We start from the raw sequence: 115,343 nt of genomic DNA on the forward strand, positions 1-115,343 counted from the left end.
ACACCGGCCCCTTCGCGGACAAGTACGCCCCCACTGGCTGAAACCGGTTTTCAACTTGTGGGAGTGAGCTTGCTCACGAAGGCTGACTTCCAGCCGCAACCCTTCAACTGAATATACCGGCCCCTTCGCGGGCTAATCTGCCGTCTGTCGTATCACAAATCGGCCGTCTTTCCCCGTGCCTGATCGAAAAACCCTATCGATGTTAACTTATGTGAAAAATAAAAATACTTCACATTATTTACTCATTGATCCACTATCCGGTTCACAGATCAGAACAATAACGTCCACCCGCTGGCAGCACAGGCGCGGACACTGACTTTGAGGATTACTGCATGAACACTAAGAATGTTGGCGTTATCGGCTTGGGTGCGATGGGTCTGGGCATTGCCCGTTCATTGCTGCGCAGCGGCTTCAATGTGCATGCGTGCGATGTGCGCACCAGCGTGACCGAGGCGTTCGCTCAGGAAGGTGGTGTTGCATGTGAATCCCCGGCTGCCATGGCGGCTGCCTGTGACGTGATCGTCACGGTCGTGGTCAACGCCGAGCAGACCGAAACCGTGCTGTTCGGCGAGAACGGTGCAATCGCCGCGCTGCGCCCTGGCAGTCTGGTGATCGGCTGCGCCACCGTCGCGCCGACCTTCGCTGTCGAGCTGGGCGAGCGTCTGGCCGCACAGAACCTGTTGTACCTCGACGCCCCGATCTCCGGCGGCGCAGCCAAGGCCGCTTCCGGCCAGATGACCATGATGACCTCAGGCCCGGCCGAGTCGTACGCCAAGGCAGAAGCGATCCTCAACGGCATGGCCGGCAAGGTCTATCGCCTGGGCGACGTCCACGGTCTGGGCTCGAAAGTGAAAATCATCAACCAATTGCTGGCGGGCGTGCACATTGCCGCAAGCGCCGAAGCCATGGCGCTGGGTCTGCGTGAAGGTGTCGATGCCGACGCTCTGTACGAAGTGATCACCAACAGCGCCGGCAACTCGTGGATGTTCGAAAACCGCGTGCCGCACATCCTCAACGCCGATTACACGCCCCTGTCGGCTGTGGACATTTTCGTCAAGGACCTGGGTCTGGTGCTGGATACCGCCCGCAGCAGCAAATTCCCGCTGCCGCTTTCGGCCACCGCGCACCAGATGTTCATGCAGGCCTCCAGCGCCGGTTTCGGTCGCGAGGATGACTCCGCGGTGATCAAGATTTTCCCGGGCATCGAACTGCCGAAAGCCAAGACCGATAAAGCCTGAGGAGCCGTTGATGAGCCTGACTGACGCTCGCCCGCTGCTGGGCTGCATTGCCGATGACTTCACCGGCGCGACTGACCTGGCCAACATGCTGGTGCGCGGCGGTATGCGCACCGTGCAGAGCATCGGTATCCCGAGCGCCGAAATGGCAGCCGGTCTGGATGCCGACGCCATTGTCATCGCCCTGAAGTCGCGCACCACGCCTTCAGCCGACGCGGTCGCCGAGTCGCTGGCCGCGCTGGAATGGCTGCGCGAACGCGGCTGTGAACAGATTTTCTTCAAATACTGCTCGACCTTCGACTCCACCGCCGCAGGCAATATCGGCCAGGTCAGCGAAGCATTGCTGGAACAACTGGGCAGCGACTTCACCCTGGCGTGCCCGGCATTCCCGGAAAACGGCCGCACGATTTTCCGTGGCCATCTGTTTGTTCAAGACCAGTTGCTCAGCGAATCGGGCATGCAGAATCACCCGCTGACGCCGATGACCGACGCCAATCTGGTGCGCGTCCTGCAAGCGCAGACCACCCACAAAGTCGGCCTGCTGCGTTACGACAGCGTCGCCAAAGGCGTGGAAACCGTGCGCAGCAAGATTGCCGAACTGCGCGCCGAAGGCGTGAGCATGGCGATTGCCGATGCGTTGTCCGATGCCGACCTGTATGTGCTAGGAGAAGCCTGCGCCGACCTGCCGCTGTTGACGGGCGGCTCTGGCCTGGCGCTGGGCTTGCCGGGCAACTTCCGCAAGGCAGGCAAACTGCGCGATATAGAAGCAGCCAGACACATTGACGTCGGCGGCGGTGAAGTGGTGCTGGCAGGCAGCGCGTCGGTCGCCACCAACGGTCAGGTTGCGGCCTGGCTGGAAGGCAATCGCCCTGCCCTGCGCATCAATCCGCTGGACCTGGCTGCGGGCAAACCCGTGGTCGAGCAGGCACTGGCGTTCGCCAGAGATGCCGGGCAAACCGTGCTGATCTACGCGACCAGCACACCGGATGAAGTCAAAGCCGTGCAGAAAGAGCTGGGCGTGGAGCGCTCCGGCGCAATGGTCGAGGAAGCGCTGGGCCAGATCGCCAAAGGCCTGCTCGACACAGGCGTGCGACGCTTCGTGGTCGCAGGCGGCGAAACGTCCGGGGCAGTGGTTCAGGCGCTGGGCGTGCAACTGCTGCAGATCGGCGCACAGATTGATCCGGGGGTTCCGGCCACGTTCAGCAACGGCGCTCAACCGCTGGCGCTGGCCCTCAAGTCCGGCAACTTCGGCGCCCGCGATTTCTTCGCCAAGGCCCTCAAGCAACTGGGGGGGGAAGCCTGATGATCGACGAGAACGCACTGCGTCAGGAAATCTGTGATGTCGGCAGGCTGCTCTACGGCCGTGGCTATACGGTCGGCAGCGCGGGCAACATCAGCGCGCGCCTTGATGACGGCTGGCTGATCACGCCGACCGATGCCTGCCTGGGTCGCATGGACCCGGCCGATATCGCCAAGGTCAACCTGGCGGGCGAATGGGTATCCGGCAGCAAGCCGTCCAAGACCCTGGCGCTGCATCGCGAAGTCTACGACCGCAACCCGCACGTCGGCGGCGTGGTGCACACCCATTCCACGCACCTGGTGGCGCTGACCCTGGCGGGCGTGTGGCGTGAAGACGACATTCTGCCGCCACTGACGCCCTATCAGGTCATGAAAGTCGGGCACATCCCGCTGATCGCTTACGAGCGTCCGGGCTCGCCGAAAGTGGCCGAGCAGGTCGCACAACTGGCCAATAGCGTGCGCGGTGTGATGCTTGAGCGTTTGGGCCCGGTGGTCTGGGAAAGCTCGGTAGCCAAGGCGTGCTACGCCCTGGAAGAACTTGAAGAAACGGCCCGTCTGTGGCTGATGACCCACCCAAAACCTGCACCGCTGGAGCCTGAGGCTCTGGAAGAACTGCGGCAGGTGTTCGGCGCCAAGTGGTAACCAAAACGAATTGATCAGGGGGCGTATTGCGCCTCCAGGCCAAACCCGGCATGGCCGGAAAACAATAACAACAGGAATCGAGAGCATGACTTACCCCACCCCCGCTGTTCGGATTTGCTCGCTGTCACCCTTCGTCGGCCTTGATGGGAGCGCGCAAGCATGACGCCACTCATGTTGATGGTCGTGGCCGGTGCGGGCATCGCACTGTTGTTGTTTCTGGTCCTTAAATACAAATTTCAGCCCTTTGTCGCGCTGATGCTGGTCAGCATCATTGTGGCGCTGGTCGCGGGCGTCAAACCTGCCGACCTGGTTGCCACCATTGAAGGCGGCATGGGCAAGACCCTCGGCCACATTGCGATCATCATCGCCCTGGGCGCGATGATCGGGCGCATCATCGAACTCTCCGGTGGCGCCGAAGCGCTGGCCAAGACCCTCATCAACCGCTTCGGCAACAAGCGCACGCCGCTGGCGCTGACAGTGGCGGGCTTCATGGTCGGCATTCCGGTGTTCTTCGAAGTCGGCGTGATCATCCTCATGCCGCTGGCCTACGGCGTAGCCCGTGCCGCGCGCAAGCCGCTGATGATCTTCGCCCTGCCGATGTGTGCAGCGTTGCTGGCGGTACACGCCTTTCTGCCGCCGCATCCGGGCGCTGTTGCAGCGGCCAGTCAGTTGGGCGCAGACCTGGGTCGCGTGCTGATGCTGGGCATTCCGATCGTGGCCGTGCTGTGTGTGATTGGTTATTTCGTGGCCGGTCGCATGACACGCAAGACCTACCCGATGACCGACGATATCCGCGCCGAAGTCTACGGCCCGCATGTCACCAACGAAGACCTGGAAGCCTGGGCGCGCAACGATTATTCAAACGTGCGTGAAGCCACTGAAACCCGCACCCTGGGTGCCGAGGAAAGCGCCAGCAGCCTGGCGAGCAAGCTGCCGCCTGCGCCTGCGCCGGGCTTCGGTCTGATCATCGCGTTGATTCTGCTGCCAATCGTGCTGATCCTCCTGGGCACGCTGGCGACGACCATGCTGCCTGCCACGTCCACGCTGCGTGCCGTCCTGACCGTACTCGGCGCGCCGCTGGTGGCGTTGTTGATCGATACCCTGCTGTGCGCCTGGCTGCTGGGCTCGCGTCGTGGCTGGAGCCGCACGCAAGTGTCCGACGTGATCGGTTCGGCGCTGCCGGGTGTGGCGATGGTGATTCTGATCGCCGGTGCCGGTGGCGTATTCGGCAAGGTGCTGGTCGATACCGGTATCGGCGCGGTTGTCTCCGAAGCACTGCGCAATACCGGCCTGCCGGTACTGGCGCTGGGCTTCCTGCTGACCCTGCTGCTGCGTGCAGTACAAGGTTCGACCACGGTTGCACTGGTGACTACCGCCGGGATTCTCAGCCCGCTGATCGCGACGCTGGACCTGAGCGCCAACCACCTGGCCCTGCTGTGTCTGGCCATGGGCGGTGGCGGTCTGGCCATGTCGCACATCAACGACGCCGGTTACTGGATGTTCACCAAGCTGGCAGGCCTGAACGTCGCCGACGGCTTGCGCACCTGGACCGTACTGGTCACGCTGCTGGGCACACTGGGCTTCGTGATTACCCTGCTGCTTTGGCCATTCGTCTGACCTTTTGAAGACTGGAGTTAACATGCCTCGTTTTGCCGCCAACCTCAGCATGCTGTACCCGCAGCATGATTTCCTTGAGCGCTTTGCCGCAGCCGCCGCCGATGGTTTCGGCGCGGTCGAGTACCTGTTTCCTTACGCCTGGACCGCGCAGGAGCTCAAGCAGCGCCTGGACGACAACGGCCTGGTGCAGGCGCTGTTCAATGCGCCACCGGGTGACTGGGATGCGTGCGAACGAGGCATCGCCACCCTGCCGGGTCGTGAAGCGGAGTTTCGCAGCGGCATCGAACGTGCGCTGGAATACGCGCAGGTGCTAGGCAATGATCGGATTCACGTGATGGCAGGTCTGCTGCCCAGCGAAGACCTGCGTGAGCGTCATCAGGCGGTCTATCTGGAAAACCTGGCATTCGCGGCGGAACAGGCCAGGGGCGCTGGCGTCACGATCCTGATCGAGCCGATCAACACCCGCGATATGCCGGGCTTCTTCCTCAATCGCCAGGATCAGGCGCAGGCCATCTGTAAGCAGGTGGGTGCCGATAACCTCAAGGTGCAGTTCGATTGCTATCACTGCCAGATCGTCGAAGGCGACCTGACCAGCAAACTGCGTCGTGACTTCGCCGGGATCGGCCATATCCAGATCGCTGGCGTGCCGGATCGCAACGAGCCGGACCTGGGCGAGCTGAACTACGAACACCTGTTCAACGTCATCGACCAGCTGGGTTACACAGGCTGGATCGGCTGCGAGTACCGCCCGAAAGGCGACACCAGCGAAGGGCTGGCGTGGCTGCGGCAGTTGCAAGGGAAGTGATCTGAAAGGTAAGGCGGCGCTTTCTCAAGCTCAATGAAACGCCGCCTCTTATCCAACAACCTGTCACTTACGAAACGTGATTTTCCGGGAGCGGACCGGCTTTCAATTTGTAGGCGTGGACGTGTCCACGAAGACTGACTTTCAGGCGCAACACTTCGGCTGAATGCACTGCTCCTTCGCGGACAAGCGGAGCGCCGCCCGGTCCGCTCCCACTGGTTGAAACCGGTTTTCAATTCTGCACGTGCACTCCTGCCAGTTGAGGCGGGTCACTCGGGCGCGTCGAACTGATCCTTGATGTAACGAATCTCTGTACGGCCATGCGGCGCAGGCTGACCGTCTTCGCCCAGGTTGACGAACACCATCTTTTCAACGGTCAGGATGCTCTTGCGGGTGATCTTGTTGCGGACCTGGCACATCAGTGTGATCGAGGTACGACCAAACTCGGTGGCGGTGATGCCCAGCTCGATGATGTCGCCCTGCCGCGAGGCACTGACGAAGTTGATCTCGGAAATGTACTTGGTGACCACACGCTGATTGCCCAACTGGACAATGGCGTAGATGGCCGCTTCTTCATCGATCCAGCGCAACAGGCTGCCGCCGAACAGGGTGCCGTTGGGATTCAGGTCTTCAGGCTTGACCCACTTGCGGGTGTGGAAATTCATGTTCACTCCTGAGCGTCTTCGATAAGAGAACCGCATGATGGCAGAGCGGGACGCCCACGCCCATGCCTGGACCCATTGTGACTGTGTATCGACACGATTGACGCACCACGACCGGCACAAACAATCAGGCATCGTAAGCTGCTGTGGGCCAAGAATATTCCGGCAGACGCCGAGCCAGACGCTCGCAAACCGACAGAAAGCCTTGGGAAGAATCGCCAGCGCGGCTATACTGCCAACCGTTTCAAGCGGCCATCCACGCTGATGCCGCTCCCGCCACCTGTCCGAGGGGCGCTGCAGCAGGTTTCCCTGTCAGGCTCGGATGGGGCGTTGTTTGACCGATCGTTTCTCAGTCGGCAAGCCTTAAACGCACAACGGCGCCCATTCGCATATTTATGGAATGGAGACTCTCTATGAGTGCTGTAATCACGCCCGCAGAATTTAACGATTTCAAGGTTGCCGACATTTCCCTGGCTGCCTGGGGCCGCCGCGAAACCATCATCGCCGAATCCGAAATGCCAGCCCTGATGGGTCTGCGCCGCAAGTATGCCGGTGAGCAGCCGTTGAAAGGCGCGAAAATCCTCGGCTGCATCCACATGACCATTCAGACTGCCGTACTGATCGAAACCCTGGTTGCCCTGGGTGCCGAAGTACGCTGGTCGTCCTGCAACATTTTCTCCACTCAGGACCAGGCCGCCGCTGCCATCGCCGCTGCCGGCATCCCTGTGTTCGCCTGGAAAGGCGAAACGGAAGAAGAGTACGAGTGGTGCATCGAGCAGACCATCCTCAAGGACGGTCAGCCATGGGACGCCAACATGATCCTCGACGACGGCGGCGACCTGACCGAGATCATCCACAAGAAATACCCGGCGATGCTGGACAAGATCCACGGCGTTACCGAAGAAACCACCACGGGCGTTCACCGCCTGCTGGACATGCTGGCCAAGGGCGAGCTGAAAATCCCGGCCATCAACGTCAACGACTCGGTGACCAAGAGCAAGAACGACAACAAGTACGGCTGCCGTCACAGCCTGAACGACGCCATCAAGCGCGGCACCGACCACTTGCTGTCCGGCAAGCAGGCGCTGGTGATCGGCTACGGTGACGTGGGCAAGGGTTCAGCCCAGTCCCTGCGTCAGGAAGGCATGATCGTCAAAGTGACCGAAGTTGATCCGATCTGCGCAATGCAGGCGTGCATGGACGGTTTCGAACTGGTTTCCCCGTTCATCGACGGCGAAAACGACGGCACCGAAGCAAGCATCGACAAGGCGCTGCTGGGCAAGATCGACCTGATCGTCACCACTACCGGTAACGTCAACGTCTGTGATGCCAACATGCTCAAAGCCCTGAAGAAGCGTGCCGTGGTCTGCAACATCGGCCACTTCGACAACGAAATCGACACCGCTTTCATGCGCAAGAACTGGGCATGGGAAGAAGTGAAGCCTCAGGTTCACAAGATCCACCGTACTGGCGCTGGCGCATTCGACGCCCAGAACGATGACTACCTGATCCTGCTGGCCGAAGGCCGTCTGGTTAACCTGGGCAACGCCACTGGCCACCCTAGCCGCATCATGGATGGTTCGTTTGCCAACCAGGTTCTGGCGCAGATCTTCCTGTTCGAGCAGAAGTACGCCAACCTGTCGCCAGCCCAGAAAGCCGAGCGCCTGACCGTTGAAGTGCTGCCGAAGAAACTCGACGAGGAAGTGGCCCTGGAAATGGTCCGCGGTTTCGGCGGCGTCGTGACCAAACTGACCAAGACCCAGGCCGACTACATCGGCGTGACCGTCGAAGGTCCGTTCAAGCCACACGCTTACCGCTACTGATTGATCGCTGTGAGTGTGCGCGGCGTTTCCGACGCTCCGCACGCTCACAGCAATCAATGACTTGTAGGAGCGGACTTGTCCGCGAAGAGATTCGTTGAACCGGCTGCTCCTTGACGCCTATACGAGCTTTTCGCGGACAAGTCCGCTTCCACACTCTGCGACCTCCCGTTCGCTTCAAGATGAGATCGGCCTCCATGAGCCAAGAACGTCGCTACAGCTTCGAGTTCTTCCCGACCAAGACCGACGCTGGACATGAAAAGCTGCTGAACGTTGCTCGTCAGCTGGCAAGTTACAACCCGGATTTTTTCTCCTGCACCTACGGTGCCGGTGGTTCGACCCGCGACCGCACGCTCAATACCGTGCTGCAGCTGGAAAACGAAGTCAAAGTACCGGCCGCACCGCACCTGTCGTGTGTGGGTGACAGCAAGGCCGACCTGCGCGCCCTGCTGAGTCAGTACAAGGACGCCGGTATCAAGCGCATCGTTGCGCTGCGTGGCGACCTGCCTTCGGGCATGGGCATGGCCAGCGGTGAGCTGCGTCACGCCAATGACCTGGTCAGCTTCATTCGTGAAGAGACAGGCAGCCACTTCCACATCGAAGTCGCCGCTTACCCGGAAATGCACCCTCAGGCGCGCAACTTCGAAGACGACCTCAAGCATTTCGTCAACAAGGCCAACGCCGGTGCCGACAGTGCGATCACCCAATACTTCTTCAACGCCGACAGCTATTTCTACTTTGTCGAGCGCGTGCAGAAGCTGGGCGTGAACATTCCGATCGTGCCGGGCATCATGCCGATCACCAACTACAGCAAACTGGCGCGTTTCTCCGATGCCTGCGGTGCGGAAATTCCACGCTGGATCCGCAAACAGCTGGAAGCGTACGGCGATGACGTGCAAAGCATTCAGGCATTCGGCGAAGACGTCATTACCGAAATGTGCGAACGCCTGCTGCAAGGCGGCGCGCCTGGCCTGCACTTCTACACCCTGAATCAGGCGGACCCGAGCCTGGCAGTCTGGAACAACCTCAAACTGCCACGCTGACAACCGCTGCAATACCGCGATTTCCCTGATAATTTCCGGGAGATCGCGGCGCAATACACCGTTGGGCAGCAGGAACGCGGCGTATTGCGTTCGCTCTGTTATACTCCAGCCTTCCCGCCAGGCTTACGCCCGGACGCTCGGTCTTGCAAACGCCACCTCGCTCACGCCAACAGCACGTTTTTCATCCAGTGCAGGCGTCAGGAGAAGGCTGAAGACCCCGCAGGACCGGACGGGATCGCGTTGTCTTTACACGCCATTCACGCCAGGCAAGACATCCCTTGAGCTTAAGCTCCAACAGAACAGGATTACTCATGTCCTTTGCTTCCCTCGGTCTCTCCGAGGCTTTAGTCCGCGCCATCGAGGCAGCGGGCTACACCCAGCCTACTCCGGTGCAACAGCGGGCCATTCCCGCCGTGTTGCAAGGTCGCGACCTGATGGTTGCGGCACAGACAGGTACTGGTAAAACCGGCGGTTTCGCCCTCCCTATCCTGGAGCGGCTGTTTCCCAATGGTGTTCCGGACAAATCCCAACGTCACGGCCCGCGCCAACCCCGCGTGCTGGTCCTGACCCCGACCCGCGAACTGGCCGCACAGGTGCATGAGAGCTTCAAGATCTATGCCCGCGACCTGAAGTTCGTCAGCGCCTGCATCTTCGGCGGCGTCGGCATGAACCCGCAGGTTCAGGCCATGTCCCGTGGTGTGGACGTGCTGGTAGCCTGCCCTGGCCGCCTGCTCGACCTGGCTGGCCAAGGCAGCGTCGACCTGTCCCATGTTGAAATTCTGGTGCTCGATGAAGCAGACCGGATGCTCGACATGGGCTTCGTCCACGACGTGAAGAAGGTCTTGGCCCGTTTGCCTGCCAAGCGCCAGAACCTGTTGTTCTCGGCCACCTTTTCCAACGACATCACAGCGTTGGCCGGCAAGCTGCTGCACAACCCGGAGCGCATCGAGGTTACGCCGCCGAACACCACGGTCGAGCGTATCGAGCAACGTGTGTTCCGCCTTGCAGCCAACCACAAGCGTTCACTGCTGGCGCACCTGATCACCGTCGGCGCCTGGGAACAAGTGCTGGTGTTCACCCGTACCAAGCACGGCGCCAACCGCCTGGCCGAGTACCTGGACAAGCACGGCCTTGCTGCCGTTGCGATTCACGGCAACAAGAGCCAGAACGCGCGCACCAAGGCCCTGGCCGACTTCAAGGCTGGCGACGTCCGCATCATGGTTGCCACCGATATCGCCGCACGCGGCCTGGATATCGATCAGTTGCCGCACGTGGTCAACTTCGAACTGCCGAACGTCGATGAAGACTACGTTCACCGTATCGGTCGTACCGGCCGTGCCGGTCGTTCGGGCGAGGCGATCTCGCTGGTCGCACCGGACGAAGAGAAGCTGCTCAAAAGCATCGAGCGCATGACCAAGCAGAAGATCCCGGACGGCGATCTGATGGGCTTCGACATCACTGCAGTCGAGGCTGAAAAGCCTGAAGTGCGTGAGCGTCCTGACGTTCGCAACGCCCGTGGCGCACGTCCGGCCCGTGGTGATGGCGACAAGAACAACGGCGGTCGTCGCGACAAGGGAAAGGATAAGGGCAAGGAAAAACCGGCCGCATCTGCAGCCAGTGGCGAACGCCCTGCCCGTCAACCACGCGAAAAAAAACCTCGTGAAGGCACGCCTCGCGGCGAACAGCGCGCTTCACAAGCCGCTGCACCGCGCCCGCAATCGGACCGTGCGCCTGACGAGTTCCTGGATGACGAAGTGGATAACTTCGGCAACCGCGCCGACTACGTCAGCCCCTATCAGGGCAAAGGCCAGAATCGCGGTCGTCGTCCAGCGGCAGCACCTGGCGCGGCAGCTCCGGCAGCCGGCGGCGCAGCACGTCCTGCCAATCCGGGTCGTACCGGTGGCGGCGCTCGTACGGCTTCCGGCACCGGCGCACCAAAGCGTAACGGCGCAGGTGCAGGTTCCGCACCCCGCTCACGCGATGGTCAGGCTCCGCGCAACCGTCGTCCGTCAGCGCCTCGTGACGACCGTGCACCTCGCGAGCCGCAGGAGCCGGTCGTGCGCAGCCAGCGCGATGGTCAGCCACAGCCGAAGATCGTGCACAAAGAGTCAAAGATCGACCGCTTCCCGTCGGCAGAGCAGCTGGATCAGTTGCCTGCCCGCCCACGCGGCGAAAAACCGGCCCTGCTGACCCGCAATCGCGACAGCTGATCGCCGAGCAGTAAACAAAACGCCCTGGCTTGCCGGGGCGTTTTTGTGTGTGCCGGTTGCTGCTCGCCGACCGTGCCCATCGGTGCCACGTCACACCAAAGGCGTCCAGAGAGGCAGCCCACGGAATGGGAGCGATCACCCACAATGGTGGCTGACGGCATACACACCAAGTGGGAGGCGGCTTGCCGGCGATGGCGTCAGGCCAGTCGCTGCAGAGTCGACTGAAAAAACGCATCGCCGGCAAGCCGCCTCCCACAGAGTCTGCATTTATCCAGAGACGCTTGTGTATAACGCTGAGCAGGCAGGCACATCGCGCGGGAACGATGAGCCAGTAAACGAACACACAAAAACGCCGACCCAAGGGTCGGCGTTTTTTCGTTCAGGTGAACACTTACTTCTTCTGTACGCCTTCGAAGGTGATGTCCAGATCCAGCGTCTGCGACGTCGGACCTGGGCCTTTGATGCCGAAGTCGTTCAGGTTAAGCGTCGAAGTACCGTTGAAGCCGGCACGGTAGCCGCCCCATGGATCCTTGCCTTCGCCGTTGAACGTGGCTTTGATCACGATTGGCTTGGTCACGCCGTGCAGGGTCAGGTCGCCGGTCACGTCAGCCGTCTTGGCACCGGTGGATTTGACGCTGGTGGAGACGAACTTGGCTTCCGGGAATTTGCCGGCGTCCAGGAAGTCCTTGCTCAGGATGTGCTTGTCACGCTCGGCATGGTTGGTGAACAGGCTGGCAGTCTTCAGCTCGACCGCGATCTTGCTGGCTTCAGGCTTGGCAGCATCGAAGCTGAACGTACCGTCCCAGTCCTTGAAGGTACCGTGGATGAAGCTGTAGCCCAGGTGGCTGATCTTGAAGTCAACGAAAGCGTGCTGACCTTCCTTGTCGATAACGTAGTCGGCAGCCATTGCCTGGCCGGCAGACAACAGTGCGGTACCCAGAGCCAGAGCGGCGAGAGACTTCTTCAACATGCTTTTATTCCCGTTTTGGTTGAACAATCAATGTCGACCCAACATGCGTTTAAGGGTCACATCGCGATCGATGAAGTGATGTTTCAGTGCAGCCAGGCCATGGAGTCCCGCGAAAATCACGATGGTCCAGGCCAGATACAGGTGAATCCAGCCAGCGGTTTCTGCCTGCTCCGGCAGACCCGAAACCAGGGCAGGTATTTCGAACAGGCCGAATACCGGAATTCCTACGCCATCGGCGGTGGAGATCAGGTAACCGGCAAACATCACGGCAAACAGCGCAACGTACAGAAACAGATGGCCAAACGCAGCGCCGATGCGCGTCATGCGGCTGTAGCTCGACAACGGCGGCGGAGGCGGACTGAGCAAACGCCAGACCACACGAACGAGCATGATTGCGAACAGGGTGATGCCAATGCTCTTGTGCAGATCAGGCCCGGCTTTACGCCAGGTATCGTAGTAATCCAGCCCGACCATCCAGAGCCCCAGTGCGAACAAACCAAACACTACAACGGCTACACCCCAGTGCAGCACCATGCTGACCAGACCGTAGCGAGAGGATGAGTTACCTAACTGCATTGCCAATACCTTGTCAGAAGTGTTACCAGACTAGCGTTTTATCTATCGAATGAAAGCGCAAAATTTCGCTTCGATGCATCGAAGAACATGATCAATCGGCGGCTGAAGTTTTCCTCATGCCTGACCTTTCATCGCCTTCGCAGCAGCAGCATCCCGATAAATTCAGCGCTGTAACACTTTGCAATGACCATCGGCCGTTCGATGCCGATGAACGGCAGCATTGCACCCCGCGAACTCATTTCACTGCATGCCCAACAGAGAGAACGAATTCGCCGCGCATAAAAAAAGGGGCACGGTTCGCACCGTGCCCCTTGCGTTCAGCGGTTGCCCGTCAGTTCTTGACGTCTGCAGGCGCTGTATCAGTGGCCTTGGCTGCAGGCTTTTTGGTGTCATCGGCCTTGGCCGGAGCCTTCTTCGCTGGCTCCTTTTTCACCGGCTCTTTCTTGGCCGGTTCTTTCTTGGCAGGCTCTTTGTGCGGCGTCTTCTTCGCCGGTTCAGCCTTGGTGGCAGGCTTCTTGACGGGTTCGGCTTTAACCGGCGGCGTAACCACAGGGGCGACGACGGGTGCGACCGGAGCAGGCACTGGAGCAGGAGCAGGTTCAGGGGCTTTCTCGGCGGGTGCCGGGGCTTGCTCCGGTGTGTCGGAGCCGCCGAACATCCGCGAGAAGAAACCCGGCTTGTCGGCCTGCGGCTTGGCAGGCTCAGCCGGCTTATCGGATGAACCGCCAAACAGGTTGCTGAAGAAGTTGCCTTCCGACTTCTGCGGCGCTGGCGCTGGTGCCTTCGGTGGAACGACCTTGACCGGCTCGAATGACTTGCCTGCCGCTAGATCCTGCACCTGACTGGCTGCACGCTGACCACTGCGCAGCGCGCCTTCCAGCGTGCCGGGGTACAAGGTGTCGGTGTGCTCACCCGCAAACGCGACACGCTGGATCGGCCGTTCCCACAGACGCCAGTACTTGCTGATCTGGCCAGGACCGAACGCCAGATACGAACCGCCCGTCGACGGGTCGACGCTGTAGCGACGGATTTCGTAACCGGTGTAGGCACCGCGTGCCTCAGGGTAGAACGCATGCAGACGGATCAGCACCTGATCGACCAGTTGCTTGTCGCCAAAGGCCTGCATGATGCGAGCGTTGTCGCCGGACAGGTTGATCACCACATTGGCGCCGCCCTTGAGCGCAGGCTCGATCCACAGCATGCCAAGGCCCGTGTTACTGAACACTTCACCCGACATGCGCGCCTTGCTGTCCCAGACCGGCGTCTTGAACTTGAGCATGATCTGGTCGCGCCAGCCGTAATTGGTGCTCTTGACCGCGCCCATGTGCTGGGCATCCAGCGCCGGGGTCATCTGAATCTTGCTCAGCGAACGCAAGGGCACTGCCAGGACGACGTAATCAGCGGTGTAGCTCGCAGCACCGGCCTTGACCGTGACGTGGTCCTTGTCCTGAATGACGGCCGATACAGGCGAGTTGGTCTTGATGGTTTTCAGCTGTTTGACGAACGCCTGAGCCAGCACGGTGCTGCCACCGGGCAGGCGCGAGGCCCGCAGGTCACGCTCGTCCACGGAGCGATAGACGCTGGACTGCTGAGCGAAATACAGCAACGACAGGCGCGAAGGCTCGTCGTAACGCGTACGAATCTGCTGGTTGATCAACTGACGCGCCGTGGTCGGCAGGTTCAGGCGATCCAGCCAGTTGGCGACGTTGATCTGGTCCAGCGCGAACAGGGTGCTGTTGGACGCCGGGTTCTGCGGGTCGTCAATCGACCGCGCCAGGTTGTCCAGCGTATCGTTGTAACGCTTGATGGCTTCGGCAGTAGCCGGCTGTTTGGCTGCCAGATCCGCCTGGGTGAAGTACACACCATCGATCAGGTAGCTGGGCGTGCGCACAAACTCGGGGGCAGGCACGGTGGCCAGTTTGAAGGTGTCCAGGTAGCGGTTGAGTACCGGCTGCGCCTTGGTATTGCCGATCCACTCACTGGTGGCCAGCCCCGAGCGTCCGCCCAGACTCGGCCTGGCTTCGAGCAGCGTGACCTGCCAGCCTTTGACTTGCAGCTCATAGGCCGCTGTCAGGCCAGCCATGCCGCCGCCGACGACAATCGCGGTTCGTTGTTTGTCATCGGCGAGCGTCGAAACGCTGACCAGCCCTGTCACTATCAGCGCACACGCGCGCAGCCACCCAGAAAGCATTCCGTGAACTCCGAAAAAACAAGGGGAAGGTTGGGCAAGTCGGCCCGGAACATCGAATAGCGAGGCAGGATACGCGAGCCATCAGATAGCCGCCAGCAATGTCCATCGCCCTTTAAAACTGCATCAAAGGTTGTGGCATAGCCGGGCATTGCATAGGCTTGCGCGATTGTTCGTCCTCGCCTCAAGCGAGTCGCTACCCGGAGATTGCACATGGGCCTGAATGACCAGTGGATGCAGCGTGACCTCAAGGTCTTGTGGCACCCCTGCACCCAGATGAAAGACCACGAAAACCTGCCGCTGATTCCGATCAAGCGTGGTGAAGGGGTGTGGCTGGAAGACTTCGAAGGCAAGCGCTATCTGGACGCCGTCAGTTCCTGGTGGGTCAATGTGTTCGGACACGCCAACCCGCGTATCAATCAGCGCATCAAGGATCAGGTTGATCAGCTGGAGCACGTAATTCTGGCCGGTTTCAGTCACCAGCCGGTGATTGAGCTGTCGGAGCGCCTGGTCAAGCTCACACCTGAAGGGCTGACACGCTGCTTCTACGCCGATAATGGTTCGTCCTGCATCGAAGTCGCGTTGAAAATGAGCTTTCACTACTGGCTAAATCGGGGCCAGCCGGAAAAGAAGCGTTTCGTGACGCTGACTAACAGCTACCACGGCGAAACCATGGCCGCGATGTCGGTCGGCGACGTGCCGCTGTTCACCGAAACCTACAAGGCGCTGCTGCTGGACACCATCAAGGTGCCAAGCCCTGACTGCTACCACCGCCCCGACGGCATGAGCTGGGAAGAACACTCGCGCAACCTGTTCGCGGCCATGGAGCAGACGCTGGCAGAGCACCATGCCAGCGTTGCGGCCGTGATCGTCGAGCCGCTGATTCAGGGCGCGGGCGGCATGCGCATGTATCACCCGATTTATCTGAAACTGCTGCGCGAAGCCTGCGACCGTTATGGCGTACACCTGATCCACGATGAAATCGCCGTGGGTTTCGGCCGTACCGGCACGATGTTCGCGTGTGAACAGGCGGGTATTCGTCCTGACTTCCTGTGTCTGTCCAAGGCCCTGACAGGCGGCTATCTGCCACTGGCGGCCTGCCTGACAACCGACGATGTCTACGACGCGTTCTATGACGATTACCCGACCCTGCGCGCCTTTCTGCACTCGCACAGCTACACGGGCAACCCGCTGGCCTGCGCTGCGGCGCTGGCGACGCTGGACATCTTCGAGCAGGACAACGTGATCGAGAACAACAAGGCGCTCGCGCAACGCATGGCAAGTGCCACGGCGCATCTGGTGGACCATCCGCACGTCGCGGAAGTACGCCAGACCGGCATGGCGATTGCCATCGAGATGGTCCAGGACAAAGCCAGCAAGACCGCCTACCCGTGGCAGGAGCGCCGGGGCATGAAAGTGTTCCAGCACGCCCTGGAACGCGGTGCACTGCTGAGGCCGCTGGGCAGCGTGGTTTACTTCCTGCCGCCTTACGTGATCACGCCGGAACAGATCGACTTTCTGGCCGAGGTGGCCACCGAAGGCATCGACATCGCCACGCGCAGCAGCATCAACGTAGCGGTGCGGGAAAACTTTCATCCGGACTTCAGGGATCCGGGGTGATTCGCTGAACACCGACCGACACCTTCGCGGACAAGTCCGCTCCCACGCAGTATGCAGCCCAAAGTGGGAGCGGACTTGTCCGCGAAGGCTTTCTCAAGACAAACACATCAGTACGCCTACAGAGACACGCCATGAGACTGTCCCGCTTTTTCACTGACACGCCGCTGAGCCTGGGCGAGCACGAATTGCCCGAAGCCCAGGCGCATTACATCAGCCGCGTACTGCGCATGACCGAAGGCGATGCCTTGCAGCTGTTCGACGGGTCCGGCAGCGAGTTTCGCGGCACCTTGCTGGAGGTCGGCAAGAAGCGCGTGCGCGTGCAACTGGACGAATGCTTTGCCGGTCAGGTCGAGTCAGGGCTGCGCATTCATCTGGGTCAGGGCCTGTCGCGGGGCGAGCGGATGGACTGGGCTATCCAGAAAGCCACCGAACTGGGCGTGAGTGAAATCACCCCGATCGTCAGCGAACGCTGCGAAGTGCGCCTCAAGGATGAACGCGCTGAAAAGCGTCAGGCGCACTGGCAGCAGATCGCGGTCAGCGCCTGCGAACAGTGCGGCCGTTCAGTGGTTCCAGTGATCCACCCGCCCATGCCGCTGGCCGACTGGTTGAAACAGACCGAAGCCGATCTGAAGCTGGTCCTGCACCCGGTTGCCGAACCTCTGACCAGCCATGAAAAACCCGCAAGCCTGGCGTTTCTGATCGGCCCGGAAGGCGGCCTGAATGACGCCGAAGTCGAACAAGCCCAAACTGCCGGTTTCCACGCCGCGCGCCTCGGTCCGCGCGTACTGCGCACTGAAACCGCCCCCGTCGTGGCGCTGAGCGTGGCGCAGCAGTTGTGGGGGGATTTTTAGGTATGACGCAGAGTCCTTGTGGGAGGGGGCTTGCCCGCGATGGACGATGACGCGGTATGTCAGGTAAATCGTGTCATCGCTCATCGCCGGCAAACCGCCCCCTATCAAGCAACCCGTAACCCACTGAAGAAACCTGATTTCGTGGGAGCGGACTTGTCCGCGAATGCAGCAGTCCGCTGAGTGCCGTGTGTCGCAACGTTTCCCGGCACACTCCGGAGTGGTGATCCGGCCCCCTCAAAGCACATAAAAACAAATCGCCACAAAGTGCATCAGACTGCCGCCGATCACGAACAGGTGCCAGATGCCGTGCCAGTGGCGGATGTGGTCGTAGGCGAAGAAGAGGATGCCGACGGTGTACAGCACGCCTCCGCCCGCGAGCCAGATGAAGCCCGCGACGCCGAGTGCCGCCAGCAGGGGTTTGATCGCGACCAGTACGATCCAGCCCATCACGGCATAGATCACGATGGAAAGAATGCGCGCTTCCGAGCGCGGCTTGATTTCCTGCAGGATACCGATCAGCGCCAGACCCCAGACGATCCCGAACAGGCTCCAGCCCCACGCCCCGCGCAACGTGACGAGGCAGAACGGTGTGTAGCTGCCGGCGATCATCAGGTAGATCGAAAAATGATCGACCTTCTGCATGATGGACTTCGAGCGCCCTTTCACACTGTGATAAACCGTCGAGACGCTGTACAGGGTAACCAGACAGACGCCATAGATAGCCATGCTGACGACCTTCCAGACATCGCCATGCAGGCTCGCCATGACCAGCAGCCAGATCGCCCCGACGGCTGCCAGAACGGCGCCAACGAGATGAGACCATGCGTTGAATTTCTCTCCGTAGTACATCCACGTATTACCTTGTTTTGCCCAAAACGCTGATTGCAGAGGCTCCCGGTTATTGAAACAAAGTGCAACGTATCTGTCTGTGACAGATATTTCAGGCAGCCAGCCTCGCTTTAGTTGTGCACAATCCAGCCACATCAATAAAAAGCGCCACACCATGCAGATCGATGACGAACTCACGCTCAAAAAACTGGAAATCTTCCTGGCCTTCATGCGCACCGGCAATCTGGCACGTGCCGCGGCAGAGTTGCAGACCAGCAACGTCAGCGTGCATCGCGCCATTCACTCGCTGGAAAGCGCCCTGCGCTGCCCGCTGTTCAAGCACGAAGGCCGCAACCTGACGCCCCTGGAGAGTGCTTATATCCTGGAGGAGCGTGCGCAAAAGCTGATTCAGGACGTGATCACTACGGTGGAACTGACGCGTCAGGCTGCGGGCTTCTCGGCAGCGCGATTTCGGCTCGGGGCCTTGTATTCGCTGACGGTCAAGACCGTGCCACAGTTGATCATGGGCTTGAAGATCCGCCGCAGCGAGCTGAACATCGACCTGATTCTGGGCTCCAACATCGACCTGCTCTACAAGCTCAAGAACATGGAGGTGGACGCGATGCTGGTGTCGCTGGACGAAAGCACCAACGACCCGGACTGCGAGCACCTGGCACTGTTTTCGGACGATATCTTTCTGGCCGTGCCCACCGATTCGCCATTCGCCGAACACAACGAAGTGGACCTGAGCGACCTGCGCGAAGCGACGTTCATCACCCTGACCCAAGGCTTCGCGACCCACCGCGACGGCATCCGGGTATTCGAACAGGCAGGTTTCGAGCCCACGGTGGCGATGCAGGTCAACGACATCTTCACGCTGCTGAGCATGGTCAGCTCTGGCGTCGGCTATGCGCTGCTGCCGGGGCGCATCGCGGCTGTCTATGAAAACCGTGTGCGGCTGATCCCGCTGCAACAGCGCTACCGGATGCAGCAACACATCGGCATGGTGTTTCTCAAGTCCAAGGAGCGCGACCCCAACCTGCTGGCACTGGTAGCAGAATGCCGGATGTATGCCAATCGGCTGATCGAACAGACAACCTGAGCCTCCCGTGCAAAAAAACGGAGAGGCCCCGAACCAGCGCTTAGCCGACGATGCCGCGCACGATGAAATACAGCAACGAAGGCCCTAGCAGGCAGCCCAGTCCTGTATGGAAAGTGGCGGTCAACGCGCCATAGGGCACCAGACGCCGGTCGGTTGCGGCAAGCCCGGCCGTCACGCCGCTGACGGTCCCGGCCAGACCGCCGAAAACCATCGCCGAGCGCGGATTGTCCAGCCCCATCCAGCGTGCCGCCATTGGCGTACCGACCATCACCAGAATCGCCTTGATCAGGCCGGTGGCAATAGACAGGGCCATGACGTCAGACGTGGCGCCCAGGGCCGCGCCAGTCACCGGCCCAACGATATAGGTCACAGCGCCTGCGCCAATGGTGGTCATGCTGATTGCATCGCGATAGCCGAAGACCCAGGCAATGCTCGCCCCCACGATGAACGGCAGAATGGTGCCCAGCAGCAGGGCCACCGCACCGATCATCCCGGCCTTGCGCGCTTCGGTGGCCTGCACTTCGAAGGCGGTCGCCACGATGGCGAAATCGCGTAGCATCGCACCGCCCATCAGGCCGATTCCGGAAAACAAAGCCATGTCGGCCAACCCTTTCTGGCCGCCCGTCAGCGTGCCGCCGACCCACGCGAGAATCAGGCCGATGACGATAGCAATGGCCGAGCCGTGCACACGGCCAAACGTCAGGCGTTTCGACAACACCACCGATACCCACATGATGACGCCGACGAACGCGAACGCCGTGATCAGGCCGTTGTGCTCAAGTCCTTTTTCGATGAGATCCCACATATCAGCGACCTCCTGCCGGGGTGACATCGGGGGTCAGCAGCGACTCTTCCCTGGGCAGCGGTTCGCCCCGGTTGGTACGGCTGATCAACGCAATGGTACAGGCGCACAACACCACCGAACCGACGGCCGCGAGCACCGCGACCGGGCCGCCCTTGAGGGCCGTCACGACATTTTGCTGCGCGGCCATGGCGACCACGACCGGGATGTACAACGCACCCCAGAAGCCGACACCCATCTCGCAGTCCTTGGTCATGCCGCCGTGCTTTTGCATCCACAGGCGAGCGCAGATCAGCAGGATCATGGCGATACCCACTCCGCCGACATTGGATTTCACGCCCAGCAGCACGCCCAGCATATCGCCGAGAATGACCCCGGCCAGGGTGCAAATAGCGAGTAGAGCCACACCGTAAATAATCATTGTTGTTATTCCTCTGTTTGCATTGCTGAAGTTGTTGTTTTTGTCCTTCGTAGCAGCTGCACGGCGTCTCTATAGGGTGCGGGAGCCCTCCTCTCGCGATAGCGCGACCAGACTGTCCAGACGCGCAGCCTGAAAGGCCACTGCCGTTCCCTGTTCGAACACCCGGCGCGCCAGCCCGGTCAGCACGGCACCAGGCGGCAATTCGATCTGCAGACGTACGCCTCGCTCGTAGGCGGTCTCAACGGTGCTGCGCCAGTCGACAACCCGGCACATGTTGAACGCCAGGTCATCACGCAGCTTTTCAATGTCCATGACCGGCCGCGCCGTGCTGCCGCTCAGGTAACGAATGTTCGGCTTCCTGAGATCGACCCTGGAGAAAGCCTCGGCCAGCGTTCGCGCGGGCGCTTCGAGCAATGAGCAGTGCGACGGCACGCTGACCGCCAGACGCTTGATGGCCGCCGCACCTGCGGCCTTGGCAAGCAGAGCGACCTGACGCATCGCCTCGGCGCTGCCCGCCATGACGAGCTGGTTATCGGCATTGATATTGGCGAGAAAGACCGGTGTTTCAGCCTTGTGAACCTGAGCGACCATCGCTTCGACCTGCGACTGGTCCAGCCCCATGACCGCTGTCATCCCGTAGCCTTCGGGGTAGGCGCGCTGCATCAGCTCGCCGCGCAACGCCACCAGCCGAACCGCATCTTCGAATGCCAGCGCGCCCGCGATCACGGCGGCCGGATAAGCACCGATGGACAGTCCGGCCACGTAATCCGGTTGGCAGTCACGTGCCTGCAACAGCCGGGCACAGGCCACGCCTGCGATCAGCAGGCACAATTGAACGGCACGCGTGGATTGCAGCGCCTGAGCGGTGTCCAGTGCCATGACGTCTTCATCCAGCGCCACGCACGCGTGTTGCAGGCAGTCGCGCACGGTGTGATCGTCGGGCAATTGATGCAGCATGCCCGCCTGTTGCGCGCCCTGACCGGGGAACACCCACAGGCTGCTCATGCGCACACCTCGGCCAGTGGCCAGGGGTCGGTCACCAATCGGGCACCACTGGCACTCTTGAGCAAAACCCGACCGGCTGGCCGTGCCCACTCGCGCAGCGCAACGGCACCCTGCTCAAGCTGCATCTGGACGTCAATCCGGCAGACCGATGTTTCCAGCGCTTCAACCAGTTCAGCAGCCCAGCGCCGGTCCACAAACCGGGGCGTGCGCAGGATCAAATCCAGGTCGCTGTGCTGATGCAGCGCACTGAAACCGCTGGCCAGCTCGAATCCGGCGCTGCCACCAACGCCCCAGCTCAAGCCCAATGAATCCATGATCGGACGCACCTGCCGCAAGGCCCTGAGTGCAGGCCAGTCCCGCAGGCAATCAACACGGGCATCCACCAGGTGCTCGGGACTTACCCGGCGATGGATATCCGCGCAGGCCATGATCGCGGCATAACGCTGTTCACGGGTACGGCCACGCAGACCGACTGCGACCTGCCCCGCTGCCACGACCTGACGCCGCACCACCACTGGCCGACTGGCGAGCACAGCCTCGACAGCCCAGTCGGGCGCATCGTCTGGCAACGCGGACAGCGGCATGCCCCACAACAGGTCGTGGGGCAGCACGGCGGAAGACAGCTCGCTCACCACTGCGTCCGCATCAGCTGGCGCACATGGGCCGACGCCGCACGATTGCTGGCGCCCAGACGACTGCTCAAGTCAGTACCGCTGGCGTGCACATCCTTGATTGCGCTGCTCAGCACATGATGCACCTGGGCGAGATCGTCCGCGCCTGGCTGTTCGATCTGGCTGACCGACAGGGTCTCCCACAGCAACCCCAGACTTGCGTAGCTATCGATGTCGTACGCCATCGGCGCAATCGTCGCGGCGAGCTTTTCCAGCTCCTCGACGCTGCGCAACGTGACACGAGCCGCCGAAGCCTTGCCCATTGCGTGCACCATCACGCCCGGATCGCGCAGGGCAATCAGTCGGTTGGCCTGATAACCATGGGCCAGGAACGCCCCTGACATCGCCTTGCCAACCAGCAGGCTGATCACCGGGTGGCCCGCCAGCCGCGCCCGGGCGTAGCTGTCCACGGCGCCGGCCAGTGCCTGGTGAATGCCCAGCGCTTCCTCTCGGCGACCATAGGCCTGGCTCGGCACATCGACGATGGCGATCAACGCGCGCTTCTCGGGACGCGCACGATCCAGCTCGATAGCCTCATCCACCGCCCAGGCCAGGCCCCAGCCTTCGAGCAGACCGACCTCGCCCTGACGCGCCCGGGGAAAACGGTTTTGCGCGTCGGCCACCACCGCCACAAAACGCACGCTTTGCTCACCCAGCGTACCGTCGGCCACCCTGAGCGAAGCCGGCAGGCCGGCGACCGGCGTGGCGCCTGCGCTCAGTGCGTTGAACCAGTTCAAACCCCGTTGTTGAGTACTCATGACCGGGCTCCTTGAAAGAGAGTGCGCACGGTTTGCGGATCGATCTGCAACTCGGTGTCGAGATTCGCCAGTCGCTCCAGAAACAGCGCGTGTTGTGCGCTGCGATGCTGCGCAGGCACACCCTGCTTGAGCCAGTCACTGACCTGCTGTCTGATGACAGCCACGTCGTCAGCGGCAAAACCGTCCACCAGGTTGCTGGCAAAGCGCTGCTCGCCACCGGTCAGGCTCCAGATGAACGGCCGGTCGCGAGAGTCGTACTCTTCGATGCCCGCCTCTTGCTCGATCACCTGCGGGCCGTTCAGACCCAGTCGTGCTTCCTGCGTGACCAATAGATAACTGCACAGACCGGCGGCGATGGACATGCCGCCAAAACAGCCGACACTGCCTGCCACGACACCGATCACCGGCTGGTATTGCCGCAGATCGACCATCGCCGCATGAATCTCGGCAATCGCAGCCAGGCCCAGATTGGCTTCCTGCAAACGCACACCGCCGGTTTCCAGCAGCACGATGGCGGCAGTCGGGATGCCGTTGCGGTTGTCCTCGGCGGCCAGTTCAAGTGCGCTGGCCATTTTCGCGCCACCGACTTCGCCCATGCTGCCGCCCTGAAAAGCACCTTCGATGGCTGCAATCACCACGGGCAGGCCATCGACCGTGCCCTTGGCGACTACAACGCCATCGTCGGCCTGTGGCACCACACCCTGGCGCGCTAGCCAAGGCGACATCACACGGTCGAACGGGCCGATCAGTTCGCGAAAACTGCCTGCATCCAGCAAGGCGCGGGCGCGCTGACGAGCGCCGAGTTCGATGAAACTGTGCTGACTCAGCAAGCGGGCGGTATCAGTCATGGCCGATCTCCTCGAAGCCCTGCTCCATGCGCAGGCGCACCACGCCCGGCGTGGCGCCGAAGTCGTGAATATCGATGCTCAACGCAGGAGGCGTCTGGCCCTCGAACATGCGCTCGAACAGGTGTTTCCAGCGCAGCGAAGCGCCGTTGACCGAGGTCACGACCTCAATCGTCAGCTTGCCCGGCTGTCCGGGCTCCAGCAGCACTTCCAGATCGCCGGAGCCAACGCAGCCCACCAGCGCACGGCCTTTGGGCGGCTGTCCGGCGGGGAATTCAAAAGACAGGGTTTCCATATCAGGCACTCCTCGGTGCAAGGCGGTGTACGTGGCCGAGCGCAGGCTCAAGGCCCTCGACAAACAGGCAGGCCGCCAGCAGGTCTGCTGCGCCGCCGGGCGAGGCGTTAAGGGCCAGCAATTGCTGGTCAAGGTCATGCAGTGTGCGCCGACCTGCCAGACTGGCGCTACCGCCTGCGTCCAGCACCCGTTGCGCGCCCTGCTGCATGGCCTGCAACCCCTCAAGCCCGGCGCGGTACAGCACGCAGGTATCGGCCAGGGTGGTCATGATTGCCAGCAATGCATCCAGACGCGCGTTCTGCTCGCCACTGCCCGCAGCACGGCTGCGCTGCAATTGCGGCAGCGCGACGTTCATCACCGCAGGAAAACCCAGTTGCGCCTGTTCGCGAGCGCCCATCGCGCCATAGCGCTGAGAAACCACGCTGCCGTGGCTGTTGCTGGCGACCACCTGACGATCCTCGATCAGCGCCAGTCGGGCGGCACGTTCGCAAACAGCCGCGGCTTTACAGTCACTGGCATCCAGCGCCACGGCAGTCACCAGCAGACCCAAGGCCCAGATTGCGCCACGATGCGTGTTCACACCGCCCGTGGTCTGCAACATCGCGGCTTCACCTTCGCGCCCCAGACGCCCCAACTCTTCACGCAGTGGCTGGCCGATGGTCTTGAACTGCGCAGCAGCCTCGGCCATCAGCTTGAAGGTTGGCCACAGCGACAGGGCTGAGGCGTGCATCAATCCCAGATGCAAATCGGTGTGCGCGCCGTTGCCGCGTCGGTCCACCAGCGCGGGTTTGGGCGAAAGATTGGCTTCATCCATCAGCGCATCGACAGCCAGATCGGCCAGATGCTCGGCCAGCGAAACGGGTTGCGGTGTCAGTTGAAGTGCACTCATCACCAACTCCTGAATTTGGCAGGCGGGTTGTAGAGGCCACCGGACCACTCGACCAGATCGGCGATGCTTTTCGCCGCCAGCAATTCACGGCTGGCGTCAGTGCGGCGGATGCCGAGGTCTTCCGGCAAGGCAATCAGGCCTTCCCGACGCATGCGGGCGGTGTCTTTCGGGTTGTGACGCAAGCCGATAGCGGTCACGCCCGCCACGGCGGCGATCATCGCCTGGCGCTCTTCCAGGCTGCGGGCCTTGTAGAGATAGGCGATGCCCTCTTCGGTCAACAGGTGAGTCACGTCATCGCCGTAGATCATGATCGGGGCCAGCGGCATGCCGCTTTTGCGGGCCACCTCCACAGCATCGAGGGTTTCGACGAAGGTCGGTTTGCCGCCTTCCTGGAAGGTCTCGACCATCTGCACCACCAGCTTCTTGCCGCGCTCCAGGTAAGCGGCCGGGCCGTCATCGGTCTGCTGGCGCATGTCGAGCCAGGCGGGCGTCGCGTGACGACGGCCTCGCGGGTCGTGGCCCATGTTCGGCGCACCGCCGAAACCTGCCAGACGTCCACGGGTAACGGTCGAGGAATGCCCGTCGCCATCGACCTGCAAGGTCGCGCCGATGAACAGGTCCACCGCGTACTGTCCGGCCAATTGGCACAGTTGCCGGTTGGAGCGCAACGAACCGTCGCGCCCGGTGAAGAACACGTCAGGCCGCGCGGCGATGTAGTTTTCCATGCCCAGTTCGGTGCCGAAACAATGCACGCTTTCGACCCAACCGCTTTCGATGGCCGGGATCAACGTCGGGTGCGGGTTGAGCGTCCAGTTGCGACAGATCTTGCCTTTGAGACCCAGCGACTCGCCGTAGGTCGGCAGAATCAGCTCGATGGCGGCGGTGTTGAAGCCGATGCCGTGGTTCAACGACTGAACGTTATGTTTCTCATAGATACCGCGAATGGCCATCATCGCCATCAGCACATGCACCGGTTTGATGTGGCGCGGGTCGCGGGTGAACAACGGTTCGATGTAAAACGGCTTGTCGGCGACGACCACGAAATCGACCCACGAGGCCGGAATGTCTACACGCGGCAGTTCGCTGACGTCTTCGACCAGTTGATTGACCTGCACGATGACGATGCCATCGCTGAACGCAGCGGGCTCGATCAGCGCGGGAGTGTCTTCGGTGCTCGGGCCGGTGTAGATGTTGCCGGCCTTGTCGGCCATGAAACCGGCGGCCAGCACTACATTGGGGATCAGGTCGACCACCAACCGCGAGTACAACTCGATGTAGGTGTGAATCGCGCCGATTTCCAGCAGGCCGTCTTCCAGCAACTGACTGATGCGCAGGCTTTGGGTGCCGGCGAAGGAGAAATCCAGCTTGCGGGCAATGCCCTGCTCGAACAGGTCCAGGTGCTCGGCGCGTCCGACGCTGGGCATGATCATGTGCAGGTCATGGATTCTGGCCGGATCGACCCTGGCCAGCGCTCGGGACAGAAAGTCCGCCTGTTTCTGGTTATTGCCCTCAAGCACCACACGATCACCGGACACCAGCAAGGCCTCCAGCGCCGCGACGATTTTGTCGGTCGGCAGCACCACGCCGTCAGCCAGGGCCCGCACCTGTTCGAGTCGCCGCTGTTTCTCGGTGCGGCGACGCGTCCAGCGCGCGTCGGGGGAAGTTGTTGTTGTCATGATCGCTCCACGATTTCGCTGTCGTGGCTCACCTTAGAAGCGATCAGTGTCGGGCATCAATCAAGCAACCGACGCAATCATTACGCCTGGAGTAACGATTAGCGGGAACGTTGGAAACACTCCCGAAACACTTGGCTGATTTCTGTGTACGAATCGTCCTTAAACGCTTTCGAAGCCCCCCACTCAAAGCATTTGCACCTAGCATTCGGGCTTCCAGAACCCTATAGGAGTCATCGCTATGCCATACATAGTCAGGGAAGGCGATCCAACGACCAGCGGCGGCCTTGTGCTGATCACCTCCTCCAGCGAGGTCATTGACCTGCGTCGGGTCGCACGCATGGGAGATCCCGTCTGGTGCCCCGCGTGCAAGAGCGTAGGTTTTATCGCTCAGGGTAACCCGACCTACATCGACGACCGGGTGGCGGTTGCCACCCATGGTCACGAAGTACGATGCGGCTGCGAGCCCGGCAGCAACCGGCTGAACGCCTCGCAGGAGCACTTCCAGGCTGACATGGACGCGGCCATCGACATACCGGAAGACCTCGCCAGCACAGCGCGCCTGCGTGCCCAGTTCCTGACGAATTCAGTCAAGGACGGCACCTTCGACATCCCTGTCATCCGCCCGCTCTTTCAAACGGTGTGAAAACATACCCGGACCGTGGGAGGCGACGTGCCTGTGACTGGCTTGACCCTGTCCCTGGCGAGCCGCTTCCCACGAGCGTATTTCTTCAGCGGCGACTCATTAATGGCCGCCTTTCAGGTATCGCAGACCGCATGGCGACAATCGAATCAGGCGTGAGCGTTGGTTTCGAGCAGATGATGCAGATCGACGAACTGTTGGGTCAGCTTGTGCCGGGGATCAAGATGGACCAGTGGCAGGTTGGCCTGATGCGATTCGCGCATCTTCACCGAAGCATTCAGGTAGACCGGCAACACCGGCAGGCCTTCGGCAATCAATTCGTCGAGTATTTGCTGAGGCAGGCTGGCACGCGGCTGGAACTGGTTGACGATGATGCCTTCCACTTGCAGAGCCTCGTTGTGATCCTCTTTCAGCTCCTCGATTTCCTGCAGCAGGCCATACAGCGCCTGCCGGGAAAAACTGTCGCAATCGAACGGAATCAATACACGGTCAGCGGCAATCAATGCCGACACCGCGTAAAAGTTGAGCGCTGGAGGTGTATCCAGATAAATACGCTCGTAGTCCTCACTCAACTCATCCAGCAGTTTGCGAAGTTTGTTGATCTTGTGCTTTGCCTCAAGCTTGGGTTGCAGGTCGGCAAGCTCCGCGGTGGCGGTTACCACGTGCAGATTGTCAAAAGGCGTTTCGTAAATATCGACGTGGTTCTTCTTGCCGAAGGGCGTGGAAGACAGCGTCTGCTTGAAAAACTCGGCAATGCCCATCGGAATGTCATTGCCGGTGAGGCCCGTCAGGTACTGGGTGGAGTTGGCCTGGGCATCAAGGTCGATCAACAGGGTCCGGTAGCCTTCGTTAGCGCTGACTGCAGCCAGATTGCAAGCGATGCTCGATTTGCCGACACCGCCCTTCTGATTGAATACCACGCGACGCATGCTTTGAATTCCTTGAGTGATTAAGAAACGGTGCGACTGACCGATAAAGGCTGTGCGAGTGGTCGAGTCTAGGCAGTGCATATGACAACAGCGAGCTTATCGCAAAAGAACACCCCTCGCAGGCGCTTGCGGGTGTATGAGGCACCCGCAAGGCATAGCGGCATCGGATAGCGCTGTCCTTACGCTCCAAGTCTGCATTTTGTAAACGGCTTATATGTAACAAAGTTGCTAGTCCTGACCCCCATCAGGATAATGCGCGCACTCGGTCAAATTACCGCACCCAGACTGATATCGTCCCGATATCGAAGTAGCGAGAAGTATGCCCGCAGGGGCGGGAAGAGAAGTTTTGATCACCTTCAACATTGCACAATGGCGCGCCTGGGCACCTGGCCTTGCGAGCGTCGACGACTGGAAGCAATGGAGCCGGAATCCGACGTTGCTGCAGCAAAGCGACGAAGCCCCGGACGTGTCATTTCTTCCCGCCATGCAGCGCAGACGCCTGGGCCGTATGGCCCGGATGGCGTTCGCCGTTGGCTGGCCACTCACTGAAGGTCTTGAGCGCGTACCGCTGGTATTCGTGTCACGTCATGGCGAAACCCCACGCACGTTTGAAATCCTTCGTGACCTGGCGGCGGAGGAGCCTCTGTCGCCCACGCAGTTCAGCCTGTCGGTCCACAATGCGGTCATCGGTCTGTGGTCGATCCTGCGCGTTGAAACCAGCGAAATGACGGCGCTGGCGGCCGCCGGTGACGGCCTTGAGTATGGCGCGTTCGAAGCCGCAGCCTTGCTGGCCGAAGGCGCACCCGCGGTTCTGTTGGTGGTGACTGAAGAACAGCCTCCGCAAGCCTATGCACAATGGATCGACGACGTGCCGTTCCCCTATGCCGTCGGTCTGCTGCTGACACCCGGCAGCCAGTGGCAACTGTCCCTGAGCACCGACACGCAAGGCGCGCAACGCACGCAGTGGCCCCACGCCCTGAACCTGTTGCAGGCCCTGCACACTGACCAGCCCTCCTGCTTGCACCCATGGAACAACCGACTATGGAACTGGCAACGCAACGATTGAAGAAGGGCCGGGACGCCTATTACTGGCGTCTGCTGGCAACCGGTCTCAGCTTTGCCCTGTTCGGGCTGAGCGGCCTGTGCCTGCGATTGTTCGTTTTTCCGGTGTTGAGCTGCCTGCCGGGTGATGCCGCAAGCCATCAGCGTCGTGCACGCCGCACCATTAGCCGACTGTTCTGGCGGTTCATCCGGATCATGGCCCGTATGGGCGTGCTGACCTACGAGGTCAAAGGCGCCGAAAAACTCGGCCGCCCCGGCCAGATGATCATCGCCAATCACCCGTCGCTGATCGACGTGGTGTTTCTGATCGGGCTGGTGCGCGACGCCAACTGCGTGGTCAAGCGCAGCCTGTGGGAAAACCCTTTTACCCGGGGCCCGGTGCGCTCGACCGGCTATATCAGCAACGATGGCAGCATGGACATGCTGGACGCCGCCGTAGAGCGCCTGCAGGCTGGCCAGACCCTGATCATCTTTCCCGAAGGCACCCGCACCCAGCCTGGAAAGCCGCCTGAGTTCCACCGGGGTGCCGCCGCCATCGCCTTGCGTGGCGCCCGTGTGATCACGCCAGTGACCATCAGGGTCAACCCGACCACCCTGACCAAGGCCGAGCCCTGGTACCGAATTCCGCAACGCCGTGTGCACTTCACGCTGCACGTCGGTGCCGATATTGCCCCTGACACTTTCAGCGCGCTGGGCCCGCCACCGTTGGCGTCCCGCAAGCTCAACGATTACCTGCATGACTATTTCATCAAGGAGCTCGCCGCAGATGAGCGATCTACATCTGGACATTAAGTTGCTGATCATCGATGCCCTGGGCCTCGAAGACATCACCCCGCAAGACATCGGCAATGACCAGACGCTCTTTGGCGAAGGCCTTGGACTGGATTCGGTCGATGCACTTGAGCTGGGGCTGGCCATTCAGAAACGCTACGGCATCAAGATCGACGCCGACGCCAAGGACACCCGTAACCATTTCGCCAGCGTCGACAGCCTTGCGGCGTTCGTCAGCGCCAGACAGCAGGCCTGAGGATTGAACATGCAAACCCGTGAAGACATCTTCGAAACACTGCGCGCGGCCATGGTCGAGCTGTTTGAACTAGAGCCTGAAAGGGTCGTTCCGGAAGCCAACCTCTATCAGGATCTGGAAATTGACAGCATCGACGCCGTCGACCTGATCGATCACATCAAGCGCAAGACCGGCAAGAAAATCGCGGCGGAGGAATTCAAGTCCGTCAGAACCGTAAATGACGTGGTCGAGGCCGTCTACCGACTGGTCAACACCGCCGAATGAAACGGCTGGTAGGCCTGGTCCTGCTGCTGGTCGGCGTGCTCTATCCGTTTGCCGTCTATTGGGGAATCGAGCATTTCGCGCCGTGGCAGTTTGCCTTGCTGCTGGGCAGCCTGTGGCTGGCGCGAATCCTGACCGGCGAACGCAAACCCGGCAGCCTGGCGATGGCCGTGGTTGCGCTGGTGTTCTGCGTGGTGCTCGGTGTGCTCGACAGCCATGCGATGCTGCGTTGGTATCCGGTGCTGGTCAGCGGCTTCATGCTGGGCCTGTTCGGGTCGAGCCTGATCTACGGCCCGCCGATCGTCGAACGAATGGCGCGCATCAACCGCCCTGAACTGCCTGAATCCGGAATTCGCTACACCCGGCGGGTCACTCAGGTCTGGTGCGTGTTTTTTCTGAGCAACGGGCTCGCAGCCACTGCACTGACGCTGTGGGCGCCGCTGTCGTGGTGGACGCTCTACACCGGCCTGATCTCTTATGGACTGATGGGCCTGCTGTTCGCAGGCGAACTGATTGTCCGCCTGCGCGTCAGAGGCACCACCTGAAATGGACTGCATGAACGGGTCAAACCTCGAAAACCTGCTACTCGCTCTACCTGAAGATCGATTGCTGACCAACGCCCCCGAGCTGACTCATGCCCAATGGCGTGGGCAGGCGCTGAGCGTTGCCGCCGGTCTGCAGGCCCGGGGCGTCAGGCAACTGGCCGTCCATCTTGAGGACGCCGCCGAGCTTGCCGTCGCCCTGTTCGGTGCCTGGCGTGCCGGGGTCAGCGTGCTGTTGCCTGCGGACCTGCAGGCGCAGACGCGTGAACGCTGGAGCGGCCAGGTTGACCTCTGGGTCACGGACCTGCCGGGCGATACGCCGCTGAGTGATCTGCATGCCGCGCCATTGCCGGCAGCCGTTCTGGATCTGGACGCGTGTCGCCTGAGCTTGTGCACGTCAGGCTCCAGCGGCGAACCGAAACTCATCGAAAAACGGCTCCGCCAACTGGCCAACGAAGTCGCGGTACTGGAACAGTTGTGGGGGCCGGATCTGGGCCAGGCGTGCATGATTGGCAGTGTCGCGACCCAGCATATCTATGGCCTGTTGTTCCGACTGCTCTGGCCGCTGAGCGCCGCAAGGGCCTTCGTGCGTCGCCAGTTACCTTTCCCGGAAGACGTGCAGCGCGCCAGCCGCGACTACCCGGCCTTTGCCTGGGTCGCAAGTCCTGCGCTGCTCAAGCGCATGGGTGACAACCTGGACTGGTCCAGCCTGCGCGCGGTACGTCGAGTGTTCTCGTCCGGTGGCGCATTGCCTGCCGACGCTGCACGAAGCCTGAACGAGCGTCTGGGGCAATGGCCGACGGAAATCTTCGGCAGCTCGGAGACCGGTGGTATTGCATGGCGTCAGGGCGGACAGCGCTGGCAAGCCTTCGAGGGCGTGACCCTGACGCTGGGCGACGACGGCGCCTTGCGCGTTCGCTCGCCGTACCTGCCCGAAGGGCATGTGGAACACACCGTCGACGCAGCACGCCTTGATGACGACGGGCGTTTCGAGCTGCTGGGCAGGCTGGACCGCATCGTCAAACTGGAAGAAAAACGTGTCTCGCTGCCACTGATAGAGCAGGCGCTCAGCGCTCATCACTGGGTTCGCGAGGTACGTCTGGGGGTGGTGCAGGAAAATCGCGCCTCGCTGGGAGCCTTGGTGGTGCTGAGTGACAGCGGCCTGATCGCACTGCGCACCCAGGGTCGTCGCGCCCTCACCGAGGCGTTGCGTCAGCACCTGCGCCCACACTGTGAACCCCTCGCACTGCCACGCCGCTGGCGGCTGCTGCGACAGATGCCGCTCAATGCTCAGGATAAGCTGCCGCAGGCTGACGTCGAAGCACTGCTTATGGCCGAACGCCCGAAAGCTGCGGAGTTGCTCGATCAGAAAACCGTCGATGACGAATTACAGCTGAACCTTATCGTGCCGCCTGACCTTGCCTGCTTCAGTGGGCACTTCCCTAAAGCCCCTGTGTTGCCGGGTGTTGTGCAGGTGGATTGGGCCATGAAACTGGGGCAGCGCCTGCTGAACCTGCCGCCACGTTTTGCCGGCATGGAAGTGCTGAAGTTTCAGCAACTGGTCCGTCCCGGCGACCGGCTCAGGCTGACCCTGCGCTTCGACAATCAGCGCTCGAAACTGCATTTCGCTTTTCACAACAGTGACGGCGCGCCCTGCTCCAGCGGCCGAATCCTCCTGGAGGCCGCGCATGCATAAGCCTTGCGCGATCATCCCGGTATTCGATCACGAACTGGCCGTGCCCAACGTGGTCAAGGCGGTACGTGAAGCCGGGCTGCCCTGCGTGCTGGTGGACGACGCCAGCAGCCCGTCTTGTGCAGCCGTTTTGCAGCAATTGGCCCAGGCCGAACAGGTTTATCTGGTGCGCTTGCCGGTCAATCAAGGCAAGGGCGGTGCAGTGATGACCGGCTTTCGCGAAGCGGCGCGCCTGGGTTTCAGCCATGCGCTGCAGGTCGACGCCGACGGGCAGCACGACCTGACGAATATCGCGCTGTTTCTACAACAGTCGCGAGCCTATCCCGACGCGCTGATCTGCGGCTATCCGCAGTACGACGAGAGCGTTCCGAAGGGGCGTCTGTATGCGCGCTACCTGACCCACGTGTGGGTCTGGATCAACACGCTGTCGTTGCAGATTCGCGACTCGATGTGCGGTTTCAGGCTTTACCCGCTGGCGCCGGTCCTGAAGCTGATCGACAGCGCACACATCGGTAAACGGATGGATTTCGACTCGGAAATTCTCGTGCGCCTGTCGTGGCGCAGGCAGACCATGCGCTGGCTGCCGACCCGCGTGCATTATCCGCAGGACGGCCTGTCGCACTTTCGCCTGTTCCACGACAACGCGCTGATCTCGACCATGCACGCCAGGCTGTTCGTTGGCATGCTGGTTCGCCTGCCCGTCATACTCTGGCAACGGTGGCGGGCATGAGCGCAAAACAGCCGCCCAGGCAGCATTGGGCCAGCCACGAAGAGCGCGGCAGCTTTCTGCTGATGAAGCTCACCGCCTGGGGCGTCAAGGTGCTGGGCCGTCGTCTTCTGACGCCGGTGCTGTACGGCATCGTGCTGTATTTTTTCCTGTTCGGCCGCCGCGCCCGACACAGCATTCATGAGTATCAACAGCGTCTGGCCCTATGGAGCCAGCGCCCCGAACTGCGTCCGACCCAGCGCCGCGTGTTCGGCCAGTTCATGGCCTTCGCCGATGCGCTGCTCGACAAGCTCGACGTGTGGAACGGCAGGCTGGGGATCGAGCAGATCGAGATTATCGACACGGCGCATCTGCGGCAAAACCTGCGCGGGACGCGTGGCCAACTGCTGGTCGGCGCCCACCTGGGCAACCTTGAAGTGTGCCGCGCACTCGCCGAGCTGGGCGAAAAAGTCACCATGAACGTGCTGGTGCACACCAAGCACGCCGAACGCTTCAACCGCCTGCTGGGCGAGGCCGGCGCAAACAACCTGCGCCTGATTCAGGTCAGCGAGCTGGACCCGGCCATCATGCTGCAACTGAGCCAGCGCATCGACGAAGGCGAATGGCTGGCCATCGCCGGTGACCGCGTCGCCCTGCATGGTGGCCGCAACGTGCGGGTCGATTTTCTCGGCCAGCCTGCTGCATTTCCCCAGGGTCCATGGTTGCTGGGCGGGCTGCTCAAATGCCCGGTCAACCTGTTCTTCTGCCTCAAGGGCCCGACCGGCTATCGCGTGATTCTCGAACCGTTCGCCGACGCCATCCAGTGGCGGCGCAGCGACCGTGCACAGGTCATCGAACACTGGGCAACCCGCTACGCCGACCGTCTGGGCCACTATTGCCTGGAGGCGCCACAGCAGTGGTTCAATTTCTATCCATTCTGGAAGTCCGATGACGAATCACACTCCTGACACCCTCACCTTCGGCGAACGGGCGTTGCGCATCGAAGACGTGCTGGCGCTGGCCAACCGCCAGGCACCTGCCGTTCTGCAGGACGACGAGGCGTTTCGTGAGCGCATCGCCAAAGGTGCGCGGTTTCTGGATTCGCTTCTGGACAAGGAAGGCGTGATCTATGGCGTGACCACCGGCTATGGCGACTCCTGCGTGGTCGCGGTGCCACTGGAGCATGTCGAAGCGCTGCCGCGTCATCTGTACACCTTTCATGGCTGCGGCCTGGGCAATCTGCTGAGCGCGCAAGCCACCCGTGCCGTACTGGCGGCGCGTCTGCAGTCGTTGTGTCAGGGCGTCTCCGGGGTACGTGTCGAACTGCTCGAACGCCTGCTGGCGTTCATCGATCAGGACGTGCTGCCGCTGATCCCCGAAGAAGGCTCGGTGGGCGCCAGCGGCGACCTGACGCCGCTGTCCTACGTGGCGGCCACCCTGTCAGGCGAGCGCGAAGTGATGTTTCGGGGCGAACGTCGAGAGGCCCGCGACGTGCACCGAGAACTGGGCTGGACACCGCTGGTATTGCGGCCCAAGGAAGCGCTGGCGCTGATGAACGGCACGGCAGTAATGACCGGGCTGGCATGCCTGGCGTTCGCCCGCGCCGATTACCTGCTGCAACTGGCCACCCGCATCACCGCCATGAACGTGGTGGCGCTGCAAGGCAACCCGGAGCACTTCGACGAGCGTCTGTTCGCCGCCAAGCCGCATCCGGGCCAGACCCAGGTGGCGGCCTGGCTGCGTCAGGATCTGGCCATCGACGCGCCGACCGCGCCACTGCATCGCCTGCAGGACCGCTACTCGCTGCGATGCGCACCCCATGTATTGGGCGTATTGGCCGACAGCCTGAACTGGCTGCGTTCGTTCATCGAGATCGAACTCAACAGCGCCAACGACAACCCGATCATCGACGCTGAAGCCGAGCGCGTGCTGCACGGCGGGCACTTCTATGGCGGGCACATCGCCTTTGCCATGGACAGCCTCAAGACACTGGTGGCCAATGTCGCCGACCTGCTGGACCGGCAATTGGCGCTGCTCGTGGACGAGCGTTACAACCATGGTCTGCCGAGCAACCTGTCAGGCGCAAGCGCCGAGCGGGCAATGCTCAATCATGGCTTCAAGGCCGTGCAGATCGGGGCCAGTGCCTGGACTGCCGAGGCGTTGAAAAACACCATGCCGGCCAGTGTGTTTTCGCGCTCTACCGAATGCCACAACCAGGACAAGGTCAGCATGGGCACTATCGCCGCCCGCGATGCGATTCGGGTACTGGAACTGACCGAACAGGTCGCAGCCGCCACGCTGATCGCCGCCAACCAGGGCGTCTGGCTGCGCAGCAAGGCCGCCGATGCGCGCCCGTTGCCGCCGGCGCTGGCGGCGATGCACGAGCAACTGAGCCGGGACTTTGCCCCCGTCATCGAAGACCGGGCACTGGAGGCGGAACTGCGCCTGTGCCTGAAACACATCGCCAACCGCCACTGGAGGTTGCATGCGCAGTAAGGGTTTCCTGCAGGTCGACACCGAAATCGTGGTGCCGTTTTTCGACGTCGACATGATGAACATCGTCTGGCACGGGCATTACGTCAAATACCTGGAGGTGGCGCGCTGTGCGCTGCTCGACCACATCGGCCATAACTACATGCACATGCTTGAATCCGGGTATGGTTGGCCGGTGATCGACGTCCAGTTGCGTTACGTGCGCAGCGCGGTCTTCGGCCAGACGCTCAATGTGCGCGCCGACCTGGTGGAGTGGGAAAACCGGCTGAAGATCAATTACCTGATCACCGACGCCCGCACCGGCGAACGCCTGACCCGCGCCAGCACGGTGCAAGTGGCCGTCGACAGTCAGACTCACGAAATGCAAATGGCCTCGCCCAGGGTTTTCATTGATGCCGTAGAGAGGGCCTTGTCATGAGCCGTCCGTTTCGAACGTTATGCGTGTTGGGCCTGCTGTGCCTGTCGTCGCTGGCGCACGCCTTTGACCTGCAACAGTTGAGCGATCAATTGGCAAAACCTGCCGTGGTGCAGGGCCGTTTCATTCAGGAAAAGCATCTGCGTGCCTTGCCGCAACCATTGATCAGCAAAGGCCGCTTTGTGCTGGCCAAGGACGCCGGGCTGCTCTGGCTGCTGGAAACGCCGCTGAAACAGGACTACCGCATCAACGCCACTGGCATTGCCCGCCGGGAAACGGTGGGCGGCACCAGCGTCTGGAAGGCAGTGCCCAACAAGAACGCCGGAGCGGAACAGAACCGCCTGTTCCTCGCTGTGCTGCAAGGTGACAGCAGTGGCCTGCAACGGGACTTCGAACTGAAATTGCAAGGCGAGGCCAACGCCTGGCACCTGACCCTGACACCGCGCTCGCTGTTGCTGCAACAGGTATTCAAACAGATCAATATCGATGGCGGCGAACTGGTGCAGCGCATCGAGCTGCTGGAAACCCAGGGTGACAGCACGGTACTTAAGATGGTCGACAGCACCAGCGCACCCACCCTGACCGACGCGCAGCGCAATGACTTTGCCAACTGAGCGCCTGCTGCCGCGTCTGTTCCTGCTGATTCTGGCGGGGGTGCTGGCACTGGCCGCCTGGCAGTGGCACGACCGTTCGCCGCTGTCGGCCAACCTCATGGAGCTGGTGCCGGGCACTGACACCGATGCGCTGGTCACCACGGCCGAAAAACGCATTCAGGAACCGCTCAACCGCGAGATGCTGGTGCTGGTCGGCCATACCGACCGCCAGCAGGCCATCGCCCTGGCGCGCACACTGGCCGAACAATGGCAGGCCACCGGGCTGTTCGAGAAAGTCCAGTGGACGCTACAAGCCGACCTGCCCGCCCTGCGCAATCAACTGCTGCAAGGGCGAATTGCAATGCTGCCGGCAGCGGACCGGGCACAACTGATTGACGACCCGCAGGCCTTTATTGACCAGCGCGTGCAGACCCTGTTCGACCCGTTTGCCGGCTTCAGCCTGGTGCCGGGCCAGGACGACTGGCTGGGCCTGACCGGGCGCATCCAGAACGGTTTGCCCCGGCAGGGTTCGGTCGAGCCGGACCTGGCCAGCGGTGCATTGATCGCCACGGCCGATGACAAAAGCTGGGTGCTGCTGCGCACGCGCACCGGCAACGACGCCTTCGATATGCGCTTGCCCGGGCACGTCGCAGACCTGCTTGCCAAGGCCCGCCAACAGGCCGCTCAGGCAGGCGGCCAACTGCTGGCGGCCAGCGGTCTGCTGTATGCCGCCGATGGCCAGAAACAGGCCAGCCGGGAAATCACCTGGGTCGGCGGCGGCGCAACTGTCGGCATTCTGTTGCTGCTGTTGCTGGCGTTCCGGCGCTGGAGCGTGCTGCTGGCATTCGTACCGGTCATCATCGGCATGCTGTTTGGTGCCGTTGCCTGTGTGGCCGTGTTTGGCAGCATGCACGTCATGACGCTGGTGCTGGGTTCGAGCCTGATCGGCGTCGCCGTCGATTACCCGCTGCATTACCTGTCCAAAAGCTGGAGCCTGAAACCCTGGCGCAGCTGGCCAGCCCTGCGCCTGACCTTGCCGGGCCTGAGCCTGAGCCTGATCACCAGTTGCATCGGCTACCTGGCGCTGGCCTGGACGCCCTTCCCGGCGCTGACACAAATTGCCGTGTTCTCGGCCGCAGGCCTCATCGGCGCTTATCTGACCGCGGTGTGCCTGCTGCCGGCGTTGCTGAGCAACATCGAGATTCACCCCGCCCAATGGCCGCTCAAACTGGCGCAGCAGATGCTCGATTGCCGCGCCGCGCTGCTGCAACGCGTCAATACGCCGATTCTGCTGGTATTGCTGCTGGCCTTCTGCGGTGGCGGCCTGTGGCACCTGACGACTAAGAACGACATTCGCCAATGGGTCGCTGCGCCACAGTCCCTGACCGACGAAGCCCAAGCCATCGCGCGCATCACCGGTTATCAGCCCACCAGTCAGTTTTTTCTGGTGCGCGGCAAGGACCAGCAGCAGTTGCTGGACCGTCAGACGGCGCTCACCCAGCGCCTCGATCAACTGGTGAGCATGGACAAGCTGCAAGGCTACATGGCGATCAACCAGTTGCTCGATTCGCCTGCCGAGCAGCAGGCGACCCGCGCGGCCCTGGCGAAGCTGCCTGAGCACTGGCAACCGCTGGTGCAACTCGGCGTTCCGGCCAGTGCCCTGAAAACCGAACTTGCTCAGTTGCAGGCGCTGCCCACGCAAGACATCGACCAGGCGCTGCAAGGGCCGCTCGCCGAGCCCTGGCGCACGCTCTGGCTGGGCACGAACGACGAAGGCGTAGCCAGCATGGTCAGCCTGCGCGGCTTGAACAGCCCGGCGTTGCTGCGTGTGCAGGCGACCGGTCTGGACGGTGTGCAACTGGTAGACCGGCTGGGTGAACTCAATGAGGTGTTCGCCAGCACCCAGATCAGCGCCGCCGAGCTGAAACTGGCGTCGTGCGTGTTGATCGTGCTGTTGCTGGTCGTGCCGTTCGGCCTCAACGGTGCGCTGCACATCGTCATCCTGCCGCTGCTGGCGGCGTTGTGCAGCCTGGCGAGCCTGGGCTGGCTGGGTCAGCCGTTGACCCTGTTCAGCCTGTTCGGCCTGCTGTTGGTGACGGCAATCAGCGTCGATTACGCCATCCTGATGCATGAGCAAGTGGGTGGCGCGGCCGTCAGCTTGCTCGGCACGCTGCTGGCCGCGGTCACCACCTGGCTATCGTTCGGGCTGCTGGCGATTTCCGGTACGCCTGCGATCAGCAATTTCGGTCTGTCGGTCAGTCTAGGGCTGGCGTTCAGCTTCATGCTGGCGCCCTGGGCCAGCCCGCGTCGGGTGACTCATCAGCCTGCCGGATCACCGGAGCCACGCCCATGATGGTGCTGATGTTCTGGTTCATGGCGCTGGCCCTGTTCGCGCTGGCCACCTGGGCCGGTCAGCGGCTGGGGCTGATTCCCATTGTCAGCCAGTTGCTGCTGGCCACCTTCGGCCTGCCGTTGCTGATGCTGCTGTGGATCGAGCCGCACTGGCAATTGAACGGCGCACAGCTGGTTTCACCCGTCTGGCTCAAGAGTCTCTACGGCCTGGCCTTTGCGGTGGTGCTGGGGCAAATTCTCAGCGAAGTGATCGACGTGAAGCTGGATCGACAGAGCCTGAAAATTGCCTTGCCGAGTTTCTTCGTTCCGTTTCTGTCGGGTCTCGCCTGCGCCGTCTGGCTGCTGCCTGAGCAGGCGTGGATCAGCTCGCTGGCCGTGGGACTGGTGTTCGCCATCACCGCCATTCCTGTGCTGTACCTGTACCTGCACCACATCGATTACCCGCCCGCCGCCACGCGCCGTCTGGTGCAGACAGCCATCCTCATCGACCTGACCTGCTGGAGCCTGTTCGCCCTCGCCCAAGGCAGCCTGCACCTGAGCAGCCTGTTGTTGCCGTTGCTGGGTGCCTGCGTACCGTTGCTGTTTCGTCTTCTGCGCCTGCGCCAGCCGCTGTTCTACAGCCTGACGTTTTTCGCCCTGTTAATGATGGCCGAGCATTACCGGCTCAACGCGCTGGTGTTCGGCATCGGCTATATGCTGTGCATGTCGCGACTGGGTCAGCCGTGGGTGCCGCCTTTGAGTGCGGCCACCTTGCGATTCATACAAAACCGGCTGGCCATCCCGCTGTTGCTGACCTTCGGCATCGTGCAGATCGACGTGCACAGCGCGCTGGGTGCAATGGGCTGGCTGCCACTGGTTGCGCTGATCGTGCTGCCCATCGCCAGCAAACTGCTCGGCAACTGGATCGGGCTGCACTGGGCAACGCCCTCGTTCGCAGGCGCCAGCCGCTGGCGTGAAAGCGTACTGCTGAACATTCGTGGCCTGAGCGAAATCGTTTTCCTTAACCTGCTGCTGCAACAACAACTCATCAGCCCGGCCCTGTACTTCGCGTTGATGCTGATGGGCCTGATTGCGACACTCATGCCTGCACTGACCGGGATGGGGCGTGCGCCCTCGCATGCGCCCCTTTCAATCGACCCATCGAAAAGGAACACCTGTGCCCATCACTGACAAGGAAATTCGCCAGGTCGTCGTCATCGGTGCCGGTCCGGCCGGTTCGATCGCTGCCGCGCTGCTCAAACGCCAGGGTCACGATGTGCTGATCGTGGAGCGACAATTGTTCCCACGCTTCTCCATCGGCGAGAGCCTGCTCTGCCACTGCCTGGACTTCGTCGAAGAGGCCGGCATGCTCGAAGCCGTGCAGGCCGCCGGGTTCCAGCAGAAAAACGGTGCGGCGTTTGCGCGAGGCGATCAGTACAGCGATTTCGATTTTGGCGACACGTTCAGCAACGGCAAGCCGACCACGTTTCAGGTGCAGCGTGCCCAGTTCGACCAGTTGCTGGCCGATCAGGCCGCGCTGCAAGGCGTCGAGATCCGCTATGAGCAGGAAATCATCAGCGCCGATTTCGACGGCCCGCAACCGCTGCTGCGCGTCAGGCGTGAAGACGGCAGCGAATACAGCGTGCAGGCGACGTTCGTGCTGGACGCCAGCGGCTATGGCCGCGTGCTGCCGCGTTTGCTGGACCTGGAAGCACCGTCCGGGTTTCCGGTGCGCAAGGCGGTGTTCACCCACATCGAAGACCACATCCAGAGCCCGCCTTTCGACCGGCAGAAGATCCTGGTCAGCATCCATCCCCAATTCAGCGATGTGTGGTTCTGGACCATTCCGTTCAGTCAGGGCCGCTGCTCATTGGGTGTGGTGGCATCGGCCGAGCGCTTCGAGGGCAAGCCGGATGATCTGGACGCCTGCCTGCGCGCCTTCGTTGCGGAAACGCCGCAGTTGGCCGGCGTATTGAAAAACGCGGTCTGGGACACCCCGGCGCGAACCATCGGCGGCTACTCGGCCAACGTCAAGACCCTGCACGGCAAAGGCTTTGCGCTGCTGGGTAACGCGGCGGAATTCCTCGACCCGGTGTTCTCATCGGGCGTGACCATCGCCATGCGCTCGGCCAGCATGGCCGCGGGCGTGCTGAATCGACAATTGCAAGGAGAGCACGTGAACTGGGAAACCGAATTTGCCATCCCGCTTAAAAAAGGCGTCGATACGTTCCGCGCCTACGTTGAGGGCTGGTATGACGACACCTTCCAGAACGTCATTTTCTATCAGGGCGGCACGCCCGACATTCGACGAATGATCAGCGCCATTTTGGCCGGTTACGCCTGGGACGAGCGCAACCCGTTTGTCAGCGAACCCAAGCGGCGTCTGCGGATGCTCTCGGAAATCTGCACGGACGGCGCTTCATGAGTCGTCCGTTTCTGAGCGAAAACTACGTCGAGGAAACCCGTTTCGGTCTCTGGTTCCTGCGCAGCCAGACCTGGCAGTACCGTGTATTGCGCGTTGCCATTGATGATCTGCGCAGCCTGTTCACAAGCCCGCTGCCTGCCGCGCCGGTCCTGCTGGATGCGGGCTGCGGCCAGGGCAAATCGTTCCAGCACCTGAGCAAGGTGTTCGCCCCGGCCAGACTGCTCGGTGTCGATGCCGATCCTGACAGCCTGACCCGAAGCGGCGAAGAAGCCGCTGCGCTGGGTATTGATATCGAGTTGATCGGCAGCGACTGCGCCGCCCTGCAACTGCCTGACGCCAGCGTCGATCTGTTGTTCTGCCACCAGACCTTTCACCATCTGGTCGAGCAGGAACAAGCCCTGGTCGAGTTCTATCGCGTCCTGAAACCGGGTGGTTATCTGTTGTTCGCTGAGTCTACCGAGGCCTACATCGACACCTGGGTGATTCGCTGGCTGTTTCGCCATCCGATGCACGTGCAAAAAAGCGCGGCGCAATACCTGGACATGATCCGCCAGCAGGGTTTCGAGTTCGACACGCGCAATGTCTCGTACCCGTACCTGTGGTGGAGCCGTGCGATAGATTTCGGCCTGCTGGAGGCGCTGAAGCTGCGCAAGCCCAAGCCGTTCGGGCAACGTGAGGAAACCCTGGTCAACGTGGTCGCCCGCAAACCGATGCGGAGTGAGACACCATGATCCGGACCCTGTTTTTTTCCTTGCTACTGCTGCTCGCTGGCTGCGTCAGCCAGACACCGCTGCCGACCTCCGCTGTGACGCTGCAATTGCCGATGCAGTTGCACATCGAGCGCAGGCAGGCGGATCAGCGTCAGGACTGGATGCTGATCATTCAACGTGAGCCAGCGGGTTTACGCTGGTCGATGATGGACCCGTTGGGCATTCCACAGGCGCGCCAGCTGCTGATCGACGGCAAGTGGCAGGCCGACGGTCTGCTGCCGCCCAACCCGGAAGCCCGCGAGCTGTTCGCTGCCCTGATGTTTGCCATGACACCGGATCTGGAAATGCATGACCGCTACCCCACGGCGTACCGCCAGGGTATGCAGCGCCGTCTGGAAGATCGCTGGCTGGTCGAGTACCAGTCGGCCAACGCCTTTACCCTCCGCCTCAAGGAAGGTCTGAGCTACAAAGTCACCCCGTTGAACAGCGAGACCGCTCCATGACCACCTACCTCAACGCCCTGGGGCTTACCTGTGCACTCGGCAATGGTCAGCAAGAGGTGTCGCGAAAGCTGTTCGCCGCCGACAGCAGCGCGATGGTCGTCGAGCCCGGCTGGGTGCCGGAACGCGCGCTGCCAGTGGGTGCAGTCAGGCACGCGCTGCCGCAGATTCCCGAGGGGATGCAGTCGCAACGCAGCCGCAATAATCAATTGCTCATGGCTGCGACGCTGCAGATCGAAGACGATATTCGTCGGGCCATCGACCGCTATGGCGTGTCACGCATCGGCGTGATCATCGGCACCAGCACCTCGGGTATCGATGAGGCCAGCAGCAGCATGGCGACCTGGCTGCGCGACCGGGCCTTCCCGCCACACTACGACTACCAGCAGCAGGAGCTCGGCGCGCCAGCGAACTTTCTGGCCACCTGGCTGCAACTGAGCGGCCCGGCCTATGTGATTTCCACCGCCTGCACATCCAGCGCACGCGCGCTGCTCAGCGCCCGACGTGCGCTGGACATGGGGCTGTGCGATGCGGTGCTGTGCGGCGGCGTGGACAGCCTGTGCAAACTGACGCTCAACGGCTTTTCAGCGCTGGAAGCCATGTCGCCGCAGCTTTGCAACCCGTTTTCCAGCAACCGCAACGGGATCAATATCGGCGAAGCCGCCGTGCTGTTCCTGATGACCCGCGAAGCCAGCGACGAGCATTCAATCGCCTTGCTGGGTGCTGGCGCCAGTTGCGATGCGCACCATATTTCCGCCCCGGAACCGACCGGGCGCGGTGCGCGCGATGCCATGCAGCAAGCGTTGAACAACGCCGGGCTCGCGCCAGAACAGATCGCTTACCTGAACCTGCACGGCACCGCGACCGTGCATAACGACGCCATGGAAAGCCTCGCCGTGCAGGCGGTATTCCCGGACGGCGTGCCGTGCTCATCGACCAAACCCTTGAGCGGTCATACCCTCGGCGCAGCAGGCGCGCTGGAAGTCGCCTTCTGCTGGCTGAGCCTGGCCGCGCAGAATACCGGACACGCCTTGCCACCTCATCTTTGGGACGGCGCAGCGGATCCTCTGTTGCCAGCGCTGCACTTTACCGGGCCCGGCGCACGCCTTCGCGCTGCCGAAGCTCGCTACATGATGAGCAATTCCTTTGCCTTCGGCGGCAACAACATCAGCCTGATTATCGGAGATGCCGCATGATCGCCTGGCCGCTCGACGAGCTTATCCCTCACGCAGGCGACATGATCCTCATCGATCAGGTGCTGGCTTTCGATGAAGAGCAGATTCAGACACGCCTGACGGTGCGCGCCGACGGACTGTTCAACGAGGCCGACGGCAGCCTGCCCGCCTGGCTCGGTGTGGAGCTGATGGCCCAGAGCGTGGCGGCATACGCTGGCTGCCAGGCGCGCAGCAAAGGCGAAGCGGTCAAGCTGGGCTTCCTGCTTGGCAGCCGCAAGTTCGAGTGCAACGTCGCGTACTTTCCGGCAGGCAGCGAGCTGCACATTCATGCCGTGCGTTCCCTGCAGGACGACAGCGGCATGGGCGTCTTCGAATGCAGCCTGACAGGCCCGGATATAAAGGCTTTTGCCCGTCTCAATGTATATTGCCCACCCAATACTGCTGATTACCTGGCTGAAGGAGCCCCGGCATGACTGAATCCGTACTGGTCACCGGTTCGAGCCGCGGCATCGGCCGTGCCATTGCATTGCGTCTGGCTCAGGCCGGATACGACCTGATCCTGCATTGCCGCACCGGGCGCAGTGAAGCCGAAGCGGTGCAGGCAGACATTATCGCGCTGGGTCGACAGGCCCGCGTCTTGCAGTTCGACGTGTCTGACCGTGCGGCCTGCAAGGCCATTCTTGAGCAGGACGTGGAAACCCACGGCGCTTACTACGGCGTGGTGCTCAACGCCGGTCTGACCCGTGACGGCGCGTTTCCGGCGCTCACTGACGACGATTGGGACCAGGTGCTGCGTACCAATCTGGACGGGTTCTACAACGTACTGCACCCGTTGACCATGCCGATGATCCGGCGGCGTACGGCAGGACGAATTGTGTGCATCACTTCGGTCTCCGGCCTGATCGGCAACCGCGGACAGGTCAATTACAGCGCCTCCAAGGCGGGCCTTATTGGTGCGGCCAAGGCGCTGGCCATCGAATTGGGCAAACGCAAGATCACCGTTAACTGCGTCGCGCCGGGCCTGATCGACACCGCCATGCTCGACGAGAACGTGCCCGTGGATGAGTTGATGAAAATGATCCCGGCACAACGCATGGGCACGCCTGAGGAAGTGGCGGGCGCAGTGAATTTTCTGATGTCCGCCGAAGCGGCCTACATCACGCGTCAGGTACTGGCCGTCAATGGAGGGCTGTGTTGATGAAACGCGTAGTGGTCACCGGCATGTCCGGCATTACCTCGATCGGCAGCGACTGGGCCAGCGTCGAGGCGAACTTTAGCGCCAACCGTAGTGGTATCCGGCGCATGGACGAGTGGAACCGGTTCACTGAGCTGAACACCCGACTGGCCGGCCCCATCGACGACTACGCCGTGCCCGCGCACTGGACGCGCAAGCAACAGCGCAGCATGGGCCGTGTGTCGCGGTTTGCCGTGGGCGCTTCGGAGCAGGCATTGATCGATGCCGGGTTGCTCAATGACCCGATCATTCGCGACGGCCGCATGGGCACCGCCTGCGGTTCGTCCACCGGCAGCACCGACGAGATCAAGGCGTTTGGCGCCATGCTGATCAATTCGGTGGCAGTCGGCCTGAATGCCAACTCCTACGTGCGAATGATGCCGCACACCACCGCTGCCAATATCAGCATCTTCTTCGGTCTGACCGGGCGTCTGATCCCGACGTCCAGTGCCTGCACCAGCGGCAGCCAGGGCATCGGCTACGCCTACGAGGCGATCAAGTTCGGTCGCCTGCCGCTGATGCTGGCCGGAGGCGCGGAAGAACTGTGCCCTACCGAAGCGATGGTGTTCGACGCGCTGTATGCCACCAGCCTGAAAAACGACGCACCCCATACGACGCCACGTCCTTACGACACCGGGCGCGACGGGCTGGTGATCGGCGAAGGCGGCGGCATGCTGGTGCTGGAAGAGCTTGAACACGCCAAAGCCCGGGGCGCGCATATCTATGCCGAGATCGTGGGTTTTGGCAGCAACGCTGACGGCGCTCACAGCACGCGGCCGGAACAGATCACCATGCGCCGCGCCATGGAGCTGGCGCTGGAAGACGCCAGCCTGCCGCCTGAAGCCATTGGCTACGTGAACGGCCACGGCACGGCCACCGAACAGGGTGACATCGCCGAAACCCTGGCCACAAGCAGCCTGTTCGGCTCGCGCATGCCACTCAGCTCGCAGAAAAGCTTTCTGGGCCATACCCTGGGTGCGTGTGGTGCGCTGGAATCGTGGTTCAGCATCGAGATGCTCAACAGCGATCGCTACATCCATACCCTGAACCTCGACAACATCGACCCTGAGTGTGGCGATCTGGACTACATCGTTGGCGAACCACGGCGAATGAGCAACGAATACGTGATGAACAACAACTTTGCCTTCGGTGGCGTCAACACCTCGTTGATCTTCAAGCGCTGGGCTTGATGGTCCCTGCCGCGCGGGGTGCTCGGCGTTGTGCATACTTACGACGGCAGGCGTGAGCCTGCTGCGGGCGGCGTTCCGTTTGTCCGCGAAAAGGCGAGTACATCCGACAAATATTCAGCGACTGAAGCACAGTATTCGCGGACAAGTCCGCTCCCACGATATCCGGTGTTTGCTGCACGACAGCGCTACATCGAAGACGCAGTGAGGCCTCCCACAACACTGAGCGCGTTGCGGGACGTGTGTATCACGCTCAGTGCCTTACGTGATCACTGCCCCAGCATCCTGGCCCTTGGTCGCCAGCTCGAAAAACGCCTTGGCCATCGCTGACTGTTCGTCCTTGCGCTTGACCAGCCAGACCGGGCTGGTTGCGCCGGGGTCGAGCAGGTTGCGATAAACTACGCCATCGATGCGCATCCGGCGGTACGGGGCAGGCAATACGGTAACGCCAAGTCCCGCCGCCACCAGGCCAATCATGGTCATGGGTTCGCCCGCTTCCTGGGCAATCAACGGATTGAAGCCTGCGGCGCGCGCCAGACTCAGGATCTGGCCATAGATCCCGCTGCCGTAGGTGCGTGGAAAAAACACGAAGGGCTCGGCCGCCAGCGCTGACATAAAGATGCCGTCTTCACTGCCCGCCGCAAGCGGGTGGTCGGCGCGCATGATTGCGACCAGAGGCTCGTTCAACAGCTCGAACACGTCCAGGGCATCGGGCAGCTCCAGTGGTCGCATGATGCCGACCTGAATGGTCTTGTCCTCAAGGCCTGTAGCGACCTGCTGGCTGGTCATCTCCGTCAGGTTCAGATGCACCTGCGGGTAAGCCTGGCGGAACGCGAAAATCGCCTCGGGTATGTTCGATGTCAGGGGTGCCGAGGACGTAAATCCGATCTTCAGCTCGCCCAGTTGCCCCAACTGCGCACGCCTTGCGACATCAGCAGCCTTGTCGACCTGCGTCAGCACCAGTCGCGCCTCGTCGAGAAACAGCCGCCCTGACTCACTCAACTCCACACGCCGATTGGTGCGGTCGAACAGACGCGTGCCCAGCTCCTGTTCCAGGGCCTGGATCTGCTGGCTCAGAGGTGGCTGGGAAATGCCCAGCACCTGAGCGGCTCGCCCGAAATGCAGCTCTTCGGCAACAGCAATGAAGTAACGCAGGTGACGCAGTTCCATACGGCCTCGATCAAGTCGTTTTACCTATCAAACAGGTCGAACAATATATTGGATTGAATCATTAGCCAGCTATATGATTTTTCCATGCCTGCCCGAACCGTGCTCTGAGGTTTACCGTGAACCCTGTCACCGCGCCATCTCCTGTTCCGTCAAACACCCTGCTCAGCGAAGCGTCTGTCGCGCTGGAAGACAGTTACATCGAGAAAAACACGCCGTTGTTCAAACGCACGGCACTGGCCTTGTTCGCGGGTGGTTTTTCGACCTTTACGCTCCTGTATTGCGTACAGCCGATGATGCCGATGCTCTCGCAGGAGTTTTCCATCACGGCAGCCCAGAGCAGCCTGATCCTCTCGGTCGCCACCGCAATGCTCGCCATCGGCCTGCTGATCACCGGGCCGATCTCCGACCGGCTGGGACGCAAGTCGGTCATGGTCATGGCGCTGTTCTGCGCCTCGCTGTTCACCATCGCCAGCGCGTTGATGCCGAGCTGGGAAGGCGTGCTCATCACCCGGGCGCTGGTCGGGCTGTCGCTCAGCGGCCTTGCGGCCGTGGCCATGACCTACCTCAGCGAAGAAATACACCCCACGCACCTCGGACTGGCAATGGGGCTGTATATCGGGGGCAGCGCCGTCGGCGGCATGAGCGGCCGATTGATCGTCGGGGTGATGATCGATTACGTGAGCTGGCACGCCGCGATGCTGGTGGTCGGAGGCCTGGCCCTGATTGCAGCGGCGGTGTTCTGGAGAATCCTCCCGGAGTCCCGCCACTTTCGCGCCCGCTCATTACACCCTCGCAGCCTGCTGGACGGCTTTGTCGTGCAGTTTCGCGACAAGGGCCTGCCGTTGCTGTTTCTGGTCGGTTTCCTGCTGATGGGCGCGTTCGTCACCCTGTTCAACTACATCGCCTACCGGCTGCTGAGCGAACCTTACAACCTGAGCCAGGCGGTCGTGGGTGTGTTCTCCGTGGTGTACCTGTCGGGCATCTACAGCTCGGCAAAGATCGGCTCACTGGCGGATCGACTGAGTCGCCGCCGCGTGCTGTGGGCCGTAATCGTCATGATGCTGTTCGGCCTGAGCCTGACCCTGTTCACGCCATTGCCGGTCGTCATCGCAGGCGTACTGATCTTCACCTTCGGCTTCTTCGGCGCGCATTCGGTGGCCAGCAGCTGGGTGGGCCGCAGAGCGACCGTCGCCCGAGGCCAGGCGACGTCACTGTACCTGTTCTGCTATTACGCAGGCTCCAGCGTGGCAGGCACCGGCGGCGGGGTTTTCTGGCATTACGCCGGCTGGAACGGCATCGGCATGTTCATTGCCGTGTTGCTGCTGATGGCACTGGGTGTGGCGTTGCGGCTGGCGAAATTGCAGCCATTGGCGGGAAAAGGCTGACGGATCATGATCGTGCCCACGCTGGCGTGAGCACGATCAACGCACGTCAACTCAGTTCTGGTGATACCGGGCGGACAACTCATGCACCGCTTCGATGAAGGCACCCGCGTTTGCCGGGTCGACTTCGGGGGTGATGCCGTGGCCGAGGTTGAATACGTGGCCTGTGCCGCTGCCGTAGCTGGCGAGGATACGCGCCACTTCCTGACGAATGGCTTCGGGGCGCGCGTAGAGCACGGTCGGGTCCATGTTGCCCTGCAGTGACACCTTGCTGCCGACGCGCCGACGCGCTTCACCGATGTCGCAGGTCCAGTCCAGACCCAGTGCATCCGCACCGGCGTCGGCGATGCTTTCCAGCCACAGTCCGCCGCCCTTGGTGAACAGAATCACTGGGACCTTGCGGCCGTCATGTTCGCGAATCAGACCGTTGACGATCTTGCGCATGTAAGCCAGAGAAAACTCCTGATACGCCGCCGAAGACAGGCTGCCGCCCCAACTGTCGAAGATCTGCACCGCCTGCGCACCGGCCAGAATCTGGCCGTTGAGGTAGCTGGTCACCGACTGCGCGAGCTTGTCCAGCAACAGGTGCATGGCTTGCGGGTTGTCGTACAGCATGGCCTTGGACTTGCGGAAGTCCTTGGATGAGCCGCCTTCGACCATGTAGGTCGCCAGCGTCCACGGGCTGCCGGCAAAACCGATCAGCGGCACACGGCCATTGAGTTCGCGGCGAATCGTGCTGACCGCGTCCATCACATAACCCAGATCCTTCTGCGCATCAGGAACCGGCAAGGCTTCGATGTCGGCCAGGGTGCTGACGGTTTTCTTGAAACGCGGACCTTCGCCGGTCTCGAAATACAGGCCCAGGCCCATGGCATCCGGGATGGTCAGGATGTCGGAGAACAGAATGGCCGCATCGAGTGGATAGCGGTCCAGCGGCTGCATCGTGACTTCACAGGCGAACTGCGGGTTCTTGCACAGGCTCATGAAGTCACCGGCGCTGGCGCGGCTGGCACGGTACTCCGGCAGATAGCGACCCGCCTGACGCATCATCCAGACAGGGGTGACGTCTACGGGTTGCTTGAGCAAGGCGCGCAGGAAACGGTCGTTCTTCAGGGCAGTCATGTCGGCATCCGCTATAAAAGTGCGGGCATTTTCTCAGAGCGCGAAGCAAAAGGCACGGCAAGAGCCGTGCCTTTTATCTATCGGGTCGATTTGCCGCAGTTAACGCACCAGCGAGTTTGAAATAAGCGCCTGCTCCAGCGCGTAAGCAAAGCTCAGCAATCGCGCCTCCGCCCACGGGGCTCCCAGAAAGTACAAACCTGTGGGAAGCCCTTGCGAACCTGAACCCACCGGTATTGATACACCCGGGTAACCCGCGACAGCGCCCACGTGCCCGAGGGAACTGCTCGACCAGTCAATGAGCGCATCCAGCATGTACTTATGCAGCAATTCATCGATCAACGCTCGGTGGTAACCCTGGGTTTCCTCCACCGCAGTGATGTACTTGCCTTGCGAAAGCGTCAGTGAAGAGGCTTCGATCAGATTCTTTTGATCATGGTTTTCGTGACCTGGCGTTTTGATGTTGAACGCCACGATGTCCTCAAGCGTTTTAACGGGCTGCCCGGACCGGGTCTGTAGATAAGCCTCAAGCTCGCGCCTGAAGTCCAGTTGCAGCAGGAACCACTCCAAATGCCTTCTGGTTGGCGGAACCTTGACCGCAACCAGCGTCGCACCGGATGACCTCAGGACCCGCTTCATATTTATGAAGGCAGGATCGTCGTCCATGTAGCTGCCATCGGACTTCGTCACCGGATAACCCAGACGCGCACCTTGCAACGCATCCGGCCGCAGATGACCGAGATAATCCACAGGATCTTCCGGCACCCGATAAGTCGCCTTGTCACGGGCATCTGTTCCGCTCATGGCATTGAGCATGATGGCCGCATCGGTGACTGTTCGCGCAATAGGCCCGGGCGTGTCCTGGCGGCTGGAAATCGGAATGATACCCGAGCGACTGAGCAAACCGAGGGTGGGACGAACTCCCACGACCCCGTTCATGCTCGACGGGCAGATAATCGATCCGTTGGTTTCCGTACCGACTGAAACAGGCGCGAACCCCGCAGCGACCCCGACTGCCGACCCGGAACTCGATCCGCAAGGATCTGCCTTCGGGTTATGAGGGTTGCGCGTCTGTCCGCCACGACCACTCCAGCCGTTTGGAACATTGTTCCCACGGAAATTGGACCATTCGCTCATATTGGCCTTGGCCAGAATGACCGCACCGGCCTCACGCAACCGCTGCACGACAAATGCGTCGCTGGATGCGGGCGGACCTGCAAGCGCGAGCGAGCCTGCAGTGGTCTGCATCTTGTCCGCCGTATCCAGGTTGTCCTTGATCAATACCGGAATGCCGTGCAGCGGCCCGCGTACCTGCCCTGCCGCACGCTCCTCATCGAGCGTCGTTGCAATGTCCAGCGCATCGGGGTTGATTTCAATCACCGCGTTCAGTTGCGGACCTTTGTGATTGAGCGCATCGATGCGTTGCAGCATATGCGTCACCAGGGCCACTGAAGTCAGGTCGCCCGCGGTCATTCGCTGTTGGAGCTGGGCAGTGGACTCAAAGTACACCGCCTTGTTTTCAATGACTGCGCCGAAGACAGGCCCGTCGAAGTCGGCTTTTACCGCGTCTGCAGCAACTGCCCCTGACGAGCCCAGGAGAGAAAGTATTACGAGTAGCTTTATGTTCATCGACTGCCTTCCTTGGCCAATACGCTCGGTGCTGAGCGAACGCCAGACATTCTAGGAAAGGGCTTGTCGATCTGATATCAGCGAAATAGCCAGTCGGCGTGGGAACATTGAGCGTTACAGGTAAGCAAAACGTCGATATTCCCGCACCTGACGACAATCACGAGTGGCTACTTATCAGCCTTGACGATCGTGTTTATCCAGTCGATGAAATAAGACACGCGCGTGTATTGACCGGCACCGTCAATCAAGGTGCGACTGACGAGACCCACCTCTACGTAATCATCACCCATCTTGTACAACAGCGGTCCGCCAGAATCGCCCCCGGCCTGGTTGTAGCCCGCGCAAATGTTGTAAGCGGGATTGAAATCGGTGTCCGGAAAACCGGGGCGTGTGTTGCCGCATAGCCTGTCTTCCAGCACCGCACCCTGACCGTGGTACAGAACATCGGATTTGACGCCCTCATCGGTACGGCCAAATCCAATGAGGGTCAACGGCGTGCCTGCAGGCAGCGGGACAGGAGACCCGCCACTGTCCAGCGTCATGAAATGGGTGCTGCGCGCAGGGTGATCCAGCTTGATCAGCGCAATGTCACTCTGCCCGCGATAATTCAAACCAGCATGAAGGAAGACGGTGCCGATCAAAATCCGCTCGTTTTCGATGAGCGTTGGCCGATATTGCTCAAGACCTACGCTGACCGAGTGAGCCCCGGTTTCTGCCAGGCAATGTGCAGCCGTCAGCACCCATTGCGGCGCGATCAGCGTCCCACCGCAGATGTGAGACCCATCTGCTCTGACCACCGCCACATAAAACGGATACTCCCCTCTGGGCGCGGGCTCCCCGCCGATGATTTTTCCGACATCGTGATCAGAATGGTTTGCCGTACAACCGCCGAGTACGACGATCAGGCAAATAAACGCCAATAGTTTGTTCATGATCAACTCCCTGATCGTGACTGAATCCCTGTGACAACGCGCCTGCGATCCTGCAATGCACGTCGACATTTTGGTCGGCAGCGAGTCATGACTCGACTGAACCGATTTTCAGTTAAGCGGAATGAGTCCGGGACGGAAACTGTCAGAACTGCCAGTAGAGGTGGGGAAAAGGCCTGAAGCGTAGAAACGGTGCCCATCGAACGCACGCTGACGCACTGGATAGGGAGTCCTACGGGATTGTGGGAGGCGGCTTGCCGGCGATGAAGCTTGCACGGTTTATCAGAAGAATCGCCGTCATCATTTATCGTCGAATTGCAGCCCAGACCAAGGCCTGACGAAAAAGATAGCGTTCCTTCAATCGGTTACGGGTTGTCTGGCAGGAGTGAGCTTGCTCGCGAAGAAGCCTGTTCATCCGCTACATGCGGCGGTTTGAACAGGGCTTTCGCGAGCAGGCTTCCACGGACAGGTGTTCGCTGCGTGACAGCAATCAGACGCCCAGGTAATCCAGAATCCCTTCAGCCGCGTTGCGGCCTTCGAAGATCGCGGTCACAACCAGGTCGGACCCGCGAACCATGTCGCCACCGGCGAAGATTTTCGGGTTACTGGTCTGGTGCTTGTACTGTGACTGCTCGGGCGCGATCACGCGGCCCTGGCTGTCGGTGTTGATGGTGAATGGCTCGAACCAGGCAGCCGGGCTCGGGCGGAAACCGAAGGCGATGACCACGGCATCGGCCGGGATGATTTCCTCGGAACCCGGAATCGGCTCGGGGCTGCGACGGCCACGGGCATCCGGCTCGCCGAGACGGGTCTCGACCACTTTCACGCCTTCAACCTTGTCTTCGCCGACGATGGCGATGGGCTGACGGTTGTAGAGGAACTTCACGCCTTCTTCCTTGGCGTTCTTCACTTCCTTGCGCGAGCCCGGCATGTTCTCTTCGTCACGACGATAGGCGCAGGTCACCGACTTGGCGCCCTGGCGGATCGAGGTACGGTTGCAGTCCATCGCCGTATCGCCACCCCCCAGCACCACCACCCGCTTGCCTTTCATGTCGACGAAATCTTCAGGCGACTTTTCGAAGCCCAGATTGCGATTGACGTTGGCAATCAGGAAGTCGAGTGCATCGTGAACGCCTGGCAGGTCTTCACCGGCAAAGCCGCCCTTCATGTAGGTGTAGGTGCCCATGCCCATGAACACGGCATCGTACTCTTCGAGCAACTGGTCGATGGTGACGTCCTTGCCGACTTCGGTATTGAGACGGAACTCGATACCCATGCCGGTGAACACTTCACGACGATGGCTCAGCACGGTTTTTTCGAGCTTGAACTCCGGAATACCGAAGGTCAGCAGACCGCCGATTTCCGGGTTCTTGTCGAACACCACCGGGGTCACGCCGCCACGCACCAGTACGTCGGCGCAACCCAGGCCTGCTGGCCCTGCGCCAATGATTGCCACGCGCTTGCCGGTCGGCACAACCTTGGACATGTCAGGACGCCAGCCCATGGCGAACGCGGTGTCGGTGATGTACTTCTCGACCGAACCGATGGTCACGGCACCGAAGCCGTCGTTCAGGGTGCAGGCACCCTCGCACAGACGGTCCTGCGGGCACACGCGGCCGCAGACTTCCGGCAGGGTGTTGGTCTGGTGCGACAGCTCGGCCGCCGCCAGGATATTGCCTTCGGCGACCAGCTTGAGCCAGTTGGGAATGAAGTTGTGCACTGGGCACTTCCATTCGCAATACGGGTTACCGCAGCCCAGGCAGCGGTGCGCCTGATCGGCGGACTGCTGAGGCTTGAAGGGCTCGTAGATCTCCACGAACTCTTTCTTGCGTTGACGCAGCAGTTTCTTCTTCGGGTCTTTACGCCCGACATCGATGAACTGAAAGTCGTTACTTAGACGCTCGGCCATTCTCTAGAACCTCTACACGACAGCTTCAGGCCATGGCCCTGAAGCTGCAGGAAATCATGTTCGCAGGCATTCGCGCACTGCTGTGGTCGTGCGGCGTGGAACACGCCGCGTGCAGTTGCGCTTATTGCGGGTTCGCCCGGGTGCTGGAGAGCAGCGACTTCAGGTTGGCAGCCTTGGGCTTGACCAGCCAGAAGCGACGCAGGTAGTCGTCCAGGTTTTCCGCGAGGTTGCGACCCCATTCACTGTCGGTTTCTGCGACATACTCGTTCAGCACGCTCTGCAGGTGAGTGCGATAAGCCTCCATCGCCTCGCCGCTGATGCGCTGGATCTCAACCAGTTCGTGGTTGACGCGGTCAACGAACGTGTTGTCCTGATCGAGCACATAAGCGAAACCGCCTGTCATGCCGGAACCGAAGTTGTAACCGGTCTTGCCGAGTACGCAAACGAAACCACCCGTCATGTATTCGCAGCAGTGGTCGCCAGTGCCTTCCACAACTGTGTGGGCACCGGAGTTACGGACTGCGAAACGCTCGCCCGCAGTGCCCGCCGCGAACAGCTTGCCGCCGGTCGCGCCGTACAGGCAGGTGTTGCCGATGATTGCGCTTTCGTGGGTCTTGAACGGGCTGCCCTTGGGCGGCACGATCACCAGCTTGCCAGCGGTCATGCCTTTACCGACGTAGTCGTTGGCATCACCTTCCAGGTACATGTTCAGGCCGCCAGCGTTCCACACACCAAAGCTCTGACCGGCAGTGCCCTTGAAGCGGAAAGTGACCGGTGCGTTGTTCATGCCCTGGTTGCCGTGCAGGCGGGCGATTTCGCCGGAGATGCGTGCGCCAATGGAACGGTCGCAGTTGCAGATATCCAGTTCGTACTCGCCGCCACTGAGGGCTTCGATGGCGGGCTTGGCCAGCTCGACCATCTTCTCGGCCAACAGCCCCTTGTCGAAGGGCGGGTTGCGGTCCACAAGGCTGAACTGAGGCTTGTCAGCCGGAATGTGGTCACTGCCCAGCAATGGCGTCAGGTCCAGGTGCTGCTGCTTCTCGGTTTCACCCGGCAGCATTTCGAGCAGGTCGGTACGGCCGATCAGCTCTTCCAGCGAGCGCACGCCCAGTTTGGCCAGCCACTCGCGAGTCTCTTCAGCCACGTAGGTGAAGAAGTTGATCACCATGTCGACGGTGCCGATGTAGTGATCCTTGCGCAGCTTTTCGTTCTGGGTTGCAACGCCGGTAGCGCAGTTGTTCAGGTGGCAGATACGCAGGTATTTGCAGCCCAGCGCGATCATTGGCGCGGTCCCGAAGCCGAAGCTTTCGGCACCCAGGATCGCTGCCTTGATCACGTCGAGGCCGGTTTTCAAGCCGCCGTCGGTTTGCACACGGACCTTGCCGCGCAGGTCGTTGCCGCGCAGGGTCTGGTGCGTTTCAGCCAGGCCCAGCTCCCACGGCGCGCCCGCGTATTTGATCGAGGTCAGCGGCGACGCACCGGTGCCGCCGTCATAACCGGAAATGGTGATCAGGTCGGCGTAGGCCTTGGCAACACCGGCCGCAATCGTGCCGACGCCCGCTTCTGCCACCAGCTTGACCGAGACCAGCGCGGCCGGGTTGACCTGCTTGAGGTCGAAAATCAGCTGCGACAAGTCTTCGATGGAATAGATGTCATGGTGCGGCGGCGGCGAAATCAGGGTCACGCCCGGCACTGCATAACGCAGCTTGGCGATCAGACCGTTGACCTTGCCACCGGGCAATTGCCCGCCTTCGCCAGGCTTGGCGCCCTGGGCGACCTTGATCTGCAGCACGTCGGCGTTGACCAGGTATTCCGGCGTTACACCGAAACGACCTGTCGCGATCTGCTTGATCTTGGAGCTGCGGATGGTGCCGTAGCGCGCCGGGTCTTCGCCGCCTTCACCGGAGTTGGAGCGAGCGCCCAGGCGGTTCATGGCCTCGGCCAGTGCTTCATGCGCTTCAGGCGACAGTGCGCCCAGCGAGATACCGGCGGAGTCGAAACGCTTGAGGATCTCGGACAGCGGCTCGATGTCGTCGATGTTCAGCGGCTGGTCGAGGGTCTTGACCTGCAGCAGGTCGCGAATCATCGACACCGGACGCTTGTCCACCAGCGAAGTGTATTCCTTGAATTTGCTGTAGTCGCCCTGCTGTACAGCCGCTTGCAGGGTGCTGACCACGTCCGGGTTGTAGGCGTGGTATTCGCCACCGAACACGAACTTGAGCAGACCGCCTTGCTGGATCGGCTTGCGCGGGCTCCAGGCTTCGGCAGCCAGGGCTTTCTGTTCGGCTTCGAGGTCCACGAAACGCGCGCCTTTCAGGCGGCTCGGCACACCACGGAAGCTGGTGTTGCAGACTTCTTCAGACAGGCCGATGGCTTCGAACAGCTGCGCACCACGGTAGGACGCAACGGTCGAGATGCCCATCTTGGACAGGATCTTGAGCAGGCCCTTGGTGATGCCTTTGCGGTAGTTCTTGAAGACTTCGTACAGATCGCCCAGCACTTCGCCAGTACGGATCAGATCGCCCAGCACTTCGTAGGCCAGGAACGGATAGACCGCCGAAGCGCCGAAACCGATCAGCACCGCGAAGTGATGCGGGTCACGGGCGGTCGCGGTCTCAACCAGAATGTTGCTGTCGCAACGCAGACCCTGCTCGGTCAGGCGGTGGTGAACCGCGCCAACCGCCAGCGAGGCGTGGACCGGCAGCTTGCCCGGTGCAATGTGACGATCGCTCAGCACGATCAGGGTATGACCGGAACGCACGGCTTCTTCGGCCTGATCGGCGACATTGCGCACAGCGGCTTCAAGGCCCATCTGCTCGTCGTAGTTCAGGTCGATGATGTAGCGCTCGAAACCCGGACGCTCCAAGTTCATCAACGAGCGCCACTTGGCCGGAGAGATGACCGGCGAGCTGAGGATCACGCGCGAAGCGTGCTCAGGCGACTCCTGGAAAATGTTGCGCTCGGCACCGAGGCAGATTTCCAGCGACATGACGATGGCTTCGCGCAGCGGGTCGATTGGCGGGTTGGTGACCTGCGCAAACTGCTGGCGGAAGTAGTCGTATGGCGAGCGCACGCGACGCGACAGCACCGCCATCGGCGTGTCGTCACCCATCGAACCCACGGCTTCCTGACCCTGCTCGCCCAGCGGACGCAGCACCTGATCACGCTCTTCGAACGTGACCTGGTACATCTTCATGTACTGCTTGAGCTGGTCGCTGTTATAGAAAGCCGAACCGTGGTCGTTGTCTTCCATGGTCGCCTGGATACGCAAGGCGTTCTTGCGCAGCCACTGCTTGTACGGATGACGCGACTTGAGGCGGTTGTCTATGGCGTCGGTGTCGAGAATCTGGCCGGTCTCGGTATCGACCGCGAAAATCTGGCCCGGACCGACACGGCCCTTGGCGATAACGTCTTCAGGCTTGTAGTCCCAGACGCCGATTTCCGACGCCAGGGTGATGTAACCGTTCTTGGTGGTGACCCAGCGCGCCGGGCGCAGGCCGTTACGGTCGAGCAGACAGACGGCGTGGCGACCTTCGGTCATCACGACACCGGCCGGGCCGTCCCACGGTTCCATGTGCATGGAGTTGTATTCATAGAACGCCCGCAGGTCGGGGTCCATGGTCTCAACGTTCTGCCACGCAGGCGGAATGATCATGCGCACGCCGCGGAACAGGTCGATACCGCCGGTCACCATCAGCTCCAGCATGTTGTCCATGCTCGATGAGTCGGAACCGACACGGTTGACCAGTGGCCCCAGTTCGTCCAGGTCCATCAGGTCGTTGGTGAACTTGGTGCGGCGCGCCTGGGCCCAGTTGCGGTTACCGGTAATGGTGTTGATCTCGCCGTTATGGGCGAGGAAGCGGAAAGGCTGAGCCAGCGGCCATTTCGGCAGGGTGTTGGTCGAGAAGCGCTGGTGGAACACGCAGATTGCGGTTTGCAGGCGCTCGTCGCTCAGGTCCGGGAAGAAGGCCGTGAGGTCGGCCGGCATCATCAGACCTTTGTAAATAATGGTCTTGTGGGAAAAGCTGCAGATGTAATGATCGGTGTCCGCCGCGTTGGCAACCGACGAGCGGCGACGGGCGCTGAACAGCTTGATCGCGAATTCCTGATCGCTCAGGCCTTCACCGCCGATGTAGACCTGCTCGATCTTCGGCAGACGCTCCAGCGCGAGACGGCCCAGCACGCTGGTGTCGATCGGCACCTGGCGCCAGCCCACCAGATCCAGGCCTTCGGCCAGGATTTCGCGGTTCATGTTTTCACGGGCCTCATCGGCCTTGGCGTCGTCCTGATTGAGGAACACCATGCCCACGGCATATTGGCGGGGCAGATCGACGCCGAAGTGATCCTTGGCCATCGCGCGCAGGAAGCCGTCGGGCTTCTGAATCAGCAGACCACAACCGTCACCGGTCTTGCCGTCGGCGTTGATACCGCCGCGGTGGGTCATGCAGGTCAGGGCTTGGATAGCCGTCTGCAACAGGTGATGACTGGGCTCGCCTTGCATATGTGCGATCAGGCCGAAACCACAGTTATCCTTGAATTCATCTGGTTGGTACAGACCTGCTTTCATAGACACTTTCTCACCAGGCTGCCTCTATGCGAGGCAAATTTCCTTTTAATTCAACGAATTACCTGACACGCCGAACGTACGCCGGCTTCGGACGGGCAAAACGGAGGTCATTGTACACAGCGATACTGGGGCTCACAAATTTAACGACGATTGGTGGATAATCAATGTCGCAATTATGAAAGTTTTAAAGCGGGTCGCTGTGGTAGTCAAAGTATTTCTTGAAGAATCTGACTGAAGCGACTGAGACTGCGGAGCGTTTGTAACGCAGACGCCACAAGGCGCGCCCCGAAAAGGCGGCGCGCTCAAGCGGGTAAAGTCAGGTTTGCCGGGTGAGCGGCCCGGATAGGGCCGCTGCGACTTCAGCGAGTGGCGCCAAGCTCTTGTTGGATGCTGGCGACAGTACGAGGCCAAGGTTTACCAGCCTGAACCTTGGCTGGCAATACCTTGATGGCTGCCAGGGCGGCAGCACGGTCAGAAAAGTTACCGTAGGTCACCACATACAGCGGCTTGCCCTGCAGGGTTTTCTTGAAGTAGCGGTACTCGCCGCCCTGCTCCGCCACGTAGGCCTGAGCGGTGGCTTCGGAGCTGGTGCCGAGGATCTGCACCACGAAGTGACCAGGTGCCTGACCGCTGTACCAGTTGCCACCGGCAGCAGGCTTGGCAGCAGCCGGTTTTTCGGCGGGCTTGGCGGCCGCAGCCGGCGCTGGCTTGGCGGTGGCCACCTGAGTCGGCGCAGGCGCAGGCTTGGCGGCTGGTGTGACAGGCGTTGCCGGTGTTGGCGCGGGTATCGAAGAGCGCGGCGTCTGCGCGGCAGCCTGACCAGCAGGAACGCCAGCAGGTGGCGCAGTGGTGGTCACGGTTGCAGGCTGAGCAGGCGAACCCATCGGCACTGCGTCTTCATCCGAGTCACCCGAGCCTGCGGCCTCGGCCAGAGGGCCGCGCATGACAGGCTGCGAATTGCCGACCAGCGGCAACGGCATTGGCTGTGAATTGCCCGCGAACTCGATGGCCGGGCCACCGTTGTTCGACTGCTGAGCAGATGGCGTGCCCTGACCCAGAGGCAGTTGTGCCTGGGCAGAAGCAGGGGCATTGGCCGGTGTGCCTGTCTTGTCGCCACGACCCGGGATCAGCACAGCGGCTGCCACGGCTACGATAACGACGGCACCCAGAGCCAATACGTGTTTTTTCGGCATGTTGAACCCCACACTTGGACGCTTGACCGCAGAACGACTTGCGATCATCGCCTCGATCATTGAATCGCGGGCCACCTGGTTGATCGCCCCAGGCCAGCCATCGGACTGTTCATGAATATCGGTGATCTGGTCGGCAGTAAACAATGCGATTCCTTGCCCTGCACCCTCCAGACGCTGAGCCAGATACTCCCGGGTTTCTTCTTCCGTATAAGGTTGCAGCTCGATGACGTGAAAGCGTTCGCCTTCGACGTCACCCTGCATGTCGGCACACAGCTGATCGAGACGGTCGAGCAGCGATGGCTCGCCAAACAGGAACACGTGCGGACGCCCTTCCGGCGTACCCACAGCAAGACCCAGCAACGCTTCGAGCGCCGAATCGCCAAGTTGTTCCGCGTCGTCAACCAGCAAATACACTTCCTGACCGGTCAGCCCCAACTGAACGACCTGCGACAGGATCGGCTGCATCTCGGCCTGGGCAACACTCAGCGCCTGGGCAACCTGCTGCAGCACACCGGCTGCATCGTTGGCGCCGCGTGCGGAAACGACCACGCTCTGAACCGATTGTTTATTGGTGCTTGCCACCAACGCCTGGCGCAGCAGGGTCTTGCCGCTGCCCTGAGGCCCGGTGACTGCCAGCAGCAGCTGGCTGTAACGCGCCAGGTGGTGCAACTGGCCCAGCACGGGTTTGCGCTGGGCAGGGAAAAATTTGAAGCCAGGTACCCGCGCTGCAAAGGGGTCATGACTCAACTGGTAATGGCCGAGGAAGGCCTCGTCGGCGTGCAAACTAGTCATGGGTATTCCGTTAACCTCTAAGCTGATCCACCAGGGCGCGGTAATCCGCAACCAGGGTGGCCTGTAATACTTCTTTTGGATAATCGTCCGTGATAACCGCTTCACCCATCCGACGCAGCAGCACCAGCCGCAGGCGTCCGTCGATGACTTTCTTGTCGATCGCCATGTGCTCGAGGAAATGCTCCTCGGTCATGTCCTGTGGTGGCACCACGGGCAGTCCGGCCCGCTGGAACAGCCGGATGCCACGGTCACGTTCCTGCGTGCTGATCCAGCCCAGGCGTGAGGACATTTCCAGCGCCATGACCGTACCGGCAGCAACCGCTTCGCCGTGAAGCCAGACACCATAGCCCATCTGCGTCTCGATGGCGTGACCGAATGTGTGACCCAGGTTCAGGGTCGCCCTGATACCCGACTCGCGCTCATCGGCACCGACCACCAGCGCCTTGGCGGCGCAGGAGCGCTCGATGGCTGTGGTCAACGCAGCCTGATCGAGCCCGCGCAAGGCGTCCATGTGCTCCTCGAGCCAGGTCAGGAACGGCTCATCGCAGATCAGTCCGTATTTGATGACTTCGGCAAGCCCGGCGGACAGCTCACGCGCAGGCAGGGTATTGAGCGACGCGGTATCGATCAGCACGACACCTGGCTGGTAGAACGCACCCACCATGTTCTTGCCCAGCGGATGGTTGATACCGGTCTTGCCACCCACTGACGAATCCACCTGTGACAACAGGGTGGTCGGAATCTGAATGAAGTTCACGCCGCGCTGGTAGCACGCGGCCGCGAACCCGGCCATGTCGCCGATTACACCGCCGCCCAGCGCGATCACGGTAGTACGGCGATCGTGACGGGCCGTTAGCAGGCCATCGAAAATGGTCTGCAGGGTTTCCCAGTTCTTGAAGGCCTCGCCATCGGGCAGCACGATCGGCAGCACGTTGTAGCCCGCCAATGTGCGGGTCAGTCGCTCCAGATACAGAGGTGCCACTGTCGTGTTGGACACGATAGCCACCTGGCGCCCGACGATGTGCGGGGCCAGCAGCTCAAGCCGATCCAGAAGGCCTTCGCCGATATGGATCGGATAGCTACGTTCACCAAGCTCGACCTTAAGTGTCTGCATGTGTCCCCACATTGATTACGGGTTGGGCGGTTGCACGCTTGCGTGCGTCAGGACAGCCATGCTCCGGGAGCCTGTACCGTCACTGTTTTTTAATGGTCGCCGAGGATAGCGCATTTTTGGCCGCGCTTTAACGGGGAGGAAGCTCGGCCAGACGCGCCAGAATATCCAGAACCACCATACGCGGCGGCCGTTCATCGGTTTCGACCACCAGATCGGCGATCTCTCTATACAAAGGGTCGCGAATTGCCAGCAGTTCACCCAGCACCCGGGCCGGGTCTGCCGTGCGCAGCAACGGACGATTGCGATCACGCGCCGTACGACCGACTTGCTGTTCAACAGAGGCGTGCAGGTACACCACGCGCCCGCCTGCATGCAGCGCCTGACGATTTTCGCTGCGCATGACGGCACCGCCGCCCGTTGCCAGGACAACGCCGTCGGCCTCGCACAGTTCGGCAATCATCGCCTGCTCACGGTCGCGAAAGCCCGGCTCGCCTTCCTTGTCAAAAATCCAGGGAATATTGGCGCCCGTACGCAGCTCGATTTCCTTGTCGGAATCCTTGAACGGCAGTCGCAACTCTTTGGCAAGCAAACGGCCGATGGTGCTCTTGCCAGCACCCATCGGCCCCACAAGTATTAAATTTCGCACAGAATCAACGACTCACAGCAATCGCCTGGTTGTTCATGATACGCGGTGTCAGAAATACCAACAGCTCGGATTTTGCCTCTGATACCACGTCGCGCCTGAAAAGGCGGCCAAGATACGGCACATCACCGAGAAATGGCACTTTCTCTACAACTTTACTTTGCGTATTGGAGAACACACCGCCGATCACAATCGTCTCGCCGTCGGAAATCAGCACCTTGGCGTTGACCTCGTTTTTCTTGATCGGCGGCACACCCAGCACGGCATTGAGGTAGTCGGGCTCATCCTTGGTGACCTTGACTTCCATGATGATGCGGTTGTCCGGGGTGATCTGCGGGGTGACTTCCAGCGACAGGGACGCTTCCTTGAAGCTCACGGTCGTGGCGCCGCTGGAGCTGGATTCCTGATACGGAATCTCCGTGCCCTTGAGGATCTTGGCGGTTTCCTTGTCGGAGGTCACGACCTTGGGCTGGGAGACGATTTCGCCGTTGCCGGTTTTTTCCATCGCGCTCAGTTCAAGGTCGAGCAGCGCGTTATTGGTCAGGAAGCCGATGCCAACGCCAGCCGTGGCATCGGGTGCTCCCAGATCCACGAAAGGAATATTCGCGGTCAGGTCGTTCCCCGTATTGCCTGCCTCGTCGCCGTTATCATCGAGACCGCCAATGCTCCACTTGCGAGACCGATCGGTCCGGCCGCCCCAGCGCACGCCGATCTGCTTGTCGTAGTCGACGTTGGCCTCGACGATGCGCGCCTCGATCATGACCTGACGTACCGGAATGTCGAGCTGGGACACAATGCGGCGCAACTCGTCCAGCCGGTCCTGAGTCTGGTAGGCAATGATGTTGTTGGTGCGCTCATCCACAGTGATGGATCCGCGCTCGTCGGTCTTGGACTCGGCACTGGTGACCGACTGAAACAGCTTGGCGATGTCGCCCGCCTTGGCGTAGTTGACCTGCAGCAGTTCGCGGCGTAGCGGTGCCAGCTCGGCAATCTGCTTGAGCGATTCCAGCTCCTGACGTTCACGGGCGGCAATCTCGTCGGCCGGCGCGACCAGCAACACACTGCCGACCTTGCGCTTGTCCAGGCCCTTGGTCTTGAGCACCAGGTCCAGCGCCTGATCCCACGGCACGTTCTGCAGTCGCAGGGTAATGCCGCCCTGAACCGTGTCGCTGGCAACCAGATTGAGGTTGGTGAAATCGGCGATCAACTGCAGCACCGAACGCACGTCGATGTCCTGAAAGTTGAGCGACAGCTTCTCGCCGGTATACACCGGCTTGTCGGCGGCACGTCGGTCCACGTCCTCGTTGGTCAATGGACGCACGCTGATGGTCAGTTTGTTTTCGGTCTGGAAGGCCGAGTAGTCGAACGCACCGGACGGTTCGATGGAGATGCTGGCCTTGTCGCCCGAGGCAGTAGCACTCACGAACTGCACCGGCGTGGCGAAATCCTTGACGTCCAGTCGCACACGCAGTGGATCGGGCAACTGGGTCTTGGCGAAGTCCACACGAATCTTGCCGCCCTGCTCCTGAATGTCCGGCGCAATGCTGGCGTTACTCAAGTCGATGATCACATTGCCTTCGCCCAGCTCACCGCGCTGGAAGTCGACGTTGCGAATGGCCCGCGCACCGGCAGGCACATAAGGACGTGCTGAGGCGGGCGTAGGCGGCGGTACTGCAACCCTGACAGCGCCCTTGGCGGTACTGGGCTGGGAGGCCTGGGCGGCAGCGGCACCCTGACCGATCACCACGAACAGATTATTGCCCTCGACGCGCGAGCTGTAAGGCGACAGCGACGTCAGGTTGATGATGACCCGCGTCCGATCCTGGGCCTGAACCACGACCACGCTGCGCGCGTTGCCCGCACCCAGATCACGGCTCTTGGTTGCAAGCTGGCTGGTCACGCCCGGCAGGTCCAGCGCAATGCGCGCCGGCTGCTCGGTCGTGTAGCCACGCGGGGCAGGCACCGGCGAATCGAATGCAAGCTTGAGCTCGATCCGGTCACCCGGCAGCGCAGCAACGTCCAGGGTCTTGAGGTTGGCCGCCTGGAGAACCGGCGACATCATCGCTATCCATAACGACACGCCGATAATCGAAAGAATCCGGGTCATGATCAATTTCCGTTGTGCGGTGCTTTGCATGCTTGGCCTTGCCCACTTCATGAGCGTTCTTTGAGGGAAATACTGCGCGGCCTTTCAAGCCAGGCCCCCTCTCCATCAGGAACAATTTCAATCACATCGACCTGCGCATCGCTGACCGACACAATCCGGCCGTTATTACGGCCTATATAATCTCCCACCTTGACCCGGTGAACCCCTCCGGCTCCGCGCAGCAAGGCGAACGTACCCGACTCGTTGCCGATGGTCCCGACCATCTCGAACGCTTCGATATTGAACCCCTCAAGGAACTGCTTGACCCGGTTCAGATCCGGCGCGACCAGTCGCGAACCCTTCTGACGGTTGAGCATGTCCAGCTTGATGGCTGGCTGAAACGGACTGCGCAGGCTCGCCGCGTTGTAGGTGAACGCTTCATACGCCCGAAACTTGGGCAACGCCTCGATGGTGCCGCTGGGACGCGCCTGGGCCTGAGCCACGAACTCGCTCAGATCGGCAAAATCCTTGTCACCGCCGCAGCCGGCCAGCCCTGTCAGGGCCGCACTGACGCACAACATACGCGCCACCCTCATTTCTTCAGCCCTTCATCGTTGTAGCGGTAGGTCTTGGCCAGGATGCTCATGCGCAGCTTGCCGGACACCTTGGGATCAACCGGTTTGATGTCGAAATCATGCAGTGTCACGATCCGCGGCAGGCTGGCTACGCCGCTGACGAAGGTCGCAAGATCGTGATATCCACCCACCACGGTGATCTGTATGGGCAATTCGATGTAGAACTGCTGGACGGCTTCGGGCAACAGCTTGATTTCCTCGAACTCCAGACCGCTTCCCAGCCCGGTGCGTGTGATGTCTTCGAGCAGGCCCGGCACTTCGGTATCGCTGGGCAGTTGCCGCAGCAAGGCACCGAAGGTGTTTTCCATTTCTTCCATCTGCTTCTTGTAGGGCTCAAGGTTCGCCGCCTGGAACGCCTTGGTGGAGAACTGCTCCTTGAGCGTGGCTTCGCTTGCCTGCGCGCCAGTCAGTTGGGCTTCCAGGTCCTGGATAAACAGGAAATAGCCCAAGGCGAAGATCAGCACCGCCACCAGCACCCCTGAAATGACCTTCACCGCAGCCGGCCATGAACCCATGTTGCTCAGGTCAAGCTCGTTGATGTCGACCTTGCGAAGCCCTTCCAGCCATTCGGTCATGCTCATGGCCTGGCTCCTTCGGCAGCAGCCTGAGGCTGGGTCTGGCGCACGGTCAGCTGAAAGATGTTCGCCTGGTCGACAGCACCGGCTGTGGTGGCCTTGACTTCAGTCAGGCTCGGCGCCTCCAGCCAGTCGGACGCTTCGAGGTTGCGCATGAGGTCCGAGACACGGTTGTTGGATTCGGCAGCGCCGGTGATGGCGATCATTTTGTCGGTCATTTTGACTTCGGAGAAATACACGCCATCGGGTAGCGTACGGGCCAACTGGTCGAACACCCGACCTGTGACGGGACGGTTGCCCTGCAGGTCCTGGATGATTTTCATACGCTCCAGCAACTGCTTGCGACGCGCCTTCAAGTCGCCGATTTCCTTGATGCGGGTGTCGAGCAGCGCAACCTCTTTCTGCAGAAAGGCATTGCGCGCCAGCTGCTGGTCGATGGCGGCGCTGACGAAGCGATCGATCAGGAACAGAATCCCGACAGAGATCACGAGCACGCCGACCAGCGCGGTCAGGAAACGCTTTTTTCGTTCTTCGCGTAATTCTTCACGCCAGGGCAGTAAGTTGATCCGTGCCATCAGTCAAAGCTCCTCAACGCCAGACCGCACGCGATCATCAAGGCTGGCGCATCGCTGGCCAGCGCACCGGCGTTGACCCTGGAACTGAGCGCCATGTCGGCAAACGGGTTGGCCACCTGGGTGGGCGTACCAAGGCGACGCTGGATCAAGTGTTCAAGTCCTGAAATCGAAGCCGTGCCGCCTGCCAGCATGATGTGATCCACAGAGTTGTACTGACCTGCGGCGAAGAAGAATTGCAGGGAACGCGAGACCTGCTGCACCAGCGCATCCTTGAAGGGTTCCAGGACCTCACTGACGTAATCGTCAGGCAGGCCGCCCTGCTTTTTCGCAAGGCCGGCTTCTTCCATCGAGAGGCCATAGCGTCGCTGGATCTCGTCCGTCAGTTGTCGTCCGCCAAACAGTTGCTCGCGGGTATAAATGATGCGGCCGTGGTGAAGTACGCTCAGGGTGGTCATGGTCGCACCGATATCGACGACAGCGACAGTCATCTCGTCATGGCCATTGCCCAATTGCGTCGCCAGCAAGCCGAATGAACGTTCCAGCGCGTAAGCCTCGACGTCGACAACCCGCGCAGTGAGCCCGGCCAGTGCCAGTGCAGCCTCGCGAACTTCGACGTTTTCCTTGCGACAGGCTGCCAGCAGAACCTCGACACGCTCGGGGTTGCGCACCGAATAGCCCTGCACCTCGAAATCGATGGCGACTTCTTCCAGCGGATAGGGAATGTATTGGTCGGCTTCGAGCTTGAGCTGGTTCTCCATGTCGTCGTCCGACAGGCCGGCATCCATCTCGATGGTCTTGGTGATAACCGCCGAACCGGCCACGGCCACCGCCACGATTCTGGCGCTGGTCTTGGCCTTGACGATAACCCGTGACAGCGCCTGACCGACCCCTTCGAGCTCGGCTATGTTCTTCTCGACCACGGCATTGGCAGGCAGCGGCTCGACGGCGTAAGACTCGACTTTGTAGCGATTTCCGGAGCGACTCAATTCAAGGAGTTTTACCGAGGTGGAGCTAATATCGATCCCTAGAAGGGTGTTGGCCTTCTTACTGAAGAGTTCGAACACAACCTGATTCCTATGAGTTTCCGTCACTTACGGAGTTATTTCGGGTCGACGTCACTGTCGGCAGCCTTGACAGTAGCGCAAATCACGCTTGGGGACGAAAAATGCTTATAATGCCCAGCGTTTTTTTCGTTTGAGAAAGCTTCAAGGCGTGTTCATTTGTAAATGCCTGCGCTTAACCCATTATTTTTTCTGGAAATCCAAAAGCCTTGATACGCCTGCTGAAGTTTTTCTGGTGGTCTCTCGTCGCGGTATTCTGCTCGCTGCTGCTCGGCCTGAGTGGCGCGTTCCTTTATCTGAGTCCCACTCTGCCATCCGTTGAGGCGCTGCGAAGCATCCAACTGCAAATTCCCCTGCGCGTTTACAGCAGCGACGGCAAGCTGATCGCCGAATTTGGCGAGATGCGCCGCACCCCTATTCGCTTCGCCGAGATCCCACCCAACTTCATCAACGCCCTGTTATCGGCCGAAGACGACAATTTCGCCAATCACTACGGCGTCGATCCCAGCAGCCTGATGCGCGCCGCCACACAACTGGTGAAGAGCGGTCACATTCAATCAGGCGGCAGTACCATCACGATGCAGGTCGCGAAAAACTTTTTCCTGACCAGCGAAAGAAGCTTTTCACGCAAAACCACCGAAATTCTTCTCGCTCTGCAAATCGAGCGCCAACTCACCAAGGACGAGATTCTTGAGCTGTACGTGAACAAGATCTATCTGGGCAACCGGGCCTATGGCATCGAGGCGGCGGCGCAAGTCTACTACGGCAAATCGATTCGCGATGTAAGTCTTGCGCAAATGGCCATGATTGCCGGTTTACCCAAGGCCCCGTCACGTTTCAACCCATTGGCCAACCCGGCCCGCGCCAAGGAACGTCGCGACTGGATCCTGGGACGCATGTACCGTCTGGGCAAGATCGACCAGACGGCCTATCAGGCCGCTCTGAGCGAACCACTCAACGCCAGCTACCACGTTCCGACACCTGAAGTTAACGCCCCTTATATCGCTGAAATGGCCCGCGCCGAAATGGTCGGCCGTTACGGCAGCGACGCCTACACCGAGGGTTTCCGCGTTACCACGACCGTTCCAAGCGGCCTGCAGGAAGACGCCAACAAGGCCGTTCAGCGCGGTCTGATCGAGTACGATCAGCGCCACGGCTATCGCGGCCCGGAAAGCCGCTTCCCCGGCATGACCCGCGCCAACTGGGCTCAGGAACTGACCAGGCAACGCACGATCAACGGCCTTGAGCCTGCCATCGTGACCCAGGTCGACAAAACCGGCTTGCGCGTGCTGACGCGCAATGGCGAGAAAGAGGAAACGGTCGACTGGAGCACCATGAAGTGGGCGCGCCCGTACCTGAACACCAACAGCCTGGGCGCCAATCCGAAGCAGCCGGGCGATGTAGCCAAGGTCGGTGATCTGGTTCGCCTGCTGCGTCAGGACGACGGCTCGCTCAAATTCAGTCAAATTCCCGTCGCGCAAAGCGCACTGGTGTCACTGGATCCGCAGAATGGCGCCATTCGCGCACTGGTCGGTGGCTTCGCGTTCGAGCAGAGCAACTACAACCGTGCCATGCAGGCCAAGCGTCAGCCGGGTTCGAGCTTCAAGCCATTCATTTATAGTGCTGCACTCGATAACGGCTACACCGCTTCGAGCCTGGTGAACGACGCGCCTATCGTGTTCGTCGATGAATACCTGGACAAGGTCTGGCGTCCGAAGAACGACACCAACACGTTCCTCGGCCCGATCCGCCTGCGCGAAGCGCTGTACAAGTCGCGCAACCTGGTTTCGATCCGCCTGCTGCAGGCACTGGGCGTGGACAGCACGATCGACTACATCACCCGCTTCGGCTTCGCCAAGCAGGACCTGCCGCGCAACCTGTCGCTGGCTCTGGGCACCGCAACGCTGACCCCGATGGAAATCGCCACGGGCTGGAGCGCCTTTGCCAACGGTGGTTACAAGGTCAGCCCTTACCTGATCCAGACCATCGAGAACCGCGACGGCCAGACCCTGTTCGCGGCCAACCCGCCCAGCGTACCGGCTCATGATGTGAAGACCGCGCCTGATACGTCGACCTTTGCGGTACACGACAGCCCCGACCTGACGACCAACGCTTCGAACGCACCTGCCGAACCTCAGGCACCCGCCGTGGCCGAGCGAATCGTCGACAGCCGTACGACCTACATTCTGAACAGCATGCTGCAGGACGTGATCAAGCGTGGCACAGGGCGTCGCGCACTCTCCATGAACCGACCTGACATTGCAGGCAAGACCGGTACGACCAACGAATCCAAGGATGCGTGGTTCTCCGGCTACAACGCTGACTACGTGACCACGGTGTGGAGCGGTTTCGATCAGCCGGAAAGCCTGGGACGTCATGAGTTCGGCGGCACGGTCTCGCTGCCGATCTGGATGGACTACATGAGCGCCGCACTGAAAGACAAGCCGCCGCATCAGCAGGCAGAGCCGGATGGCATCCTCAGCCTGCGCGTCGACCCGGTCAGCGGCCGCGCGGCAACGCCGAGTACGCCGAATGCGTTCTTCGAACTGTTCAAAAGCGAAGACACGCCACCGAGCGTCAACGAACTGGGCGGCGGCAGCGCGCCGGGCAGCCCGTTGCCAGCGGATGAGTCGGCGCCGATCGACTTGTTCTGATGCAAACCGCCTCCCACGGAGCAGTGAACTGCGCACTCCGTGGGAGCGGACTTATCCGCGAAGACTGAGTTTCAGGCGCCCCACTTTGGCTGAATGTACTGACCCCTTCGCGGACAAGTCCGCTCCCACTGGCTGACGGGACCGGTTTTCACTCCGTGGGAGCGGACTTGTCCGCGAAAGCCATGGGTCAGACGACCCGGCTTCAGCGGATGTGCCGGCCTCTTTGTGAGCAAGCTCACTCCCACCGGGATGTGAACTACGCACTCCGTGGGAGCGGACTTGTCCGCGAAAGCCATGGTTCAGACGACCCGGTTTCAGCAGATGTGCCGGCCTCTTTGTGAGTAAGCTCACTCCCACCGTGATTGCCACCCGTGAGGCCTACCTGCACGACCGACAGTCGCCCCGATAATTTTTACTTACTGAAAAACCTTCGAGCCCGGTATGATCGCGCGCCCGATTCACCCGGAAGTCTGAACTCAAATGAAACCCACCTTGATCGCCGCCGCAGAACTCGATCGCATCGATACCTGGGCCAAGTACTCCAGCCACATGTGTGGAGGCTGCGTCTCCAGTTGCTGCACGCTGCCGGTCGAAGTGAAGATCAAGGACCTGATCCGCATCGGCATCGTCGATGATTTCGAGCGCGGTGAGCCAGCGAAGAACATCGCCAAGCGGTTGCAGAAGGAAGGGATCGTCGAGCGCTACAACCAGAAGTCCGAGATCTTCACCTTGCAGCGCATGAGCAACAACGACTGCCTGTACCTGGATCGCAAGAGCCGTCTGTGCACGATCTATGAGAAGCGCCCGGACACGTGCCGCAACCACCCCAAGATCGGCCCACGGCCCGGCTATTGCGCCTACAAGCCAAAAGCCGTCGTACGCCCTGAAAGCGGCTCGCTGAGAAACGCCACCAGCGCGCCTGTCCCCAAGTTCTGAATGATCGGCTGAAGGGGCGCAGAGCGTCCCTGACAGCAACGCACGCGCAATGAGCGTCAGCACGATCAAGCCTTTATAAAAGCCACACAAACAAAAACGCCCCCGGCCTTTCGACCGGGGGCGTTTTCATTCAGCGAGGGCTAGGTATCAAGCCTTGGCTTTCTTGGCAGCGCGGGTACGCTCGCTTTCGTCCAGGATCTTCTTGCGAAGACGGATGGACTTCGGCGTCACTTCGCACAGCTCGTCTTCCTGGATGTATTCCAGAGCCTGTTCCAGGGTGAACTTGACCGGTGGAACCAGAGCAATGGTCTCGTCTTTACCCGAAGCACGCATGTTGTCGAGCTTCTTGCCCTTGGTAGGGTTGACGCCCAGGTCGTTGTCACGGCTGTTCTGACCAACGATCTGGCCGTTGTAGATTTCCTGACCATGTTCAACGAACAGCTTGCCACGCGCCTGCAGGGTTTCCAGGGAGTAGGTCAAAGCCTTGCCGGTTTCAACCGAAACCAGAACGCCGTTCTGACGGCCGGACATGTGGCCCGACTTCACGGTGTCGTAGCGATCGAAGATCGAGGTCAGGATGCCAGCACCGTTGGTCAGGGTCAGGAACTGGTTACGGAAACCGATCAGACCACGAGCAGGGATGTTGTATTCCAGACGCACACGGCCTTTGCCATCCGGCACCATGTTGCTCAGGTCGCCTTTACGCAGACCCATCTCTTCCATGACCTTGCCCTGCGATTCTTCAGGGATGTCGATGGTCACGTTTTCGTACGGTTCTTGCTTGACGCCGTCGACTTCACGAATGATCACTTCAGGACGGCCCAGGGCCAGCTCGAAGCCTTCGCGACGCATGGTTTCGATCAGTACCGAGAGGTGCAGCTCACCACGGCCGGATACTTTGAACTTGTCAGCCGAGTCGCCTTCTTCAACGCGCAGTGCAACGTTGTACAGCAGCTCTTTGTCCAGACGGTCCTTGATGTTACGGGACGTCACGAACTTGCCTTCTTTACCGCAGAATGGCGAGTCGTTGACCTGGAAGGTCATGGAAACGGTTGGCTCGTCAACGGTCAGCGGCTTCATCGCTTCAACGACGGTCGGGTCGCACAGGGTGTCGGAGATGAACAGCTCTTCGAAGCCGCTGATGCAGACGATGTCGCCGGCAGCTGCTTCTTCGACGTCGATGCGGTGCAGACCGTGGTGACCCATCAGCTTGAGGATACGACCGTTGCGACGCTTGCCGTCAGCGCTGATCGCCACAACCGGGGTGTTCGGCTTGACGCGACCGCGAGCGATACGGCCAACACCGATCACGCCCAGGAAGCTGTTGTAGTCCAGTGCCGAAATCTGCATCTGGAAAGGACCGTCACGGTCAACTTTCGGCGCAGGCACGTGATCGACGACCGCTTGGTACAGCGGGGTCATGTCTTCGGCCATTTCGTTGTGGTCCAGACCTGCGATGCCGTTGATGGCCGAGGCGTAGACGACCTGGAAGTCCAGTTGCTCTTCGGTAGCGCCCAGGTTGTCGAACAGGTCGAAGATCTGGTCCAGAACCCAGTCCGGACGCGCGCCTGGACGGTCAACCTTGTTGATGACCACGATTGGACGCAGGCCGGCTTCGAAAGCCTTCTTGGTCACGAAACGGGTCTGCGGCATAGGGCCGTCCTGAGCGTCGACCAGCAGCAGCACGGAGTCGACCATCGACATCACGCGCTCTACTTCACCACCGAAGTCGGCGTGGCCCGGGGTGTCCACGATGTTGATGTGGTAGCCGTTCCAGTTGATCGCGGTGTTCTTCGCGAGAATGGTAATACCACGCTCTTTTTCCTGGTCGTTGGAGTCCATCACGCGCTCGTCGTTGAGCTCGTTGCGCTCCAGAGTGCCGGATTGACGCAGGAGTTTGTCTACCAGGGTGGTTTTACCATGGTCAACGTGGGCGATGATGGCGATGTTGCGTAGATTTTCGATCACTTGTGTATCTCGATCAGAGGATTCGGTCTGCTGACGGTTTAACGCCGGCGATTAACAGTTACTAGTCGGCAAAAGCCGTTACGGCTTGGCGACTGGTGTCGGGGGGCCGGTGACGCAAGCCACAGGCAAACAGCCCCGGGCACTTAGCTCGGTCGATAAACGCGCACATTGGCATGCCCCTCACTGAGCAAATGGTGAGCATGCAGGCGACTCATGACGCCTTTGTCGCAATACAACAGGTACTGGCGCGTGTTATCCAGTTCCTTGAAACGGCTGTTCAGTGCATAGAACGGCAGCGTTTGTACTTCAATGCCCGGCACCTGCAGCGGCTGGTCTTCCTGGGCATCCGGGTGACGGATGTCGATGACGACCTGCCCGGCCAGCGCCTGGCTGACTTCTTCTATATCGACATTGCGGCTCAGATCGTCGATGACCCGATCGATCGAAACCAGCTTTGCGCGCTCGAGCGCCTGCTCGAGAATCGCCATGTCGAACTGTTTTTCTTCGTACTCAACGCGATTCCGCTTGGCGTTGGTCTTGGGGTTGACCGAGATCACCCCGCAATACTCAGGCATGTGCCGGGCAAAGTCGGCAGTGCCGATTTCAGTCGCCAGGTCCACGATGTCCTGCTTGTGGCTGGCAACCAGTGGCCGCAACACCAGCTTGTCGGTCGCCGAATCGATCAGCGACAGGTTGGGCAGCGTCTGGCTGGACACCTGTGAGATCGCCTCGCCGGTAACCAGCACATCGATCTCCAGACGATCCGCCACGGATGAAGCAGCGCGTAACATCATACGCTTCAAAACTACACCCATATGACTGTTATCGACTTTCTGCAGAATTTCTCCGAGAACTTCCTCGAAAGGCACGCTCACAAACAGCACGCGCTGGGAACTGCCGTACTTCTTCCAGATGAAATGAGCGACTTCCATCACGCCCAGTTCGTGGGCGCGACCGCCCAGATTGAAGAAGCAGAAGTGCGCCATAAGCCCGCGGCGCATGATCTGGTAGGCCGCAACGGTGGAATCGAAACCGCCGGACATCAATACCAGGGTCTGCTCCAGCGCGCCGAGCGGATAGCCGCCCAGGCCTTTATGCTGGTCATGCACGACAAACAACCGTTGGTCGCGAATTTCCATTCTGACCACCAGATCCGGCTTTTTCAGCTCGATTCCGGCCGCACCGCACTGCCGGCGCAACTGACTGCCGACGTATTTCTCGACATCCATGGAGCTGAAATCGTGTCGCCCGGCACGCTTGCAGCGCACCGCAAACATCTTGCCCGGCAGCAGGTCGGCGTAGTGCGCCTTGCACTTGGCAACGATGTCATCCATGTCGCCCAGCGGGTACTCGGCCACCTGCAGAAAGTTGGCGATGCCCGGCATGCAGCTCAGGCGATCGGTGATGGCCTGCAGCACTTTGGGGTCGGTCAGCCGGGTCTCCACCTCAAGATTGTCCCATACGCCACCCACCACAATGTCCGCGTCCAGTTCCCGGAGCACGGTACGAATGTTCTTGCCCAACTGCCGGATGAACTGCTTGCGCACCGGCGGGCTTTTAATGGTGATTTCTGGGAAAACTTTAACGATTAGTTTCATGGAAACGGTGCGTGAGGTGCCGACCAAAAAAGGGGGGCGCGGATTATAGCGGAAATTGCTCAAGGTTTAACCAGTTATCGTACAGCCAATCGTCAACGCACCAAAAAGAGTCGGCGCACTATTTGTGAGCGCCATAAAGGTGCGCATTTTCCTCGATAATCCTTTTTTCACGCCCTGAAAGCCTCTGTTTGAGGCAAAAAACCCAACACAGGGCACTGGCATGCAAATTGCTCCCTTGTGAGGCAGGTTGCCATGGCAGAGTATTCGCGCCGGCATCACCCAAATTTAAGGGGCCCAAAACCATAAGGCGGTCCCTAGCCACCCGGAGGACACCATGTCGAAGTCGGTTCAACTCATCAAAGATCATGACGTTAAGTGGATTGATCTGCGCTTCACAGACACCAAGGGCAAGCAGCAGCACGTCACGATGCCTGCGCGCGATGCGCTGGAAGATGACTTCTTTGAAGTCGGCAAAATGTTCGACGGTTCCTCCATTGCTGGCTGGAAAGGCATCGAAGCCTCCGACATGATCCTGCTGCCGGACGACGAAACCGCTGTTCTGGACCCGTTCACCGAAGAGCCGACCATCATCCTGGTCTGCGACATCATCGAACCTTCGACCATGCAGGGCTACGATCGCGACCCGCGCGCCATCGCTCACCGTGCAGAGGAATACCTGAAGTCCACCGGTATCGGTGACACCGTATTCGTAGGTCCTGAGCCAGAGTTCTTCGTCTTCGACGAAGTGAAATTCAAGTCCGACATCTCCGGCTCCATGTTCAAGATCTTCTCTGAACAGGCTTCCTGGATGACCGACGGCGACATCGACGGCGGCAACAAAGGCCACCGTCCTGGCGTCAAAGGTGGTTACTTCCCGGTTCCACCGGTCGATCACGACCACGAAATCCGTACCGCAATGTGCAACGCCCTGGAAGAAATGGGCCAGATCGTGGAAGTTCACCACCACGAAGTTGCCACCGCTGGCCAGAACGAAATCGGCGTGAAGTTCAACACGCTGGTCAAGAAGGCTGACGAAGTTCAGACCCTGAAATACTGCGTACACAACGTTGCCGATGCCTATGGCCGTACCGCTACTTTCATGCCGAAGCCTCTGTATGGCGACAACGGTTCGGGTATGCACGTACACATGTCCATCGCCAAAGATGGCAAGAACACCTTCGCAGGCGAAGGCTATGCCGGTCTGTCCGACACTGCCCTGTTCTTCATCGGCGGTATCATCAAGCACGGTAAGGCACTGAACGGCTTCACCAACCCGTCGACCAACTCCTACAAGCGTCTGGTCCCAGGTTTCGAAGCACCGGTCATGCTGGCCTACTCGGCACGTAACCGCTCCGCTTCGATCCGTATTCCTTACGTCTCCAGCCCACGTGGCCGTCGTATCGAAGCACGTTTCCCGGACCCGGCAGCCAACCCGTACCTGGCATTCGCTGCACTGTTGATGGCTGGCCTGGACGGCATCCAGAACAAGATCCACCCTGGCGACGCAGCTGACAAGAACCTGTATGACCTGCCGCCTGAAGAGGCCAAAGAGATCCCACAAGTTTGCGGCAGCCTGAAAGAAGCCCTGGAAGAGCTGGACAAGGGCCGTGCGTTCCTGACCAAGGGCGGCGTATTCAGCGACGACTTCATCGATGCTTACATCGAGCTGAAAAGCGAAGAAGAAATCAAGGTACGCACCTTCGTACACCCACTGGAATACGAGCTGTACTACAGCTGCTGATCCAGTCGCGCCCGCGTTGATGACCTGACGTTGATGGCGTAACACGAAAGACCTCCTTCGGGAGGTCTTTTCGTTTGCGGCTACCAGAAACTTTCAGGGGCGTGCGGTAAGAGTCTACCGACTGCAAAAAAATCCGGATGGCACTCTTGGAGGCTGAAAATCCCAGCCCCGAGGTTATTCCGATATGCGTATCAAGCTCTTCGTCGCAGCCACTTGCCTGCTGCTGACCGGCCACGCCATGGCCGACCATAAACCGCAAACCGTCGAGTCCCGAGTACTGCTCAAGAGCACCGCCTCCTGGGACGGCACCCCCTATGCGGCCTATCCTCAAGGCCAGCCCGAACTGACCATTCTGAAAATCAACATACCTGCCAGAACCAGCCTGAACTGGCACACCCACCCCATTCCCAACGCCGCGTATGTGGTCTCCGGGGAGCTTACGGTGGAGGCCCGGGACAGCGGCAAACAGATCTTCCTGAAAAAAGGCGACACGCTGGCAGAGATGGTCGGCATACCGCACCGCGGCAAGACCGGTAAAAAGCCAGTCGAACTGATCGTGTTCTACGCTGGAACGCCGCAGGTCCCGCTGTCGCAACAACCCTGAAGGCAAAGTGATGGCTGGCGGTGCATGAACTTTTGTTCACTCTCCAGCGCTGGTCGTGATCAGGAACATGTCGTTTACTTGACGTCCCCCTTCAAGACGGACGTCACCATGCGCATGCTCCTGGCCACTTCATTGCTGACTCTGACCTGCATGTCCTCCGGGCTGACTTTCGCGTCCGAGCAGAAAGCTTCCGCTCTGGAGCCGCTGCTGCACGCCATCAGTGAGCGCCTGACTCTTGCCGATCAGGTTGCCTTGAGCAAGTGGGACAGTGGCAAGGCGGTCGAAGATCCGCCTCGCGAGCAGCAGGTCATCAGTGCCGCCCAGGCCCGTGCGGTCGAGTTCAAGCTGAACCCGGATGACGTGGAGCGGCTGTTCCGCGCCCAGATAGAAGCCAACAAGTCGGTGCAGAACGCGCTGCTTGCCCAGTGGCATGCTGCCGGGCGAGCACCCGATACAGCCCGCCAGAGCCTGGTCAACGATATCCGCCCGAAACTGGACCGGTTGCAGACAGAACTGTTGCAGGCTTACGCCGGCTTCCAGCCAGTGCGTGCGTCGGGCAACTGCCAGTTGCTGCTGGATGCCAGGCTCAAGCGCTATCAGGTTGACCCGATTCACGATCAGGCCCTGGTGCTGGCTACCGCAGACCTGTGCACCACGAAACTGTAAGCCCGCCTGCACGATACAGGGTGAAGTGTTCTATGCTGGTGACCTTTGCCCTTTGCTGTCGAGAGCCTCATGCGTCAAAGCCTCATTTGCCTGTTCCTATTGATCAGCCTGCCTGCAATGGCGCAGATCTATAAGTACACCGATGCGAATGGCAACACGGCGTTCAGCAATCAGCCACCCAACGGCATCAAGACCGAGGTCGTGGAGTTGCCGCCACTCAATAGCGTCGAGACACAGGCCCCCGCCAGGCCGGTCATGAACACCGCGCCGCAACCGGCCAGTGCCCAGGCACAACCTCAGGATGCCTATACCACGCTGGAGCTGACCGACCTGCCCACCGATGAGGCCTTACGCGCCAACAGCGGCTCTTTCATCATCGGCGTGAAAATCCAGCCTCGCCTGCAACAGAACCATCGCCTGCAACTGCTGCTGGATGGCAACCTGTATGGACAGGCCACCAACCTGCCCCGGTTTCAGGTGATGAACATTGATCGTGGCGAACACAGCTTCGCAGTGGTGGTGAAGGATGGCGAACGCATCATCCAGCAAAGCCAGACCATTACCCTGACCGTGCAACGCGTCCACCTCGGCAAACCATGAAGATGCGCAGCCTGCTGCTGATGATGCTGTCCGTGCTGCTTGCACTGCCAGCGCTGGCAGACGTCTACACCTACATCGACGCCAACGGTAATCGGGTGTTCACCGATCAGCCGCACAAGAACGCCAAACGTGTCGACATACCGCCCAGCAATAACATGACCGGCACCCCGCCAACCCGAACGCTGAAAGCCAGGCCTGCTGAAAGTAAACCGCCTGCGATCTTTCAGTATCAGTTATTGCGGGTGCTGGTGCCCGAGCCCGACGCCACGATCAGCAGCCCCAGTGGCGACCTGATCGTGACCGTTACCAGCGACCCGGTCCTGCAACCCGGTCACAGCTATCGCCTGCTCCTGGACGGTCTGCCTGTGGGCCAGCCCGGACGCAGCCCGGTCTTCCCGCTGAGCAACATCGACCGAGGCACCCATCAGCTGTCTGTCGAGATTTTCGACACGATGGGGCGAGTTCTGGAAAAGACACCCAACCAGCCTTTTCACCTGCAACGCGTCACGCTGGCCCAGAAGCGCGCCACCAACCCGTGCAAGCCTGAAGAGTACGGCGTTCGCCTGGAATGCCCGCTCAAGGACAAGCCCAAGCCGGAAAGCAGCATTCTGCCGTTCTTCTGAAACCGTCCTCGCCACTGACCATCACTCACTGTGGAAGGCGGCTTGCCGGCGATCTGCCGGGAACCGGCAGCAAGATCTGCGCATGCGGTCTATCAGATGCAACCAAAGGTGGCTGCGCAGCCCATCACTGCCGTCGTAACCTCCGAAAGCTCCCACGCCCTGCGGGCAGACGCAGATCCGGCACTATTTCAGCAGTCAGATGTTTGAGAAGGGATGGCTTATGCCAAAGCACCTTTTTGGTGCGCATATCTTGCATCCGCGCAACAATACAGCCCACTTTGGTTCAGAAATGCCCCTGAGGCAGCGCCGTATGCGGGCACGATTTCGGAAAAAGCAGCTGTTTTGCAGAGAAAGCGCTTCTTTTCGGAGCCTTGGTTTGGTTTTTGCAACTTCTCAGGCATAGCACCCCGTCACGCACCGTAATGGTGGCTTTGCTTACGCCGACAAGCACCTGCATAGCGCGATTGCCATGTGCCAAAAGAGGTCAACACGATTCATGACTATCAGCGACGCGCTGCACAGACTGTTACTGGACAACCTGACCACTGCAACCATTCTGCTCAACGCCGACCTGCGCCTTGAGTACATGAACCCGGCAGCCGAGATGCTGCTCGCCATCAGCGGGCAGCGCAGCCATGGGCAATTCATCAGCGAACTGTTTACCGAGTCGGCCGAAGCACTGAGTTCACTTCGCCAGGCTGTCGAACAGGCGCACCCGTTTACCAAGCGTGAAGCAATGCTCACCGCGCTGACCGGCCAGACCCTGACCGTCGACTACGCCGTGACGCCGATCCTCAGTAAAGGCGAAACCCTGCTGCTGCTTGAGGTCCACCCTCGCGATCGCCTGTTGCGCATCACCAAGGAAGAGGCTCAGTTGTCCAAGCAGGAAACCACCAAGATGCTGGTGCGTGGCCTGGCCCATGAAATAAAGAATCCGCTGGGTGGGATTCGTGGCGCTGCACAGTTGCTGGCGCGCGAACTGCCCGAAGAAAGCCTCAAGGACTACACCAACGTCATCATTGAGGAAGCCGACCGGCTGCGTAACCTCGTTGACCGCATGCTGGGTTCCAACAAACTGCCTTCGCTGGCCATGACCAACGTGCATGAAGTGCTCGAGCGGGTGTGCAGCTTGGTCGAAGCCGAGAGCCAGGGCTGCATCACACTGGTGCGCGACTATGACCCGAGCATTCCGGATGTGTTGATCGACCGCGAGCAGATGATTCAGGCCGTGCTCAATATCGTGCGCAACGCCATGCAGGCCATCAGCGGCCAGAACGAATTACGCCTGGGCCGCATCACCATGCGCACCCGCGCCATGCGTCAGTTCACCATCGGCCACGTGCGCCACAGGCTGGTAAGCAAGATCGAAATCATCGACAACGGTCCGGGCATTCCGGCCGAGCTTCAGGAAACCATTTTCTACCCCATGGTCAGTGGCCGCCCGGATGGCACAGGGCTTGGTCTGGCCATTACCCAGAACATCATCAGCCAGCACCAGGGCCTGATCGAGTGTGACAGCCATCCCGGCCACACCACATTTTCGATCTTCCTGCCGCTGGAACAAGGAGCAGCTTCGACATGAGCCGTAGTGAAACTGTCTGGATCGTAGACGACGATCGTTCCATTCGCTGGGTACTGGAAAAGGCATTGCAACAGGAAGGCATGACCACGCAAAGCTTCGACAGCGCCGATGGGGTGATGAGTCGCCTGGCCCGTCAGCAACCGGACGTGATCATTTCCGACATCCGCATGCCGGGTGCCAGCGGCCTGGACCTGCTCGCGCGCATTCGCGAACAGCACCCGCGCCTGCCGGTCATCATCATGACCGCTCATTCGGACCTGGACAGCGCCGTGGCGTCGTATCAGGGCGGCGCGTTCGAATACCTGCCCAAACCGTTCGACGTCGATGAGGCGGTCTCGCTGGTCAAGCGCGCCAACCAGCACGCTCAGGAACAGCAAGGCCTGGATGTCGCGCCAACCCTGACCCGCACACCTGAAATCATCGGCGAAGCACCCGCGATGCAGGAAGTGTTTCGCGCCATCGGGCGTTTGAGCCACTCCAACATCACCGTGTTGATCAATGGTGAATCAGGCACCGGTAAAGAGCTGGTCGCCCACGCCCTGCATCGCCACAGCCCGCGTTCGGCCTCGCCGTTTATTGCGCTGAACATGGCGGCGATCCCCAAGGACTTGATGGAGTCCGAACTGTTCGGTCACGAGAAAGGCGCGTTTACCGGCGCAGCCAACCTGCGTCGCGGTCGTTTCGAACAGGCTGACGGGGGCACGCTGTTTCTTGATGAAATCGGCGACATGCCTGCCGATACCCAGACCCGTCTGCTGCGTGTCTTGGCAGACGGCGAGTTCTATCGGGTCGGCGGTCACACGCCGGTCAAGGTCGATGTGCGCATCATCGCCGCGACCCACCAGAATCTGGAAACCCTCGTGCAGGCCGGCAAGTTCCGTGAGGACTTGTTCCACCGCCTGAACGTGATCCGCATTCACATCCCGCGCATGTCGGACCGTCGCGAAGACATCCCGACCCTGGCCCGCCACTTCCTGAGCCGTGCGGCGCAAGAGCTGGCGGTCGAGCCGAAACTGCTCAAGGCCGAGACCGAGGAATACCTCAAGCACCTGCCCTGGCCGGGCAACGTGCGTCAGCTGGAAAACACCTGCCGCTGGATCACGGTCATGGCCTCGGGTCGTGAAGTGCACATCAGCGACCTGCCGCCTGAACTGCTCAGCCTGCCGCAGGACGCCGCGCCGGTTACCAACTGGGAACAGGCACTGCGTCAGTGGGCAGATCAGGCCCTGTCGCGCGGTCAGTCCAGCCTGCTGGACAGCGCTGTGCCGACGTTCGAACGCATCATGATCGAAACCGCCCTCAAGCACACCGCCGGCCGCCGCCGCGACGCCGCCGTGCTGCTGGGCTGGGGCCGCAACACCTTGACCCGCAAGATCAAGGAACTGGGCATGAAGGTCGATGGCGGGGACGACGACGAGGGTGAGGAAGGCTGACCGTTTTGATATGACCGGACTCTGTCACTTCTGACAGTATACGAACCCGGACCATGCTGTTTAGCTCCTGACATGCCTCGCTATCAAGGCATGAAAGGAGCTGAATGCAATGGACAGTCTTAACCCCCTGACACCCACGTTTACACCCGAAGAACACCTCAACAACGTCCGCCTGCTGGCAGACCTGCCAAAGGGCTCATCCATCCCGCCGCGCGAGCGGATCATCGATTACGAAGTGGTTGAACTCGCCGCATTGTTCAGAGAAGGCAACCCGCAGCGCCTCACCGCTGAGCAGGTTCTGCTGTCCTACCTTGAGCGCATCGACCGCCTCAACGGCCCGACAGAAGTCTATGGAGACAATGGGTTCTACAACGCTTTTGTCCGACTCGAAGCAAGGCCCATGCTCGTGCAACAGGCCAGGCTCGCGGATCTCTGGCTGATGAATCCCGATGACGACAGAGGACCGGCACCGCCCCTGTGCGGCATTCCCATCGGCATAAAAGACTCCATCGCCATCCAGGGTCTGGAAAGCAAGAATGGCACGCACGCGTTCACCACAAACCTGGCGGCCAGGGACGCAACCTGCACGCAGCGTCTTCGCAAACAGGGCGCAATCATCCTTGGCCACACCATCTGCTCTGAGCTGTCTACCCATACCGTCGGCCAGTTCGCCGGTAACGCCTGGGACCCAGAGCGGGTGCCCGGAGGCTCAAGCCAAGGCTCTGGCGTCGCACCGATGGCCCGACTCTGCGCAGCAGCCCTGGGCGAAGAAACGGCCGGTTCGATCATTATTCCCGCAGCCGCAAACGGTGCAAGCGCGATTAAACCTTCATTGGGTCTTGTTTCCGGCGCAGGGGTGATGCCGTTGCGCACGGGTTGGGACGTGGTGGGGCCGATGGCCCGTTCGATGCGCGATGCGTCGCTGCTGCTGTCGATACTGGCCGGGACGGATGCGCAGAACGATCCGCAGAGCCTCAGCGCGCCCTCGCTAGGTCGCTACCTGCCCGTGAGCCCTTCTGTCGAACCATTACCGCTTAAAGGGCTGAAACTCGGCATCCCGCAGACCGACTGGATGACCGCACCCGGTGTGCCTCCTGCTCAAAGCTACGACGAGGATTACCGCACAGCCTTCGTGCACTTCAAGGCCCAACTCACGGCGCTGGGCGCGGAGGTGATCGACTTTCCATGGCTTGATGCGCAAAAAGTGGAAAACGTGCCCTACACCTCGCCTTACCCGTTTCACGATGTGCACGACGCAGACGGCACCTTGCTGATGAGCCTTAACGCACCGGCGGCCACGAGCTACGCCAACCAACTGGAGACGCGACACTGGTCAGCCGTCCGTGATTTCGCCGCAACCCTGGAGAATCAGGAACACCGGGACTATCTGCTTCAAAAAAACGGTGAGTTTTTCGATCAGGTGGCCACATGGATTCCCACTGGCATCAGGCTTGAAGCCGAGTATCGGCGGCGTCAACAACAGGCACTTTTTGAAAAGGCTCTGGATGACGACCAAATCGACTTCATGGTGGTACTGCCGCTGGGTGCCCACATCGGGAAACGCTCGGGCGCGGTAGCCGAGACGCTGCCCGTGCAGCGCATGCATTACGATCTACCCAACGCATTGGCCTGGCCGATGCTGACGCTGCCTGTCGGTCATGGAACGACAGGCGTGACCCAGACGCTGCCCATCAACGCAGCGTTCTGGGGCAGGCGCTTTAGTGAGCCGTTGCTGGTGCAAGCCGCCATCGATTTCCAGACGCACTATCCCCAGTACCACACCATGGCACCGCCGGACCCGGTCTTCACCCCGCGTCCGCGGATGCATTTGTGGGCCTTCGACGACATTCCGTCTCGATATTCCGCCGACCCGCTTGTCATACTTGAAGGCCGGAGAATACCGTCATGACCCAGACGCCTTTTCTGGCTGTTCAGTGGAGGACACTGAACAGCCCTGCGTTGCTGAATCGCCAGGCGAGCACACCGCCAGAGCCGTTCTTCGCGGTCAAATGGCAACCTGCGTTGAGCCTGGCGTACTACCCGGCGCTCGCCTCGCTTACTCAGCCAGCGAAGGTTTCTCCCACAGGTTGATCCCGCCTTCTACCGCGAAGCTGTCGATCTCGGTCAGTTCTTCCTGAGTGAACGCAAGGTTCTTCAGTGCACCAACGTTCTCGATGATCTGTTCGGGACGGCTGGCACCAATCAGCGCTGACGTCACGCGTGGATCGCGCAGTGTCCAGGCCAGGGCCATTTGCGCCAGGCTCTGGCCGCGACGCTGGGCAATTTCATTCAACGCACGCACATGCGCGATGTTCTGCTCGGACAGGTGCGACGCCTGCAACGAACCGCCGCCCGGACGATTGACCCGTGCATCCTTGGGCACGCCATTGAGGTACTTGTCCGACAGCAACCCTTGCGCCAGCGCCGTAAAGGCAATCACCCCTGCGCCCAGTTCTTCCGTCGCATCGAGCAGGTCTTTCTCAACCCAGCGATTGAGCAGGTTGTAGGCCGGCTGGTGAATCAGCAACGGCACTTTCCACTCTTTGAGCAGCGCGGCAATTTCCCGGGTCTTGGCACCGGAATAGGACGAAATGCCGATGTACAGCGCCTTGCCCTGCTGCACAGCAGTGGCCAGTGCGCTGGCGGTTTCTTCCAGCGGCGTGTCGGGGTCGAAGCGGTGCGAATAGAAAATATCGACGTAATCCAGCCCCATACGCTGCAGGCTTTGGTCGAGGCTGGCCAGCACGTATTTGCGCGAACCGCCGCCCTGCCCGTAAGGCCCCGGCCACATGTCCCAGCCCGCCTTGCTGGAGATGATCAGTTCGTCGCGGTACGGCTTGAAGTCTTCGCGCAGCAGACGGCCGAAGTTGATCTCGGCGCTGCCGTAGGGCGGGCCATAGTTGTTGGCCAGGTCGAAATGATTGATTCCCAGATCGAACGCCGTGCGCAGCATGGCGCGCTGGGTGTCGATAGGCGTGCTGTCACCGAAGTTGTGCCACAGGCCCAGCGACAGCGCAGGCAGAACCAGCCCGCTGCGACCGGTACGGCGATAAGGCATGTCGTTGTAGCGATGTTCGGCAGCGATATACGTCATTGAATCCTCTCTTGTCAGGGCGACACTCAAGGCCTGTTCCACACGGCCTGCTGGATATCGACCCGCTTGGGCACCAGGTGGTTGTCGTAAAACAGATCAGCGGTCGCCTGCTGCGCACGCACGATTTCCGGCGTGATGGGCAGGCTCGGCGATGTCGGACGGTGATCAAGATACTGAGTGATCACCGCTTCGGACAAGCCCATGCTGCGCGCCAGAATCTGGATGCTCTCGGCGCGCTGCGAGCGAGTGAGGGCGTCGGCGGTAGTCAGTTGGTCGAGTACGCTCTGCACGAAAGCGCCGTTGCGGTCAGCAAAATCGCGGCGCGCGGTATAGAACGGGCCGGACAATCCCAGCCCCTCGCCATTGGCCAACAGGCGGCTGTGGCCCTCGTTGAGAGCGATGGAGTAGTACGGGTCCCAGATGGCCCAGGCGTCGACACTGCCGTTTTCGAATGCTGCGCGGGCGTCGGCGGGCGTCAGGTAGATCGGCTGAATGTCCTTGAAGGTCAGCCCTGCCTTGTTCAGCGCCCGCAGCACCACGTTGTGGGCGCTGGAGCCTTTCTGGAATGCGACCTTGCGCCCTTTCAAATCAGCCACGCTGCGCAGCGGACTTTCGTTGCGCACCAGAATGGTTTCGGCTCGCGGTTTGGGAGGTTCGGCGCCGATGTACACCAGATCCGCACCCGCCACCTGGGCGAAGATCGGCGGAATATCACCGGTCGAGGCGATGTCCAGGCTGCCGATGTTCAACGCCTCCAGCATCTGCGGCCCGGCCGGAAACTCGATCCACTTGATGTGCGTGTGCGCAAAACGCTTCTCCAGCAGACCGTGTTCCTTGGCGAGGACCAGCGTAATCGAGCCTTTCTGATAGCCGATACGCAGGGTGTCGGGCTCGCTGGCCGAGGCCGAGGCTGAGTTGATCAAGCCGCTGAGCGCGAGAATGGCGGCGATGAGTGCGAATGGTTTCATGAGTTTTTCCCTTTAAACATGAGCCTTCCCAAATGCAGCGGGGGAAGGATCAAAAAATAATGGCCGAATACATGACTGTGGGAGGCGGCTTGCCGACGATGGCGTCAGTTCCGTCAGCGATATGTCGCTTCAGAAAAAGCATCGCCGGCAGGCCGCCTCCCACAAAAATCAGTCTCTCAGCACGTTACGTGTCGATCAGAACCCATCTGCCGGGCGCTGCAAGCCGAGGTTTTCACGCAGCGTGGTGCCTTCGTATTCGGTGCGAAACAGGCCACGGCGCTGCAACTCAGGCACCAGCAGACGGGCCACGTCTTCAAGGCCTCCGGGCAGGTGCGGCACCAACACGTTGAAGCCATCGGCAGCGCCCTGTTCAAACCAGGTTTGCAGCTCATCGGCGACCTGTGCAGGCGTGCCGATCAGGCTGTAATGCCCTCGGCCACCGGCAATGCGACGGCCCAGTTGCGCGAGGTTGAGGTGTTCGCGCTCAGCCAGTTCGGTCAGCAATGTCTGGCGACTGCGCTGGCCGCTGTCGGTCAACGGCAACTCGGGCAACGGGCCGTCCTGCGGATAACCGGACAGGTCGAAATTGCCCAGCATCCGCCCCAGCAAAGCAATACCGACCTCGGGCTCCACCAGCGCTTGAAACGACTCGAACTTTTCCCTGGCCAGCGCTTCGGTCTGCGCCACAACGATCAACACACCAGGCATGATTTTCAGCGAATCGGCACTGCGCCCATACGCTTCGAGGCGGCCCTTGATGTCGGCATAGAACGCCTGTGCGCTGGCCAGAGACGTCTGTGCGGTGAACACCACCTCAGCCGTTTGCGCCGCCAGATCGCGGCCGACCTCCGAAGAGCCCGCCTGGACAACGACGGGCTGGCCTTGCGCAGAGCGCGCCACGTTGAGCGGACCTTTGACGCTGAAGTGTTCACCCTGGTGATTGAGCACCTGTACTTTGGCCGGGTCGTAATACTGACCGCTGGCCTTGTCTCGTGTGAACGCGTCGTCTGCCCAACTGTTCCACAACCCGACCACCACCTGATGAAACTCACGGGCGCGGCTGTAGCGCCCGGCATGACCCACGTGTTCGCTGCGGCCAAAATTGTGCGCTTCGGCAGCAGCATCGGAGGTCACCAGATTCCACCCTGCCCGACCGCCCGACAGATGATCCAGCGAGGCAAACTTGCGCGCCACGTGATACGGCTCGTTGTAGGTCGTGGTTGCGGTGGCGATCAGACCAATGTGATCGGTCACCGCGCTCAGCGCCGACAGCAGCGTCAGCGGCTCGAAATGATCGGAGCGTGCCATACGACTGGCAATGTCACCCGTGGCGGCAGCGACGCTGTCCGCCACGAACAACGCATCGAACTTCGCCGCTTCGGCGACCTGGGCCAGATGCCGGTAATGCTTGAAATCAAGCCCCGCATCGGCGGGTACTTCCGGGTGTCGCCAGGCCGCCACGTGGTGCCCGGTGGCCATCAGGAAAGCGCCCAGTTTCATCTGTCGAGCCGTCGTGCTCATACCTGTCTCCTTTCAGGGCGGTCGCCCGCTTAGAAATCCTTGCGTACCTGCACACCGAAGTAACGCTCGTCGTCACGCGGCACCGAGCGATACACATAGTTGCCGCCCGTGGCGAGCATGGGTGAATAGGACTTGTCCGCCAGGTTTTTGCCCAGCAGCGCCACGCGCCAGCCGCTGTTGTAATCGGCCAGCGCAACACTTGCGTTCCAGATGCCGTAGGCGCCCTGTTTGGTGTCCGGGTTCTGGCTGATGTCGTACTGCACCTCGCTCTGCCAGCTGTAATCGGTGCCCAGTTCGATATCCAGACCGTTGTCGAGCGGGATGGTGTAATCGGCGCGGACATAGCTTTTCCAGTCCGGGCTGTACGGCAGGGTTTTGCCATCGACATTGCATGATGCGGCGGCACCGGCCGGGCAGGCGAAGGTGTCGATGCGCGCCCGGGTATAGGACAGCGCGCCGGAGAACTTCAGGTTGCGCGTGGCCTGCAAGGCGTAATCCAGCTCGACACCTTCAGTGCTGACGCTGCCCGCGTTGATCAGCCGGGTCACGACCTGACCGGCAACGCTGTCGAAAAAGTTGGCCTGATAGTTATCGTAATCGCTGTGGAATACCGCCAGGTTGGTGGTCAGGCGATTGTTCCAGGTGGTGGCCTTGATGCCGACTTCCCAGGTGTTGGACGTCTCGGGTTTAAGGGCCTCGGTGTCACGCGGCTGCATGTTGAAAAATACGTTGTAGGCCGGACCTTTGTAGCCACGCGAGTAGGTGATGTAGCTGGTCACGCTGTCGCTCAGGTCGTATTGCAGGCCCAGACGCCCCGATTTGCCCTCTTCGTTCACCGAACCGGAACTGCTGGTCGCCGGCTGAATGCCGCTCACCGTGGTGGCCGACGTCGAAATGCGGCGGTGATCGTACTCAAGGTCGTCGTGAGTCCAGCGCAGCCCGGCAATGGCACGCAAGTCCGGGGTGAAGTTGAACGTGGTCTCGCCAAACACCGAGTAGCTTTGATTGGTGGTGCTGTAATCCGCAATTCCCTGATCGCTGCTCGTCGGCGTGATCAACGTGCGTTGATAGGTCTCGTCGCTCTTGCCGTGCATGTAGAACAGGCCGCCGACGTATTCGATGAACTGACCTTTCGGCGAGGCCAGGCGCAGCTCTTGTGAATACTGGTTGAACGTCAGATCGCCCTTGTCTTCGGTACCGGGGAACGCTGCGGTAATGGTCCCGAGGCGGTCGCCGTCCTGATACTGCGTGTTGTCCCAGCCGCGCCAGGCGGTGATCGACGTCAGGGTGTAGTCGCCCAATTGCCAGTCCAGTTGCCCGGACAGCCCTTTGTTGGTGTCTTCGACATGGCTGCGGTAATCGCTGATCACGTTGCGGTTGTCGCTGTCGGCACGCACCGGTGACAGCGCACTGGTGAACGCTGGCGTCAGCGATTTGGTCACCACGCCATTGGGCGCGTCGTCGTGGGACTGCATGTAGTCCGCCGCGAGGGTGAAGGTGATGTCATCGTTGGGCGTGAACTCCAGCTTGCCCCGCGCGCCCTTGCGGTTGTAGCCGTTGACCTCATGGCCGTTGAGTTTGTTGTCGACATTGCCGTCGTAGCTGCCGAACAACGTGGTGATCGAGCCCTTGAGGGTCTCCGGGATCAGGCTGCCACCGATGCCGAAACGCGTGCGACTTTCGTTGCCGCTGTAGTAGGACTGATCGATGTAGCCGTGGGTCTCTTCGGTCGGCGCCTTGGTTGTGACGTTGAGCACCCCGGCCGACGCGTTCTTGCCGAACAGCGTGCCTTGCGGGCCACGCAGGACTTCGATGCGCTCCAGATCAAGCAGATCGAGCGTGGCCTGGCCGGGACGGGCGTAGACCACACCGTCGATGACCGTCGCCACGGTCGGCTCGACGCCCGGCGAAGTGGAGATGGTGCCGACACCCCGCACGAACAGCGAAGTGTCCTTGTTCGACGCGCCGGTCCTGAAGTTCAGCGATGGCACCTGCTGGACGATGCTGGCGACACCGTTGCGGTTATCGCGCTCCAGTTGCTCGCCTTGAATCACCGACACGGCGACCGGCACCTTCTGCAGCGACTCTTCGCGGCGCGTGGCGGTCACGGTGACCGATTCCAGTGTCGGTGTATCACTCGCCTGCTCGACGGTTTCAGCCGCCATGACCGGAACCATGGGCAACGCCGTCAGCCCCATCAGCAACCAGCCACAACGACGCCCCCGCGCCGTATGAGCCTGATTGATGGCCTGCGCCAGCCGTGTGTGTTTGACGCCATCCCCACGTGTTGTGTGCATCTGCGTGCCTGCCTGAAATATGCCCTGATCCGACAGTGCCTCGGGCACTGACGCCTTTGATTACAACTAAACGGGTCCGGGCATTCGCGGTGGCGAGTAGCAGACAAACCATCTTTGTTAGCGCTAACATCGCCAGTATCAGGAAATGACAGATAGATCGTCCAATACTGAAAAATTAGTTTTATATGCTTTTAAATTTTAAAAGAAGCGGACGAGCATGGCCGACGAAGTACCCGTGACACGTAAACGCCGAGGCGCAGGCCGGGTGACGATCAATGCCGTAGCCAAACAGGCAGGCGTGTCGGCCATCACAGTTTCGCGCTATTTCAATCAGCCGGAACAGGTGTCGCCGCCACTGCGCGAGCGCATCGCGGCGGCGGTCAGTGCGTTGGGTTATGTGCCCAATCTGGTGGCAGGCGGCCTGGCGTCAGCGCGCAGCCGAGTGGTGGCGATGGTGATCCCGAACATCTCCGGGCCGATCTTCGCCAACACCATTCAGGGCTTCAGCGACACCTTGAGCCAGCACGGTTTTCAGTTGCTGCTGGCCTCCAGCTATTTTTCGGTCGAGCAGGAAGAAAGCGCCGTGCGCGCTTTTCTGGGCTGGTCGCCGGCAGCACTGGTGCTGACCAGCCGCTTTCACAGCGAAGCGACGGAAAGGATGATCGAACAGGCGGATATTCCGGTCATCGAAACCTGGGACCATCAACCTGAACGCAGCCCGATCCAGATCGGGTTTTCTCACTACGACGTCGGGGTCACGGCGGCGCGCTATCTCCATGGCAAGGGCTACCGTCGCACGGTCTTCGTGGAGAACAGCGTGGCGGGCGACTTCAGCGCACAGGAGCGCCGCGACGGTTATGTCGCAACGCTTCAGGCCCTCGGTCTGAAGCCGGGTGTTTTTGTGCCGGATGCAGGGCTTACGCCGTTTGAAGCAGGCAAGCAGGCGATGGATGTGCTGATGAACCAGCATCCTCGCCCTGATGCCATTTTCTTCGCCAACGACAACCTGGCGGCAGGCGGCCTGCTCACCAGCCAGCGCATCGGCCTGCAGACGCCGGGGGATTGTGCCGTGATGGGCTTCGGCGATTACGCCTTCGCGCAAATGATGATGCCCAGCCTGACCACCATCAAACCGCCTGCCCTGCAAATCGGCGTGTTGGCGGCACAGCGGGTGCTGGAGAGCCTGGGAGTATTGCCGGTCGAGGGCGGGATTGAGCGGCTGAATCTGCTGCAGTGCGAGCTGGTGGAGCGAGAGAGCACATAACCTGATCGTCCCCCACGCTGCGCGCTCACCGTCATAAGCAACGCTTGCAGCGAACCACTTACTCTGTGAAAGCGCTTGCCCGCGATGAACGATGACACGGTTCGTCTGACACACCGCGCCGACTTCATCGCCGGCAAGCCGCCTCCCACAGGGTTAAGCATTCAGTCGGCAACTGCCGTATCTGATCGTCCCCACGTGCGTGGGGACTTAGCCTGTGACGCTGCGCGTCACATTAAGGTCCACTCGATCAACGCACCATGTGCAGGAACTGCATGTGCCGCTCGTACTGGTCGAGCACGTCGTTGATGACTTGCTCCTTGGTGTAGCCAACCAGGTCGTAATCCTGACTGCCTTCACTCAAGTGAACCTCGGCTCGGTAGTAGCGGCGGTTGTTCAGTTGTTTGGAACCCATGCCGCCACGGGCGAACGAGGGGGTGAAGAAGCCTTTCATCTGCACCTGGTAGATGAACGGACGCTCCTCGCCATGGCCGATTTCCAGCGTCACCGAGTCGTTGGACGGGTCGGGTACATTGACCACGTTCAAGCCTTTCTCCACGAACACCGCCGTCACATCCTCAATGGCCGGGCGCACGGTCTGATCGAGGAAGCGGTACACCTCGTCTCGCGACGGATAGTGCACGGCCTGGCTCAAGCGCTGACGCCAGCCGCCACGTCGTGAGCCCGATACCGGAGCCAGCGAGTACAACTGCGCGATCTGACGCTGGGACTCCATGAAGAACGCCTTGTGCAGCCCCCACATCATCAACAGCAGGATCAGCGAGAACGGCAGCGACGTCAGCACCACCGCTGATTTCAACGCATCGATACTGCCCGAGAACAGCAGCCCGCTGGTGATCAGTGCGGTCGCCACGCCCCAGAACACACGCAGCCATTTCGGGCCGTCTTCATCCGGGTTGCCGCCCTTGGCCGACAGCGTCGACAGCACCACGGTGCCCGAGTCAGCAGAGGTGACAAAGAACACGAAGCTGATGAACACCGTCACGGCGATGACCGTCCTGCTCCACGGATAGGTTTCCAGCAGCAGGTACAGGGTCATCGAAGGATCGTCGATGGCTGACTGGCCCAGCGCGGTCATGCCGTGATTGAGTACCTGATCGATGGCACTGTTGCCGAAGATCGACATCCACGCCAGGGTGAAGCCCAGCGGGATCAACAGCACACCGAAGACGAATTCGCGGATGGTGCGACCACGGGAAATACGCGCGATGAACAGCCCCACGAACGGCGACCAGGCAATCCACCAGGCCCAGTAGAACACGGTCCAGCCGCCCAGCCAGTCGCTCGGCTTATCGTAGGCGTACACATCAAAACTCTTGGTCGGCAGCGCGCCCAGGTAGTCACCGATGTTCTGCACCAGCGTGTTGAGCAAGTGCTGGGTGGGACCGGCGAACAGCACGAACAGCAGCAGCGCACAGGCCAGCAGCATGTTGATGTCGGACATGACGCGTACGCCTTTATCGACGCCCGCGATGGCGACCAGAATCGCTGCGCCCATCATCAACGTGATCAGGCCGACCTGAATCCAGTGGGTATGAGCAACACCAAACAGGTAGTCCAGACCCGAGTTCAGGTGCAGCACCCCGAAGCCCATGTCGGCTCCCAGGCCAAAGATGGTCGCGATGATGCCGAAGCCGTCCACCGCATAGCCGATGGGGCCGTTGATACGCTTGCCGATCAGCGGATACAGCGCCGAACGCAGCGCCAGCGGCAGGTTATGGCGATAGGCGAAGTAGGCCAGCGCCATGCCGACAAAGGCAAACACGCCCCAGCCATGCAGGCCCCAGTGCAGAAAGAGCAACTGCATGCCCTGCCGCGCAGCCTCAGTGGTGCCGCCCTCGCCTTGCGGCGGTTGCAAAAGGTGCGTCAGGGGTTCGGACACGCAGAAGAAAAACAGCGTGATACTGATGCCCGCTGCAAACAGCATCCCGGCCCAGGACAGATAGCTGAATTCGGGCTCGTCGTGGTCGGCACCGAGCTTGATCTTGCCGTAGCCAGATACGGCGGTGACCACCACGAAGAGCAGATACAGCGTCATGGCCAGCATGTAGTACCAGCCGACCGTGTTGGCCGCCCAGTTCTGCGCCGCCAGCAGCCACGCACCGGCGGCTTGGGGGAAGGCGATTACAATGACGCCGAAGATCAGGATAAAGCTCGCAGCGAAGTAAAACACTGGAGCGTTCATGCGGACCGTACCGCTGGGTTGCGTACTCGGAGTACTCATCGACTGCATGCCTCCGGACTGATTGAAACCACTACAAAAAACGCATACGGCAAGGGTTAGCCTCCTGTTGTGAGCGGGCAGCGAACCACCGGTTTAACTTGAATGAACGTTCAATTTAAACATGAAAACGCCCGCGAACACGAATCGCGGGGCTGTGAATGCTGGCTCAGGCTTGGGTATGACGTGTGCGAGAGGGGATCGTTCCCGGGTGCGAGCCGATGAATTAACAGTTGGGATCTGCTTCATCTTTGCCGCTGACTGTCTCGCATAAAAACACTGAAGAGTGAGCGAGCTTGCTCGCGAAAAGGCCGGCGCTGACGCCATAGACCAGCGCCGGGCACGATCCCTCAGTGCGACGCTGATCGGCGCGACACCATCGATTACTTCTGCGTCCCGTCATCCTGTTGCTGCAGCAGGTTAGCCTGGGTGAGGTTGCAACCGGCCGGTACGCTGCGGGTCAGCCATACGTTGCCGCCGATGGTCGAGCCCTGGCCGATGGTGATGCGGCCCAGAATCGTCGCGCCGGCGTAGATCACCACGTCGTCTTCGACGATCGGATGACGCGCATGGCCCTTCTGCAACTGGCCGTCTTCATCGGCCGGGAAGCGCTTGGCGCCCAGCGTCACGGCCTGATAGATCCGCACCCGCTCGCCGATGATGGCGGTCTCGCCGATCACCACGCCTGTGCCGTGGTCGATGAAAAAGCTCGGGCCGATCTGCGCGCCGGGGTGAATGTCGATGCCGGTTGCCGAGTGCGCCAGCTCGGAACTGATGCGCGCCAGCAGTGGCAGACCTGCGCGGTACAAATGATGCGCCAGTCGATGATGAATCACCGCCAGAATGCCCGGATAGCACAACAGCACCTCGTCGACACTGCGCGCCGCCGGGTCGCCGTGGTAAGCCGCCAGCACGTCGGTGTCGAGCAGTTGACGAATGCCCGGCAGGGCCGTGGCGAAATCCTGAATCAGCACCAGCGCATGCTCGTCGATCCCCGTCAGCGCCTTGCCCTGCTGATGGGCCACATAACGCAGTTCAAGCCGGGCCTGCGCCAGCAGCGCATTGAGCGCCACGTCCAGCGTATGGCCGACATAGAAGTCCTCGCTCTCTTCACGCAGGTCAACCGGCCCGAGCCGCATCGGGAACAGCGCGCCGCTCAGTGCTTCGAGAATCTCACCCATGGCCGCACGCGACGGCAACTCACGACCGCCGTGTTCACCGCTTACGCGTCGGTTGCGCGTACGCCAGTCCTCACGCGCGGTGCGCAACTGGCTGACGATACGCTGCAACTGCCAATGGCTGGAACGGCCGTCGGCGGATGCTTCTGGAATATCGCTCACGCTGAACTCTCCTTGGTCTTGACGATGACGACCCGACACTACTGGCCGCTGCTTGTGCCACTCTACGGTAAACATTCAAGTGGAAAAAATAAGAATTTTTGTGCGAAACAGCTAAGCGGAGCATAAACACCGATAGGTTGCCGTGCAGGAAACGTCTGCCTATAGTCCGCTCACTCAGTTCGCTCACTCTCTACACGGCTTACTCACCACAATGATCAAAAATCAGCTGGCCCGCTTCAACCGCCTGGACCTGATCAACGCCCCCACGGCTCTGGAAAAACTCGACCGTCTGTCAAGCTGGGCAGGCCGTGATATCTACGTCAAACGCGATGACACCACCACGCTGGCGCTGGGCGGCAACAAGGTCCGCAAGCTGGAATACCTGGCGGCCGACGCGCTGGCGCAGGGCGCGGACACCCTGATCACGGCGGGCGCGATCCAGTCCAACCACGTACGCCAAACCGCCGCACTGGCTGCCCGTCTGGGTCTGGGCTGTGTGGCCCTGCTGGAAAACCCGATCGGCACCGACGATCCCAACTACCTGCACAACGGCAATCGCCTGCTGCTGGAGCTGTTCGACGCCAAGGTGGAACTGGTCGAAAACCTCGACAACGCCGACGAGCAGTTGCACGCGCTGGCCGCACGTCTGCGCAGCAGTGGCAAGAAGCCTTATCTGGTGCCCATTGGCGGCTCAAGCCCGGTTGGCGCACTGGGTTATGTACGCGCCGGGCTGGAACTGGCCGAGCAGATCAGGCAGACCGGCATCGACTTCGCCGCCGTGGTGCTGGCCTCAGGCAGCGCTGGCACCCACAGCGGTCTGGCGCTGGCATTGGCCAGTGAACTGCCGGACCTGTCGGTCATCGGTGTTACCGTTTCACGCAGCGAAGAAGCGCAACTGCCCAAGGTGCAAGGTCTGGCAGAACGCACGGCCGAACTGCTGGAAATCCCGCTGCCACAGCGTTTCAAGGTCGAACTGTGGGACGAGTATTTCGCCCCGCGCTACGGCGAACCGAATGCCGGGACACTCTCGGCGATCAAACTTGTGGCGGGTCATGAAGGTCTGCTGCTAGACCCGGTTTACACCGGCAAGGCGATGGCAGGTTTGCTGGACGGTATCGGTCGTCAGCGCTTCAACGACGGTCCGCTGATCTTCCTGCACACCGGCGGCGCACCCGCGCTGTTTGCCTACCCGGATGTGTTTGCCAATTGAAGGCATGAACAAGGAGTGGGGTTATGCCGAAAAAGAACGAAACGTGCTTTTTTAGTTATTTTTGTTCATAACTGGATGGCCTTATAGTGGCGCCCGGCAAGCACAGCTTCCGGCGTAACTCACTGAAAAAAAGCTGAATTCACAGCACCACGTCGCGTCCGCCCGGTCTGAAAATGGCCTGACACACTCACACAACAAGAGGCTCGCATGAACATTTCCGCCATTCGTCGCACGTTTCTTTTCTCGGCCCTGAGCCTAATGCTCGGTACCGGTATTGCTGGACACGCCATGGCTGGCGAGCAACTGCAGAAAATCAAGGACAGCGGCACCCTGAATGTGGGCCTGGAAGGCACGTATCCACCGTTCAGCTTCGTGGACGAGAACGGCAAGCTGACGGGCTTCGAGGTCGAGTTCTCCGAAGCGCTGGCCAAGGAACTGGGCGTCAAGGCCAAGATCCAGCCAACCAAATGGGATGGCATTCTGGCCGCTCTGGAGTCCAAGCGTCTCGACCTGGTGATCAACCAGGTCACTATCTCCGATGAGCGTAAGAAGAAGTACGACTTCTCCGAGCCTTACACCATTTCCGGTATTCAGGCGCTGACCCTGAAGAAGAACGAAGGCACCATCAAGACCGCTGACGACCTCAATGGCAAGAAAGTCGGGGTTGGCCTTGGCACCAACTATGAGCAATGGCTGAAGGAGAACGTCAAAGGCGCGGACATCAGGACCTATGACGATGACCCTACCAAGTTTCAGGACCTGAAATCGGGCCGTATCGACGCCATTCTGGTTGACCGTCTGGCGGCATTGGAAATGGTCACCAAGACCAAGGGCGCCATGGCCGTCGCTGGCGAACCCTTCTCCCGTCAGGAATCGGGCGTTGCACTGCGCAAAGGCGAGCCGGAACTGCTGGCAGCCATCAACAAGGCCATCGACAACCTGCGTGCCGACGGCACGTTGGCCAAGCTGTCGCAAAAGTACTTCAAGGCTGACGTGACCAAATGATTGAAGAGAGCCTAAAGCTCGCGCTGGATTCCGCGCCCTTTCTGCTCAAGGGCGCGTACTACACAGTCTTCCTCAGCCTGGGCGGTATGTTCTTTGGTTTGCTGCTGGGCTTCGGCCTGGCATTGATGCGCCTGTCGCGCTTCAAACCGCTGAGCTGGGTGGCGCGCATCTACGTATCGTTTTTCCGTGGCACGCCGCTGTTGGTGCAACTGTTCATGATCTACTACGGCCTGCCGGAACTGGGCATCGAACTGGATCCCCTGACAGCTGCGCTGATCGGCTTTTCGCTGAACATGGGCGCTTATGCCTGTGAAATCCTGCGGGCAGCCATCGGTGCAGTAGAACGCGGTCAATGGGAAGCCGCCGCCAGTATCGGCATGACCCGCTGGCAGACCATGCGCCGGGCGATCCTGCCGCAGGCGGCCCGCACGGCCTTGCCGCCACTGGGCAACAGCTTCATTTCGCTGGTCAAGGACACGGCGCTGGCCGCCACCATTCAGGTGCCGGAACTGTTCCGTCAAGCGCAACTGATCACGGCCCGCACCTTCGAAATTTTCACCATGTACCTGGCCGCTGCACTGATCTACTGGATCCTTGCCACGGCGCTCTCGCACCTGCAGAACAAGCTGGAAGCGCGGGTCAACCGGCATGACTTGGAGTCCTGACGCATGATCGTGGTTGAACAACTCACCAAGGAATTCAAGGGCAATGCCGTGCTCAAGGGCATCGACCTGCGTATCGAAGCCGGGGAAGTCGTGGCCATCATCGGGCCCAGCGGTTCAGGCAAGACGACCTTGCTGCGTTGCCTGAACCTGCTGGAAACCCCGACCAGCGGCCGTATCACGGTCGGCGACATCACCATCGACGGCACTCGCTCCATGAATCAGCAACAGGGCCTTATCCGCCAGTTGCGTCAGCAGGTCGGGTTTGTGTTTCAGAACTTCAATCTGTTTCCACACCGCACTGCGCTTGAGAACGTTATCGAAGGCCCGGTAGTGGTCAAGAAAGTGGCTCGCGAAAGCGCGCTGGCGCTGGGTCGAAAGCTGTTGGCCAAGGTGGGGCTGGCGGGCAAGGAAGACGCCTACCCTCGCAGGCTTTCAGGCGGCCAGCAACAGCGCGTGGCGATTGCCCGGGCGCTGGCAATGGAGCCCCAGGTGATTCTGTTCGACGAACCCACCTCGGCACTCGACCCGGAACTGGTGGGCGAAGTGCTGACCACCATAAGGGCGCTGGCCGAAGAAAAACGCACCATGGTCATTGTTACCCATGAGATGAGCTTTGCACGCGACGTTGCCAATCGCGTGATCTTCATCGACAAGGGCGTGATCGTGGAGCAAGGCGAGGCCAAGGCGCTGTTTGCCAACCCCAAAGAGGAACGCACGCGGCAATTTCTGGAACGAATCAGGGCCTGATCCTACGGCCTGCTTCCCAAAGGCAGCACCTTCCGGGTGCTGCCTTTTTTTGTTTTACATTTCAAAAAGGATTGATCAATCAGGATATTCGCTGAATCACGCCCTCTATTGGTTCAACCCATCTAAATAATCAACCGGTGAAAACGACGTTTGGTCACATTGATATCGACGCTTCGTACCGCCTGATACCGCCTCCGATAAGCCCCTTCACCTGAACCTGCCCAGCATGATCCCGGCATCGCTTTATCGATTTCTTGTGGTAGGACAGTTGATGCCTGCCAAGTAAACGGTTCCGAATATCATTTGTAGGAAGCATCTAATTTTTCAGAAAACACCGACTCAACAGCAGCCGTATATTGACACACACGAGCAAAGCTAATTAGCTCGCCTGAAACAAGGCATCTGAGTACCTGGCAAACTTTCAAGCCTCCAATTTCGACACTTTGTAATGTTTGCCATACCTTGGAATTTTGCGGTACTTATCCACTTGCCTGTTTTGAGTCTTATTTTAATTGAACATGACACCGTGTGACGAATTCTTACTTGAACCTCCCCTATTCTGGAGTACCCGACATGAACCAGACCTCTTTCAAAAACGACTGCGTAAAGCTCTCGGCCCCTTCTGTGCCGCAGGCCAGCCGACATGGCGTCGGCGTCAGGGCAGCGTCCAGCCTCAACGTACACATCGATTCTTATGAGGAAATGGACGAAGGCGACCTGATCGAACTGTTCTGGGACGGCTGTTACGTTGCGTCGAAAATTCTAACACCGTCTGACGTTGGGACGGATATTGTCCTACGAGTACCTGAAAGCTTTCTACAGAACGGCAAGGCGCGTACTTACTACAGAGTCATGAAAGTGGGTGGACTGCCCGTGACATCGGCGTGCCGCAAGCTGTGGGTAAAGCTCAACCCGCCCGGGGGACGCCTGCTCAGCCCCAACGCGGAGGAAAATCAGGGCCTGGCGCCGCTTTACGTGGCACCGTCGGTACTGCGTCGCGGCCTGACCAAAAGGCATCTGGATGGCGGATTGCCAATGGCTATCGAGCCCTACATGAATATGGCGGCCCATGACGAAATCACCGTACGCTGGGGTGATCTGCGCATGGACCTGCCGCCTCTGACCCAGGAAGACATCGGCGAACCGATTGACCTGGTCGTTCCGCCCGCGCTGATCATGGAGGCCGGTGACCAACAACTTGAAGTCACGTATTGCGTAATCGATCGGGTCGGGAATAACTCACTGTGGGCACCGCCACGCGAACTAACTATTCCGCCCTTGGGTGTTATCGCGCCATGACAACCGGACAGTTTTCGCGCGACCGACGTAACGACAAACACGACTTGACCGGTGAGGGCGGCACAGAGAGTTATTTGACACTCAATATAATTAATTAATACCTCATACATTAATCCGGATTGTTTTACCGCACTGCGTAAAGTTAGCGTGGTTTTTATAACCCGCCTCCCCTCAGATGAGTGGCCTGGAAGCCGATGAGCGTCACGACAGGCTCGCATCTTGCGACCCGTCATTGCCAATCTATGCTTATTCCAAAATGAACGTTTTAAAATCTTTTATACAAGCTTAGGGTATATGCACCGGACCACCGGACATCGTGATGTATTCAGCCGCACCCCATGCGGTCTATTGCTACGAGGTTTCGATGGTCACTTTCACACTACCCCCTGTGGATGGCACCCGGGTTGCGCAAGCTCCACAAGAGCATGACGTTGCCCCTCGCTTATTGCCCGCCAAGGTATTGCACAATGATGCCGAAGCGATTGCTGCTGCCCATGCACTGGCTGCAGCAGCAAAAGCGCAAGCCTCCAGGCGCGATCAAGAGCGGTTGCTGCCCTGGCCGGAAATTGAGCAGTTCACGCACAGCGGGCTGGGCAGCATTTCCATTCCGCGCGCCTATGGCGGCCCAGAGGTGTCGTTCGTCACGGTTGCCGAGGTGTTCCGGATCATCTCGGCGGCCGATCCTGCACTGGGACAAATCCCGCAGAATCAGTTCGGCATCCTGCATTTGCTGCAAGGCACCGCCAGCGAACAGCAGAAGAAAGTGCTATTCAAAAGCGTGCTGGACGGCTGGCGCATCGGTAACGCCGGGCCTGAGCGCGGCACCAAAAACACCCTGGACCTTAAAGCCCGAATCACCGCCGACGATAATCGCTTCGTAATCAGTGGCCAGAAGTTCTACTCCACCGGGGCGCTCTTCGCCCATTGGGTCGCCGTCAAGGCACTGGACGACGAAGGCCGGCAGGTCATGGCGTTCGTCAAGCGCGGCACGCCGGGCCTGCGCATCGTCGATGACTGGTCAGGCTTTGGCCAACGCACCACGGCCAGCGGCACCGTACTGCTCGATAACGTACCGGTCGAGGCAGAGCACGTGGTCGCCAACTGGCGACTGTCTTTGACGCCCAACATTCAAGGTGCCGTATCGCAGCTGATTCAGGCCGCCATCGACGCAGGCATCGCACGCGGCGCTATCGACGATGCCATTGCCTTTGTCCGGGATCGCTCCAGGCCGTGGATCGACGCCAAAGTCGAGCGCGCCAGTGACGACCTGTATGTGATCGCCGACATCGGCAAGCTCAAACTCGAACTGCACGCGGCTGAGGCCCTGTTGCGCAAGGCCGGACAGGTTCTGGACGAGGTCAGCGCCTTCCCCATCGACGAACAGTCCGCCGCCCTTGCGTCCATTGCCGTGGCGCGCGCCAAAGTGCTGACCACCGAAGTCTCGTTGCAGGCCAGTGAAAAGCTGTTCGAGCTGGCGGGCAGCCGAGCGACGCTGGCCGAATTCAACCTTGATCGTCACTGGCGCAATGCACGTGTCCACACGCTGCACGATCCGGTGCGCTGGAAATACCACGCCGTCGGCACCTGGCATTTGAACGGCACCCTGCCCGCTCGCCATTCCTGGATCTGAACCAGACCACTGGAGCACACCTTTCATGAGTTTCAATCCACAGGCGCGCGACTACGCAGCGCTGATCACCCATGACGCCCAGGCCCTGCAGGTCGCCCGCGAACTGGCCGAACACTTCAAGACCGAAAGCGCCGTGCGCGACCGCGAACGACGCTTGCCACATGCCGAACTGGCGCTGTTCAGTCAGTCGGGGCTGTGGGGCATCAGCGTACCGAAAGCCTTTGGCGGTGCGGGCGTGTCTTCAGTGACTCTGGCCAAGGTCATTGCCCTGATCTCCGAAGCCGATGGCTCCCTGGGGCAGATTCCACAGAACCATTTCTACGCCCTTGAGGTGCTGCGCGTGAACGGCAGCCCGCAGCAGCAAAAGCGCCTGTACGCCGAAGCGCTGGCGGGCCAGCGTTTCGGCAGCGCACTGGCCGAACTGGGCACCAAAACAGCACACGACCGCACCACACGCCTGATGCGTGAAGGCAGCGGCTATCGCATCAACGGGCGCAAGTTCTATGCGACCGGTGCGCTGTATGCGCAGCGCATTCCGACCTCGGTGATCGACGACGACGGCATTCAGCAACTGGCGTTCGTGCCGCACGACAGTGCGGGCCTGACAGTCATCGACGACTGGAGCGGTTTCGGCCAGCGCACCACGGGCAGCGGTTCGGTGGCGTTCAACAACGTATACGTTGATCAACAGGACGTCGTGCCTTTCCAGAGCGCCTTCGAGCGCCCGACCACGGTCGGCCCGCTGGCGCAGATTCTCCACGCAGCCATCGACACCGGCATCGCCCGCGCGGCCTTCGAAGACGCGCTGACCTTTGTTCGCACGCGCACCCGGCCGTGGATCGACTCAGGCATCGACAAGGCCGTGGACGATCCGCTGACCCTGCACAGCTTCGGCAGGCTCGGCATTCGCCTGCACGCCGCCGAGGCCTTGCTGGAGCGCGCGGGTGAGTATCTGGATCGTGCGCAGGCTGACAGCAACGCCGACACCGTTGCCGCCGCGTCCATCGCCGTCGCGGAAGCGCGCGCCATCAGCACCGAGATTTCCCTGGCAGCAGGCAGCACCCTCTTCGAACTGGCGGGCAGTCAATCGACGCTCGCCGAGCATGGCCTGGATCGCCACTGGCGCAACGCTCGCGTGCACACATTGCACGATCCGGTGCGCTGGAAATTCCACGCCATCGGCAACTATTACCTCAACGACACCCACCCTCCCTTGCGGGGGACGATCTGATGGCGCGCAAGAAGATCCTGCTCAACGCCTTCAACATGAACTGCATCGGCCATATCAACCATGGCCTGTGGACGCACCCGCGTGACACGTCCACGCAGTTCAACAGCCTGGAATACTGGACCGATCTGGCGAAGCTGCTGGAGCGCGGCCTGTTCGACGGGCTGTTCATCGCCGATATCGTCGGGGTGTACGACATTTATCAGAATTCAGTGGACGTCACGCTCAAGGAGGCGATTCAGTTGCCGGTCAACGACCCGTTGCTGCTGGTGTCGGCCATGGCGGGCGTCACCAGGCACCTGGGGTTCGGCCTGACCGCCAACCTGACGTACGACGCGCCTTATCTGTTCGCCCGACGCATGTCCACGCTCGATCATCTGAGCCGTGGCCGGGTCGGCTGGAACATCGTGACCGGTTACCTGGACAGCGCAGCACGGGCCATGGGCCTGAGCGAACAGGTGGAACACGACCGACGCTACGACCAGGCCGACGAGTACCTGGAGGTGCTCTACAAGCTCTGGGAAGGGAGTTGGGAGGACGGTGCAGTGATCAATGATCGCGAGCAACGCGTTTACGCCCAGCCAGGCAAGGTTCACAAAGTGCGGCACGCAGGCGAGTTCTATCAGGTCGAGGGCTATCACCTGTGCGAGCCCTCGCCACAGCGCACGCCAGTGCTGTTTCAAGCGGGCAGCTCGGAGCGTGGTTTGCAGTTCGCCGGGCAGAACGCCGAGTGCGTGTTCATCAGCGGACAGAACAAGGCCTCGACCCGCGAGCAGGTGGACAAGGTGCGCGCCAGCGCCGTGCAGGCCGGGCGCAACCCCGACGACATCAAGGTGTTCATGGGCCTGAACGTGATCGTCGCTGCGACCCAGGCGCTGGCACAAGAAAAACAGGCCGAGTATCGCCGCCACGCCAGCGCCGAAGCAGGCGTGGCGCACTTTGCGGCGTCCACCGGGATCGATTTCGCGCAGTACGAACTGGATGAGCCCATTCAGTACGTGAAGAGCAACGCTATTCAGTCGGCGACCAGGAACCTGAAAAACAATGACTGGACCCGCCAGAAACTGCTCGATCAGCACGCCTTGGGCGGCCGCTACATCACAGTGATCGGCTCGCCTGAACAGGTCGCCGACGAGCTGGAATCGTGGATCGCCGAAACCGGCCTAGACGGCTTCAACCTGACCCGCATCGTCACCCCGGAAAGCTACGAAGACTTCATCGATCTGGTGATCCCCGAACTGCAACGCCGAGGGTCGTACAAGACCGCGTATGAAGACGGCAGCCTGCGCAAAAAACTGTTCCCCCAAGGTACCGACCGCCTCCCGCCGCAGCACGCGGGCGCCGGTTATCGGCAGGGCAACACAGGTTATGCCGAATAGCCACAGCCTCTGGGAGCAACCGGGCTTGTACTGAATAACGACAACCCGTGGGAGGAACAGAGGCTGTACCCAATAGCTAAAACCTGTGGGAGCGAGCTTGCTCGCGAAGGCCATTTTTCAAACGCTACGCCTCTAGCGCCTGCATCGGCCCGTTCGCGAGCGGGCTCGCTCCCACAGGATGTTGATCATCTCAATAACCCGTCATTTCAACGGAATGCACCATGACCAAAACCTTCGCAGCCCTGGCCTTTGGCCTGTTGACCCTGACCGCTCACGCCGCCGACGCGCCTTTAAAGGTCGGCACCACCGCAGCCTTCGCCATTCCGCTTGAGGCCGCCGTCGAGGAGGCGGGCAAGCAGGGCCTGAAGGTCGAGCTGGTCGAGTTCACCGACTGGATCGCACCCAACGTCACCCTCGCGGCAGGCGACATCGACGTGAACTACTTTCAGCACATTCCCTTCCTGACCAACGCCAACGAAGCCGCAGGTTTCGGCCTGGTGCCGTACGCGCCGGGCATCATCAACAACGTCGGGCTGTACTCGAAAAAGTACAAAAGCTTCGACGAGTTGCCGGTTGGCGCAACCGTGGCCATCGCCAACGACCCGATCAACAGCGGGCGCGGCCTGCAATTGCTGGCCAAGGCCGGGCTGATCACGCTCAAGCAAGGCGTCGGCTACAAGGCGACCGAAGACGACATCACCGCCAACCCGAAAAAACTCAAGCTCATCCAGGTCGAGGCCGTGCAGCTGGTACGCGCCTACGACGACGCCGATCTGGTGCAGGGCTACCCGGCCTACATTCGCCTGGCCAAGACCTTCCCGGCCGATTCGGCGATCCTGTTCGACGGCATGGATCACCCTGAGTACGTCATCCAGTTCGTGATCAAGCCCGAGCGCAAGGACGATCCGCGCCTGGCGAAGTTCGTCGACATCTACCAGCACTCGCCGGTGGTCCGGGCCGCGCTGGACAAGGTCAACGGCAAGCTCTATCAGGTGGGGTGGAAAGAATGACGGCCATCGCTCAGCGACAATGGACGCCGGACGTCAAACCTTCGGCGCGACAGACCGAGCTGCACCCGGACCTGAACCATGCACACGTGCGCTTCATCAACCTGGGCAAGACCTATCAGGGCCGACAAGGCCCGGTGGAGGCGCTGGGCAACATCGATCTGGCGATCCAGCGCGGCGAAATCTTCGGCATCATCGGCCGCAGTGGCGCGGGCAAGTCGTCGCTGATCCGCACCATCAACCGTCTGGAACAGCCCAGCAGCGGCCGGGTGTTGATCGATCAGGTGGACATCGGCGACTTCAACGAAGACAAGCTGGTAGAGCTGCGCCGTCGCATCGGCATGATCTTCCAGCACTTCAACCTGATGTCGGCCAAGACCGTCTGGAAGAACGTCGAGCTGCCGCTCAAGGTCGCAGGCGTGCCCAAGGAGCAACGTCGGCGCAAGGTCGCAGAACTGCTGGAACTGGTGGGTTTGCAGGACAAACACAACGCCTATCCCGCGCAGTTGTCCGGTGGTCAGAAGCAGCGCGTCGGCATCGCCCGCGCGCTGGTGCACGACCCGGCCATTCTGCTGTGTGACGAGGCCACCTCGGCGCTCGACCCGGAAACCACGCAGTCGATTCTTTCGTTGTTACGTGAAATCAATCAGCGATTGGGCCTGACAATCATCCTGATCACCCACGAGATGGCCGTGATCCGGGAAATCTGCGACCGCGTGGTGGTGCTCGAGCGCGGCCAGATCGTTGAACAAGGCCCGGTCTGGCAAGTGTTCGGCAACCCTCAACACCAGGTCAGCAAAACCCTGCTGGCGCCGTTGCAACACGCGTTGCCCGAGGACCTGCAGGCTCGCTTGCAGCAGCAGCCCTCTGACAAACACTCAAGCGTCGTGCTCGACCTGCAGTTCACCGGCAGCACGGCCCAGGAGCCTGACTTGTCTGCGCTGTTCAGCGCATTCGGCGGGCGCGTCAGTTTGTTGCATGGCGGTGTAGAGCGCATTCAAGGCCGTGCGCTGGGACACCTTTTGCTCGCCATCAGCCATTCGCCGTTGTCCGTCGAAGAGCTGCTCACTCGCGCCCGCACGCAGGCGCAACACGCACAGGTATTGGGTTATGTGGCTTGATCGTTTGTGGCAAGGGATTATCGACACGTTCCTGATGGTGGGGGTGTCATCGCTGCTTGCGCTGATTCTGGGCATCCCGCTGGCGGTGATTCTGGTCACCAGCGGCAAGGGCGGGATTTTCGAAGCGCCTAACGTCAACCGCGTGCTGGGCGCGTTCGTCAACATCTTCCGCTCTGTGCCGTTTCTGATTCTGATGGTCGCGCTGATACCTTTCACCCGACTGATCGTCGGCACGACGTACGGGGTCTGGGCCGCCGTCGTCCCGCTGACCATTGCCGCCACGCCGTTCTTCGCACGCATCGCTGAAGTCAGCTTGCGCGAAGTGGACCACGGCCTGATCGAAGCCGCGCAGGCCATGGGCTGCCGCCGCTGGCACATCATCTGGCACGTGCTGTTGCCCGAAGCGCTGCCGGGCATTGTCGGCGGCTTCACCATCACCCTGGTGACCATGATCAACTCCTCAGCCATGGCGGGCGCAATAGGCGCGGGCGGCCTGGGCGACATCGCCTATCGCTACGGCTATCAGCGTTTCGACACGCAAGTGATGCTGACCGTGATCGTATTGCTGGTGGTGCTGGTGGCCGTCATTCAACTGGGTGGGGACAGGTTGGCGGTGCGATTGAACAAGCGCTGACGGTCCGGGGTATATTGGCGGCCTTCCCGGACCGGACCGCCTTTGATGAAACTCGATCCCCAGACCCTCGCCCAGATCACCACGACCACGGTGGAACATTACAACCGTGTTGCCGACGACTTCCGCGAAGGGACGCGGGACCATGACGTCAGCCAGAACATCGACGCGCTGTTGCGCCATATCGAAGGACCGACGCCGTGGCAGATTCTGGATTTCGGCTGCGGACCGGGGCGTGATCTGAAGACCTTCACGTCGATGGGTCATGTCGCGGTCGGGTTGGACGGCTCCGAGCGCTTTGCCGAAATGGCACGCAGCGAAACCGGTTGCGAGGTGCTACAGCAAAACTTCCTCGAACTCGACCTGCCGCCCGCGCGCTTCGACGGCATCTTCGCCAACGCCGTGCTGTTCCACGTGCCGCGTCAGGAACTGCCACGCGTACTGCTTCAACTGCACGCCACGCTCAAGCCTGGCGGTGTGCTGTTCAGCTCCAACCCGCGTGGGCAGAACCAGGAAGGCTGGAGCGGTGAGCGCTACGGCGCCTACCACGACCTGGAATCATGGCGCGCCTTGCTGACCGAAGCCGGGTTCGTCGAACTGGAACACTACTACCGCCCCGCCGGACTGCCACGAGAGCAACAGCCATGGCTGGCGAGCGTCTGGCGCAGGGTGTAAGCCGACGGTTTTCAAAGAAGCACAATACTCTGTGAGATACAGCATGGGCTGCAGCTGACATCAAACTGTGGGAGGCGGCTTGCCGGCGATAGCGTCCATTCGGTCGCTGATATGGCGCTTCAAAAACCGCATCGCCGGCAAGCCGCCTCCCACAAAAATCGCATCCGACTCCATAGCCTGCGCGCGGCTCACTCAATGCCCCGTCGCCAGCTCCCCACTTTGCTCCTTCTTCTCATCGGCCTCACGACGCTGTGCTTCGGTCGGTTCCTTGATCCTGTACCAGGCCACATACAGCGCCGGCAGGAACAACAGCGTCAGCAGCGTGGCGATGATGATGCCGCCGATCATGGCGTAGGCCATCGGCCCCCAGAACACTTCCCGCGCAATCGGGATCATGCCCAGGCTCGCTGCCGCAGCGGTCAGCAGGATCGGGCGGCGGCGGTGTTCGGTCGCTTCGACCACGGCATCCCACGGCAGATAGCCGCTGCGTTCGTAGGCGTCGATCTGGGTCACCAGAATCACCGAGTTGCGGATGATGATCCCGATCAACGCCAGCACGCCCAGAATCGCCACGAAGCCCAACGGCGTACCGGTCGGGATCAGTGCCAGCACCACACCAATCAACCCCAGCGGCGCGACGCTGGCGACCAGGAACATCTTCTGCACGCTGTGCAGCTGGATCATCAGGAACGTCGCCATCAGGAACAGCATCAACGGCACCACGCTGGCAATCGGGCCTTGCGCCTTGCTGCTTTCTTCCACGGTGCCGCCGGTCGCGACCTTGTAGCCCACCGGCAGACCAGAGGCGAATTTCTCGATCTCGGGCTTCAACTGCTTGACCAGATCCGTTGGCTGAATCTCGTCGCGCACGGCACCTTTCACGGTGATGGTCGGCTTGCGATCACGACGCCACACCAGCGGCTGCTCAAGCTCATAGCCGACGGTCGCAAACGCCAGCAACGGAATGGACGCCCCGCTCGGCGTGACGATCTGCAGGTTCTGCAGGGTTTCCGGCGTGCCACGTTCGGCGTCTTCGGCGCGGCCGACCACGTTGATCAGGTAGATATCGTCACGCACCTGGGTCACGGCCGATCCGCTGACCACGCTGTTCATCAGGTTGGCCACGTCCTCGGAAGACAAGCCTAGCTGCCGCGCCTTGTCCTGATTGATGTCGATGCGCAACACCTTGCCCGGCTCATTCCAGTCGTAGATCACCTCACCCACATGCGGATTCTGATCCAGCAGCGTGGCCAGTTCGATGGCGTGCTGACGCACCTTGTCGACGTCCTCGCCGCTGACGCGGTACTGCAACGGACGCCCGACCGGCGGCCCCATTTCCAGCGGCTGCACGTAGGCGCCGATGCCGACGAAATCGTCACGCAAACGCTTCTGCAGGCGCGCCGTCAATGCACCACGCTCTTCCAGGCCTTTGCTGACAATCACCAACTGGGCATAAAACGGGTTTTCCAGCTGCTGGTCCAGCGGCAGGTAGAAGCGCAACGCCCCCTGGCCGATGTAGGTGCTCCAGCGCTCGATGTCCGGGTCGTCCTTGAGGCTTGCCTCGAAGCGATCGACCACCTTGCGGGTCTCGTTGATCGAAGCGTTTTGCGGCAGGTTCAGGTCAACCAGAATCTCCGGCCGGTCAGACGAGGGGAAGAACTGGCTCTGCACGAACTGCATGGAAAACAGCGACCCGGCAAACAGTGCCAGCGTGATGCCAATCGCCAGCCAGCGATGGCGCATCGCCCAGACCATGCTGCTGTTGAAGGCCCGACCGACACGGCCCGGTTCTTCGGACTTGGGTTTGACCTTGCTGCTCAGAATATGAACGCCGATCACTGGCGCGAACAGCACGGCGACCACCCAGGACACCAGCATTGCCACAGCGATCACCGCAAACAGCGTGAAGGTGTATTCCCCGGCCGAACTGGAGTTCAGGCCAATGGGCACGAAACCCGCCACCGTCACCAGCGTACCGGTCAGCATCGGGAAGGCCGTGGAGGTGTAGGCGTAGGTCGCCGCCTGCTCCTTGGTCTCGCCCATTTCCAGCCGCGTGACCATCATCTCGACAGTGATCATCGCGTCGTCCACCAGCAAGCCCAAGGCGATGATCAGTGCGCCGAGTGAGATGCGCTGCATGGTGATGCCGCTGTATTCCATGAACACGAACACCATCGCCAGCACCAGCGGAATGGAGCACGCCACCACCAGACCGGCGCGCATCCCGAGGCTGATGAAGCTGACCACCAGTACGATAATCACTGCTTCGAACAAAGCACTGGTAAAACCGCCGACGGCCTTGTCTACCACCTCGGCCTGATCCGACACTTTGTGCACGCCAACGCCCACCGGCAGTTCGGCCGTGGTGGCGTCCATGCGCGCATGCAGGGCCTTGCCGAAGGCCTGAATGTTGCCGCCCTTCTGCATCGCGATGGCCAGACCAATGGCAGGCTTGCCGTCGTAGCGAAACAGTGACCTGGGCGGGTCGGTGTAGCCACGGGTGATGTCGGCGATATCACTCAAGCGGTAGAAACGGTCATTGAGGCGCAGGTTGACGGCCGCCAGGTCTTTCTCGGAAGCGAACTGCCCGGAGGTCCGCACCGAAATTCGCTCCGGCCCGGCCTCGATAACGCCCGCAGGCGTTACCGCATTCTGCGCCTGCAGACTCTGCACGACCTGTCGCTGATCAAGCCCCAGAGCGGCCAGCTTGCGGGTCGAGAAATTCAGGTAAATCACTTCGTCCTGCTGGCCGATCATCTCGACCTTGCCGAGCCCCGGCACTTCGCGGATGTCAGCACGGACCTTCTCGACGTAGTCGCGCAACTGACGCATCGAGAAGCCGTCCGCCGTGAACGCGTAGATAGAGCCGTACACGTCGCCGAATTCATCGTTAAACGAAGGACCTTGCAAGCCCTGAGGAAACTGCCCACGAATGTCGTCGATCTTCTTGCGCACCTGATACCAGATTTCCGGTATCCCTTTGGCATCCGTGGTGTCTCGCAGGAACACCATCACGGTCGATTCGCCGGGCCGGGTGTAGCTTTTCACGTAGTCCAGCGAGTCCAGCTCTTCGAGTTTCTTCTCGATGCGGTCGGTCACTTGCTCCAGCGTTTCGTCCATGGTCGCGCCCGGCCAGCGGGTCTGGATGATCATGGTCTTGATGGTGAAGGACGGGTCTTCTTCACGCCCCAGCTTCATGTAGGAAAAGACGCCCATCAGCAGCGCGACGAACATCAGATACCAGACAAACGACTGATGCTTGAGCGCCCACTCGGACAGGTTGAAATTCCCTTTCATCGTGGGTTTTCCTCATCGACTTTGACTTTCTGACCGGGCTTGAGGCTATTGACGCCCGCACTGACCACCTTCTCGCCGGCACTCACGCCGCTCGCCAGCAGAAAGCTGCTGCCCTCCTGGCTCTCGATGTTCACGACCCTGGGATTGACGGTCTGACTTTGCGGATCGATCACCCAGATCTGGCGCTTGCCATCGACCTCCTGCAGCGCGCTGAGCGGCAAGCGCATGCGCGGCGCAATGGCCGAACTGAGGCTGATGCTGATCGCCGTGCCAAGGCGCAGCGAGGGCGGCGTTTCAGTCAGGGAAAAACGTGCGCGCTGGGTGCGCGTCAAACGATCGGCCTGCGGTTCGATTTCACGCAGCGTCGCCGTGGTGCTCACCTCGGGATCGAGCTGGCTGGCCACGGTGTACACCACATCGGCGGGCAGTTGATCGGCCAGTTGCGCCGGCAAATCGATCACCGCTTCCTTGATATCGGGCCGCGCCAGCGTCACCACTTCCTGGCCTGCCGAGACGACTTGCCCGGCCTCGACCTTCCATTCGGTGACCACTGCGTCGTGATCACTGCGCAGTTCGCTGTAGCTCAATTGATCGCGGGCCTGCTGCTCGGCAGCCTTTGCCTGATCCAGCGCGGACTGACTGGTTTTCAAGTCAGTCAGGGCGATGTCCAGTTGCGCCTGTGCGCCGACACCCCGGTCGAACAGCTCCTGCTGGCGACGCGCATTGGCCTGGGCATTGATCCACTGTGCCTGAGCGCGGGCCAGATCACCCTGACGGCCACGCACGTTGTTCTGTTGATCGGTCGGATCGAGCGTCGCCAGCAGGTCGCCCTTTTTCACTTCGCTGCCGACGTCCACGTTGCGCCGTGCAATGCGACCCGGCACACGGAAGCCCAGCACGCTCTGATAGCGCGCCTCGATATTGCCCGCAAAACGTCCAAAATCCTGTATCGATTCCGGCTGTGCTTCGACGAACACCACCGGGCGTAGCGGCTCGGGCGGCGCGTCATCCTTGCCACAGCCCGCCAACAGCAGGCCACTCAGTACGAGGCACGAGACACGCTTCATGGTTGCACCTGAGTAGTCTGCGACTGGGGTTGCCGGGCGATTTCCACCTGCATGTCGGGGTGCAGCAACTGCCCGCCTGCGATCACTACGTTTTCCCCGGCCTTGAGGCCGTCACTGATGATGACGTTGGAAGTCAGGTAACGCGCCACCGTGACCCGGCGAAGGTTGGCCTTGCCTTGCGGGTCCACCACCCACACCGCAGGTTTGCCCAGGTGTTCGCCAAGGTCCTTGGTCAGGGCCGACCACGGCAACTCGACGCTGGCATTGGCCGGTTTGCTCAACGCAACACTGACCACAGAGCCCAGATCCATCCCGTCGGGCAGCGGATCCAGGGCGATCTTGACTTGCAGCGTGCCGGTTTGCGCCGACACCGCAGGCGTCACTTCACGCACCTTGCCGCTGACCTTGATGGCCGGGTTGTCGAGCAGCGTCACCTGCACCGGCTGGTCGCCCGGTGGCTGCACGAACAGGGATTCGTAGACGTTGAACACGGCATCGCGCTCGCCGTCACGTGCCAGGGTGAAAATCGGCGCCGTGGCCTGCACCACCTGCCCGACTTCGGCCTGACGAGCCGTAATCACACCGGGCGCCTCTGCGACCAGCGCGGTGTAACTCAGTTGCTCGCGAGCATTGGCCAGTTGCGCCTGGGCAGCCTTCAGCGAACTCTCGCTGCCGCGTACCGCGGCCTGCGCCGAGTCATATTCGCTCTGGCTTGTGTAACCCTTGGGCAGCAGCTTCTGCTGGCGCACGAAGGCGGCCCGGGTCTGGCTGACTCGCGCCTGCTCGGCGGCAACCGACGCCTGCGCCGAGTCGACGTTGACCTGCAGGTCCTTGGGATCGAGCCGTGCCAGCACCTGACTGGCTTTCACCCGGTCGCCCACGTCCACGCTGCGCTGAATGATCTTGCCGTTGACCCGAAACGAAAGCTGCGTCTGCACCCGGGCCTGGATATCGCCCGTCAGCGCCACGCTGGCGGCGAACCCGGCGGTTTTTACCGACTGCACATACACGCGAGGCAATTCAGGCGCCGCCGGTTTTTCCTCGCCGCAGCCCGCCAGCACCGCCATGGCAGCGGCAAGGCCGAGCGCAAAAAAACTTGAAGGTCGAGCAGGCATGCAGACTCCTTTTGCGGATGCCAGGGTGCAAGCGTAGGGGTTACGAGAGAATCACGTGAACATGCGACTGTTGGCGTGCGGGAGGGTTCCTTGGAGGATCTTCGGGGCAGCGGCAGGTGTAACTGACAGGACAGGTTTTATGGCCGCGCCGAAATGCCCGAGTACCCGCATCGGCTGCCAGCGCCAATGACGCGATGAACACATTGAGGCGCATGCCTGCCATGAATGCAAGCAGCAGGCATGCGGGATACCGCGCTATGCGTCTATCAGACAGTTGTCTCACTCACATTGGACGTTGACGTTCTGATCTGTTGTGTCGCAGACGGCAGGGAGTTCCCTTGCCCTGGAAAAAGGTCCTGATAAGAAGGTGGGAAAAGTTCATCGTAGGGCGGTGGAGGCGACCGACCGTAGACCAGTGGAGACGCTTGATCATAGTTCGCTCGAGGCAACTCAAAAGGTGCATAGGGAACAGGTCCATCGCTGGAAACAGGACGACCCCAACTGTTTCGCGGTGAGTCCGGAAAAACAACAGCATTCCTTCGCGGTCGCGGTGGGGTATTGCGTGGAACAGGACCGTTCCTGCGTCCTGGCGTCGCGCCACCCACTACAGCCGGACCATGCCCTTGCCGCCCCACCGGTGGTGGAGGGGGTTTTGCTGCGGCTCTTTTGGCAAGTGCCGCACCGACCGAACCCCCTGCTACTCCCACACCCAGGACTGCAACAGCGATCCCCGCTATCATCAGCGGCGTGGAGAGTTCAGGGTTTGACTCGCTGGTCACTCCGCTGACGACAGCGCTTCCTATGCCAGCAGTGCTGAGTATCAAACCGGCTATAGCCCCGAATGAAAGGAAACTCATTTGCCCCGTCGGGTCGGTGCGGTTAATCGGATCCCCTACGCAATAGGCATACGCATTCAACCCGCCTTTACCGAACGGACTCAGACCGTCCGGGCTATTGAAGCGCATCAGCGTCGGGTTAAAAGCGCGATAACCATTGCCCAGCAAGTAATGGCCCGTGACCCGCTCGGGTTGCGCGCCAGTGAAACCCGACAGCTCGGTACCCGACAGGTCAGCTTTACGATGGCCGTAGGGCGAGTAGGCGAGGTCGGTCTTTTGCGCCGAAGCGGGTACATTCAGAGCGCTGTTCTGCTGGTCCGTGACGATCAGATCGACAGACTCTGCATCGCCCTCCCGATTGCGTTGCGCCAACAGACGACCGCCTGCCTGGAGCAACGTCCGTTGCAGGCTTCCCTGCTGCTCGCTGATCATTTGTCTGTCGCAGTAGAAGCGCTGGGTGAGGGATTGAGCCGCGGTGCCCTGCGTGGCAATTCGATCCAGCGGATCGTAGGTGTAGGTGCAAAGAATGGTCATGATCATGTCCTTATGATTAAAGCAGGTGGCCGTTGGCATGCCTGGAAACGCCAATAACTTTATTGAACAGACAGGCCCGTAGCTGCCTGAAAGCAAACGGCACCCTGTGAGTATTCAAACGTCCGACGACCCTCTTATCCTTCGCCAAGGATAGCTGCCATGAGCCAGAAATGACTCCATTTCATCAAAGGTCATATCGGGCGGGAGCCCGAGCGAGAGGGCGATCGGTTCAAGCCCCGCAGTGGTGGGTAGACGCTGAGCCAGGTAAGCGGGGTCTTTAAGAGCACGCGCATCCAGTCTTTGCAGTTTTCGGGCGCTGGCGGCTCGCTCATCTTGAAGATTTTCTATACGTTCAAACAGAGTCAAAGAGGTGTCATCAGCACCTCCACGCCTGAAACTGGGTCTATGTTCCGGTGCGGGCGAACTGGCTAAAGGTGACGTTAGCGTTTTTTTTCTTGCACCGATCCTGCGGGTGGCTGCCACCCCACCCAAGAGTGCCAAGCCAGAGCCACCCAGAACCGCCCCGGCGGTTAAAAGTTTCCCGGAGAGTTCCGGGTTTGAGCTTTGAGTGACCGCACCCGCTATGAGAGTGGCAGTCCCAGCATACGTACTCAATAAACCTAGTGCAGTAACGGATATA

At 60.8% G+C, this 115,343-nt stretch carries 99 protein-coding genes and 1 riboswitch (1 of these 100 running past the window's edge); of the genes, 57 read left to right on the forward strand and 42 right to left on the reverse strand.

Going from position 1 to position 115,343, the window contains the following annotated elements; all coding sequences use genetic code 11:
- Positions 1 to 332 precede the first annotated feature (332 nt).
- The 5 genes from ltnD to otnI all read left to right on the forward strand — a co-directional run bounded on the left by ltnD (position 333) and on the right by otnI (position 5,598).
- Complete coding sequence (gene ltnD, locus BUB69_RS13230) at positions 333 to 1,238, forward strand: L-threonate dehydrogenase (RefSeq protein WP_024685313.1); 906 nt, start codon at positions 333 to 335, stop codon at positions 1,236 to 1,238.
- A 10-nt stretch (positions 1,239 to 1,248) separates the two neighbouring features.
- A complete protein-coding gene (gene otnK, locus BUB69_RS13235; protein ID WP_073167288.1) occupies positions 1,249 to 2,538 on the forward strand; it encodes a 3-oxo-tetronate kinase in 1,290 nt (429 codons plus the stop codon).
- Positions 2,538 to 3,176, forward strand: coding sequence for a 3-oxo-tetronate 4-phosphate decarboxylase (gene otnC, locus BUB69_RS13240; RefSeq protein WP_073167291.1), 639 nt, complete (start codon positions 2,538 to 2,540; stop codon positions 3,174 to 3,176). Before otnK ends, otnC begins: the two co-directional genes overlap by 1 nt.
- Before the next feature lie 159 nt (positions 3,177 to 3,335).
- Complete coding sequence (locus BUB69_RS13245; RefSeq protein WP_073167294.1) at positions 3,336 to 4,793, forward strand: GntT/GntP/DsdX family permease; 1,458 nt, start codon at positions 3,336 to 3,338, stop codon at positions 4,791 to 4,793.
- Positions 4,794 to 4,815: 22 nt separating this feature from the next.
- Positions 4,816 to 5,598, forward strand: a complete 783-nt coding sequence (otnI, locus tag BUB69_RS13250) for a 2-oxo-tetronate isomerase (protein ID WP_073167298.1) — start codon at positions 4,816 to 4,818, stop codon at positions 5,596 to 5,598.
- A gap of 266 nt (positions 5,599 to 5,864) precedes the next feature.
- Here otnI and BUB69_RS13255 read toward each other — a convergent pair whose 3' ends face one another.
- The gene (locus BUB69_RS13255; RefSeq protein WP_004880288.1) at positions 5,865 to 6,260 is read right to left on the reverse strand and encodes an acyl-CoA thioesterase; all 396 of its coding nucleotides are present in this window, start codon (positions 6,258 to 6,260) and stop codon (positions 5,865 to 5,867) included.
- Between the two features lie 277 nt (positions 6,261 to 6,537).
- Positions 6,538 to 6,647, forward strand: a riboswitch (S-adenosyl-L-homocysteine riboswitch).
- A gap of 23 nt (positions 6,648 to 6,670) precedes the next feature.
- Between BUB69_RS13255 and ahcY the strand changes: the two genes are divergently transcribed.
- The 3 genes from ahcY to rhlE2 all read left to right on the forward strand — a co-directional run bounded on the left by ahcY (position 6,671) and on the right by rhlE2 (position 11,330).
- On the forward strand, positions 6,671 to 8,080 hold the full coding sequence (ahcY, locus tag BUB69_RS13260) for an adenosylhomocysteinase (RefSeq protein ID WP_057410516.1): 1,410 nt from the start codon (positions 6,671 to 6,673) through the stop codon (positions 8,078 to 8,080).
- 179 nt (positions 8,081 to 8,259) lie between these two features.
- Positions 8,260 to 9,120 carry a methylenetetrahydrofolate reductase [NAD(P)H] gene (gene metF / locus BUB69_RS13265; protein WP_275669754.1) on the forward strand — a complete coding sequence of 287 codons (861 nt, stop codon included), beginning with the start codon at positions 8,260 to 8,262 and terminating at the stop codon, positions 9,118 to 9,120.
- Positions 9,121 to 9,431: 311 nt separating this feature from the next.
- The gene (rhlE2, locus tag BUB69_RS13270) at positions 9,432 to 11,330 is read left to right on the forward strand and encodes an RNA helicase RhlE2 (protein WP_073167305.1); all 1,899 of its coding nucleotides are present in this window, start codon (positions 9,432 to 9,434) and stop codon (positions 11,328 to 11,330) included.
- Between the two features lie 391 nt (positions 11,331 to 11,721).
- Here the strand turns inward: rhlE2 and BUB69_RS13275 are convergent, their stop codons facing one another.
- From BUB69_RS13275 to BUB69_RS13290, 3 genes are all read right to left on the reverse strand, one after another.
- Positions 11,722 to 12,300, reverse strand: a complete 579-nt coding sequence (locus BUB69_RS13275; protein WP_024689052.1) for a YceI family protein — start codon at positions 12,298 to 12,300, stop codon at positions 11,722 to 11,724.
- Between the two features lie 27 nt (positions 12,301 to 12,327).
- Positions 12,328 to 12,876, reverse strand: coding sequence for a cytochrome b (locus tag BUB69_RS13280; RefSeq protein WP_073167309.1), 549 nt, complete (start codon positions 12,874 to 12,876; stop codon positions 12,328 to 12,330).
- A 331-nt stretch (positions 12,877 to 13,207) separates the two neighbouring features.
- The gene (locus BUB69_RS13290) at positions 13,208 to 15,067 is read right to left on the reverse strand and encodes an FAD-dependent oxidoreductase (protein WP_073167312.1); all 1,860 of its coding nucleotides are present in this window, start codon (positions 15,065 to 15,067) and stop codon (positions 13,208 to 13,210) included.
- A gap of 210 nt (positions 15,068 to 15,277) precedes the next feature.
- On the opposite strand from BUB69_RS13290, the gene BUB69_RS13295 reads away from it, so the two are divergent.
- Entirely contained in the window at positions 15,278 to 16,684 is a 1,407-nt protein-coding gene (locus tag BUB69_RS13295; protein WP_024689049.1) for an adenosylmethionine--8-amino-7-oxononanoate transaminase, read from the forward strand.
- A 131-nt stretch (positions 16,685 to 16,815) separates the two neighbouring features.
- Positions 16,816 to 17,535 carry a 16S rRNA (uracil(1498)-N(3))-methyltransferase gene (locus BUB69_RS13300; RefSeq protein ID WP_073167317.1) on the forward strand — a complete coding sequence of 240 codons (720 nt, stop codon included), beginning with the start codon at positions 16,816 to 16,818 and terminating at the stop codon, positions 17,533 to 17,535.
- A gap of 234 nt (positions 17,536 to 17,769) precedes the next feature.
- On the opposite strand, the gene trhA is transcribed toward BUB69_RS13300, so the two are convergent.
- Positions 17,770 to 18,384 (reverse strand): PAQR family membrane homeostasis protein TrhA, encoded by a 615-nt coding sequence (gene trhA / locus BUB69_RS13305; protein ID WP_073167319.1) that lies wholly within the window; start codon positions 18,382 to 18,384, stop codon positions 17,770 to 17,772.
- A gap of 154 nt (positions 18,385 to 18,538) precedes the next feature.
- On the opposite strand from trhA, the gene BUB69_RS13310 reads away from it, so the two are divergent.
- A complete protein-coding gene (locus tag BUB69_RS13310) occupies positions 18,539 to 19,465 on the forward strand; it encodes a LysR family transcriptional regulator (protein WP_073167322.1) in 927 nt (308 codons plus the stop codon).
- A 40-nt stretch (positions 19,466 to 19,505) separates the two neighbouring features.
- Here the strand turns inward: BUB69_RS13310 and madM are convergent, their stop codons facing one another.
- From madM to mdcA, 9 genes are all read right to left on the reverse strand, one after another.
- Positions 19,506 to 20,270 carry a malonate transporter subunit MadM gene (gene madM, locus BUB69_RS13315; RefSeq protein WP_073167325.1) on the reverse strand — a complete coding sequence of 255 codons (765 nt, stop codon included), beginning with the start codon at positions 20,268 to 20,270 and terminating at the stop codon, positions 19,506 to 19,508.
- A 1-nt stretch (position 20,271) separates the two neighbouring features.
- On the reverse strand, positions 20,272 to 20,688 hold the full coding sequence (gene madL / locus BUB69_RS13320; RefSeq protein WP_073167328.1) for a malonate transporter subunit MadL: 417 nt from the start codon (positions 20,686 to 20,688) through the stop codon (positions 20,272 to 20,274).
- Positions 20,689 to 20,757: 69 nt separating this feature from the next.
- Entirely contained in the window at positions 20,758 to 21,693 is a 936-nt protein-coding gene (gene mdcH, locus BUB69_RS13325; protein ID WP_073167329.1) for a malonate decarboxylase subunit epsilon, read from the reverse strand.
- Positions 21,690 to 22,316: a malonate decarboxylase holo-ACP synthase gene (locus tag BUB69_RS13330; RefSeq protein ID WP_425439367.1), complete on the reverse strand. Its 627-nt coding sequence runs from the start codon at positions 22,314 to 22,316 to the stop codon at positions 21,690 to 21,692. The genes mdcH and BUB69_RS13330 overlap by 4 nt, the downstream gene beginning before the upstream one ends.
- Positions 22,317 to 22,321: 5 nt before the next feature.
- Positions 22,322 to 23,122: a biotin-independent malonate decarboxylase subunit gamma gene (gene mdcE, locus BUB69_RS13335; RefSeq protein WP_073167336.1), complete on the reverse strand. Its 801-nt coding sequence runs from the start codon at positions 23,120 to 23,122 to the stop codon at positions 22,322 to 22,324.
- Positions 23,119 to 23,970: a biotin-independent malonate decarboxylase subunit beta gene (locus tag BUB69_RS13340; protein WP_073167340.1), complete on the reverse strand. Its 852-nt coding sequence runs from the start codon at positions 23,968 to 23,970 to the stop codon at positions 23,119 to 23,121. The genes mdcE and BUB69_RS13340 overlap by 4 nt, the downstream gene beginning before the upstream one ends.
- Positions 23,963 to 24,262 (reverse strand): malonate decarboxylase subunit delta, encoded by a 300-nt coding sequence (locus BUB69_RS13345; protein WP_073167344.1) that lies wholly within the window; start codon positions 24,260 to 24,262, stop codon positions 23,963 to 23,965. Before BUB69_RS13345 ends, BUB69_RS13340 begins: the two co-directional genes overlap by 8 nt.
- A gap of 1 nt (position 24,263) precedes the next feature.
- The gene (locus BUB69_RS13350; RefSeq protein ID WP_073167347.1) at positions 24,264 to 25,151 is read right to left on the reverse strand and encodes a triphosphoribosyl-dephospho-CoA synthase; all 888 of its coding nucleotides are present in this window, start codon (positions 25,149 to 25,151) and stop codon (positions 24,264 to 24,266) included.
- A complete protein-coding gene (gene mdcA / locus BUB69_RS13355) occupies positions 25,151 to 26,827 on the reverse strand; it encodes a malonate decarboxylase subunit alpha (protein WP_073167351.1) in 1,677 nt (558 codons plus the stop codon). The genes BUB69_RS13350 and mdcA overlap by 1 nt, the downstream gene beginning before the upstream one ends.
- Before the next feature lie 238 nt (positions 26,828 to 27,065).
- Here mdcA and BUB69_RS13360 point away from each other — a divergent pair, with 238 nt between their 5' ends.
- Positions 27,066 to 27,470 (forward strand): PAAR domain-containing protein, encoded by a 405-nt coding sequence (locus tag BUB69_RS13360; RefSeq protein WP_073167354.1) that lies wholly within the window; start codon positions 27,066 to 27,068, stop codon positions 27,468 to 27,470.
- A gap of 146 nt (positions 27,471 to 27,616) precedes the next feature.
- On the opposite strand, the gene BUB69_RS13365 is transcribed toward BUB69_RS13360, so the two are convergent.
- On the reverse strand, positions 27,617 to 28,396 hold the full coding sequence (locus BUB69_RS13365) for a ParA family protein (RefSeq protein ID WP_073167358.1): 780 nt from the start codon (positions 28,394 to 28,396) through the stop codon (positions 27,617 to 27,619).
- 346 nt (positions 28,397 to 28,742) lie between these two features.
- Between BUB69_RS13365 and BUB69_RS13370 the strand changes: the two genes are divergently transcribed.
- Genes BUB69_RS13370 through BUB69_RS13465 form a run of 20 tightly spaced genes read left to right on the forward strand, consistent with a single transcriptional unit; the run spans position 28,743 to position 46,753 of the window.
- Positions 28,743 to 29,462, forward strand: a complete 720-nt coding sequence (locus BUB69_RS13370) for a beta-ketoacyl synthase chain length factor (protein ID WP_073167361.1) — start codon at positions 28,743 to 28,745, stop codon at positions 29,460 to 29,462.
- Positions 29,438 to 30,250 (forward strand): lysophospholipid acyltransferase family protein, encoded by an 813-nt coding sequence (locus BUB69_RS13375; RefSeq protein WP_073167365.1) that lies wholly within the window; start codon positions 29,438 to 29,440, stop codon positions 30,248 to 30,250. The genes BUB69_RS13370 and BUB69_RS13375 overlap by 25 nt, the downstream gene beginning before the upstream one ends.
- Complete coding sequence (locus BUB69_RS13380) at positions 30,225 to 30,485, forward strand: phosphopantetheine-binding protein (RefSeq protein WP_073167368.1); 261 nt, start codon at positions 30,225 to 30,227, stop codon at positions 30,483 to 30,485. The genes BUB69_RS13375 and BUB69_RS13380 overlap by 26 nt, the downstream gene beginning before the upstream one ends.
- A 9-nt stretch (positions 30,486 to 30,494) precedes the next feature.
- Positions 30,495 to 30,749 carry an acyl carrier protein gene (locus BUB69_RS13385; RefSeq protein WP_024688465.1) on the forward strand — a complete coding sequence of 85 codons (255 nt, stop codon included), beginning with the start codon at positions 30,495 to 30,497 and terminating at the stop codon, positions 30,747 to 30,749.
- Positions 30,746 to 31,291: a COG4648 family protein gene (locus BUB69_RS13390; protein WP_073167372.1), complete on the forward strand. Its 546-nt coding sequence runs from the start codon at positions 30,746 to 30,748 to the stop codon at positions 31,289 to 31,291. The genes BUB69_RS13385 and BUB69_RS13390 overlap by 4 nt, the downstream gene beginning before the upstream one ends.
- 10 nt (positions 31,292 to 31,301) lie before the next feature.
- A complete protein-coding gene (locus tag BUB69_RS13395) occupies positions 31,302 to 32,984 on the forward strand; it encodes an acyl-CoA synthetase family protein (RefSeq protein ID WP_175561724.1) in 1,683 nt (560 codons plus the stop codon).
- Positions 32,977 to 33,711, forward strand: coding sequence for a glycosyltransferase family 2 protein (locus tag BUB69_RS13400; protein ID WP_073167379.1), 735 nt, complete (start codon positions 32,977 to 32,979; stop codon positions 33,709 to 33,711). Before BUB69_RS13395 ends, BUB69_RS13400 begins: the two co-directional genes overlap by 8 nt.
- A complete protein-coding gene (locus BUB69_RS13405) occupies positions 33,708 to 34,655 on the forward strand; it encodes a lysophospholipid acyltransferase family protein (RefSeq protein ID WP_073167382.1) in 948 nt (315 codons plus the stop codon). Before BUB69_RS13400 ends, BUB69_RS13405 begins: the two co-directional genes overlap by 4 nt.
- A complete protein-coding gene (locus BUB69_RS13410) occupies positions 34,636 to 36,183 on the forward strand; it encodes an HAL/PAL/TAL family ammonia-lyase (protein ID WP_073167385.1) in 1,548 nt (515 codons plus the stop codon). The genes BUB69_RS13405 and BUB69_RS13410 overlap by 20 nt, the downstream gene beginning before the upstream one ends.
- Positions 36,173 to 36,598, forward strand: coding sequence for an acyl-CoA thioesterase (locus BUB69_RS13415; RefSeq protein WP_073167389.1), 426 nt, complete (start codon positions 36,173 to 36,175; stop codon positions 36,596 to 36,598). Before BUB69_RS13410 ends, BUB69_RS13415 begins: the two co-directional genes overlap by 11 nt.
- The gene (locus tag BUB69_RS13420; protein WP_073167393.1) at positions 36,595 to 37,209 is read left to right on the forward strand and encodes an outer membrane lipoprotein carrier protein LolA; all 615 of its coding nucleotides are present in this window, start codon (positions 36,595 to 36,597) and stop codon (positions 37,207 to 37,209) included. Before BUB69_RS13415 ends, BUB69_RS13420 begins: the two co-directional genes overlap by 4 nt.
- On the forward strand, positions 37,193 to 39,541 hold the full coding sequence (locus BUB69_RS13425; protein ID WP_073167396.1) for an MMPL family transporter: 2,349 nt from the start codon (positions 37,193 to 37,195) through the stop codon (positions 39,539 to 39,541). Before BUB69_RS13420 ends, BUB69_RS13425 begins: the two co-directional genes overlap by 17 nt.
- Positions 39,538 to 40,710, forward strand: coding sequence for a cation:proton antiporter (locus BUB69_RS13430; protein WP_073167399.1), 1,173 nt, complete (start codon positions 39,538 to 39,540; stop codon positions 40,708 to 40,710). The genes BUB69_RS13425 and BUB69_RS13430 overlap by 4 nt, the downstream gene beginning before the upstream one ends.
- Positions 40,697 to 41,944 (forward strand): NAD(P)/FAD-dependent oxidoreductase, encoded by a 1,248-nt coding sequence (locus BUB69_RS13435; RefSeq protein WP_073167401.1) that lies wholly within the window; start codon positions 40,697 to 40,699, stop codon positions 41,942 to 41,944. The genes BUB69_RS13430 and BUB69_RS13435 overlap by 14 nt, the downstream gene beginning before the upstream one ends.
- Positions 41,941 to 42,675 (forward strand): class I SAM-dependent methyltransferase, encoded by a 735-nt coding sequence (locus BUB69_RS13440; protein WP_073167404.1) that lies wholly within the window; start codon positions 41,941 to 41,943, stop codon positions 42,673 to 42,675. Before BUB69_RS13435 ends, BUB69_RS13440 begins: the two co-directional genes overlap by 4 nt.
- The gene (locus tag BUB69_RS13445) at positions 42,672 to 43,157 is read left to right on the forward strand and encodes a hypothetical protein (protein WP_073167406.1); all 486 of its coding nucleotides are present in this window, start codon (positions 42,672 to 42,674) and stop codon (positions 43,155 to 43,157) included. The genes BUB69_RS13440 and BUB69_RS13445 overlap by 4 nt, the downstream gene beginning before the upstream one ends.
- Entirely contained in the window at positions 43,154 to 44,350 is a 1,197-nt protein-coding gene (locus BUB69_RS13450; RefSeq protein WP_073167409.1) for a beta-ketoacyl-[acyl-carrier-protein] synthase family protein, read from the forward strand. Before BUB69_RS13445 ends, BUB69_RS13450 begins: the two co-directional genes overlap by 4 nt.
- Complete coding sequence (locus tag BUB69_RS13455) at positions 44,347 to 44,802, forward strand: hotdog family protein (protein ID WP_073167412.1); 456 nt, start codon at positions 44,347 to 44,349, stop codon at positions 44,800 to 44,802. The genes BUB69_RS13450 and BUB69_RS13455 overlap by 4 nt, the downstream gene beginning before the upstream one ends.
- Positions 44,799 to 45,527, forward strand: a complete 729-nt coding sequence (gene fabG / locus BUB69_RS13460) for a 3-oxoacyl-ACP reductase FabG (protein ID WP_073167415.1) — start codon at positions 44,799 to 44,801, stop codon at positions 45,525 to 45,527. Before BUB69_RS13455 ends, fabG begins: the two co-directional genes overlap by 4 nt.
- Positions 45,527 to 46,753 carry a beta-ketoacyl-ACP synthase gene (locus BUB69_RS13465; protein ID WP_073167418.1) on the forward strand — a complete coding sequence of 409 codons (1,227 nt, stop codon included), beginning with the start codon at positions 45,527 to 45,529 and terminating at the stop codon, positions 46,751 to 46,753. Before fabG ends, BUB69_RS13465 begins: the two co-directional genes overlap by 1 nt.
- 258 nt (positions 46,754 to 47,011) lie before the next feature.
- Here BUB69_RS13465 and BUB69_RS13470 read toward each other — a convergent pair whose 3' ends face one another.
- Positions 47,012 to 47,920, reverse strand: coding sequence for a LysR family transcriptional regulator (locus tag BUB69_RS13470; protein ID WP_073167421.1), 909 nt, complete (start codon positions 47,918 to 47,920; stop codon positions 47,012 to 47,014).
- Positions 47,921 to 48,078: 158 nt separating this feature from the next.
- On the opposite strand from BUB69_RS13470, the gene BUB69_RS13475 reads away from it, so the two are divergent.
- Entirely contained in the window at positions 48,079 to 49,305 is a 1,227-nt protein-coding gene (locus tag BUB69_RS13475) for an MFS transporter (RefSeq protein ID WP_141121861.1), read from the forward strand.
- 51 nt (positions 49,306 to 49,356) lie between these two features.
- Here BUB69_RS13475 and hemE read toward each other — a convergent pair whose 3' ends face one another.
- The 13 genes from hemE to BUB69_RS13545 form a co-directional block, all read right to left on the reverse strand.
- The gene (gene hemE / locus BUB69_RS13480) at positions 49,357 to 50,424 is read right to left on the reverse strand and encodes a uroporphyrinogen decarboxylase (RefSeq protein WP_073167428.1); all 1,068 of its coding nucleotides are present in this window, start codon (positions 50,422 to 50,424) and stop codon (positions 49,357 to 49,359) included.
- A 99-nt stretch (positions 50,425 to 50,523) separates the two neighbouring features.
- Positions 50,524 to 52,050 carry an amidase family protein gene (locus tag BUB69_RS13485; protein WP_073167431.1) on the reverse strand — a complete coding sequence of 509 codons (1,527 nt, stop codon included), beginning with the start codon at positions 52,048 to 52,050 and terminating at the stop codon, positions 50,524 to 50,526.
- Positions 52,051 to 52,217: 167 nt separating this feature from the next.
- A complete protein-coding gene (locus BUB69_RS13490; RefSeq protein WP_073167434.1) occupies positions 52,218 to 52,982 on the reverse strand; it encodes a S1 family peptidase in 765 nt (254 codons plus the stop codon).
- A gap of 487 nt (positions 52,983 to 53,469) precedes the next feature.
- Entirely contained in the window at positions 53,470 to 54,888 is a 1,419-nt protein-coding gene (locus BUB69_RS13495; RefSeq protein WP_024689070.1) for an FAD-dependent oxidoreductase, read from the reverse strand.
- A gap of 121 nt (positions 54,889 to 55,009) precedes the next feature.
- A complete protein-coding gene (gene gltB, locus BUB69_RS13500) occupies positions 55,010 to 59,455 on the reverse strand; it encodes a glutamate synthase large subunit (protein ID WP_073167437.1) in 4,446 nt (1,481 codons plus the stop codon).
- Between the two features lie 359 nt (positions 59,456 to 59,814).
- On the reverse strand, positions 59,815 to 61,440 hold the full coding sequence (locus BUB69_RS13510; RefSeq protein ID WP_073167441.1) for an SPOR domain-containing protein: 1,626 nt from the start codon (positions 61,438 to 61,440) through the stop codon (positions 59,815 to 59,817).
- Positions 61,441 to 61,450: 10 nt separating this feature from the next.
- Complete coding sequence (gene aroB / locus BUB69_RS13515) at positions 61,451 to 62,554, reverse strand: 3-dehydroquinate synthase (RefSeq protein WP_073167444.1); 1,104 nt, start codon at positions 62,552 to 62,554, stop codon at positions 61,451 to 61,453.
- Positions 62,555 to 62,681: 127 nt separating this feature from the next.
- Positions 62,682 to 63,200 (reverse strand): shikimate kinase AroK, encoded by a 519-nt coding sequence (gene aroK / locus BUB69_RS13520; RefSeq protein ID WP_004882714.1) that lies wholly within the window; start codon positions 63,198 to 63,200, stop codon positions 62,682 to 62,684.
- Positions 63,201 to 63,204: 4 nt separating this feature from the next.
- Entirely contained in the window at positions 63,205 to 65,304 is a 2,100-nt protein-coding gene (locus tag BUB69_RS13525; protein ID WP_024689066.1) for a type IV pilus secretin PilQ, read from the reverse strand.
- A 47-nt stretch (positions 65,305 to 65,351) separates the two neighbouring features.
- Complete coding sequence (locus BUB69_RS13530) at positions 65,352 to 65,879, reverse strand: pilus assembly protein PilP (RefSeq protein ID WP_073167450.1); 528 nt, start codon at positions 65,877 to 65,879, stop codon at positions 65,352 to 65,354.
- Entirely contained in the window at positions 65,876 to 66,499 is a 624-nt protein-coding gene (gene pilO / locus BUB69_RS13535; protein WP_073167453.1) for a type 4a pilus biogenesis protein PilO, read from the reverse strand. Before pilO ends, BUB69_RS13530 begins: the two co-directional genes overlap by 4 nt.
- The gene (locus BUB69_RS13540; protein ID WP_073167456.1) at positions 66,496 to 67,068 is read right to left on the reverse strand and encodes a PilN domain-containing protein; all 573 of its coding nucleotides are present in this window, start codon (positions 67,066 to 67,068) and stop codon (positions 66,496 to 66,498) included. Before BUB69_RS13540 ends, pilO begins: the two co-directional genes overlap by 4 nt.
- Positions 67,068 to 68,132 carry a pilus assembly protein PilM gene (locus BUB69_RS13545; protein WP_073167460.1) on the reverse strand — a complete coding sequence of 355 codons (1,065 nt, stop codon included), beginning with the start codon at positions 68,130 to 68,132 and terminating at the stop codon, positions 67,068 to 67,070. The genes BUB69_RS13540 and BUB69_RS13545 overlap by 1 nt, the downstream gene beginning before the upstream one ends.
- A gap of 209 nt (positions 68,133 to 68,341) precedes the next feature.
- Between BUB69_RS13545 and BUB69_RS13550 the strand changes: the two genes are divergently transcribed.
- Both BUB69_RS13550 and BUB69_RS13555 read left to right on the forward strand, forming a co-directional pair.
- Positions 68,342 to 70,783 carry a penicillin-binding protein 1A gene (locus BUB69_RS13550; RefSeq protein WP_425439368.1) on the forward strand — a complete coding sequence of 814 codons (2,442 nt, stop codon included), beginning with the start codon at positions 68,342 to 68,344 and terminating at the stop codon, positions 70,781 to 70,783.
- Positions 70,784 to 71,263: 480 nt separating this feature from the next.
- Positions 71,264 to 71,719: a YkgJ family cysteine cluster protein gene (locus BUB69_RS13555; protein ID WP_073167466.1), complete on the forward strand. Its 456-nt coding sequence runs from the start codon at positions 71,264 to 71,266 to the stop codon at positions 71,717 to 71,719.
- A 147-nt stretch (positions 71,720 to 71,866) separates the two neighbouring features.
- Here the strand turns inward: BUB69_RS13555 and typA are convergent, their stop codons facing one another.
- Entirely contained in the window at positions 71,867 to 73,687 is a 1,821-nt protein-coding gene (gene typA / locus BUB69_RS13560) for a translational GTPase TypA (protein WP_024685742.1), read from the reverse strand.
- Positions 73,688 to 73,830: 143 nt separating this feature from the next.
- Positions 73,831 to 75,285, reverse strand: coding sequence for a tRNA uracil 4-sulfurtransferase ThiI (thiI, locus tag BUB69_RS13565; protein WP_073167671.1), 1,455 nt, complete (start codon positions 75,283 to 75,285; stop codon positions 73,831 to 73,833).
- A gap of 334 nt (positions 75,286 to 75,619) precedes the next feature.
- On the opposite strand from thiI, the gene glnA reads away from it, so the two are divergent.
- From glnA to BUB69_RS28545, 9 genes are all read left to right on the forward strand, one after another.
- Positions 75,620 to 77,026, forward strand: coding sequence for a glutamate--ammonia ligase (gene glnA, locus BUB69_RS13575; RefSeq protein ID WP_043305124.1), 1,407 nt, complete (start codon positions 75,620 to 75,622; stop codon positions 77,024 to 77,026).
- Positions 77,027 to 77,210: 184 nt separating this feature from the next.
- A complete protein-coding gene (locus tag BUB69_RS13580; RefSeq protein WP_073167470.1) occupies positions 77,211 to 77,630 on the forward strand; it encodes a cupin domain-containing protein in 420 nt (139 codons plus the stop codon).
- A 108-nt stretch (positions 77,631 to 77,738) separates the two neighbouring features.
- Positions 77,739 to 78,296, forward strand: a complete 558-nt coding sequence (locus BUB69_RS13585) for a chorismate mutase (protein ID WP_073167675.1) — start codon at positions 77,739 to 77,741, stop codon at positions 78,294 to 78,296.
- 69 nt (positions 78,297 to 78,365) lie between these two features.
- Positions 78,366 to 78,896: a DUF4124 domain-containing protein gene (locus BUB69_RS13590; RefSeq protein WP_073167474.1), complete on the forward strand. Its 531-nt coding sequence runs from the start codon at positions 78,366 to 78,368 to the stop codon at positions 78,894 to 78,896.
- A gap of 2 nt (positions 78,897 to 78,898) precedes the next feature.
- Positions 78,899 to 79,519 carry a DUF4124 domain-containing protein gene (locus tag BUB69_RS13595; protein WP_084537096.1) on the forward strand — a complete coding sequence of 207 codons (621 nt, stop codon included), beginning with the start codon at positions 78,899 to 78,901 and terminating at the stop codon, positions 79,517 to 79,519.
- A 496-nt stretch (positions 79,520 to 80,015) separates the two neighbouring features.
- Positions 80,016 to 81,101: a nitrogen regulation protein NR(II) gene (gene glnL / locus BUB69_RS13605; protein WP_024686098.1), complete on the forward strand. Its 1,086-nt coding sequence runs from the start codon at positions 80,016 to 80,018 to the stop codon at positions 81,099 to 81,101.
- Complete coding sequence (gene ntrC / locus BUB69_RS13610; RefSeq protein WP_024686097.1) at positions 81,098 to 82,534, forward strand: nitrogen regulation protein NR(I); 1,437 nt, start codon at positions 81,098 to 81,100, stop codon at positions 82,532 to 82,534. Before glnL ends, ntrC begins: the two co-directional genes overlap by 4 nt.
- 109 nt (positions 82,535 to 82,643) lie before the next feature.
- Complete coding sequence (locus BUB69_RS13615; RefSeq protein ID WP_073167481.1) at positions 82,644 to 84,443, forward strand: amidase; 1,800 nt, start codon at positions 82,644 to 82,646, stop codon at positions 84,441 to 84,443.
- Positions 84,440 to 84,625 (forward strand): hypothetical protein, encoded by a 186-nt coding sequence (locus BUB69_RS28545; RefSeq protein ID WP_141121858.1) that lies wholly within the window; start codon positions 84,440 to 84,442, stop codon positions 84,623 to 84,625. Before BUB69_RS13615 ends, BUB69_RS28545 begins: the two co-directional genes overlap by 4 nt.
- On the opposite strand, the gene mgrA is transcribed toward BUB69_RS28545, so the two are convergent.
- The 4 genes from mgrA to BUB69_RS13635 form a co-directional block, all read right to left on the reverse strand.
- Positions 84,591 to 85,628 carry an L-glyceraldehyde 3-phosphate reductase gene (mgrA, locus tag BUB69_RS13620; RefSeq protein ID WP_073167484.1) on the reverse strand — a complete coding sequence of 346 codons (1,038 nt, stop codon included), beginning with the start codon at positions 85,626 to 85,628 and terminating at the stop codon, positions 84,591 to 84,593. The two genes, BUB69_RS28545 and mgrA, sit on opposite strands and share 35 nt — an antisense overlap.
- A 26-nt stretch (positions 85,629 to 85,654) precedes the next feature.
- Positions 85,655 to 86,596: a sulfonate ABC transporter substrate-binding protein gene (locus tag BUB69_RS13625; protein WP_073167490.1), complete on the reverse strand. Its 942-nt coding sequence runs from the start codon at positions 86,594 to 86,596 to the stop codon at positions 85,655 to 85,657.
- Positions 86,597 to 86,791: 195 nt separating this feature from the next.
- Positions 86,792 to 88,117, reverse strand: a complete 1,326-nt coding sequence (locus BUB69_RS13630; protein ID WP_073167493.1) for an LLM class flavin-dependent oxidoreductase — start codon at positions 88,115 to 88,117, stop codon at positions 86,792 to 86,794.
- A 29-nt stretch (positions 88,118 to 88,146) separates the two neighbouring features.
- The gene (locus tag BUB69_RS13635) at positions 88,147 to 90,414 is read right to left on the reverse strand and encodes a TonB-dependent receptor (RefSeq protein WP_073167678.1); all 2,268 of its coding nucleotides are present in this window, start codon (positions 90,412 to 90,414) and stop codon (positions 88,147 to 88,149) included.
- 217 nt (positions 90,415 to 90,631) lie between these two features.
- On the opposite strand from BUB69_RS13635, the gene BUB69_RS13640 reads away from it, so the two are divergent.
- On the forward strand, positions 90,632 to 91,678 hold the full coding sequence (locus BUB69_RS13640; protein ID WP_073167497.1) for a LacI family DNA-binding transcriptional regulator: 1,047 nt from the start codon (positions 90,632 to 90,634) through the stop codon (positions 91,676 to 91,678).
- A 247-nt stretch (positions 91,679 to 91,925) separates the two neighbouring features.
- On the opposite strand, the gene betT is transcribed toward BUB69_RS13640, so the two are convergent.
- Both betT and epsC read right to left on the reverse strand, forming a co-directional pair.
- Entirely contained in the window at positions 91,926 to 93,881 is a 1,956-nt protein-coding gene (gene betT, locus BUB69_RS13645; RefSeq protein WP_163032101.1) for a choline transporter BetT, read from the reverse strand.
- A gap of 419 nt (positions 93,882 to 94,300) precedes the next feature.
- Positions 94,301 to 95,257 carry a serine O-acetyltransferase EpsC gene (gene epsC / locus BUB69_RS13650; protein WP_073167503.1) on the reverse strand — a complete coding sequence of 319 codons (957 nt, stop codon included), beginning with the start codon at positions 95,255 to 95,257 and terminating at the stop codon, positions 94,301 to 94,303.
- A 211-nt stretch (positions 95,258 to 95,468) separates the two neighbouring features.
- On the opposite strand from epsC, the gene BUB69_RS13655 reads away from it, so the two are divergent.
- The 12 genes from BUB69_RS13655 (at position 95,469) to BUB69_RS13710 (ending at position 107,854) form a co-directional block, all read left to right on the forward strand.
- Entirely contained in the window at positions 95,469 to 96,467 is a 999-nt protein-coding gene (locus BUB69_RS13655) for a D-cysteine desulfhydrase (RefSeq protein ID WP_073167506.1), read from the forward strand.
- Positions 96,468 to 96,674: 207 nt separating this feature from the next.
- Entirely contained in the window at positions 96,675 to 97,472 is a 798-nt protein-coding gene (gene tcyJ, locus BUB69_RS13660) for a cystine ABC transporter substrate-binding protein (protein ID WP_073167510.1), read from the forward strand.
- Complete coding sequence (gene tcyL, locus BUB69_RS13665; protein WP_073167514.1) at positions 97,469 to 98,137, forward strand: cystine ABC transporter permease; 669 nt, start codon at positions 97,469 to 97,471, stop codon at positions 98,135 to 98,137. The genes tcyJ and tcyL overlap by 4 nt, the downstream gene beginning before the upstream one ends.
- A 3-nt stretch (positions 98,138 to 98,140) precedes the next feature.
- Entirely contained in the window at positions 98,141 to 98,884 is a 744-nt protein-coding gene (gene tcyN / locus BUB69_RS13670; RefSeq protein WP_073167517.1) for an L-cystine ABC transporter ATP-binding protein TcyN, read from the forward strand.
- A 573-nt stretch (positions 98,885 to 99,457) separates the two neighbouring features.
- A complete protein-coding gene (locus tag BUB69_RS13675; RefSeq protein ID WP_073167519.1) occupies positions 99,458 to 100,183 on the forward strand; it encodes a hypothetical protein in 726 nt (241 codons plus the stop codon).
- A gap of 364 nt (positions 100,184 to 100,547) precedes the next feature.
- Positions 100,548 to 101,813: an SfnB family sulfur acquisition oxidoreductase gene (locus BUB69_RS13680; RefSeq protein ID WP_073167681.1), complete on the forward strand. Its 1,266-nt coding sequence runs from the start codon at positions 100,548 to 100,550 to the stop codon at positions 101,811 to 101,813.
- Positions 101,814 to 101,838: 25 nt separating this feature from the next.
- Positions 101,839 to 103,044, forward strand: a complete 1,206-nt coding sequence (locus tag BUB69_RS13685) for an SfnB family sulfur acquisition oxidoreductase (protein WP_073167521.1) — start codon at positions 101,839 to 101,841, stop codon at positions 103,042 to 103,044.
- Complete coding sequence (locus BUB69_RS13690) at positions 103,044 to 104,420, forward strand: LLM class flavin-dependent oxidoreductase (RefSeq protein WP_073167523.1); 1,377 nt, start codon at positions 103,044 to 103,046, stop codon at positions 104,418 to 104,420. The genes BUB69_RS13685 and BUB69_RS13690 overlap by 1 nt, the downstream gene beginning before the upstream one ends.
- Positions 104,421 to 104,641: 221 nt before the next feature.
- Positions 104,642 to 105,430: a MetQ/NlpA family ABC transporter substrate-binding protein gene (locus BUB69_RS13695; RefSeq protein ID WP_073167527.1), complete on the forward strand. Its 789-nt coding sequence runs from the start codon at positions 104,642 to 104,644 to the stop codon at positions 105,428 to 105,430.
- Entirely contained in the window at positions 105,427 to 106,548 is a 1,122-nt protein-coding gene (locus BUB69_RS13700; RefSeq protein WP_073167532.1) for a methionine ABC transporter ATP-binding protein, read from the forward strand. The genes BUB69_RS13695 and BUB69_RS13700 overlap by 4 nt, the downstream gene beginning before the upstream one ends.
- Positions 106,538 to 107,182: a methionine ABC transporter permease gene (locus BUB69_RS13705; RefSeq protein ID WP_073167535.1), complete on the forward strand. Its 645-nt coding sequence runs from the start codon at positions 106,538 to 106,540 to the stop codon at positions 107,180 to 107,182. Before BUB69_RS13700 ends, BUB69_RS13705 begins: the two co-directional genes overlap by 11 nt.
- A 45-nt stretch (positions 107,183 to 107,227) precedes the next feature.
- A complete protein-coding gene (locus tag BUB69_RS13710) occupies positions 107,228 to 107,854 on the forward strand; it encodes a class I SAM-dependent methyltransferase (RefSeq protein WP_073167540.1) in 627 nt (208 codons plus the stop codon).
- A gap of 192 nt (positions 107,855 to 108,046) precedes the next feature.
- Here BUB69_RS13710 and BUB69_RS13715 read toward each other — a convergent pair whose 3' ends face one another.
- From BUB69_RS13715 to BUB69_RS13735, 5 genes are all read right to left on the reverse strand, one after another.
- A complete protein-coding gene (locus BUB69_RS13715; protein ID WP_073167544.1) occupies positions 108,047 to 111,151 on the reverse strand; it encodes an efflux RND transporter permease subunit in 3,105 nt (1,034 codons plus the stop codon).
- The gene (locus tag BUB69_RS13720; protein ID WP_073167548.1) at positions 111,148 to 112,218 is read right to left on the reverse strand and encodes an efflux RND transporter periplasmic adaptor subunit; all 1,071 of its coding nucleotides are present in this window, start codon (positions 112,216 to 112,218) and stop codon (positions 111,148 to 111,150) included. Before BUB69_RS13720 ends, BUB69_RS13715 begins: the two co-directional genes overlap by 4 nt.
- Positions 112,215 to 113,333, reverse strand: a complete 1,119-nt coding sequence (locus BUB69_RS13725; protein WP_073167551.1) for an efflux RND transporter periplasmic adaptor subunit — start codon at positions 113,331 to 113,333, stop codon at positions 112,215 to 112,217. Before BUB69_RS13725 ends, BUB69_RS13720 begins: the two co-directional genes overlap by 4 nt.
- Positions 113,334 to 113,599: 266 nt before the next feature.
- The gene (locus BUB69_RS13730; RefSeq protein WP_073167554.1) at positions 113,600 to 114,703 is read right to left on the reverse strand and encodes an RHS repeat-associated core domain-containing protein; all 1,104 of its coding nucleotides are present in this window, start codon (positions 114,701 to 114,703) and stop codon (positions 113,600 to 113,602) included.
- Between the two features lie 114 nt (positions 114,704 to 114,817).
- On the reverse strand, positions 114,818 to 115,343 hold the 3' portion of the coding sequence (locus tag BUB69_RS13735; RefSeq protein ID WP_084537099.1) for an RHS repeat-associated core domain-containing protein. 521 nt of this gene lie beyond the right edge of the window; only the last 526 of its 1,047 coding nucleotides appear in the window; its start codon lies beyond the right edge, outside the window; it ends in the stop codon at positions 114,818 to 114,820.

It is taken from the genome of Pseudomonas asturiensis (assembly GCF_900143095.1).
Classification (GTDB): Bacteria; Pseudomonadota; Gammaproteobacteria; order Pseudomonadales; family Pseudomonadaceae; genus Aquipseudomonas; species Aquipseudomonas asturiensis.

Coding starts and splice junctions, on each gene's coding strand:
- ltnD (WP_024685313.1), top strand. CDS start 333: ATGAACACTAAGAATGTTGGCGTTATCGGCTTGGGTGCGATGGGTCTG.
- otnK (WP_073167288.1), top strand. CDS start 1,249: ATGAGCCTGACTGACGCTCGCCCGCTGCTGGGCTGCATTGCCGATGAC.
- otnC (WP_073167291.1), top strand. CDS start 2,538: ATGATCGACGAGAACGCACTGCGTCAGGAAATCTGTGATGTCGGCAGG.
- BUB69_RS13245 (WP_073167294.1), top strand. CDS start 3,336: ATGACGCCACTCATGTTGATGGTCGTGGCCGGTGCGGGCATCGCACTG.
- otnI (WP_073167298.1), top strand. CDS start 4,816: ATGCCTCGTTTTGCCGCCAACCTCAGCATGCTGTACCCGCAGCATGAT.
- BUB69_RS13255 (WP_004880288.1), bottom strand. CDS start 6,260: ATGAATTTCCACACCCGCAAGTGGGTCAAGCCTGAAGACCTGAATCCC.
- ahcY (WP_057410516.1), top strand. CDS start 6,671: ATGAGTGCTGTAATCACGCCCGCAGAATTTAACGATTTCAAGGTTGCC.
- metF (WP_275669754.1), top strand. CDS start 8,260: ATGAGATCGGCCTCCATGAGCCAAGAACGTCGCTACAGCTTCGAGTTC.
- rhlE2 (WP_073167305.1), top strand. CDS start 9,432: ATGTCCTTTGCTTCCCTCGGTCTCTCCGAGGCTTTAGTCCGCGCCATC.
- BUB69_RS13275 (WP_024689052.1), bottom strand. CDS start 12,300: ATGTTGAAGAAGTCTCTCGCCGCTCTGGCTCTGGGTACCGCACTGTTG.
- BUB69_RS13280 (WP_073167309.1), bottom strand. CDS start 12,876: ATGCAGTTAGGTAACTCATCCTCTCGCTACGGTCTGGTCAGCATGGTG.
- BUB69_RS13290 (WP_073167312.1), bottom strand. CDS start 15,067: ATGCTTTCTGGGTGGCTGCGCGCGTGTGCGCTGATAGTGACAGGGCTG.
- BUB69_RS13295 (WP_024689049.1), top strand. CDS start 15,278: ATGGGCCTGAATGACCAGTGGATGCAGCGTGACCTCAAGGTCTTGTGG.
- BUB69_RS13300 (WP_073167317.1), top strand. CDS start 16,816: ATGAGACTGTCCCGCTTTTTCACTGACACGCCGCTGAGCCTGGGCGAG.
- trhA (WP_073167319.1), bottom strand. CDS start 18,384: ATGTACTACGGAGAGAAATTCAACGCATGGTCTCATCTCGTTGGCGCC.
- BUB69_RS13310 (WP_073167322.1), top strand. CDS start 18,539: ATGCAGATCGATGACGAACTCACGCTCAAAAAACTGGAAATCTTCCTG.
- madM (WP_073167325.1), bottom strand. CDS start 20,270: ATGTGGGATCTCATCGAAAAAGGACTTGAGCACAACGGCCTGATCACG.
- madL (WP_073167328.1), bottom strand. CDS start 20,688: ATGATTATTTACGGTGTGGCTCTACTCGCTATTTGCACCCTGGCCGGG.
- mdcH (WP_073167329.1), bottom strand. CDS start 21,693: ATGAGCAGCCTGTGGGTGTTCCCCGGTCAGGGCGCGCAACAGGCGGGC.
- mdcE (WP_073167336.1), bottom strand. CDS start 23,122: ATGAGTACTCAACAACGGGGTTTGAACTGGTTCAACGCACTGAGCGCA.
- BUB69_RS13340 (WP_073167340.1), bottom strand. CDS start 23,970: ATGACTGATACCGCCCGCTTGCTGAGTCAGCACAGTTTCATCGAACTC.
- BUB69_RS13345 (WP_073167344.1), bottom strand. CDS start 24,262: ATGGAAACCCTGTCTTTTGAATTCCCCGCCGGACAGCCGCCCAAAGGC.
- BUB69_RS13350 (WP_073167347.1), bottom strand. CDS start 25,151: ATGAGTGCACTTCAACTGACACCGCAACCCGTTTCGCTGGCCGAGCAT.
- mdcA (WP_073167351.1), bottom strand. CDS start 26,827: ATGACAACAACAACTTCCCCCGACGCGCGCTGGACGCGTCGCCGCACC.
- BUB69_RS13360 (WP_073167354.1), top strand. CDS start 27,066: ATGCCATACATAGTCAGGGAAGGCGATCCAACGACCAGCGGCGGCCTT.
- BUB69_RS13365 (WP_073167358.1), bottom strand. CDS start 28,396: ATGCGTCGCGTGGTATTCAATCAGAAGGGCGGTGTCGGCAAATCGAGC.
- BUB69_RS13375 (WP_073167365.1), top strand. CDS start 29,438: ATGGAACTGGCAACGCAACGATTGAAGAAGGGCCGGGACGCCTATTAC.
- BUB69_RS13380 (WP_073167368.1), top strand. CDS start 30,225: ATGAGCGATCTACATCTGGACATTAAGTTGCTGATCATCGATGCCCTG.
- BUB69_RS13385 (WP_024688465.1), top strand. CDS start 30,495: ATGCAAACCCGTGAAGACATCTTCGAAACACTGCGCGCGGCCATGGTC.
- BUB69_RS13390 (WP_073167372.1), top strand. CDS start 30,746: ATGAAACGGCTGGTAGGCCTGGTCCTGCTGCTGGTCGGCGTGCTCTAT.
- BUB69_RS13395 (WP_175561724.1), top strand. CDS start 31,302: ATGAACGGGTCAAACCTCGAAAACCTGCTACTCGCTCTACCTGAAGAT.
- BUB69_RS13400 (WP_073167379.1), top strand. CDS start 32,977: ATGCATAAGCCTTGCGCGATCATCCCGGTATTCGATCACGAACTGGCC.
- BUB69_RS13405 (WP_073167382.1), top strand. CDS start 33,708: ATGAGCGCAAAACAGCCGCCCAGGCAGCATTGGGCCAGCCACGAAGAG.
- BUB69_RS13410 (WP_073167385.1), top strand. CDS start 34,636: ATGACGAATCACACTCCTGACACCCTCACCTTCGGCGAACGGGCGTTG.
- BUB69_RS13415 (WP_073167389.1), top strand. CDS start 36,173: ATGCGCAGTAAGGGTTTCCTGCAGGTCGACACCGAAATCGTGGTGCCG.
- BUB69_RS13420 (WP_073167393.1), top strand. CDS start 36,595: ATGAGCCGTCCGTTTCGAACGTTATGCGTGTTGGGCCTGCTGTGCCTG.
- BUB69_RS13425 (WP_073167396.1), top strand. CDS start 37,193: ATGACTTTGCCAACTGAGCGCCTGCTGCCGCGTCTGTTCCTGCTGATT.
- BUB69_RS13430 (WP_073167399.1), top strand. CDS start 39,538: ATGATGGTGCTGATGTTCTGGTTCATGGCGCTGGCCCTGTTCGCGCTG.
- BUB69_RS13440 (WP_073167404.1), top strand. CDS start 41,941: ATGAGTCGTCCGTTTCTGAGCGAAAACTACGTCGAGGAAACCCGTTTC.
- BUB69_RS13445 (WP_073167406.1), top strand. CDS start 42,672: ATGATCCGGACCCTGTTTTTTTCCTTGCTACTGCTGCTCGCTGGCTGC.
- BUB69_RS13450 (WP_073167409.1), top strand. CDS start 43,154: ATGACCACCTACCTCAACGCCCTGGGGCTTACCTGTGCACTCGGCAAT.
- BUB69_RS13455 (WP_073167412.1), top strand. CDS start 44,347: ATGATCGCCTGGCCGCTCGACGAGCTTATCCCTCACGCAGGCGACATG.
- fabG (WP_073167415.1), top strand. CDS start 44,799: ATGACTGAATCCGTACTGGTCACCGGTTCGAGCCGCGGCATCGGCCGT.
- BUB69_RS13465 (WP_073167418.1), top strand. CDS start 45,527: ATGAAACGCGTAGTGGTCACCGGCATGTCCGGCATTACCTCGATCGGC.
- BUB69_RS13470 (WP_073167421.1), bottom strand. CDS start 47,920: ATGGAACTGCGTCACCTGCGTTACTTCATTGCTGTTGCCGAAGAGCTG.
- hemE (WP_073167428.1), bottom strand. CDS start 50,424: ATGACTGCCCTGAAGAACGACCGTTTCCTGCGCGCCTTGCTCAAGCAA.
- BUB69_RS13485 (WP_073167431.1), bottom strand. CDS start 52,050: ATGAACATAAAGCTACTCGTAATACTTTCTCTCCTGGGCTCGTCAGGG.
- BUB69_RS13490 (WP_073167434.1), bottom strand. CDS start 52,982: ATGAACAAACTATTGGCGTTTATTTGCCTGATCGTCGTACTCGGCGGT.
- BUB69_RS13495 (WP_024689070.1), bottom strand. CDS start 54,888: ATGGCCGAGCGTCTAAGTAACGACTTTCAGTTCATCGATGTCGGGCGT.
- gltB (WP_073167437.1), bottom strand. CDS start 59,455: ATGAAAGCAGGTCTGTACCAACCAGATGAATTCAAGGATAACTGTGGT.
- BUB69_RS13510 (WP_073167441.1), bottom strand. CDS start 61,440: ATGACTAGTTTGCACGCCGACGAGGCCTTCCTCGGCCATTACCAGTTG.
- aroB (WP_073167444.1), bottom strand. CDS start 62,554: ATGCAGACACTTAAGGTCGAGCTTGGTGAACGTAGCTATCCGATCCAT.
- BUB69_RS13525 (WP_024689066.1), bottom strand. CDS start 65,304: ATGACCCGGATTCTTTCGATTATCGGCGTGTCGTTATGGATAGCGATG.
- BUB69_RS13530 (WP_073167450.1), bottom strand. CDS start 65,879: ATGAGGGTGGCGCGTATGTTGTGCGTCAGTGCGGCCCTGACAGGGCTG.
- pilO (WP_073167453.1), bottom strand. CDS start 66,499: ATGAGCATGACCGAATGGCTGGAAGGGCTTCGCAAGGTCGACATCAAC.
- BUB69_RS13540 (WP_073167456.1), bottom strand. CDS start 67,068: ATGGCACGGATCAACTTACTGCCCTGGCGTGAAGAATTACGCGAAGAA.
- BUB69_RS13555 (WP_073167466.1), top strand. CDS start 71,264: ATGAAACCCACCTTGATCGCCGCCGCAGAACTCGATCGCATCGATACC.
- thiI (WP_073167671.1), bottom strand. CDS start 75,285: ATGAAACTAATCGTTAAAGTTTTCCCAGAAATCACCATTAAAAGCCCG.
- glnA (WP_043305124.1), top strand. CDS start 75,620: ATGTCGAAGTCGGTTCAACTCATCAAAGATCATGACGTTAAGTGGATT.
- BUB69_RS13580 (WP_073167470.1), top strand. CDS start 77,211: ATGCGTATCAAGCTCTTCGTCGCAGCCACTTGCCTGCTGCTGACCGGC.
- BUB69_RS13585 (WP_073167675.1), top strand. CDS start 77,739: ATGCGCATGCTCCTGGCCACTTCATTGCTGACTCTGACCTGCATGTCC.
- BUB69_RS13590 (WP_073167474.1), top strand. CDS start 78,366: ATGCGTCAAAGCCTCATTTGCCTGTTCCTATTGATCAGCCTGCCTGCA.
- BUB69_RS13595 (WP_084537096.1), top strand. CDS start 78,899: ATGCGCAGCCTGCTGCTGATGATGCTGTCCGTGCTGCTTGCACTGCCA.
- glnL (WP_024686098.1), top strand. CDS start 80,016: ATGACTATCAGCGACGCGCTGCACAGACTGTTACTGGACAACCTGACC.
- ntrC (WP_024686097.1), top strand. CDS start 81,098: ATGAGCCGTAGTGAAACTGTCTGGATCGTAGACGACGATCGTTCCATT.
- BUB69_RS13615 (WP_073167481.1), top strand. CDS start 82,644: ATGGACAGTCTTAACCCCCTGACACCCACGTTTACACCCGAAGAACAC.
- BUB69_RS28545 (WP_141121858.1), top strand. CDS start 84,440: ATGACCCAGACGCCTTTTCTGGCTGTTCAGTGGAGGACACTGAACAGC.
- mgrA (WP_073167484.1), bottom strand. CDS start 85,628: ATGACGTATATCGCTGCCGAACATCGCTACAACGACATGCCTTATCGC.
- BUB69_RS13625 (WP_073167490.1), bottom strand. CDS start 86,596: ATGAAACCATTCGCACTCATCGCCGCCATTCTCGCGCTCAGCGGCTTG.
- BUB69_RS13630 (WP_073167493.1), bottom strand. CDS start 88,117: ATGAGCACGACGGCTCGACAGATGAAACTGGGCGCTTTCCTGATGGCC.
- BUB69_RS13635 (WP_073167678.1), bottom strand. CDS start 90,414: ATGCACACAACACGTGGGGATGGCGTCAAACACACACGGCTGGCGCAG.
- BUB69_RS13640 (WP_073167497.1), top strand. CDS start 90,632: ATGGCCGACGAAGTACCCGTGACACGTAAACGCCGAGGCGCAGGCCGG.
- betT (WP_163032101.1), bottom strand. CDS start 93,881: ATGAACGCTCCAGTGTTTTACTTCGCTGCGAGCTTTATCCTGATCTTC.
- BUB69_RS13655 (WP_073167506.1), top strand. CDS start 95,469: ATGATCAAAAATCAGCTGGCCCGCTTCAACCGCCTGGACCTGATCAAC.
- tcyJ (WP_073167510.1), top strand. CDS start 96,675: ATGAACATTTCCGCCATTCGTCGCACGTTTCTTTTCTCGGCCCTGAGC.
- tcyL (WP_073167514.1), top strand. CDS start 97,469: ATGATTGAAGAGAGCCTAAAGCTCGCGCTGGATTCCGCGCCCTTTCTG.
- tcyN (WP_073167517.1), top strand. CDS start 98,141: ATGATCGTGGTTGAACAACTCACCAAGGAATTCAAGGGCAATGCCGTG.
- BUB69_RS13675 (WP_073167519.1), top strand. CDS start 99,458: ATGAACCAGACCTCTTTCAAAAACGACTGCGTAAAGCTCTCGGCCCCT.
- BUB69_RS13680 (WP_073167681.1), top strand. CDS start 100,548: ATGGTCACTTTCACACTACCCCCTGTGGATGGCACCCGGGTTGCGCAA.
- BUB69_RS13685 (WP_073167521.1), top strand. CDS start 101,839: ATGAGTTTCAATCCACAGGCGCGCGACTACGCAGCGCTGATCACCCAT.
- BUB69_RS13690 (WP_073167523.1), top strand. CDS start 103,044: ATGGCGCGCAAGAAGATCCTGCTCAACGCCTTCAACATGAACTGCATC.
- BUB69_RS13695 (WP_073167527.1), top strand. CDS start 104,642: ATGACCAAAACCTTCGCAGCCCTGGCCTTTGGCCTGTTGACCCTGACC.
- BUB69_RS13700 (WP_073167532.1), top strand. CDS start 105,427: ATGACGGCCATCGCTCAGCGACAATGGACGCCGGACGTCAAACCTTCG.
- BUB69_RS13705 (WP_073167535.1), top strand. CDS start 106,538: ATGTGGCTTGATCGTTTGTGGCAAGGGATTATCGACACGTTCCTGATG.
- BUB69_RS13710 (WP_073167540.1), top strand. CDS start 107,228: ATGAAACTCGATCCCCAGACCCTCGCCCAGATCACCACGACCACGGTG.
- BUB69_RS13715 (WP_073167544.1), bottom strand. CDS start 111,151: ATGAAAGGGAATTTCAACCTGTCCGAGTGGGCGCTCAAGCATCAGTCG.
- BUB69_RS13720 (WP_073167548.1), bottom strand. CDS start 112,218: ATGAAGCGTGTCTCGTGCCTCGTACTGAGTGGCCTGCTGTTGGCGGGC.
- BUB69_RS13725 (WP_073167551.1), bottom strand. CDS start 113,333: ATGCCTGCTCGACCTTCAAGTTTTTTTGCGCTCGGCCTTGCCGCTGCC.
- BUB69_RS13730 (WP_073167554.1), bottom strand. CDS start 114,703: ATGACCATTCTTTGCACCTACACCTACGATCCGCTGGATCGAATTGCC.